This is a genomic window from Neobacillus cucumis (assembly GCF_016908975.1).
GTDB lineage: Bacteria > Bacillota > Bacilli > Bacillales > Cytobacillaceae > Neobacillus > Neobacillus cucumis.
The window spans coordinates 173,014-288,356 of sequence record NZ_JAFBEX010000006.1 but is presented as its reverse complement, the minus strand read 5'-3'; the positions used below and the strand labels follow the sequence as shown (position 1 = coordinate 288,356).

General features: G+C 42.5%; 113 protein-coding genes and 1 pseudogene (2 of these 114 only partly in view). 84 read left to right on the top strand and 30 right to left on the bottom strand.

Going from position 1 to position 115,343, the window contains the following annotated elements; all coding sequences use genetic code 11:
* The 19 genes from JOC76_RS10310 to JOC76_RS10220 all read left to right on the top strand — a co-directional run.
* Nucleotides 1-148 carry the 3' portion of a hypothetical protein gene (locus JOC76_RS10310; protein WP_205177510.1) on the top strand. 29 nt of this gene lie to the left of the window's left edge, so 148 of the gene's 177 nt are visible here — the last part of the coding sequence; its start codon lies beyond the left edge, outside the window; it ends in the stop codon at nucleotides 146-148.
* Nucleotides 149-303: 155 nt separating this feature from the next.
* Nucleotides 304-480, top strand: coding sequence for a hypothetical protein (locus tag JOC76_RS10305; RefSeq protein WP_205177509.1), 177 nt, complete (start codon nucleotides 304-306; stop codon nucleotides 478-480).
* 180 nt (nucleotides 481-660) lie between these two features.
* Nucleotides 661-1,644: a nuclease-related domain-containing protein gene (locus JOC76_RS10300; protein WP_205177508.1), complete on the top strand. Its 984-nt coding sequence runs from the start codon at nucleotides 661-663 to the stop codon at nucleotides 1,642-1,644.
* A gap of 33 nt (nucleotides 1,645-1,677) precedes the next feature.
* A complete protein-coding gene (locus JOC76_RS10295) occupies nucleotides 1,678-3,882 on the top strand; it encodes a S8 family serine peptidase (protein WP_205177507.1) in 2,205 nt (734 codons plus the stop codon).
* Nucleotides 3,883-4,266: 384 nt separating this feature from the next.
* Nucleotides 4,267-4,488, top strand: coding sequence for an AtpZ/AtpI family protein (locus JOC76_RS10290; protein ID WP_205177540.1), 222 nt, complete (start codon nucleotides 4,267-4,269; stop codon nucleotides 4,486-4,488).
* 6 nt (nucleotides 4,489-4,494) lie between these two features.
* A complete protein-coding gene (locus JOC76_RS10285) occupies nucleotides 4,495-4,875 on the top strand; it encodes an ATP synthase subunit I (protein WP_205177506.1) in 381 nt (126 codons plus the stop codon).
* An 18-nt stretch (nucleotides 4,876-4,893) separates the two neighbouring features.
* Nucleotides 4,894-5,601, top strand: coding sequence for a F0F1 ATP synthase subunit A (atpB, locus tag JOC76_RS10280; RefSeq protein WP_205177505.1), 708 nt, complete (start codon nucleotides 4,894-4,896; stop codon nucleotides 5,599-5,601).
* Nucleotides 5,602-5,672: 71 nt separating this feature from the next.
* Nucleotides 5,673-5,885, top strand: coding sequence for a F0F1 ATP synthase subunit C (gene atpE / locus JOC76_RS10275; RefSeq protein WP_205177504.1), 213 nt, complete (start codon nucleotides 5,673-5,675; stop codon nucleotides 5,883-5,885).
* A 121-nt stretch (nucleotides 5,886-6,006) separates the two neighbouring features.
* The gene (atpF, locus tag JOC76_RS10270) at nucleotides 6,007-6,537 is read left to right on the top strand and encodes a F0F1 ATP synthase subunit B (RefSeq protein ID WP_205177503.1); all 531 of its coding nucleotides are present in this window, start codon (nucleotides 6,007-6,009) and stop codon (nucleotides 6,535-6,537) included.
* Nucleotides 6,534-7,070: a F0F1 ATP synthase subunit delta gene (locus tag JOC76_RS10265; protein ID WP_205177502.1), complete on the top strand. Its 537-nt coding sequence runs from the start codon at nucleotides 6,534-6,536 to the stop codon at nucleotides 7,068-7,070. The genes atpF and JOC76_RS10265 overlap by 4 nt, the downstream gene beginning before the upstream one ends.
* 211 nt (nucleotides 7,071-7,281) lie before the next feature.
* Complete coding sequence (gene atpA / locus JOC76_RS10260; protein ID WP_205177501.1) at nucleotides 7,282-8,790, top strand: F0F1 ATP synthase subunit alpha; 1,509 nt, start codon at nucleotides 7,282-7,284, stop codon at nucleotides 8,788-8,790.
* An 88-nt stretch (nucleotides 8,791-8,878) separates the two neighbouring features.
* Nucleotides 8,879-9,736, top strand: coding sequence for an ATP synthase F1 subunit gamma (gene atpG, locus JOC76_RS10255; protein ID WP_205177500.1), 858 nt, complete (start codon nucleotides 8,879-8,881; stop codon nucleotides 9,734-9,736).
* A 271-nt stretch (nucleotides 9,737-10,007) separates the two neighbouring features.
* On the top strand, nucleotides 10,008-11,429 hold the full coding sequence (gene atpD, locus JOC76_RS10250) for a F0F1 ATP synthase subunit beta (protein ID WP_205177499.1): 1,422 nt from the start codon (nucleotides 10,008-10,010) through the stop codon (nucleotides 11,427-11,429).
* A gap of 21 nt (nucleotides 11,430-11,450) precedes the next feature.
* Entirely contained in the window at nucleotides 11,451-11,858 is a 408-nt protein-coding gene (locus JOC76_RS10245) for a F0F1 ATP synthase subunit epsilon (RefSeq protein WP_205177498.1), read from the top strand.
* Nucleotides 11,859-12,357: 499 nt separating this feature from the next.
* Nucleotides 12,358-13,635 carry an ABC transporter substrate-binding protein gene (locus JOC76_RS10240; protein ID WP_307784707.1) on the top strand — a complete coding sequence of 426 codons (1,278 nt, stop codon included), beginning with the start codon at nucleotides 12,358-12,360 and terminating at the stop codon, nucleotides 13,633-13,635.
* A 102-nt stretch (nucleotides 13,636-13,737) separates the two neighbouring features.
* Complete coding sequence (locus JOC76_RS10235) at nucleotides 13,738-14,613, top strand: carbohydrate ABC transporter permease (RefSeq protein WP_205177497.1); 876 nt, start codon at nucleotides 13,738-13,740, stop codon at nucleotides 14,611-14,613.
* A 2-nt stretch (nucleotides 14,614-14,615) separates the two neighbouring features.
* Nucleotides 14,616-15,530 carry a carbohydrate ABC transporter permease gene (locus JOC76_RS10230; RefSeq protein ID WP_205177496.1) on the top strand — a complete coding sequence of 305 codons (915 nt, stop codon included), beginning with the start codon at nucleotides 14,616-14,618 and terminating at the stop codon, nucleotides 15,528-15,530.
* 75 nt (nucleotides 15,531-15,605) lie between these two features.
* Nucleotides 15,606-16,619, top strand: a complete 1,014-nt coding sequence (locus JOC76_RS10225) for an SIS domain-containing protein (protein ID WP_205177495.1) — start codon at nucleotides 15,606-15,608, stop codon at nucleotides 16,617-16,619.
* Nucleotides 16,620-16,741: 122 nt separating this feature from the next.
* Nucleotides 16,742-17,575, top strand: coding sequence for a PfkB family carbohydrate kinase (locus JOC76_RS10220; protein ID WP_205177494.1), 834 nt, complete (start codon nucleotides 16,742-16,744; stop codon nucleotides 17,573-17,575).
* Nucleotides 17,576-17,946: 371 nt separating this feature from the next.
* On the opposite strand, the gene JOC76_RS10215 is transcribed toward JOC76_RS10220, so the two are convergent.
* A complete protein-coding gene (locus JOC76_RS10215; RefSeq protein ID WP_205177493.1) occupies nucleotides 17,947-18,933 on the bottom strand; it encodes an SIS domain-containing protein in 987 nt (328 codons plus the stop codon).
* A 212-nt stretch (nucleotides 18,934-19,145) separates the two neighbouring features.
* Between JOC76_RS10215 and JOC76_RS10210 the strand changes: the two genes are divergently transcribed.
* From JOC76_RS10210 to nuoN, 14 genes are all read left to right on the top strand, one after another.
* Nucleotides 19,146-19,982, top strand: a complete 837-nt coding sequence (locus tag JOC76_RS10210; protein ID WP_205177492.1) for a sugar phosphate isomerase/epimerase family protein — start codon at nucleotides 19,146-19,148, stop codon at nucleotides 19,980-19,982.
* Between the two features lie 103 nt (nucleotides 19,983-20,085).
* Nucleotides 20,086-20,814 (top strand): GntR family transcriptional regulator, encoded by a 729-nt coding sequence (locus JOC76_RS10205; protein ID WP_307784706.1) that lies wholly within the window; start codon nucleotides 20,086-20,088, stop codon nucleotides 20,812-20,814.
* A 34-nt stretch (nucleotides 20,815-20,848) separates the two neighbouring features.
* On the top strand, nucleotides 20,849-21,703 hold the full coding sequence (locus JOC76_RS10200) for a YitT family protein (RefSeq protein WP_205177491.1): 855 nt from the start codon (nucleotides 20,849-20,851) through the stop codon (nucleotides 21,701-21,703).
* 520 nt (nucleotides 21,704-22,223) lie between these two features.
* A complete protein-coding gene (locus JOC76_RS10195) occupies nucleotides 22,224-22,595 on the top strand; it encodes an NADH-quinone oxidoreductase subunit A (protein WP_205177490.1) in 372 nt (123 codons plus the stop codon).
* A complete protein-coding gene (locus tag JOC76_RS10190) occupies nucleotides 22,586-23,098 on the top strand; it encodes a NuoB/complex I 20 kDa subunit family protein (RefSeq protein WP_160724171.1) in 513 nt (170 codons plus the stop codon). Before JOC76_RS10195 ends, JOC76_RS10190 begins: the two co-directional genes overlap by 10 nt.
* Before the next feature lie 3 nt (nucleotides 23,099-23,101).
* Complete coding sequence (locus JOC76_RS10185) at nucleotides 23,102-24,580, top strand: NADH-quinone oxidoreductase subunit C (protein WP_205177489.1); 1,479 nt, start codon at nucleotides 23,102-23,104, stop codon at nucleotides 24,578-24,580.
* Between the two features lie 3 nt (nucleotides 24,581-24,583).
* Entirely contained in the window at nucleotides 24,584-25,684 is a 1,101-nt protein-coding gene (locus JOC76_RS10180; RefSeq protein ID WP_205177488.1) for an NADH-quinone oxidoreductase subunit D, read from the top strand.
* Entirely contained in the window at nucleotides 25,684-26,688 is a 1,005-nt protein-coding gene (gene nuoH / locus JOC76_RS10175; RefSeq protein WP_205177487.1) for an NADH-quinone oxidoreductase subunit NuoH, read from the top strand. The genes JOC76_RS10180 and nuoH overlap by 1 nt, the downstream gene beginning before the upstream one ends.
* A gap of 111 nt (nucleotides 26,689-26,799) precedes the next feature.
* Nucleotides 26,800-27,219, top strand: a complete 420-nt coding sequence (nuoI, locus tag JOC76_RS10170; RefSeq protein ID WP_205177486.1) for an NADH-quinone oxidoreductase subunit NuoI — start codon at nucleotides 26,800-26,802, stop codon at nucleotides 27,217-27,219.
* Nucleotides 27,216-27,737: an NADH-quinone oxidoreductase subunit J gene (locus JOC76_RS10165; RefSeq protein WP_205177485.1), complete on the top strand. Its 522-nt coding sequence runs from the start codon at nucleotides 27,216-27,218 to the stop codon at nucleotides 27,735-27,737. The genes nuoI and JOC76_RS10165 overlap by 4 nt, the downstream gene beginning before the upstream one ends.
* Nucleotides 27,734-28,048, top strand: coding sequence for an NADH-quinone oxidoreductase subunit NuoK (gene nuoK / locus JOC76_RS10160; RefSeq protein ID WP_205177484.1), 315 nt, complete (start codon nucleotides 27,734-27,736; stop codon nucleotides 28,046-28,048). Before JOC76_RS10165 ends, nuoK begins: the two co-directional genes overlap by 4 nt.
* A 167-nt stretch (nucleotides 28,049-28,215) precedes the next feature.
* Entirely contained in the window at nucleotides 28,216-30,087 is a 1,872-nt protein-coding gene (gene nuoL / locus JOC76_RS10155; RefSeq protein WP_205177537.1) for an NADH-quinone oxidoreductase subunit L, read from the top strand.
* Complete coding sequence (locus JOC76_RS10150) at nucleotides 30,084-31,592, top strand: NADH-quinone oxidoreductase subunit M (protein WP_205177483.1); 1,509 nt, start codon at nucleotides 30,084-30,086, stop codon at nucleotides 31,590-31,592. Before nuoL ends, JOC76_RS10150 begins: the two co-directional genes overlap by 4 nt.
* A 6-nt stretch (nucleotides 31,593-31,598) precedes the next feature.
* A complete protein-coding gene (gene nuoN / locus JOC76_RS10145) occupies nucleotides 31,599-33,086 on the top strand; it encodes an NADH-quinone oxidoreductase subunit NuoN (RefSeq protein ID WP_205177482.1) in 1,488 nt (495 codons plus the stop codon).
* A 339-nt stretch (nucleotides 33,087-33,425) separates the two neighbouring features.
* On the opposite strand, the gene JOC76_RS10140 is transcribed toward nuoN, so the two are convergent.
* Together JOC76_RS10140 and JOC76_RS10135 are read right to left on the bottom strand one after the other, a co-directional pair.
* Entirely contained in the window at nucleotides 33,426-33,596 is a 171-nt protein-coding gene (locus JOC76_RS10140) for a CsbD family protein (protein ID WP_205177481.1), read from the bottom strand.
* Nucleotides 33,597-33,612: 16 nt separating this feature from the next.
* Nucleotides 33,613-33,846 (bottom strand): hypothetical protein, encoded by a 234-nt coding sequence (locus JOC76_RS10135; protein ID WP_205177480.1) that lies wholly within the window; start codon nucleotides 33,844-33,846, stop codon nucleotides 33,613-33,615.
* Between the two features lie 263 nt (nucleotides 33,847-34,109).
* On the opposite strand from JOC76_RS10135, the gene JOC76_RS10130 reads away from it, so the two are divergent.
* The 9 genes and pseudogenes from JOC76_RS10130 (at nucleotide 34,110) to JOC76_RS10090 (ending at nucleotide 43,341) form a co-directional block, all read left to right on the top strand.
* A complete protein-coding gene (locus JOC76_RS10130) occupies nucleotides 34,110-35,615 on the top strand; it encodes a mechanosensitive ion channel (protein WP_205177479.1) in 1,506 nt (501 codons plus the stop codon).
* 66 nt (nucleotides 35,616-35,681) lie between these two features.
* A pseudogene (locus tag JOC76_RS10125) lies at nucleotides 35,682-36,984 on the top strand (hemolysin family protein).
* Nucleotides 36,985-37,140: 156 nt separating this feature from the next.
* Nucleotides 37,141-37,941 carry an SDR family oxidoreductase gene (locus JOC76_RS10120; RefSeq protein WP_205177478.1) on the top strand — a complete coding sequence of 267 codons (801 nt, stop codon included), beginning with the start codon at nucleotides 37,141-37,143 and terminating at the stop codon, nucleotides 37,939-37,941.
* A gap of 112 nt (nucleotides 37,942-38,053) precedes the next feature.
* A complete protein-coding gene (locus JOC76_RS10115; protein WP_205177477.1) occupies nucleotides 38,054-39,979 on the top strand; it encodes a BglG family transcription antiterminator in 1,926 nt (641 codons plus the stop codon).
* A 24-nt stretch (nucleotides 39,980-40,003) separates the two neighbouring features.
* Nucleotides 40,004-40,453, top strand: a complete 450-nt coding sequence (locus JOC76_RS10110; protein ID WP_205177476.1) for a transcriptional regulator GutM — start codon at nucleotides 40,004-40,006, stop codon at nucleotides 40,451-40,453.
* 16 nt (nucleotides 40,454-40,469) lie between these two features.
* Nucleotides 40,470-41,021: a PTS glucitol/sorbitol transporter subunit IIC gene (gene srlA, locus JOC76_RS10105; RefSeq protein WP_205177475.1), complete on the top strand. Its 552-nt coding sequence runs from the start codon at nucleotides 40,470-40,472 to the stop codon at nucleotides 41,019-41,021.
* A gap of 19 nt (nucleotides 41,022-41,040) precedes the next feature.
* Nucleotides 41,041-42,054, top strand: coding sequence for a PTS glucitol/sorbitol transporter subunit IIB (gene srlE / locus JOC76_RS10100; protein ID WP_205177474.1), 1,014 nt, complete (start codon nucleotides 41,041-41,043; stop codon nucleotides 42,052-42,054).
* A 172-nt stretch (nucleotides 42,055-42,226) separates the two neighbouring features.
* Complete coding sequence (locus JOC76_RS10095; RefSeq protein WP_205177473.1) at nucleotides 42,227-42,592, top strand: PTS glucitol/sorbitol transporter subunit IIA; 366 nt, start codon at nucleotides 42,227-42,229, stop codon at nucleotides 42,590-42,592.
* An 80-nt stretch (nucleotides 42,593-42,672) separates the two neighbouring features.
* A complete protein-coding gene (locus JOC76_RS10090; protein WP_205177472.1) occupies nucleotides 42,673-43,341 on the top strand; it encodes a transaldolase family protein in 669 nt (222 codons plus the stop codon).
* 55 nt (nucleotides 43,342-43,396) lie between these two features.
* Here JOC76_RS10090 and JOC76_RS10085 read toward each other — a convergent pair whose 3' ends face one another.
* Nucleotides 43,397-44,113 (bottom strand): hypothetical protein, encoded by a 717-nt coding sequence (locus JOC76_RS10085; RefSeq protein WP_205177471.1) that lies wholly within the window; start codon nucleotides 44,111-44,113, stop codon nucleotides 43,397-43,399.
* A gap of 207 nt (nucleotides 44,114-44,320) precedes the next feature.
* Nucleotides 44,321-44,590 carry a YbyB family protein gene (locus JOC76_RS10080; protein WP_205177470.1) on the bottom strand — a complete coding sequence of 90 codons (270 nt, stop codon included), beginning with the start codon at nucleotides 44,588-44,590 and terminating at the stop codon, nucleotides 44,321-44,323.
* A 109-nt stretch (nucleotides 44,591-44,699) separates the two neighbouring features.
* Here JOC76_RS10080 and JOC76_RS10075 point away from each other — a divergent pair, with 109 nt between their 5' ends.
* Nucleotides 44,700-45,635, top strand: a complete 936-nt coding sequence (locus JOC76_RS10075; protein ID WP_205177469.1) for a magnesium transporter CorA family protein — start codon at nucleotides 44,700-44,702, stop codon at nucleotides 45,633-45,635.
* A 188-nt stretch (nucleotides 45,636-45,823) separates the two neighbouring features.
* Nucleotides 45,824-46,279 (top strand): hypothetical protein, encoded by a 456-nt coding sequence (locus tag JOC76_RS10070; protein WP_205177468.1) that lies wholly within the window; start codon nucleotides 45,824-45,826, stop codon nucleotides 46,277-46,279.
* A 124-nt stretch (nucleotides 46,280-46,403) separates the two neighbouring features.
* Here JOC76_RS10070 and JOC76_RS10065 read toward each other — a convergent pair whose 3' ends face one another.
* A complete protein-coding gene (locus JOC76_RS10065; protein ID WP_205177467.1) occupies nucleotides 46,404-46,574 on the bottom strand; it encodes a hypothetical protein in 171 nt (56 codons plus the stop codon).
* A gap of 216 nt (nucleotides 46,575-46,790) precedes the next feature.
* On the opposite strand from JOC76_RS10065, the gene JOC76_RS10060 reads away from it, so the two are divergent.
* The 4 genes from JOC76_RS10060 to JOC76_RS10045 are packed head-to-tail and all read left to right on the top strand — an operon-like array spanning nucleotide 46,791 to nucleotide 49,566.
* Nucleotides 46,791-47,105 carry an STAS domain-containing protein gene (locus tag JOC76_RS10060; RefSeq protein ID WP_205177466.1) on the top strand — a complete coding sequence of 105 codons (315 nt, stop codon included), beginning with the start codon at nucleotides 46,791-46,793 and terminating at the stop codon, nucleotides 47,103-47,105.
* Nucleotides 47,106-47,120: 15 nt separating this feature from the next.
* Entirely contained in the window at nucleotides 47,121-47,591 is a 471-nt protein-coding gene (gene rsbW / locus JOC76_RS10055) for an anti-sigma B factor RsbW (RefSeq protein WP_205177465.1), read from the top strand.
* Complete coding sequence (gene sigB, locus JOC76_RS10050) at nucleotides 47,557-48,351, top strand: RNA polymerase sigma factor SigB (RefSeq protein ID WP_205177464.1); 795 nt, start codon at nucleotides 47,557-47,559, stop codon at nucleotides 48,349-48,351. Before rsbW ends, sigB begins: the two co-directional genes overlap by 35 nt.
* Nucleotides 48,352-48,393: 42 nt before the next feature.
* Nucleotides 48,394-49,566, top strand: coding sequence for a SpoIIE family protein phosphatase (locus JOC76_RS10045; RefSeq protein WP_205177463.1), 1,173 nt, complete (start codon nucleotides 48,394-48,396; stop codon nucleotides 49,564-49,566).
* Between the two features lie 710 nt (nucleotides 49,567-50,276).
* Here JOC76_RS10045 and JOC76_RS10040 read toward each other — a convergent pair.
* Nucleotides 50,277-50,732, bottom strand: a complete 456-nt coding sequence (locus JOC76_RS10040) for a Dps family protein (RefSeq protein WP_372441926.1) — start codon at nucleotides 50,730-50,732, stop codon at nucleotides 50,277-50,279.
* Nucleotides 50,733-51,046: 314 nt separating this feature from the next.
* Here JOC76_RS10040 and JOC76_RS10035 point away from each other — a divergent pair, with 314 nt between their 5' ends.
* On the top strand, nucleotides 51,047-53,710 hold the full coding sequence (locus tag JOC76_RS10035) for a CHASE3 domain-containing protein (protein ID WP_239557656.1): 2,664 nt from the start codon (nucleotides 51,047-51,049) through the stop codon (nucleotides 53,708-53,710).
* An 8-nt stretch (nucleotides 53,711-53,718) separates the two neighbouring features.
* Complete coding sequence (locus JOC76_RS10030; protein WP_205177535.1) at nucleotides 53,719-54,570, top strand: CheR family methyltransferase; 852 nt, start codon at nucleotides 53,719-53,721, stop codon at nucleotides 54,568-54,570.
* A 133-nt stretch (nucleotides 54,571-54,703) separates the two neighbouring features.
* On the opposite strand, the gene JOC76_RS10025 is transcribed toward JOC76_RS10030, so the two are convergent.
* Together JOC76_RS10025 and JOC76_RS10020 are read right to left on the bottom strand one after the other, a co-directional pair.
* On the bottom strand, nucleotides 54,704-54,958 hold the full coding sequence (locus tag JOC76_RS10025) for a GlsB/YeaQ/YmgE family stress response membrane protein (RefSeq protein WP_205177461.1): 255 nt from the start codon (nucleotides 54,956-54,958) through the stop codon (nucleotides 54,704-54,706).
* A gap of 67 nt (nucleotides 54,959-55,025) precedes the next feature.
* Nucleotides 55,026-55,364 carry an IDEAL domain-containing protein gene (locus JOC76_RS10020; RefSeq protein WP_205177460.1) on the bottom strand — a complete coding sequence of 113 codons (339 nt, stop codon included), beginning with the start codon at nucleotides 55,362-55,364 and terminating at the stop codon, nucleotides 55,026-55,028.
* A 166-nt stretch (nucleotides 55,365-55,530) separates the two neighbouring features.
* Between JOC76_RS10020 and JOC76_RS10015 the strand changes: the two genes are divergently transcribed.
* The 7 genes from JOC76_RS10015 (at nucleotide 55,531) to spoIID (ending at nucleotide 60,404) form a co-directional block, all read left to right on the top strand.
* The gene (locus JOC76_RS10015) at nucleotides 55,531-55,857 is read left to right on the top strand and encodes a YflT domain-containing protein (RefSeq protein ID WP_205177459.1); all 327 of its coding nucleotides are present in this window, start codon (nucleotides 55,531-55,533) and stop codon (nucleotides 55,855-55,857) included.
* Between the two features lie 65 nt (nucleotides 55,858-55,922).
* Nucleotides 55,923-56,102 carry a hypothetical protein gene (locus tag JOC76_RS10010; RefSeq protein ID WP_205177458.1) on the top strand — a complete coding sequence of 60 codons (180 nt, stop codon included), beginning with the start codon at nucleotides 55,923-55,925 and terminating at the stop codon, nucleotides 56,100-56,102.
* Between the two features lie 184 nt (nucleotides 56,103-56,286).
* Nucleotides 56,287-56,520, top strand: coding sequence for a DUF1146 family protein (locus tag JOC76_RS10005; RefSeq protein ID WP_205177457.1), 234 nt, complete (start codon nucleotides 56,287-56,289; stop codon nucleotides 56,518-56,520).
* Nucleotides 56,521-56,842: 322 nt separating this feature from the next.
* A complete protein-coding gene (locus JOC76_RS10000) occupies nucleotides 56,843-57,667 on the top strand; it encodes a YwmB family TATA-box binding protein (RefSeq protein ID WP_239557655.1) in 825 nt (274 codons plus the stop codon).
* A 32-nt stretch (nucleotides 57,668-57,699) separates the two neighbouring features.
* The gene (murA, locus tag JOC76_RS09995; protein ID WP_205177456.1) at nucleotides 57,700-59,010 is read left to right on the top strand and encodes a UDP-N-acetylglucosamine 1-carboxyvinyltransferase; all 1,311 of its coding nucleotides are present in this window, start codon (nucleotides 57,700-57,702) and stop codon (nucleotides 59,008-59,010) included.
* Nucleotides 59,011-59,122: 112 nt separating this feature from the next.
* Nucleotides 59,123-59,266 (top strand): hypothetical protein, encoded by a 144-nt coding sequence (locus JOC76_RS09990; RefSeq protein WP_205177455.1) that lies wholly within the window; start codon nucleotides 59,123-59,125, stop codon nucleotides 59,264-59,266.
* Between the two features lie 97 nt (nucleotides 59,267-59,363).
* Nucleotides 59,364-60,404, top strand: a complete 1,041-nt coding sequence (gene spoIID / locus JOC76_RS09985; protein WP_205177454.1) for a stage II sporulation protein D — start codon at nucleotides 59,364-59,366, stop codon at nucleotides 60,402-60,404.
* Nucleotides 60,405-60,467: 63 nt separating this feature from the next.
* On the opposite strand, the gene JOC76_RS09980 is transcribed toward spoIID, so the two are convergent.
* A complete protein-coding gene (locus tag JOC76_RS09980; RefSeq protein WP_205177453.1) occupies nucleotides 60,468-61,565 on the bottom strand; it encodes a GerAB/ArcD/ProY family transporter in 1,098 nt (365 codons plus the stop codon).
* A gap of 295 nt (nucleotides 61,566-61,860) precedes the next feature.
* Here JOC76_RS09980 and spoIIQ point away from each other — a divergent pair, with 295 nt between their 5' ends.
* Nucleotides 61,861-62,634, top strand: coding sequence for a stage II sporulation protein SpoIIQ (spoIIQ, locus tag JOC76_RS09975; RefSeq protein WP_205177452.1), 774 nt, complete (start codon nucleotides 61,861-61,863; stop codon nucleotides 62,632-62,634).
* Between the two features lie 282 nt (nucleotides 62,635-62,916).
* Nucleotides 62,917-64,899: a penicillin-binding transpeptidase domain-containing protein gene (locus tag JOC76_RS09970; RefSeq protein WP_205177451.1), complete on the top strand. Its 1,983-nt coding sequence runs from the start codon at nucleotides 62,917-62,919 to the stop codon at nucleotides 64,897-64,899.
* Between the two features lie 357 nt (nucleotides 64,900-65,256).
* Here the strand turns inward: JOC76_RS09970 and JOC76_RS09965 are convergent, their stop codons facing one another.
* A complete protein-coding gene (locus JOC76_RS09965; protein WP_205177450.1) occupies nucleotides 65,257-65,589 on the bottom strand; it encodes an MGMT family protein in 333 nt (110 codons plus the stop codon).
* Nucleotides 65,590-66,221: 632 nt separating this feature from the next.
* Between JOC76_RS09965 and spoIIID the strand changes: the two genes are divergently transcribed.
* The 5 genes from spoIIID (at nucleotide 66,222) to JOC76_RS09940 (ending at nucleotide 69,268) form a co-directional block, all read left to right on the top strand.
* Nucleotides 66,222-66,494 (top strand): sporulation transcriptional regulator SpoIIID, encoded by a 273-nt coding sequence (gene spoIIID / locus JOC76_RS09960; RefSeq protein WP_007086083.1) that lies wholly within the window; start codon nucleotides 66,222-66,224, stop codon nucleotides 66,492-66,494.
* Nucleotides 66,495-66,752: 258 nt separating this feature from the next.
* Nucleotides 66,753-67,754: a rod shape-determining protein gene (locus JOC76_RS09955; RefSeq protein ID WP_205177449.1), complete on the top strand. Its 1,002-nt coding sequence runs from the start codon at nucleotides 66,753-66,755 to the stop codon at nucleotides 67,752-67,754.
* Between the two features lie 150 nt (nucleotides 67,755-67,904).
* A complete protein-coding gene (locus JOC76_RS09950; RefSeq protein ID WP_205177448.1) occupies nucleotides 67,905-68,120 on the top strand; it encodes a DNA-directed RNA polymerase subunit beta in 216 nt (71 codons plus the stop codon).
* 74 nt (nucleotides 68,121-68,194) lie between these two features.
* Nucleotides 68,195-68,629 (top strand): 3-hydroxyacyl-ACP dehydratase FabZ, encoded by a 435-nt coding sequence (fabZ, locus tag JOC76_RS09945; protein WP_205177447.1) that lies wholly within the window; start codon nucleotides 68,195-68,197, stop codon nucleotides 68,627-68,629.
* Between the two features lie 279 nt (nucleotides 68,630-68,908).
* Nucleotides 68,909-69,268, top strand: a complete 360-nt coding sequence (locus JOC76_RS09940; RefSeq protein ID WP_205177446.1) for a hypothetical protein — start codon at nucleotides 68,909-68,911, stop codon at nucleotides 69,266-69,268.
* A 45-nt stretch (nucleotides 69,269-69,313) separates the two neighbouring features.
* Here the strand turns inward: JOC76_RS09940 and JOC76_RS09935 are convergent, their stop codons facing one another.
* Both JOC76_RS09935 and JOC76_RS09930 read right to left on the bottom strand, forming a co-directional pair.
* A complete protein-coding gene (locus tag JOC76_RS09935; protein ID WP_205177445.1) occupies nucleotides 69,314-69,574 on the bottom strand; it encodes a hypothetical protein in 261 nt (86 codons plus the stop codon).
* Nucleotides 69,575-69,666: 92 nt separating this feature from the next.
* A complete protein-coding gene (locus tag JOC76_RS09930) occupies nucleotides 69,667-70,098 on the bottom strand; it encodes a YwpF family protein (protein WP_205177444.1) in 432 nt (143 codons plus the stop codon).
* A 244-nt stretch (nucleotides 70,099-70,342) separates the two neighbouring features.
* On the opposite strand from JOC76_RS09930, the gene ssb reads away from it, so the two are divergent.
* From ssb to JOC76_RS09905, 5 genes are all read left to right on the top strand, one after another.
* Nucleotides 70,343-70,717, top strand: a complete 375-nt coding sequence (ssb, locus tag JOC76_RS09925; protein ID WP_205177443.1) for a single-stranded DNA-binding protein — start codon at nucleotides 70,343-70,345, stop codon at nucleotides 70,715-70,717.
* The gene (locus JOC76_RS09920; protein WP_205177442.1) at nucleotides 70,704-70,931 is read left to right on the top strand and encodes a hypothetical protein; all 228 of its coding nucleotides are present in this window, start codon (nucleotides 70,704-70,706) and stop codon (nucleotides 70,929-70,931) included. Before ssb ends, JOC76_RS09920 begins: the two co-directional genes overlap by 14 nt.
* Before the next feature lie 477 nt (nucleotides 70,932-71,408).
* Nucleotides 71,409-71,513, top strand: coding sequence for a helix-turn-helix domain-containing protein (locus tag JOC76_RS30840; protein WP_205177441.1), 105 nt, complete (start codon nucleotides 71,409-71,411; stop codon nucleotides 71,511-71,513).
* Nucleotides 71,514-71,604: 91 nt separating this feature from the next.
* On the top strand, nucleotides 71,605-72,060 hold the full coding sequence (locus JOC76_RS09910; protein ID WP_205177440.1) for a hypothetical protein: 456 nt from the start codon (nucleotides 71,605-71,607) through the stop codon (nucleotides 72,058-72,060).
* Between the two features lie 97 nt (nucleotides 72,061-72,157).
* The gene (locus JOC76_RS09905; protein WP_205177439.1) at nucleotides 72,158-73,318 is read left to right on the top strand and encodes a 3D domain-containing protein; all 1,161 of its coding nucleotides are present in this window, start codon (nucleotides 72,158-72,160) and stop codon (nucleotides 73,316-73,318) included.
* Nucleotides 73,319-73,532: 214 nt separating this feature from the next.
* On the opposite strand, the gene JOC76_RS09900 is transcribed toward JOC76_RS09905, so the two are convergent.
* On the bottom strand, nucleotides 73,533-73,754 hold the full coding sequence (locus JOC76_RS09900) for a spore germination protein (protein WP_378575099.1): 222 nt from the start codon (nucleotides 73,752-73,754) through the stop codon (nucleotides 73,533-73,535).
* Nucleotides 73,755-74,132: 378 nt separating this feature from the next.
* Here JOC76_RS09900 and JOC76_RS09895 point away from each other — a divergent pair, with 378 nt between their 5' ends.
* Both JOC76_RS09895 and JOC76_RS09890 read left to right on the top strand, forming a co-directional pair.
* On the top strand, nucleotides 74,133-74,564 hold the full coding sequence (locus JOC76_RS09895) for a MarR family winged helix-turn-helix transcriptional regulator (RefSeq protein ID WP_205177437.1): 432 nt from the start codon (nucleotides 74,133-74,135) through the stop codon (nucleotides 74,562-74,564).
* Entirely contained in the window at nucleotides 74,564-75,379 is an 816-nt protein-coding gene (locus JOC76_RS09890) for a class I SAM-dependent methyltransferase (protein ID WP_205177436.1), read from the top strand. The genes JOC76_RS09895 and JOC76_RS09890 overlap by 1 nt, the downstream gene beginning before the upstream one ends.
* On the opposite strand, the gene JOC76_RS09885 is transcribed toward JOC76_RS09890, so the two are convergent.
* Nucleotides 75,358-76,377: a sensor domain-containing diguanylate cyclase gene (locus JOC76_RS09885; RefSeq protein ID WP_205177435.1), complete on the bottom strand. Its 1,020-nt coding sequence runs from the start codon at nucleotides 76,375-76,377 to the stop codon at nucleotides 75,358-75,360. The genes JOC76_RS09890 and JOC76_RS09885 overlap by 22 nt on opposite strands.
* A 347-nt stretch (nucleotides 76,378-76,724) precedes the next feature.
* On the opposite strand from JOC76_RS09885, the gene JOC76_RS09880 reads away from it, so the two are divergent.
* A complete protein-coding gene (locus JOC76_RS09880; protein WP_205177434.1) occupies nucleotides 76,725-76,970 on the top strand; it encodes a hypothetical protein in 246 nt (81 codons plus the stop codon).
* 121 nt (nucleotides 76,971-77,091) lie between these two features.
* Here JOC76_RS09880 and JOC76_RS09875 read toward each other — a convergent pair whose 3' ends face one another.
* The 5 genes from JOC76_RS09875 to JOC76_RS09855 all read right to left on the bottom strand — a co-directional run bounded on the left by JOC76_RS09875 (nucleotide 77,092) and on the right by JOC76_RS09855 (nucleotide 81,816).
* On the bottom strand, nucleotides 77,092-77,607 hold the full coding sequence (locus tag JOC76_RS09875) for a type 1 glutamine amidotransferase domain-containing protein (protein ID WP_205177533.1): 516 nt from the start codon (nucleotides 77,605-77,607) through the stop codon (nucleotides 77,092-77,094).
* Nucleotides 77,608-77,737: 130 nt separating this feature from the next.
* Entirely contained in the window at nucleotides 77,738-78,430 is a 693-nt protein-coding gene (locus JOC76_RS09870) for a hypothetical protein (protein ID WP_205177433.1), read from the bottom strand.
* Nucleotides 78,431-79,534: a hypothetical protein gene (locus tag JOC76_RS09865; RefSeq protein WP_205177432.1), complete on the bottom strand. Its 1,104-nt coding sequence runs from the start codon at nucleotides 79,532-79,534 to the stop codon at nucleotides 78,431-78,433.
* A gap of 169 nt (nucleotides 79,535-79,703) precedes the next feature.
* Nucleotides 79,704-80,036, bottom strand: a complete 333-nt coding sequence (locus JOC76_RS09860; RefSeq protein ID WP_205177431.1) for a KGG domain-containing protein — start codon at nucleotides 80,034-80,036, stop codon at nucleotides 79,704-79,706.
* A 295-nt stretch (nucleotides 80,037-80,331) separates the two neighbouring features.
* On the bottom strand, nucleotides 80,332-81,816 hold the full coding sequence (locus tag JOC76_RS09855) for an aldehyde dehydrogenase family protein (RefSeq protein WP_205177430.1): 1,485 nt from the start codon (nucleotides 81,814-81,816) through the stop codon (nucleotides 80,332-80,334).
* Between the two features lie 478 nt (nucleotides 81,817-82,294).
* Here JOC76_RS09855 and JOC76_RS09850 point away from each other — a divergent pair, with 478 nt between their 5' ends.
* The 3 genes from JOC76_RS09850 (at nucleotide 82,295) to JOC76_RS09840 (ending at nucleotide 86,544) form a co-directional block, all read left to right on the top strand.
* Nucleotides 82,295-83,668 carry an MFS transporter gene (locus JOC76_RS09850; RefSeq protein ID WP_205177429.1) on the top strand — a complete coding sequence of 458 codons (1,374 nt, stop codon included), beginning with the start codon at nucleotides 82,295-82,297 and terminating at the stop codon, nucleotides 83,666-83,668.
* Between the two features lie 47 nt (nucleotides 83,669-83,715).
* Entirely contained in the window at nucleotides 83,716-85,275 is a 1,560-nt protein-coding gene (gene hutH, locus JOC76_RS09845; RefSeq protein WP_239557654.1) for a histidine ammonia-lyase, read from the top strand.
* 81 nt (nucleotides 85,276-85,356) lie between these two features.
* Nucleotides 85,357-86,544: an AraC family transcriptional regulator gene (locus tag JOC76_RS09840; RefSeq protein ID WP_205177428.1), complete on the top strand. Its 1,188-nt coding sequence runs from the start codon at nucleotides 85,357-85,359 to the stop codon at nucleotides 86,542-86,544.
* 62 nt (nucleotides 86,545-86,606) lie between these two features.
* Here JOC76_RS09840 and JOC76_RS09835 read toward each other — a convergent pair whose 3' ends face one another.
* Nucleotides 86,607-87,458 carry a dimethylarginine dimethylaminohydrolase family protein gene (locus tag JOC76_RS09835; RefSeq protein WP_205177427.1) on the bottom strand — a complete coding sequence of 284 codons (852 nt, stop codon included), beginning with the start codon at nucleotides 87,456-87,458 and terminating at the stop codon, nucleotides 86,607-86,609.
* 89 nt (nucleotides 87,459-87,547) lie between these two features.
* On the opposite strand from JOC76_RS09835, the gene JOC76_RS09830 reads away from it, so the two are divergent.
* Complete coding sequence (locus JOC76_RS09830) at nucleotides 87,548-88,204, top strand: AraC family transcriptional regulator (RefSeq protein WP_205177426.1); 657 nt, start codon at nucleotides 87,548-87,550, stop codon at nucleotides 88,202-88,204.
* 812 nt (nucleotides 88,205-89,016) lie between these two features.
* Here the strand turns inward: JOC76_RS09830 and JOC76_RS09825 are convergent.
* A complete protein-coding gene (locus JOC76_RS09825) occupies nucleotides 89,017-91,962 on the bottom strand; it encodes a DEAD/DEAH box helicase (RefSeq protein WP_205177425.1) in 2,946 nt (981 codons plus the stop codon).
* 398 nt (nucleotides 91,963-92,360) lie between these two features.
* Between JOC76_RS09825 and JOC76_RS09820 the strand changes: the two genes are divergently transcribed.
* The 3 genes from JOC76_RS09820 to JOC76_RS09810 all read left to right on the top strand — a co-directional run bounded on the left by JOC76_RS09820 (nucleotide 92,361) and on the right by JOC76_RS09810 (nucleotide 96,866).
* On the top strand, nucleotides 92,361-93,854 hold the full coding sequence (locus JOC76_RS09820; protein WP_205177424.1) for a glycoside hydrolase family 1 protein: 1,494 nt from the start codon (nucleotides 92,361-92,363) through the stop codon (nucleotides 93,852-93,854).
* A gap of 14 nt (nucleotides 93,855-93,868) precedes the next feature.
* A complete protein-coding gene (locus tag JOC76_RS09815) occupies nucleotides 93,869-95,275 on the top strand; it encodes a glycoside hydrolase family 1 protein (RefSeq protein ID WP_205177423.1) in 1,407 nt (468 codons plus the stop codon).
* 325 nt (nucleotides 95,276-95,600) lie between these two features.
* A complete protein-coding gene (locus tag JOC76_RS09810; RefSeq protein WP_205177531.1) occupies nucleotides 95,601-96,866 on the top strand; it encodes an MFS transporter in 1,266 nt (421 codons plus the stop codon).
* Nucleotides 96,867-97,585: 719 nt separating this feature from the next.
* Here JOC76_RS09810 and JOC76_RS09805 read toward each other — a convergent pair.
* Complete coding sequence (locus tag JOC76_RS09805; RefSeq protein WP_239557653.1) at nucleotides 97,586-99,217, bottom strand: SWIM zinc finger family protein; 1,632 nt, start codon at nucleotides 99,215-99,217, stop codon at nucleotides 97,586-97,588.
* 408 nt (nucleotides 99,218-99,625) lie between these two features.
* Nucleotides 99,626-99,748, bottom strand: coding sequence for a hypothetical protein (locus tag JOC76_RS30450; protein ID WP_275591348.1), 123 nt, complete (start codon nucleotides 99,746-99,748; stop codon nucleotides 99,626-99,628).
* Nucleotides 99,749-100,023: 275 nt separating this feature from the next.
* On the opposite strand from JOC76_RS30450, the gene JOC76_RS09800 reads away from it, so the two are divergent.
* Both JOC76_RS09800 and JOC76_RS09795 read left to right on the top strand, forming a co-directional pair.
* On the top strand, nucleotides 100,024-100,212 hold the full coding sequence (locus JOC76_RS09800; protein WP_205177422.1) for a DUF2187 family protein: 189 nt from the start codon (nucleotides 100,024-100,026) through the stop codon (nucleotides 100,210-100,212).
* Between the two features lie 633 nt (nucleotides 100,213-100,845).
* The gene (locus tag JOC76_RS09795; RefSeq protein ID WP_205177421.1) at nucleotides 100,846-101,601 is read left to right on the top strand and encodes a 3D domain-containing protein; all 756 of its coding nucleotides are present in this window, start codon (nucleotides 100,846-100,848) and stop codon (nucleotides 101,599-101,601) included.
* A 43-nt stretch (nucleotides 101,602-101,644) separates the two neighbouring features.
* On the opposite strand, the gene JOC76_RS09790 is transcribed toward JOC76_RS09795, so the two are convergent.
* Nucleotides 101,645-101,941 (bottom strand): hypothetical protein, encoded by a 297-nt coding sequence (locus JOC76_RS09790; protein ID WP_205177420.1) that lies wholly within the window; start codon nucleotides 101,939-101,941, stop codon nucleotides 101,645-101,647.
* Nucleotides 101,942-102,307: 366 nt separating this feature from the next.
* The gene (locus tag JOC76_RS09785) at nucleotides 102,308-103,099 is read right to left on the bottom strand and encodes a hypothetical protein (protein WP_205177419.1); all 792 of its coding nucleotides are present in this window, start codon (nucleotides 103,097-103,099) and stop codon (nucleotides 102,308-102,310) included.
* A gap of 367 nt (nucleotides 103,100-103,466) precedes the next feature.
* On the opposite strand from JOC76_RS09785, the gene ftsZ reads away from it, so the two are divergent.
* A complete protein-coding gene (gene ftsZ / locus JOC76_RS09780) occupies nucleotides 103,467-104,591 on the top strand; it encodes a cell division protein FtsZ (RefSeq protein ID WP_372441925.1) in 1,125 nt (374 codons plus the stop codon).
* A 61-nt stretch (nucleotides 104,592-104,652) separates the two neighbouring features.
* Here ftsZ and JOC76_RS09775 read toward each other — a convergent pair whose 3' ends face one another.
* The 4 genes from JOC76_RS09775 to JOC76_RS09760 form a co-directional block, all read right to left on the bottom strand.
* Nucleotides 104,653-104,979: a hypothetical protein gene (locus tag JOC76_RS09775; RefSeq protein WP_205177417.1), complete on the bottom strand. Its 327-nt coding sequence runs from the start codon at nucleotides 104,977-104,979 to the stop codon at nucleotides 104,653-104,655.
* Nucleotides 104,980-105,107: 128 nt separating this feature from the next.
* The gene (locus JOC76_RS09770) at nucleotides 105,108-105,245 is read right to left on the bottom strand and encodes a hypothetical protein (RefSeq protein WP_205177416.1); all 138 of its coding nucleotides are present in this window, start codon (nucleotides 105,243-105,245) and stop codon (nucleotides 105,108-105,110) included.
* Between the two features lie 368 nt (nucleotides 105,246-105,613).
* On the bottom strand, nucleotides 105,614-106,858 hold the full coding sequence (locus JOC76_RS09765) for a C40 family peptidase (RefSeq protein ID WP_205177415.1): 1,245 nt from the start codon (nucleotides 106,856-106,858) through the stop codon (nucleotides 105,614-105,616).
* A 311-nt stretch (nucleotides 106,859-107,169) separates the two neighbouring features.
* Nucleotides 107,170-108,336 (bottom strand): HupE/UreJ family protein, encoded by a 1,167-nt coding sequence (locus tag JOC76_RS09760; protein ID WP_205177529.1) that lies wholly within the window; start codon nucleotides 108,334-108,336, stop codon nucleotides 107,170-107,172.
* Nucleotides 108,337-108,580: 244 nt separating this feature from the next.
* On the opposite strand from JOC76_RS09760, the gene JOC76_RS09755 reads away from it, so the two are divergent.
* On the top strand, nucleotides 108,581-114,640 hold the full coding sequence (locus tag JOC76_RS09755) for an Ig-like domain-containing protein (protein ID WP_205177414.1): 6,060 nt from the start codon (nucleotides 108,581-108,583) through the stop codon (nucleotides 114,638-114,640).
* Nucleotides 114,641-115,061: 421 nt separating this feature from the next.
* On the top strand, nucleotides 115,062-115,343 hold the 5' portion of the coding sequence (locus JOC76_RS09750) for a S8 family serine peptidase (RefSeq protein WP_205177413.1). It continues 1,863 nt past the right edge of the window; only the first 282 of its 2,145 coding nucleotides appear in the window; it begins with the start codon at nucleotides 115,062-115,064; its stop codon lies beyond the right edge, outside the window.

Below are 115,343 nucleotides of genomic sequence, written 5' to 3'. Positions count from 1 at the left end.
TGAGCCAATCCTGTGGGAGAATGAGCCATTGAACGGCAAAAATGAGCCAATACTTGAAAAAAATGAGCCAATTCGACTGGAAAATGAGCCAATCCGGAAAAAGCGAGGCATGATAGGTCTTTTTACTCGGTTGCCCAATTGGGTATGAATGGTAAAAAGTCCAATGTTGCCGAAAAATGAGCCAATCCTGTGGGAGAATGAGCCAATGAACGGCAAAAATGAGCCAATACTTGAAAAAATGAGCCAATCCGGAAGAAGCGAGGCATGATAGGTCATTTTACCGAGTTGCCCAATTGGGTATGAATGGTAAAAAGTCCAATGTTGCTGAAAAATGAGCCAATCCTGTGGGAGAATGAGCCATTGAACGGCAAAAATGAGCCAATACTTGAAAAAAATGAGCCAATTCGACTGGAAAATGAACCAATCCGGAAAAAGCGAGGCATGACTGGTCTTTTTACTGGGTTGCCCAATTGGGTGTAATTGATAAAAAATCCAATGTTGCCGAAAAATGAGCCAATGTTCTTCCCAAATCAGCCAATCCCCCTCACGCCACCTCAATACAAAAAAACGTTCACAGAGTATTCCCAATTAATAAGCAGGAATTTCCACAAAAATAAGGAAAATTAAGAGGGGAAATCCCAATTTAAGGAGGAAAAACAGATGATACTAAATGAAAGACCGATTCCCATCCCATTATTACAGCGCGAAGCTCTGCTGAGAAGATTACCCAAGACTCATTCCAGATACCATGATATCGAAAAAGAACTTATTAATTGGAAAACAGGCTACTCCGGAGAGAAAAATGTGGATTACTACTTAAGCTACCTGCCAGACGATCAGTATCGGATTATGAATGACCTTCGTTTGAAAAATAAAAACACCTTCCAAATCGACACACTCATTATGTCGCAAATATTTGGCTTAGTTTTAGAAATAAAAAACATAACTGGGACATTATTTTTTGATCAAAATACGAATGGTGTAATAAGAAGGTATAAAGAGATAGAGGAAGGAATCTCTAACCCGCTAACACAGGCAAAACGACACCGAAGTCAATTAATGCAATGGAACTTGGCGCATAAACTAAAACCCATTCCGATTGAGTACTTAGTTGTATTTAGCCGAAATTCAACCATCCTTAAAACAAACCCGGGAAATGAGCATATCTTCAAACATATGATTTATGCCGAAAATTTAGAGGAAAAGGTCGCTCAGATTTCCGAAAAATATCAAAATCCGCTTCTAAAAGGCAGAGCACTTACCCAAGCCTGTGACTATCTATTATCCCAAAGAATTCCCTCCTACCCCGATATCCTCAAAACCTATAGTATTCCCAAATCTGATATCCGACCCGGTGTTCCATGTCCTAAGTGTCAAGCACTTCCAATGATAAGAGTCTCTGCCGCATGGTATTGTTCCATTTGTAAGACGTACTCTAAAAATGCACATCTCATTGCAGTGAAGGACTTTTTCTTATTAATGAACGTTCCCTTAACCGTAAGAGACTTTCAGGGATTTTTAATAATTGAGCAGCGTGGTGTCGCGAAATACCTTCTTCACACCCTCCATCTTCCGGCAGACGGAAACAGCAAACGAGCAGCCCAATACTTTCTCCCACCAGACTGCATACTTTCCCTGTTCTAAGAAAACGCTATGAGGAAAAAGGGGAATCCGGCAATGAAATGGCTGTTATCAATCCTGCTAACCATCCAAACCTCCACCGTACTCATCCATCCACCGATACCAAAAACGACACAGGTTGCGATTGTGGTCCTGAAACAACCGCAGTCCGATCAAGAAATCAACCGTATGGTTAACACCTATAAAGACATTAAACTGCGCCGTATTTTCCGGGAAGCCCTAAATGGTTTTTCCATCGAAGGCAGCCCAGATACGATTGCAAAGCTTAGCCAGCAAGAACGCATCCTTACGGTTTCGCCTGTCACCAAATACCAAGCTGAAACCGAAAAAAGCGTCAAAATCATTGGTGGGGATGAGGTTCGCGGCATTTTTGACGAAGACAACCATCGCCTCACTGGCAAAGGCATTACGGTGGGCATCATTGATACGGGAGTCGACTATACCCACCCTGATTTAAAAAGAAACTATGCCGGCGGGCACGACCTCGTGGACAATGACCGAGACCCGATGGAAACACTCGCCGTCGGCAAAGCAACCATCCACGGCACCCATGTGGCCGGCATCATTGCAGCCAATGGAAAAATAAAAGGCGTAGCCCCGGATGCAAAAATTGTGGCCTACCGCGCGCTGGGACCAGGCGGAGGCGGAACGACTGAACAGGTGCTCGCTGCCATCGAGCAGGCAATCAAAGATAAAGTCGATGTCGTCAATCTTTCCCTCGGAAATGAAATCAACGGACCGGACCTTCCCATCTCGCTTGCGTTAAACCGTGCCGTCGACAAAGGCATCGTTGCCGTCGCAGCCTCTGGTAATTCGGGGCCTGATGTCTGGTCGGTCGGTTCACCTGGCACCGCCTCTAAGGCGATTTCCGTTGGGGCCTCAACACCGACAATGGAAATACCTTCCTTAATAATAGTAGGAAGCCGGGAAAAGATGCGGATTCAGCCGATGGATGGCTCAGGCAACTGGGCACTTGACCGCTCGCTTGAACTCGTTGACGGGGGGATTGGTCGAAAAGAGGACCTCCAACATGTTCAAGGCAAAATGGTGCTGATCAAGCGGGGCACCATTACATTTTCCGAGAAGGCTAAAAACGCCTATGAAGCGGGGGCTAAAGCCGTATTAATCTATAACAATTTGAGCGGGAGCTTCATGGGAAACGTCGATACTCCTATGACCATCCCAGTCGGAGCACTCTCTAAGGGTGACGGAGTTATTTTACAAAAAAAATTAATGAACCAAAGTGTGGCTGCACGGGTGTTGGTTACGGAGGAGCAGGACCGGCTCGCAGACTTCAGTTCGCGCGGTCCTGTGACGGGGACGTGGGAGATTAAACCGGACTTGGTTGCACCGGGAGTGGCCATCAATTCGACGATTCCGGGTGGTTATTTATCCTTGCAAGGGACAAGTATGGCGGCACCGCATGTAGCGGGTGCGTGTGCATTAGTGAAGCAGGCACACCCGGACTGGACGCCGGCGCAGATTAAAGCGGCACTGATGAATACCGCGAAACCGATCGGGCCGGGTCCGGAAGATAAGTACCATACGTATGAGCAGGGGGCAGGCCGGATTCAAGTAGCTGATGCAATCCGGTCTACGTCGCTCGTTACGCCGAGCAGCCTTCGCTTCGGGAAGTATATTGAGCACGGTGACAGCCATACGGCCGTGTTAAAGGTTGAAAATACAAGTAGGAAGACACAGCGGTATTCATTTCAGATTCCGCACAAGGTTGAAGGGGTCAGCTGGCGGTTTCCGTTATCATTTACTCTTGAACCTGGCAAGTCGAAGGAGCTTAACGTCGAACTGACGATTGAGCCGCAGGTGTTTAAAAGGAAAATCCATGATGGCTTCCTCGTGCTTGAAGCAGGAGGGGACCGAATTCAAATCCCTTACTTGTATGTACTAGAAGAACCTGGATATCCTAGAGTCATGGGCTTTGATTTTGCTTATGGTGATAGACCGGGGGAATATCGTTATGAAGTCTACCTTCCGGGGGGCGCTGAGGAGTTTGGTATTGCGCTTTTTAACCCCGAAAGTTACCGGTTTGTCGGATTTTTAGATAGTGAAACAAATGTGAAAAAGGGACAGCTTCGTAGGATTATTAAGCAGGAACAGCTCCCGGCAACAGGTACGTATCTTGTTAAGGTTTTTGCGAAAAAAGCTGGAAAAGAGGATTTTATTGAGAGGATGATAACGATTGAAAAATTGGATGAATCGTTTTCACGGCTGGGGTCAAGATGACGCTCCAGCCTTTTTAATTAAAAAAACCTGAACACTGAGTCCGTTTACAAGTCTTATTTTTGGAGAGGTTGATAATCTTTTATGAGAATTAGATTAAAATTGGATTAAAAGTTCACAAAATAGACACATTTCAGCCTAAAAATTTTCAAAATTTACAATACAATAAAAGTATTGACTATGGGTTCTAAAAGAGGGAAAATCCTTACATGATTGTGGTATATTTCACGTAAAGTCATTGACATTGGAGGGTGCCTATTGTATGCTTACAAAGGGTATGCATGGTAGGGTTTTCATTAAAATTTCATTTGACATGAAACAAGTTATCAGCTTTCCTAAAATAACTTTTAGTCCGCTACTCATTCTCTGACGGAGAGGATGATTTAAATTATGAAGAAGGACCGCAATCCATTAAAAGCTTATGCTCTAATGACCGCAATCGTTGCCCAATTAGTGGGATGCATTCTTGTGGGCATTTTTGCTGGCCAATGGCTGGATCATCACTTTAGCACAGATCCAATTTTCTTAATAGTCGGACTTCTGATAGGATTGGCATCTGGGACGTATTCCATGCTGCGATCAATCCGAAACTACTTTTCAGGAGATTAATTCGTAATGACAGAATTTAAAGAAACGTATAAGCGGACTTGCAAATGGATGTTCTATTTAATGGCTTTCTATGTCTTAGGCTGGGGTTTTACTTCCTATCAAAGAGTCTTTATGGGCTTACTTCTTGGAACAGCGTGTAGTCTGATCATCTTAGTGATGCTGTACATAAAAATGAACAAGTTTGATAAGTCGGTCACAAGTGGAAAAAAATTACGCTCACTCGGCTCTACAGCCAGATTGGCAATGGCGGCAATTGCCGTTATGGTTGCTTTAAGATGGCCGCATAATTTCGAAATAGTTGGTGTAGTATTGGGACTAATGACAAATTACATTGTCATTACGATATATTATGTGTTTTATTCATTTTATATTAGAAAACAAAACTAGGAAGTGAGGTGAAGTAGCATGCATGCTCCAATCGTTGAATTTATGGGTCTTTATTTTAATTTAGCAAACATACTTATGATCACAGTTGCCAGTGTCATAGTATTTATTATTGCTTTGATTTCCACAAGAAACTTGGCAATGAAACCGACAGGAATGCAGAATTTCCTGGAATGGGTAATGGATTTTGTAAAAGGGATTATCAACAGCATGATGGATTGGCAGGATGGTGGCAGGTTTCACATCCTTGGGATCACTTTAATCCTGTATATTTTCGTGTCAAATATGCTTGGTCTTCCATTTTTAATTACTGTTAATGAACAAGAATGGTGGCGCTCGCCAACATCTGACCCAACAGTTACACTGACATTAGCCGTAATGGTTGTGGTACTTTCTCATTTCTATGGTATTAAATTAAAGGGAGTAAAAGGATATGGACAAGGATTCTTTCAACCACTTCCATTCTTATTCCCATTAAAAATTATTGAGGAATTTGCCAATGCCTTAACACTTGGTCTGCGTCTTTATGGAAATATTTACGCGGGTGAATTGTTACTTACGCTTTTAACCGGAGGCTTAGCGTCAACCGGAATTATTGGTGCAATAGCGGCAGTGCCGTTAACGTTTATTTGGCTGGGATTCTCATTGTTTGTCAGCACCATCCAAGCGTATATTTTCACGATGCTGACAATGGTTTATATGGCCCATAAAGTAAGCAGTGATCACTAAGATATTCATGTTCATTTCATGAGCAAAATATAAAAAACTTTATTTATACAATTTTAAGGAGGAACTTTATAATGAATCTTATAGCAGCAGCAATTGCAGCAGGATTAGCAGCAGTAGGTGCAGGTATCGGTAATGGTCTTGTCGCAGGTCGTATGGTTGAGGGGATTGCCCGCCAACCAGAAGCACGTGGAATGCTTTTAACAAACATGTTTATCGGTATTGCGTTAGTTGAGGCATTACCAATTATAGGTGTAGTTGTAGCGTTCATGGTTTTAAATCGCTAATATTGAAAGACTCCAAATGGCGAAGTGAATGTCAAGAAAACCTTCGCCATTCGTTTATGTTTGTTTTATCACATGATTGTTTTCCTTATGTAAAGCAACTCTTGAAAGGAGTGAACCCAGGGTGTTAACAAGCAGTTTAGTACTGGCTACAGCGGCAGAAGGCAGCGGCCACATTAATACTGGAGATATCTTCTTCCAGCTCATCGTATTTATCATTTTGTTAGCAGTGCTCAAGAAAGTTGCATGGGGTCCATTAATGGGCATTATGAAACAACGTGAAGAGCATATTGCGAATGAAATTACTGAGGCTGAAAACAGCCGTTTAGAAGCAAAAAAACTAATAGAAGAGCAGCGTAACCTTTTAAAAGAAGCACGTAATGATGCGCAGAATTTAATCGAAAATGCGAAGAAGCAAGGCGATGTTCAGCGTGAAGAAATCATTGCAACGGCTCGCGCGGAAGCAGAACGCTTGAAAGAATCTGCCAAGCTTGAAATTGAGCAGCAAAAGGAAAAAGCGGTTGCCGCTATTCGCGAACAGGTTGCTTCCTTGTCTGTGTTAATTGCTTCTAAAGTAATTGAAAAGGAATTAACGGCTGCAGACCAAGATGCACTGATTAACGAATATATTAAAGAGGCAGGAGAAGGACGATGAGCAACACAATGGTAGCCAAACGCTACGCGTCCGCTCTTTTTCAAATTGCAAATGAACAGCAGATTCTAAGTCAAGTAGAAGAGGACCTTCGTGTAGTTAAGGAAGTCTTGGAATACAATCCTGATTTAAAAGCTGTTCTTAAATCTTCCAAACTTACAATTGATAAGAAAAAAGAGATTGTGAAAAATGCTTTTGTATCAGTGAATGTGTATGTTCTTAATACGCTTTTGATCTTAATCGATCGCCATCGTGAAGATCAAATTGTTGAAGTTACTGACCAGTTTCTAGATTTGGCAAATGAAGCGAAGGGTATTGCTGATGCAGAAGTGTACAGCGCACGTGAATTAACGGATGCTGAACGCGAGGCATTATCTACGACATTTGCTGCGAAAATTGGCAAAAAATCACTAAATATCGAAAATATCGTCGATTCCAATCTGCTTGGCGGCATCCGCCTTCGCATCGGAAATCGAATTTATGACGGCTCTCTGCGCGGAAAGCTAGACCGTTTAGAACGTAAATTATTAAGTTAACAAGAAAAGCGGAAGCGACCGTTTAGCGCACGACAGGACTGGAGCACTTCAACCGAGATAATGGAAACACGATGAGCGTAAGCGAATCGATGTTGACTTATCGTAGGGCGAAGAGCGAAGTCGTCTCGCCGCTGGGAGCTGTAGCTGGACAATTCTAATAGTGAACGTTGCAAAAAATATACGCAAAGTATCATAGATAGGGGTGAAACTCATGAGCATCAAAGCTGAAGAAATCAGTGCCCTGATTAAATCACAAATTGAAAATTATCAGGCAGAAATTCAAGTGAGTGATGTTGGTACAGTTATCTCAGTCGGTGACGGTATCGCTCGTGTTCATGGCCTCGACAATGTCATGGCAGGAGAACTTGTAGAATTTTCAAACGGCGTTATGGGTATGGCACAAAACCTTGAAGAAAATAACGTTGGTATTATCATCCTTGGACCTTTCACAGATATTCGTGAGGGAGACGAGGTTCGCCGCACAGGCCGCATCATGGAGGTTCCAGTAGGTGAAGCGCTAATCGGACGCGTTGTAAACTCATTAGGACAACCAGTTGATGGCATGGGTCCAATCAATACGACAAAAACTCGCCCTATAGAAGCAATAGCTCCGGGCGTTATGGCTCGTAAATCGGTTCATGAGCCGCTTCAAACAGGGATTAAAGCGATTGACGCACTTGTTCCAATCGGACGTGGTCAGCGTGAATTAATCATCGGTGACCGTCAAACAGGTAAAACATCTGTTGCAATCGACACCATCCTAAACCAAAAAGGTCAAAACATGATTTGTATCTATGTTGCCATTGGTCAGAAGGAATCAACTGTTCGTAACGCAGTTGAAACTCTTCGTAAATATGGCGCATTAGAATACTCAATCGTTGTAACAGCTTCTGCATCACAGCCTGCACCGCTATTATACCTAGCTCCATACGCTGGTGTTGCAATGGCAGAAGAGTTTATGTATGACGGCAAGCACGTTTTAATCGTATACGATGACCTTTCAAAACAAGCTGCTGCATATCGTGAGCTTTCCTTGTTACTACGCCGTCCTCCAGGTCGTGAAGCATATCCAGGGGATGTATTCTACTTACACAGCCGTTTGTTAGAACGTGCATGTAAAATTAACGATACTCTTGGTGCTGGTTCGATTACAGCTTTACCATTTATTGAAACACAAGCAGGTGACGTTTCTGCTTATATCCCAACAAACGTTATCTCCATCACGGATGGACAAATTTTCTTACAATCTGACCTTTTCTTCTCCGGTGTTCGCCCAGCGATCAACGCAGGTCTTTCCGTATCACGTGTAGGTGGATCCGCGCAAATCAAAGCGATGAAGAAGGTTGCAGGTACACTGCGTCTTGACCTTGCATCCTACCGTGAATTAGAAGCATTTGCTGCGTTCGGTTCTGACCTTGATAAAGCAACACAAGCGAAGCTGAACCGTGGTGCTCGTACGGTTGAAGTTCTAAAGCAAGATCTTCACAAGCCGCTTACGGTTGAAAAGCAAGTTGTAATCCTTTATGCATTAACACGCGGTTTCCTTGATGATATTCCATTAGAGGATGTTCGCCGCTTTGAATCAGAATTCCATAACTGGTTAGACCACAACCGCAAAGAATTGTTAGACCATATTACCAAAACGAAGGATCTTCCTTCTGATGAGGATATGGCTTCTGCAATCAACGATTTCAAAAAATCGTTTGCAGTTTCCGAATAATAGGGTCTGACATATTGAAGGGTTTAGACGTGCGGTCCGCCGCACGGTCTAAAACCAGACATTCTTTGAAAAAGGGTGGTGAGAACCTATGGCATCATTACGTGATATAAAACAGCGTATTACTTCTACGAAAAAGACGAGTCAAATCACTAAAGCGATGGAGATGACTTCGGCTGCTAAGTGGAACCGCGGTGTTGCGAATGCGAAAGCATTTGTACCTTATATGGAAAAAATGCAAGAAGTAACAGCGGCGATTGCAAGTGGCGCAAGAGGTGTTAATCACCCCATGCTAAAAGCGCGTCCTGTTAAGAAAACCGGTTATATTGTCATCACATCTGACAGGGGTCTTGCTGGTGCGTTCAATAGTAACGTCATCCGCCGTGTGAACCAAACGATCCAAAGCCGTCACAAATCAAATGATGAGTTCGCGGTTATTACGATTGGCCGTGTTGCCCGTGACTTTTTCGTGAAGCGCGGTATGAACGTAGCGCTTGAAATCGTCGGAGTATCCGATCAACCAAACTTCACTGACATTAAGGACCTAACAAGTTCAACTGTCGGGATGTTCGAAGATGGAACTTTTGATGAATTATATGTTTATTACAACCATTATATAAGTGCAATTTCTCAAGAAGTTACCGAGAAGAAGCTGCTTCCGTTAGCGGAATTAACTCCTACTGGCAATCTCACTTCCTATGAATTTGAGCCATCTGCAGAAGAGATTTTGAAATATCTATTACCTCAGTATGCAGAAAGCTTAATCTACGGCGCCCTGCTTGACAGTAAGGCAAGTGAGCACGCCGCGCGGATGACTGCAATGAGAAACGCAACCGATAATGCGAAAGAATTAATCAATTCTTATACATTAATTTACAACCGTGCCCGTCAGGCAGCGATTACCCAAGAAATAACCGAAATCGTCGGCGGTGCGGCTGCGCTTGAATAGTAGGTTAATGGCTGAACGGCCATTGCGAATCTAGTTGATTGGAGCGGAAGGCGCTCGACTCCTGCGGGAGTACGGGGCAGGTGAGACCCCACAGGCGCGGAAGCGCCGAGGAGGCTCACCGGCACGCCCGCGGAAAGCGAGCGCCTGGAGCGGAAATCAACATCAATTTATAAAAAGGAACCCAAGGTAGGGTCCGAGATAGGTGTAGACTTGGGAATGATTCGTTCATTCCCGGCTCTATGTCCGAAAGAGTAAGATAGGAGGGAACATGATGAACAGAGGACGCGTTCTTCAGATTATGGGTCCGGTTGTTGACGTTAAGTTCCAAAGCGGTCAGCTTCCAGAACTCAATAACGCATTGAAAATTGTAAACACAGCGCGTACTGAATCAGAAGTTGAGATTAACTTAACCCTTGAAGTAGCCCTTCATTTAGGTGATGATACAGTTCGTACAATTGCGATGTCTTCTACTGACGGTTTAACACGTAATGCGGAAGTTGAAGATACAGGTAAACCAATTTCAGTACCGGTTGGTGACGTTACACTTGGCCGTGTATTTAACGTATTGGGCGATACAATCGACCTTGCAGAAGACATTCCAGCAAGTGCCCGCCGTGATTCCATTCACCGCGAAGCACCTACATTTGAAAATCTTTCTACAGAGGTTGAAATCCTTGAAACTGGTATTAAGGTAGTAGACTTGCTTGCACCATATATCAAAGGTGGTAAAATCGGTCTATTCGGTGGTGCCGGAGTAGGTAAAACCGTATTAATCCAGGAATTAATCAATAACATCGCGCAAGAACACAGCGGTATTTCCGTATTCGCTGGTGTTGGTGAGCGTACTCGTGAAGGTAACGACCTTTATCATGAAATGACTGATTCAGGCGTTATCAAACAAACAGCGATGGTATTCGGACAAATGAACGAGCCGCCAGGAGCACGTATGCGTGTTGCCTTGACTGGTTTGACAATGGCTGAATATTTCCGTGATGAGCAAGGACAGGACGTTCTTTTCTTCATGGATAACATCTTCCGTTTCACACAAGCAGGTTCTGAGGTTTCTGCGTTATTAGGCCGTATGCCTTCTGCCGTAGGTTACCAGCCAACACTTGCGACTGAAATGGGTAAATTACAAGAGCGTATCACATCTACTAACGTAGGTTCCGTTACATCAATCCAAGCGATTTACGTACCAGCCGATGACTATACTGACCCGGCTCCAGCTACGACTTTCGCCCACTTAGATGCAACAACAAACCTTGAGCGTAAGCTTTCTGAGATGGGTATCTACCCAGCGGTGGATCCTCTTGCATCAACTTCTCGTGCATTGTCACCTGAAATCGTTGGTGAAGATCACTACAATGTAGCACGCCAAGTTCAATCAACATTACAACGTTACCGAGAATTACAGGATATCATCGCGATCCTAGGTATGGACGAACTTTCTGATGATGATAAGTTAGTGGTACACCGTGCACGTCGTGTTCAGTTCTTCTTATCGCAGAACTTCCACGTGGCAGAACAGTTCACTGGTCAGCCAGGTTCCTATGTTCCTGTTAAAGAAACGGTTAAAGGATTCAAAGAAATCCTTGAAGGTAAATATGATCATCTTCCAGAAGATGCGTTCCGTTTGGTTGGACGTATTGAAGAAGTGGTTGAGGCCGGAAAACGCATGGGTGTAGAAGCTTAAAGTTTGCCAGGAGGGTAAAAAATGAAGACCGTAAAAGTCAGTGTTGTTACTCCCGATGGCCCGGTGTATGATTCTGAAGTAGAGATGGTTAGTGTCAGGGCTACGAGTGGTGAGCTTGGAATTTTGCCTGGTCACATTCCGTTGGTTGCTCCGCTTGCCATTAGTGCCGTTCGTTTGAAGAAGGATGGAAAAACGGAATACATCGCAGTAAGTGGTGGATTCTTAGAGGTCCGACCTGATCAGGTGACCATTTTAGCGCAATCCGCTGAATTAGCCTCTGATATTGATGTTGAACGTGCATTAAGAGCGAAGGAGCGCGCAGAACAGCGTGTGAATCAACAACGCACTGAGCATACTGATTTCAGACGTGCTGAGCTTGCTTTACAGCGTGCCATCAATCGCCTCGCCGTATCGGAAAAAAAATTCTAATATAAAACATCAAACCTCTTCGGATTCCCGGAGGGGTTTTTTTATATTGCTGTATTAAAAGGTATTGATGATTTTGGAACGATGTTGATTGAAGCGGAAAGCGAGTGCCTGGAGCGGAAATCAACATCCACTTTTAACACAGCTCGCCTTTATATAAAAGGCAAACAATTTTATTTTTAAATAGATAATTTTTATCTATTAGAAACTCCGTTATTATGTTATTTTTATCTAAATAAGTAGTATTGTAAAATATCTTTTCGGTTGTCGAAAAATCGTCATTTGAATGATTCCTTTTCCGTAATAAATAGTTTGAAAGTTTTAGCTATTTCGATATTGACGATAAACGTTATAACATGTAATAATATATTATATAACAACAGGTGATAAACACTGATAGGATAAGTCGAAGGAGGAGGAACAAAGCAATAACCAATTAGTTTAGTTCTTTATGAAAGCGGTTTAAAAAATCGTAAAAGTGAATTTATTGGGGGGAAAGTATGTGAAACGTTGGTTTAGTGTAGCTTTCAGTATTTTAATGGTCATGTCATTAATAATCGGATGTTCCTCAACAAGCACTACTTCAAAATCAAAAGACGGAAAGACTACGATTACCTTTTTTTACCGTTGGCCGAATGAGCCATACAAATCCTATTTTAAGAGTGTTATTGCAGAGTTCGAAAAGCAAAATCCTAAAATTCATATCGAAGAAGTAACCGCATTAAACGATGATTATAAACAAAAAGCAAATGTCCTTTTAGGAAGCCAGAATCCACCAGATGTATTCTTTAGCTGGGCAGGAGAATATGGACAAAAGTTCATTCGAGATGGTGTTGCCTTAGATCTAACAAAATATTATCAAGATGATACTGCATGGTCTAACCAATTAATCAGCTCACAGGTTGATTTCTTTAAGAAAGACGACAAAGTTTATGGCGTGCCGCTCTTTACAGACAGTAAGCTATTTTTCTACAACAAAGACCTATTTGATAAGTTAGGTTTAAAAGCGCCAACGACTTGGGATGAATTCATGACCGACTTAAAGGCGATTAAGAAGAGTGGAGAAACACCAATTATCCTAGGAAATAAATCTCCATGGGCTGCAGCGCACTATGTGACAGCACTGAATCAGCGCTTAGTTCCTAAAGAGGTACTTGATAAAGATTTAAGCTATCAAGGAGCCAAGTTTACCGACCCTGGATATGTAGAGGCATTAAAGAAATTAAATGAATTACGACCATACTTCAATGCAGATCCAAATGCGATTGCACATGATGAAGCAAGAAATCTATTCCTTGGTGGAAAAGCAGCCATCACTTTCTTAGAAACACAAGAAATTACTTATATGAAAGATGCCACTTTTAAGTGGGATACCTTTAAGGTTCCAACGATTGCTGGGGCAAAAGGAGACCAAGGCGGGTTAATCGGTGCACCTGAAGGCTTTATGGTTCACAGTAAATCACAACATCCAAAAGAAGCAGTTGAGTTCTTGAAGTTTATGACTTCTAAAATAAATGGCGAAAAATTAATCAAGGATACTGGCTTAGCAAGCACAGTTTCTGGAGCAGTCAATGACAATACCGCAACAAAAGAAGAAGTAAAAGCAATGGATTTAATTAAGGAACAACCCAATATGTTGATTTGGACAGATAGTGCGTTAGACAGCCGTATTTTTAAACCATATGGTGATGGCGTTCAAACAATGTTAGGCGGTGGAATGACGCCGGAGCAAGTTATGAAAGGCGTTCAAGACGCTGCAAAACAAGTGTATAATAACTAGTTTTTATTATATTCGCTAAAAAGTGGCCGGTTACTAGGGAGGGCAATAACGCTCTATTAACCGGCAAAATTGCCAATGATTTTGTGGTTTGGGAGGGTTAAGATGCGCAGAACAAGAATAGTCCCGATTCTCTATATGGCACCGGCCTTATTGATGCTTGCATTATTTGTCTACTACCCATTAGTTCGAAATGTCGTAAATGGCTTTTATGAATGGAACCCATTTACTTCCGATAGAAGCTTTGTTTTCTTAAATAATTATATCCGGCTATTTAAAGACCCTGTTTTTTATACAGTATTGAAAAACAATCTGTTATACGCCGTTATTTCTGTGATCATGCAGGTTGGACTGGGGTTAGTTATTGCCGCGATATTGGAAGATAAGATTTTTAGAAGATTTTCTACCTTTTTCCGGACAACCTTTTTCTTGCCAGTATTGATTTCTATGACCGTCATCGGGATCCTCTTTAGTTTTATTTACAATCCAGAAGTAGGGCTCTTGAACAGCTTCCTACGATTAATTGGCTTAGGGAATTTGGCAGAGGGCTGGCTGGGGAATCCCAAAACTGCAATTTATGCTGTTATTTTTGTTTCACAGTGGCAGAGCATCGGCTATGCCGTCATGTTATATGTGTTGGCCGTTCAAAAAGTTCCTAGCGAATTATATGAAGCGGCAACGATTGATGGGGCAGGCAAAATTCGTACCTTTTTCAGCGTGACGGTCCCACAAGTAAAAGAAATGACCTTTGTTCTATTAATCTATACCGTCACTGGTTCGTTCTTAGTCTTTAGTGAAGTATATGTATTAACAAGTGGTGGTCCGGGGAACTCATCACAGGTTTTTAGTACATATCTCTATCAAAAAGCGTTTATTGATAATGAACCGGGATTTGCTTCAGCGATTGCTAACGTGATTCTTGGGATTACATTAATCTTCTATTTTGTACAGAATAAGTTCTTAAAAACAGGGGAGGAGTAGACATGAAGCTGGTTGAAACACAGGGAGATTCACTAAGCCAAGATCCGAAGCTCGAAAAAGTGACCGGTCTCAACGTGAAAGTGGCAAGACGAAAATCTGGCTTTTCATTGACTGTGGGATTGATCTTTCTCTTTTTACTCCTTTACTTTGTGGCCATCGCCTATCCATTGTTCTGGATGATTATCAACTCCTTTAAAACAACCGCTGCCATCTTTAACGACAGCTGGGGGCTTCCAAAAGAATGGCTCTTTTCAAATTATACGCAGGCTTGGGAACAAGGGGTTTCCAGCTACTTTATGAATAGTTTGATTATCACGGGTGGAACTTGTTTGTTGACGGTGATCGTAAGTGCCCTTTGCGCATATGGGTTAACTCGTTTTCAAATCAAAGGCGGCAAGCTTCTGCTCTTGTTTGTTTCAGCGGGTCTGATGTTTTCTCCGCAAAGCAGTTTAATACCTCTCTATGAATTGATTCAAAAGCTAGGAATCTTCGATACATACTGGGCGTTGATTCTCACGTTTACGGCCTATCGAATTCCTTTAACGGTCCTGTTAATTCGTTCCTTTTTCCTTTCGATTCCGAAAGAGCTGGAGGAATCGGCCTATCTGGATGGGGCAAACAGTTTTAAGGTATTTACTCACATATTCCTGCCAATGAGCAGACCAATTATGTTCACTGGAGTAATTTTAACTGCTTATTATGCTTGGAATGAGTTTTTATTTTCGATTCTCTTTATTCAAACCGAAACCGTAAAACCGATTACTTCTGGACTGTTAGTATTTAAAGGTGCGTTAAGCACTAACTGGGGAGTATTGATGGCTGGACTGGTCATTTCCGCCATTCCGCTCATTGCCATCTTCCTCATGATGCAAAAATACTTTGTACGCGGACTAGCCGAGGGAGGCGTGAAGGGCTAAGATCGATTTTTAAAAATGACGATGTTGCTTGGAGCGGAAATTAACAATTAAATTTATTAGTAGGGAGTGGACTTAATGTTGAATTTTAGCAGGGAAAAGTATCTACAAGTAACCGGTGGAGCTATTGGCTTAAGAGGAGAAATTGAAAGAGTCGCAGACAAAGTCTATGAAAAAGGCTTTAAAAATCTATTTCTAATCGGATCCGGCGGGGCAGTAGCCACCTTCTACCCATTTGAATTCATGGTGAACTCGACCTCGACCATTCCAGCCTATGCCGAAATTGCTGCCGAATTTATTCTACAAAACCACAAACAGCTAAGTGAGGAGTCACTCGTCATTCTCTCCTCGCTATCAGGCACAACCGAGGAAACAGTAGCCGCGGCAAAATATTGCAAAGAAAAAGGCGCAACGACCATTGGCCTGACAGGTGAGCACAATAAGCCGCTAGCCGACATTGTAGATTTTCCGTTGGTCAACTTTGCTGAAAATGATTTTGCCAGCGATTCGAATCAACTAGTGCTCTTTCATCTGATTTTTAGACTGATGCATAAAAATGGAGATTTCCCGGGTTATGAAAGTTTTGCGGCACAGCTAGAAACACTTCCGGAAAAATTAATTGAAGCAAAAGAGCAGTTTGAGTTGAAAGCAGAGGCGTTCGCCCATAACTATAAGGATGAACCGTATCATATGGTTGTGGGTTCAGGAAACACATGGGGCCGCGCTTACTCTTATGCGATGTGCGTCTTGGAAGAAATGCAATGGATTAAAACGAAATCGATCCATGCGGCGGAATTCTTCCATGGGACCCTGGAGTTGGTGGAAGAAGATACAAGTATGATTTTACTAAAGGGTGAAGATGAAACCCGGCCATTGATGGAGCGTGTTGAACAGTTTGCCAACAAATATACGAAAAAATTGACGGTGCTTGATACAAAAGATTATTCGTTAGAAGGGATTAGTGAGGAATTCAGAAAGTATTTATCGCCTATTGTGACGTCAACGCTTTTGCAAAGGCTTAGTGTCCACCTTGAAGATAAGCGTAATCACTCATTAGAGATTAGAAGATATTATCGTACGGTAGCTTATTAAGGTGTCGGGGGAAGGTGCAATCGGGGGTGGGTTCATAACCCCCGAAAGCACAGAAAAGAGTGAGATTCGGTAGATTAAAAGGGTATCTTTCTCTTATTTCAACTAATGGGAGGGATTTTTTGATGAGATTAATTGCGGTTGGCGATAATGTGGTTGATTATTATGATGATCGAGAAGAAATGTTTCCAGGTGGGAATGCCGTCAATGTAGCGGTTTTCTGGAAACGATATGGAGTGGACGAAGTATCATATATTGGCATTGTCGGGAATGATGAAGAAGGCGAGCATATTGTTAGCTCACTAGCACAGGAACAAATCGATGTTTCCCGGGTCCGGAAAGTGTTTGGAGCTTCAGGGGAAGCTGTGGTGACATTGGATGAGCACGGCGACCGTAAATTTGTCGGCTCCAACAAGGGCGGTGTTCAAAAAGAGCTAAAATTGAATTTTTCCGAATCGGAATTAGCTTACATTAGCTCGTTTTCACTGCTGCATACAAGCGTATATAGTTATTTAGAAAAAGAATTACCATTGCTGCAAAAGCACATTGACATCTCGTTTGATTTTTCAACCAAATATGATGAGGACTATTTAGAGCTTGTTTGCCCGTATATTAAATATGCAATATTCTCTGGCGGGGATTTAACAAACCAGGAATGTGAAGCACTTATCACGCGAGTACATGAATTAGGGACCCCCAATATTATTGTAACCAGAGGGTCTGAAGGTTCCTTATTTTCCGATTCAAAACAAGTCTTTAAACAAGGGATCGTCGAGACAGATGTCGTCGATACGCTTGGTGCTGGAGATACCTTTGTGGCAATCTTTTTAAAAGAATATGTCCAGCATGGCAATGCCCAGGAAGCCATGGCAAAGGGCGCGGCCGCAGCAGCTGAAACCTGCCAACGCTTTGGTGCCTTCGGCCACGGGAAAAAGCGCGGCAAACGGATCATGGTATAGGAAAAGAAGAAACCTGTTCATATCGGACAGGTTCTTCTTTATGCATAGTTACTTTACTTTTATAAAAAATGCTAAGTTAATGGGATCATTGCCCTAAAAGGGAAATGGGAGCTAGCTCGGTAAATGAAAGAGCAGTTCATTGCCCTAAAAGGAAATTTGGGGGCTAGCTCGGTAAAAGAAAGGTGGTTTCATTGCCCTAAAAGGGAAAATGGGAGCTAGCTCGGTAAAAGAAAGGTGGTTTCTTGGCCCCAAAAGGAACATGATAGCTACTTCAGTAAATGAAAGCCCAGTTCAATCATTTCAATAATAGAAATGAACTGAATTTTATAAAAAAAACTCCCTAAGTCCATGACCTAGGGAGCTGCAACCTTTTAATATTCCACTTTCCACATATATCTTCTTTTTGATAAAGGATGATTACGGGCATCTGCCAATTGCTCTGCATAGCGGCGTAGAACATAATTTAGCACAAGCGGTGCAATATACCCTTGTAACTCTTCATCAATACCTGCTAAATCAAGCTCTTTCGCATCTAACACAACCAGTTTCTTACCATATTTCTTCGAGAAATCCAAGGCTCGTTCATCCAGCGGACGTGTCTCATCGATACCAAGCAGGATAATAAATGGAACTTCTTCATCAATGATCTCAAATGGTCCATGGAAATATTCACCAGAGTGAATAGCGTTGGAGTGGATCCACTGCATTTCTAAAAGAATACATGTTGTGTAGGAATAAGCAATTCCGTAGTTGGCGCCACTTGCCATGGTGTAAATCACTTTTTCGTCTTTATAATCTTGACCAAACTGCGCTGCTCTGTCAGCAAATTGTGCACCAGCTCGTTCAAAAGCGGTTTGGGTGTTGGCTAAGCTGTTAACCATTTTATCAAACTTGTCATTACCTTCTAATACGTTTAAAACACCAAGCGTTAGCTGATAAAGTAAACCTAAGTTAGTATTGAATGCAACCGACTCAGCGCCCCATTCGTATTTAACAACAAATTCACTTTCTTGTGCCAGCGGGGAAGTTGGCTCGTTGGTGAACCCAACCGTTAAGGCTCCTTTTTGTCGGGCAAATTCAGCTGCCTTTACCGTTTCTGGGGTAGTACCTGACATAGAGCACAAAACAACAAGCGAATTTTCGCCAAGCTTTCTAGGATTGCGATGAATGAATTCATTGGAGCTGTAAACATCAGAAGTAATGTTTTTTGCTTCTCGGTCCATGATATATTTGTTCGGATACATAATAGCAGAGGAACCGCCGCATGCAACAAAGTATACATGGTTAATTGTACGGCCTTTCAAAGCATCTAACACATTTTTTACCTGTGGATCTACAACTACTTGAGAGTTTACCATTCATTTTTCCTCCTTAGGGTTGTTTGGTCTAAAATATAATAATACATTATATGATGTTATAGTATTATACATTATATGAATTGTCAATCTTTTTTGAAGATTAAATATGCTAGTTTATGAGAAATTAATATTAAATTGACATATAACATAATAAGATGTTATATTAATTTAAACAATTTTGATCATGATGGCCGTGTGAAGGGGATGGGGAAATGTCAAAGATCACGAGGGATCAAATTACGGGAATGAACTTTCATTATAAGCACTATCCTTTGGAATACTTTTTAGACGCAATGGTTCAATATGAATGCAAAAAGATTGAATTATGGGGAGCATCCCCTCACTTTTATGTGGATGAACTCACGCTTTCGGAAATGAGAAAGATAAAAAGAGAGATTGATAGAAGGGACTTATCGGTTGTCTGCTTTACACCCGAGCAATGTGTCTATCCTATCAACCTCGCCGCTAAGGAAGAGAGAATTCGTGAAAGAAGCATCCAATATTTCCTTAAATCAGCTGAGGCTGCGAAAGAATTAGGGGCACCGTTGCTATTGGTTACGCCAGGCTGGGGCTATGAAAATGAAGATAGCCAGGAAGCATGGAAAAGAACGAGAGATTCACTGGAAAAATTAGCAGACGTGGCCGCTCGACTAGAGTTAACCCTCGCCCTTGAACCACTAACCCGAGTTGAATCCAATATCATTTGCGATGCGAAGTCTTTGAAAAAAATGCTTGAGGAAGTAAATAGTCCTTCTCTTAAAGGCATGATTGATACCATTCCAATGGCTCTGGCGAATGAGGATTTCAATGATTATTTTAACCTCTTAAAGGACGAAATCGTTCATATTCATTTTATCGATGGGAAGCCGGAAGGACATCTGGTGTGGGGAGATGGCGTTTTGCCATTACAAACCTATGTCGATCAATTAAGCCAGCATGGTTATCAGGGTGCCCTTACGTTAGAGTATACGTCCTATCAATATGTGCAGGATCCGGATCAAGCGATGGAACGGACATTAGACGTTCTTTCAGGTGTGTTAAGCGATTGAAACAAATTGATAGCTGGAAATAATTTATATATACTTATAAGTATCAATGGAAAATAAGGAAAAAATTCATCCCACGCAAGTGGTGATGAGAAAATGAAGGCAGGTGAGTAATTTGTTAAGACAGGATGATCAGATTCCATTATATATTCAATTAAAGGAATCGCTTCGTGGCTCGATCTTAAATGGAGACTTAAAATACGGGGATAAGATTCCGACTGAAGCAGAATTAAGTGAGGATTTTAAAATAAGCAGGATTACGGTCCGAAAGGCCATTCTAGAGCTTGTGGAAGAAGGGTACCTCGTCAAGCGGCAGGGGAAAGGAACGTTTGTCAACAAACGCAAGATTGAGCGGAAAATTGTTCACTTTCTAAGCTTCAGTGATGCTTGTAAGGCAAATGGGCTAACGGCAAGCAGCAAGATTATTAAAAGGGAAATTATTCAGCCAACGGCAAAGGATATAGAGCTTCTGCAGCTGGAGGAAGGGGATGCCCTGTTATTTATTCAGCGGGTCCGCTATGCTGGTGATTCACCGATTATGATTGAGAACAACTATTACTCCTATAAAAAATTTCATATTTTACTAAACGCAAATTTAGAAGGTTCGGTTTATAGTGTCATTGAGGAAAACCTAAATATTCAGCCGCGCGGTTCCTTTGAGACGACCTTGGAGATTGTTCGGGCATCAGAAGAGGAAGTGGAATTACTCCATACTTCAAGTGGAGAGCCTCTATTCTATATGGAAACAACCGTTTATGATCAAAACAATGAACCTGTGCATCGCGGGAAACAGTATATTTTAGGAGAAAGTTATAAATTTATCTTTCAGCAATAAAAGGTCGGAATAATGGTTGAGGAAGTAGAACGCGATGAAAAAAACGATCCAAGATTGTCTATACATTTTGCTTGGTTCCCTGATTTTTTCAATTGGGATCAACTACTTTACGATCCCAAATCTGTTGTCAGAAGGCGGCATTATCGGCTTGACAGTGATTTTTCACTACTTGTTCGATTGGTCGCCAGGGCTTGTCAATTTTGCCCTTAATACCGTGCTTGTTTTAGTAGGAATTAAGTTTTTAGAAAAAAGAACGATTATCTATACACTATTTTCGATTTTTTCCTGTTCATTATTTTTGTTTTTAACAGAAGAAACGGGAAAACGGCTAACGGATGATACGCTGTTAGCGGCCATCTTTGCCGGTTTATTGGTTGGGAGCGGCATTGGGGTGATTTTTCGTGCAGGCGGCACCTCTGGGGGAACAACGATATTAGCGCGAGTGGCAAACCAGTTTTTAGGATGGAGCATGGGAAAAGGGATTTTAGTATTTGATATGATCGTGGTGGCCTGCTCGGTGTTTATCATTGGGCTCGACAAGGCGATGTATACGCTGATTGCCGTTTATCTTGGCGCGAAGGCAATCGATTTTATCGTCGAAGGTCTAGAAGAAAAGGTCGCCGTCCTGATTATTTCGAATTCGTCGGATTTGGTATTAGATGTGCTGACCAATAAGTTAGCAAGAGGCATTACCGTCTTAGAGGGACGCGGCGGTTATACCGGTAATAATAAGGATGTTCTTTACATCGTGATTAATAAACAGGAAATCGTTCGGTTGAAGAATTTGATCAATGAAGTGGATGAAAAGGCCTATGTGACCGTTCATCATGTTCAAGAGATGATGGGAACAGGGTATAAGGTAGGTAAGAAGCGTCTAACTATTGGATAAAGCACCTTTTTTAGACCCTCGTCTATAAAAATAACTAAAAAAGCAATGCACTTCATTCACATATGAATGGGCATTGCTTTTTTATGTTTTACGGTAGTTGGCATGATGAGGACAATTTTTTCATATGATGGTAGTGTAATGGATGGGCTGTGGAAGACATCCTGAAAGATATTCTCGTTAACTAACACCTGGCTGCCATTTTACAAAAAAAGTTTATTTTATAAAAATAATAAACAAAATAGAACATTTGATGACAAAACTCACAGACATTCTTGACAATATTATAGTTAAATAGGAGTGAGTGCCGTCGATTTATGGGCAAGCCACTTGGTGAAACCATTTCACCCGGTATCATGATGAGGGACCTGTATTTTAGGCAAGCTAACTGAAAATATGTCGGCTCGAAACAATTCCAATTTTTATCAAGTTGGTTTGTCGACATGGATTTGTAACAATGTTATAATGAATTCGATTACATATTTGATTAGTGTGAAAATTTACAACATAGGAGGGGATAGACATGGAACTTAATGTATATCAGAATAATTATCTGATAGTTTTTGTGTTCCTATGTCTTGGTGTGCTGCTGCCAGTGGTGGCGTTATTTATGGGGAAACTTCTGCGTCCGAATAAGCCAAGTGAAGCGAAGAGTACCACATATGAAAGCGGTATTGAGCCATTTCACGATTCTCGTGTGCAGTTCAATGTCCGTTATTATATTTTTGCCCTTATGTTTGTTATTTTTGATGTAGAAACAGTGTTTTTATATCCATGGGCAGTGGCTTATGATAAGCTAGGGATTTTTGCCCTCATCGAGATGTTGATTTTTGTGGCAATGCTGCTCCTAGGACTTGTATATGCTTGGAAAAAGAAGGTGTTACAATGGATTTAAGACTAGAAGATTTTACACCGGAAGAAATAAGAGAATTAGAACAAAATGTGTTTTTTGCCACGCTGGAGCAAATTAAGGCATGGGCCCGGAGTAATTCTTTGTGGCCGATGACATTTGGTCTGGCTTGTTGTGCGATTGAAATGATGGGCACTGGCGGTGCCAACTATGACCTTGACCGCTTTGGAACGATTTTCCGTACGTCACCAAGGCAGTCCGATTGCATGATTGTTTCGGGTACCGTTACGAAAAAAATGGCGCCCATCCTGCGCCGGCTTTATGACCAAATGCCAGAGCCAAAATGGGTAATTGCCATGGGGTCATGTGCAACGGCAGGGGGTCCATATATTAAATCGTACTCAGTCGTTAAAGGGGTCGATCAGATTGTCCCTGTGGATGTGTATATTCCAGGGTGCCCGCCAAATCCGGCTGCGTTAATCTATGGAATTAATAAGTTGAAGGGTAAAATTAGATACGAAGCGAAGACCGGGAAGAAGGTGATCTAACCGATGAGCGGGGAGAAGGATCTCGATCAATTAAAAAAAGAGGCGGCGGAAAAGGCGAAGGCTGCAGCGCTAGCAAAGCGTAAGGCAAAAGAAGCTTTAGATGCTGCCCCACCAAAGGCCGCATCGGAGGATGCACCAGCGGTAGCTTCAACAGCTAGCACAGGCGGTGATGCCGATGAGTTAGCGAAGAAAAAAGCAGCCGCAGCAGCGAAAGCCAAAGCTGCCGTCTTAGCGAAGAAGAAGCGTGAAGGAATTGCGGATGAGGAGGCTCCTGCGGCGGCTCCTGCGGCGGCAGAGACACCAGCACAAACTGCGGAAACCCCATCCGCGGCTGTTGAAACCGATGATCTTGCAAAGAAAAAGGCGGCCGCAGCGGCGAAAGCCAAAGCAGCAGCATTAGCAAAGAAGAAGCGTGAAGGAATTGCAGATGAGGAGGCCCCTGCGGCGGCAGAGACACCAGCACCAGCCGTGGAAACCTCATCCGAGGCTGATGAAACCGATGACCTTGCGAAGAAAAAGGCGGCCGCAGTGGCGAAGGCCAAAGCCGCCGCAGCAGCGAAGCGTAAGGCGATGGAATTAGCGGGCGGTGCGGCTCCAGCAGAGGAAGCATCTGACCAAGCGGGCGATGCAGACGACCTTGCGAAGAAAAAGGCAGCCGCAGTAGCAAAGGCCAAAGCGGCGGCAGCTGCGAAGCGTAAAGCAATGGAATTAGCGGGCGGTGAGGCAGCAGAAGCTGATAGTGCACCAGCAGGTGACGATGCCAAGGCGAAGGCAGCGGCCGCAGCGAAAGCCAAAGCCGCCGCGGCAGCCAAAGCAAAGGCAGCAGCCGCCGCAAAGACGAAAGCAGGCGGAGCAGGTGAGGCAGATGCAGGTGGCGACGATGAAAAGGCCAAAGCGATTGCCGCCGCGAAGGCGAAAGCCAAAGCCGCCGCAGCAGCAAAAGCGAAGGCTGCAGCTGGCGGAAAGGCTGACACAGCCGCCGCACCAACAGAAGCAAAGCCATCCGTTAACCAGCCATACTTGGATAAGTATGTGAAAGTAATCCAAGAACATTTAGGACCAGATGTTTTGGAAGATTCTTATATTAATAAACTATCCAAAGATGTTCCGACACTTGTGGCGAAGAAAGATACATACTATAAGGTGGCTCAATTTTTAAAATTTAATGAGCTCCTAGGATTTGATTATCTGTCTGAGCTGCATGGAACAGATTTTGAAACACATATGGAAGTCTATATTCACTTATATTCATACAAAAACCGGCAATCGGTAGCATTGAAAGTGAAAATTGACCGAGATGAACCAACAATCGATTCCTTGCAGCCACTTTGGGCTGGAGCCAACTGGCCTGAATGTGAAGCATATGATCTACTCGGCATCAACTTTAAAGGACATCCGGACTTGCACCGGATCATGCTTGGAGAAGATTGGGTCGGCCATCCACTGCGTAAAGATTATGAGCCGTATGATGTGGAGGTATAACCAATGATCAGAACAGAAGAAATGTTATTAAACGTCGGCCCGCAGCATCCTAGTACACACGGGGTATTCCGTCTGGTTGTAAAAATTGATGGGGAAATTATTACCGAAGCGAAGCCTGTTATCGGTTATTTACACCGGGGAACCGAAAAATTGGCGGAGAATCTCCAATATACACAGATCATTCCTTATACCGACCGGATGGACTATCTATCGGCGATGACCAATAACTATGTGATTTGCCATGCGGTGGAAACAATGATGGGAATCCAGCTTCCGGACCGTGCAGAATACCTGCGTGTGCTCGCGATGGAGTTAGGGCGGGTTGCGAGTCACCTAGTGGCATGGGGGACTTACGTCCTTGACCTTGGTGCGACAAGTCCATTTATTTATGCCTTCCGTGATCGTGAAATGATTATCAATATGCTGAATGAGTTATCTGGTGCCCGTTTGACCTTTAACTATATGCGTGTAGGCGGGGTAAAATGGGATGCGCCTGAGGGCTGGATTGAGAGGGTAAGGGATTTTGTTCCTTACATGCGCGAGCAGCTTAAAGGCTACCATGACCTTGTTTCCGGTAATGAAATCTTTTTGGACAGGGTAAAAGGCGTTGGCGTCTATACGAAAGAAGAAGCCCTGCAATATTCACTCAGCGGACCAAATCTCCGCAGTACGGGTGTGAAGTGGGATCTTCGTAAAGATGAGCCGTATTCCATTTATGACCGATTTGACTTTGATGTTCCAACATCAGAGGACGGCGACTGCTTAGCACGCTATCACTTAAGGTTGGCTGAAATCAGTGAATCCTTGAAAATTATTGAGCAGGCTGTGGAACAGTTTCCGGCAGAAGGGGACATCATGGCCAAGGTTCCGAAAATTATTAAGGTGCCAAAGGGTGAAGGGTTTGTCCGGATTGAATCACCGCGCGGCGAGATTGGCTGCTATATTTATAGTGACGGGAAAAAGGAACCGTATCGCTTAAAGTTTAGGAGACCGTCATTCTATAATCTACAAATTTTGCCGAAATTACTGGTAGGCGAAAATATTGCAAACTTGATTGCCATTTTAGGGGCAGTGGATATTGTCCTTGGGGAGGTCGACGGCTAATGATTCAAGATTTGCTCCAATCTAGTCCTAGCTGGGCTCACTTTGGAATTTTCTTTATACTTGGTGTTGTCTTGCTTTTAGTCGTTTTAGGTTTCGTTACTTACGGAATCTTAGCCGAGCGGAAAGTAATGGGCTATATGCAGCTGCGCCACGGACCCAATCAATTAGGCGGGCGCTTTGGACTGTTGCAAACTGTTGCGGACGTGTTAAAGCTCTTATTAAAAGAGGATATTATTCCGAAAGCAGCAGATAAGCCATTGTTCATTTTGGCACCGATAGTTGCCTTTGCACCGTCATTTATGGTATTGGCCACCTTACCATTTACCGATAAGTTTCAATTCGCGGATATTGGTGTTGGCTTGCTATATTACATTTCAGTTTCTGGTCTAACGGTGTTTGGCATGCTGCTTGGCGGCTGGGCCTCCAATAACAAATACGCCCTCTTAGGGGGGATGCGTGCGGCGGCACAGATGATTTCTTATGAAATCCCGTTAGTTATGTCTGTGTTAGGGGTCATTCTCTTAGCCGGCAGCTTAAATCTAAATGATATTGTCCTGCAGCAAAAACATGGCTGGTTTATTCTATTGCAGCCAATTGGCTTTATTGTCTTTTTTATCGCTTCGATAGCGGAATTAAACCGGACGCCTTTTGACTTGCCGGAATCAGAAAACGAACTCGTTGCCGGTTATTTCGTAGAGTTTGCCGGATTCCGCTGGGCGTTCTTCATGCTTTCCGAGTATGTTTACGTATTTGGGATGTCAGCATTGACTACGGTTATTTTCCTTGGGGGATGGCTGCCGCCATTTGCGTTCCTTGGTTTTATCCCAGGGGCCGTATGGTTTGCCCTTAAATTCTGTTTCGTCGTGTTTCTTTATTTCTGGATCCGGAGTACGCTACCGCGTTTCCGCGTCGACCGATTGATGGAATTCGGCTGGAAAGTTCTATTGCCCATCGCACTAGCCAACATCTTCCTAACCGCTCTCATCAAATCACTATTCTTTTAATGGTGCCCTTGATGGGGTCGTCACCAATAGTAGTATTTAGACTGTGAAAGTGGTGCAAATGGTGCCTGTCACCATAAACAATATTTAGACTGTCAAAAGGGGTGAAAAAACGTGCTTGGAGTATTTAAAGGCTTGAAATATACCCTGAAACAATTATCGCGCGAGAAGGTTACGTACGATTATCCTAATGAGCCGCTTCCGTTGCCGGACCGCTTTCGTGGCATTCAGAAGTTCTATCCGGAAAAGTGTATCGTCTGCAATCAGTGTATGAATATCTGCCCGACAGAATGTATTGATCTGACAGGGAAGAAGCATCCGGACCCAACGAAAAAGGGGAAAATCATCGACACATATGATATTAACTTCGAAATCTGTATCCTATGTGATCTATGTACAGAGGTATGCCCGACGGAAGCCATCGTCATGACCAATAACTTCGAGCTCGCCGAGTACAGCCGTGACATGTTATTTAAAAACCTAGAATGGCTGGATGAAAACGACGAAAACGTGCGGCAGGTGAATAAACCATGACACTTTCAGGCGAATTCCTCGCCTTTATGGGACTCGCACTTGTTGCGATTATCGGCGGGGTTCTCTTGTTAAACCTGAACAAAGTAATTCATATGGTCGTTGCTCTGATTTTCACGTTCGTGGCCATCGCTGGAATTTACGTGCTGCTTTCAGCCGAGTTTGTCGCAGTCGTGCAAATTTTAATTTATTCAGGGGCGATCACCATTATTATGCTCTTCGGGATTATGTTAACGAAGCATAACGATGAAAGTGAACCGAAAACAGGCAGATTGCGAAAGTTCCTCTTACTCCTTGGAGTAGTGGGTTTCGCCTTTGCCGTATACATTGGCATTTACAATTTCAATATTGAACCGGTAGCTACGAAACTGCATGAAAATAACACATTGCAAATTGGGCAGGCGCTATACTCAAAATATATTATCCCGTTTGAGTTGACCTCTGTACTGCTATTAGTTGCCCTTGTTGGTTCGATTATCTTAGCCAAAAATGATAAAAAGAAGGAGGCGAATGAGGAATGAGTTCGATTCCCGCTTCAGCCTTCCTGGCACTAGCACTAATACTTTTTTGCATCGGTTTATACGGTGCCTTGACTAAAAGAAACACCGTGATTGTGTTAATCTCGATTGAACTTATGCTGAACGCCGTTAATATTAATCTGGTAACCTTCAGCAAATATGGCGTCACGCCATCCATTACAGGTCAAGTCTTCGCCCTGTTTGCCATCAGTGTGGCCGCTGCAGAGGCAGCGGTTGGTCTGGCGATCCTCATCGCTCTATATCGCAATAAGAAGACCGTCAACATTGACGAAATAGACTCTATGAAAAATTAATGCTCTTATTGGTCTGGCATTTAAGAGACGTTTAACGTAACTCAGGTGGTGCCTGACACCGCCAGAGGAGATTTCCTCAAGCTTTGGGTTTGATCGAGACTAGACAACACCCGAAGGGGGAATCGACAAAATTCGGATGGTACAACTCGCCATCCAAGGGGTTGATAATATTGGAAAATGCATGGCTGATTCCGCTTTTCCCGCTATTATCGTTTTTGATCCTTCTTCTATTCGGTAAGCGGCTGAAAGAGGCGAGCGCCTATGTGGGGATTCTCCTCACGCTCGCATCGCTGATCTATTCCATTTTAGTATTATTCGAGCGCTTTACAGAGCCAACCTACGGAATCAATTATGAATGGCTCACGATAGGAGATCTGCATCTTACAGCGGGCTTTGAAGTCAATCAATTAAATGCATTAATGCTGGTGATCGTATCGCTCGTCAGTTTCTTAGTACATACATACTCGAAAGGGTACATGCATGGAGATGAGCGCTTCTCAGTATTCTATGCCTATTTAGGATTATTCACCTTTGCGATGCTAGGATTGGTGATTTCGCCAAACCTACTGCAAACCTATATTTTCTGGGAACTTGTCGGTGTGGGATCCTTCTTATTAATCGGTTTTTATTTTTACAAAGAAGAAGCGAAGGCGGCCGCCAAAAAGGCATTCATCATGACCCGAATTGGTGACGTCGGCCTGTTTATCGGGATGATCCTTCTTTTTTGGGAAACCAAAAGCTTTGAGTACAGCGTAATATTCCATTCCATCGAAGCGGGCTCGATTCCGACATCGATGATTACCCTGATTGCCATCTTAATCTTTATTGGGGCCGTCGGTAAATCCGGTCAATTCCCGCTGCATACCTGGCTTCCGGACGCGATGGAAGGTCCAACACCTGTTTCGGCCTTAATCCACGCAGCTACCATGGTTGCTGCCGGGGTTTACTTAGTCGCAGCACTCTTCCCACTGTTCTTAGCGAGCAAAACAGCCTTGCTGACGATCGCTGTGATCGGCGCATTTACCGCTATTTTTGCAGCCAGCATTGGACTTGTGCAAACCGATATCAAACGAGTGCTTGCTTACTCAACTGTTTCACAGCTTGGCTACATGATGTTAGCGTTAGGCTCGGCAGGTTATGTCGCAGGGGTATTCCACTTAATGACACATGCCTTCTTTAAGGCCTTGCTTTTCTTAGCCGCAGGTTCCGTCATCCATGCTGTCAATACGCAGAACATCGAAGAAATGGGCGGGCTTTGGAAAAAGTTAAAAATAACCGGACCATTATTTTTAATTGGAACACTCGCCATCAGCGGAGTACCGTTATTATCCGGTTTCTTCTCAAAAGACGAAATTTTAGCGGCGGCATGGGAAGGCGGACATCCGATCCTATTCTTGCTTGCCCTCATTGCAGCCTTTATGACGGCATTTTATATGTTCCGCTTGTTCTTCCTAGTTTTTACAGGGGAAGCACGAGGCGAGCAAAAACATGTACATGAATCACCGTCCACGATGACGTTCCCAATGATCGTTCTAGGTGTGCTCGCCATCATTGGCGGTTATGTGAACTCGCCATGGTTTGGAACATTCCTTGGTGATTGGCTTGTGGACGGCAATGAAGCACTTGCCCAACATGCCCATTCAGAGGGTCCGGTTTGGATCATGATTGCTGCAACGCTCGTATCTCTAGCAGGCATCTTCCTTGCCTACTTGATGTACTATAAGCGCTCAGTTTCCCGCAACTGGTTAAGCGGTGCAGGGGATACGTTACACAGTATTTTATACAACAAATATTTTGTAGATGAATTTTATCAATATACAGTTGTCATCGCTTCGAAAGCGATTAGCTACTTCTTGCAGTTTATTGATGTGTTCCTAGTTGAAGGACTAGTCAAAGGCGTGGTTGGAATAATCCAAGGACTGGGAAGAGCAGGCTCCAAACTCCAATCCGGACAGGTTCAAACCTATGGAGCGGTTGCCTTTATCGGGCTCGCACTGCTCGCCGTCATTTTTGCATTAACAGGGGGGTACTTACGATGAACTTACATGCTGTTCTTCCAATCCTAGTATTCTCCCCAATACTCGGTATCATCGTTTTGGCACTAATGCCAAAAACAGTTGACATACCAATCAAAATCGTTGGCTTCCTAGCCACATTGCCGCCACTATTATTGGCGCTTGCTTGTTATCTTCATTTTCAATTTGGCAAAAGTCTCGGAGCCTTCTCTGTTGCCAAAGAGTGGATTCACTTCCGCGGCATGGGGACCGAAGAGCCTTACTTTGCGGTCAACTTTGAACTGGCCCTAAGCGGCTTTCAGCTTCTGCTTGTCGTCTTAACCGCCGTAGTGGCAACCCTATCTGCGATTGCCGCTGCACGGTTTATTAAAAAGGAAGTAAAAGGCTATTTCATGCTCTTCCTCTTGTTGGAATTCGGTATGCTCGGTGTGTTCACCGCTGAAAACTTGATTTTATTTTTCATATTTTTCGAGGTTACCCTCATCCCAACGTTCTTCTTAATCGGGAAATGGGGCTATTTTGAAAAAGAAAAAGCGGCATTTAGTTTCTTAATCTACAACGGATTCGGCTCTGCCGTCCTTCTTATTGTGATTATGATTCTATTTGCCAAAACAGGTACCACCAATATGAATACGCTGGCGCAAATAATGGCAGACCCGAGTGCACCGCTTTCCGGTGACTTGAAATTGGGCTTACTGATTGGGCTGTTAATTGCTTTTGGTGTCAAGTTGCCAATCTTCCCATTGCATAGCTGGATGCTAAAGGTACACGTACAGGCACCGCCATCCGTTGTTATGATTCACTCTGGGATTCTACTAAAGATTGGTGCGTACGGTTTAATTCGTTTTGGAATGGGGATTTTTCCCGGGCAGTTTAAAACTCTTGCGACGCTGATTGCGGTCCTTGGAGTGATTAACCTCCTCTACGGGGCGTTCCTAGCGTTCATTCAAACAGATTTTAAAATGGTTTTGGCGTATTCGTCGATTTCCCACATGGGCATCGTGTTGATTGGCCTTGCGGCGATGAATACAGCTGGAGTGCAGGGCGCTATTTTCCAAGTGGTCTCGCACGGTTTGATTTCGGCCTTATTGTTCTTCCTCGTCGGTGTCTTGTACGAGCGTACCGATACCTCGCTGCTTGAAAACCTTGGCGGGATGGCGAAAGGGATGCCGCGTGCGGCAGGCTTCCTGCTTGCTGGCGGGATGGCTTCACTCGGACTTCCGGGTATGTCCGGTTTCGTCAGTGAATTTATGGCTTTCCTAGGGCTGTTCAAGGAAATACCGTGGCTTGCCGCCGTCGGAACGATTGGCATTATCATGACCGCAGCGTATGTATTAAGAGCCGTTTTAGGGATTACTTTCGGCAAAGCACATCGTGAATTTACCGGTGTCATTGACGTAAAAGGCGTGGAATTGGTACCCGTTGTGGTTTTAATGCTATTAATCGTGTTAATCGGAGTATATCCAAGTGTTCTAAGTTCTCCGCTGCATACAACACTAGAAACGATCATGTTAGGGTTAGGAGGGTGATGAAGGATGGATTTAGCGACATTGAAATCATTTAACTGGAGTGTCATGACACCAGAGTTCATCATCCTCGGTGTGGCTGCAGCGCTAACATTAATTGATTTGTTTTTACCGAAAAAACAAGACCGCCGCTTCCTTGGCTGGATTGGAATTCTCGGGATATTGGCAGCGATCATATCGGTTGTATCGCTACTCAATACGCAAGCAACAACGATTTTAGATGACAGCTTTACATTGGATGCCTTTGGGAAAGCCTTTAAATTAATTCTGCTTGTCGGCGCAGGACTTGTCATGTTCCTTGCTGTCAGCTATGAGGCAAAGGAAGGCATGGAAGATTACCGCGGTGAGTTCTATTATTTATTTTTAGCCGCTTTGCTCGGTGCCATGGTGATGACTTCAAGTGGGGATTTAATTACGTTATTTATCGGGTTGGAATTGTTATCTATTTCTTCTTATATCTTAGCGGGCATCCGCAAGCATAACTTAAAATCAAACGAGTCGGCGATGAAATACGTTATCAATGGCGGTATTTCCACTGCCATCACTTTGTTTGGGATGAGTTATGTTTACGGCTTAACTGGTTCAACCAATCTGACTCAAATTGCGCAAACATTGTCAGCCGTAACAGACGCCCAGCAAGCGTACTTGCTTGGTCTTTCATTCTTAATGATTTTCGTCGGGCTTTCGTTTAAGCTTGGCGCCGCACCATTCCATATGTGGGCACCGGATGTTTATCAAGGGGCACCGACACCCGTTACAGCTTTCTTAAGTGTCATTTCAAAATCAGCCGGCTTTGTGATTGTCATCCGTTTATTGATTTCGGTCTTTTACAACGCCGCACCAACAGGCGCAAACGGTGAAGGCATCTTGTTTAAAATGCACGATTACCTCGCCGTGATTGCGGCGATCACGATGATTGTCGGAAACGTCGTCGCGTTAAAGCAATCAGATATTAAGCGGATGTTCGCTTATTCCAGTATCGCCCACGCCGGGTATATACTGGTCGCGTTAACCACGTTAAGCTCAAACTTGCTGTTTTCTATCTGGTTCTATCTGCTCGCCTATATGCTCATGAACCTTGGTGCGTTTGCGATCATTCAGCTAATCGGTGAACAGTCCGGCTCCACCAAAATTGCTGACTTCGCGGGTCTTTATCGCCGGTCACCGGTTCTCGCTGTCATCATGGGAATCCTCTTGATTTCCTTGGCAGGCTTCCCGGGTACAGCTGGTTTCATCGGCAAGCTAAACATCTTTGTCGGGGCCTTCTACGGCACGCCGCATTATGTTCTGGCATCGATTATGATTGCGACGACCGTCATCTCGTATTTCTATTATTTTGGCGTGATGACGCAAATGTTTTTCCGCCCAGCAAGTGATGAGCGCAAACTGAACATTCCATTCGGCATCGTGGTCGTCTTGCTAGTGGCAGTTGTCGGTTCGGTTCTATTCGGAGTCGCGCCAAACATCGCGCTCGACTTTTTGAATAATTTACAGTAATTTTTTTAAAAAGGAACCTAGGGTCGGTGCTCCAGATTTGGCTGGCCCTGGTACCCGATTATTTCCTGGGGAAATAATTGGGCAAGCAGGTCGGAGGCTTCGGGGGAGGCTTCTGGCTTTGGTCAATAAAAGGGGTAACATAGAAAAAGAAGAGGTTGGGGGACCTCTTCTTTTTGCGTCTAAATGACTAGAATTATAAATTTTGGCTTCGAGAATTGTCCAGCTCCAGCGCCTAGCCCCTCGAGCTCACAAGCCACTCCCAAAAGGAACGCAAAAAGCGTCTTCCTTTTGGGAGCGTCTTATGCTTGTCGGGGCTGACCAAGGCGCTTGCGCTTTTCATCATTCAGACAATTTATCTTTTACTTCTCCGATGCCTTCTTTCAATTTCCCCTTTGCTTTATCCCATTTTCCCTCGGTTTCGGTGGAATGGTCATCGGTCGCTTTACCCCATTGTTCTTTCGCTTCTCCTTTGACTTGATCAAAACGTCCTTTTAATTCTTCCTTATTCATATTGAAATCCTCCTTTTTAGTTGTTGTCTTCCTTTTTGATTTCTTTTTCCACATCATTTTGAATATCTTTAAGATTTTCCTTAGCTTTTGTTAGATGTTGCTTCGCCGTATTGATTGTACTAGTATCAACGGCATCTTTTTGTTGACCATCACTAATGCCGTTATCCTGGTCCACACCATCACCGCACCCGGCTAAACCGCCAAAAGTCAGTAACGCTGTGAGTCCACCAGCTAACAATGTTTTCCTCATTTTGTCCCTCCTTTTGTGGATCGGTTGCTGTGTATATTCCCATGGATTGGAGATATGAAACTTATTTTTTTCTGGGGGGCTAACTTGCGGATAACAGGAGGCAATTTGAGTATAGGCTTAGCCAACTTGCGGATAGCACTCCTCAATTTGCGTGATGATCCGCTGTTCTAAGTTGCGAAAAACACTGCGCAACTTACACCAGATGTTTGAAAAGGAAATGAGGGGGTATACCATCTACCAAACTTACAAAAGGAGCGATGTTGATGAACGTAAATAACATGATTTCTGGTTGGTACATATACACAAATCAGATTCCACAGGTACTATTAGCCCTTCTTGTCCTACTTATCGGCTGGCTAGCAGCAAAAGGAATCGGGAGAGCAGTAACTGCCCTCTTAAAGAAAACAAGCTTCGATAACAAACTATTTTCTAGCGTGGGTCCTAACCGAAAATACTCATCTGAAACCATTATTGGAAAAATCGTTTACTATATGTTATTAGTGGTTGTCTGGATCATCTTTTTCAATATGCTGAACTTACATCTAATTGCACAGCCGCTCGTAAACATGATGACCACCATAACAGGAGCCATTCCATATCTACTAAAAGCAGCTCTTATTCTACTGCTAGCCTGGGTGGCAGCGTATCTATTACGCCTTCTCTTCAGAAAGGGAGCGGCACTACTGCAGTTAGACACCCGGCTGGTTAAATGGAAAATGGCCGAAAATCAAGTCGAAGCACATGATAGTGTGGAAAGAATTGCTCAAGGAATCTTCTATTTTGTCCTGCTGCTATTTTTACCAGGCGTATTGGGCGCTATGCATATCGAAGGCATATCTGGTCCTTTTTCACATGCACTTACGTCTATCTTAGCGTTTATCCCTAAATTATTTGCAGCAGGATTAATCCTATTCATCGGCTGGCTGGTAGCGAAACTTGTGCGTGATATTCTAACAAACTTTTTAAAAAGCTTAGGAGTGGATCATATCGGGGAGCGATATGGTATTTTCAAAAATCAAGAAGGTGCCAATCTCTCTAGCATCATCGGTACTATCGTATTTATCTTCATCTTAATTCCAACGATCATTACAGCTTTGGAAAAACTAGATTTAAAGGGGATCTCTGAACCTGCGATTGCGATGTTAAACCACATCTTGACCTTAATTCCTAATATAGTAGTAGCGATTATCTTAATGTTAGCGGGAATCTGGCTTGGAAAATGGATTGAAAAAATGGTCGTCCAATTGTTGTGGCGTTTACGATTTGATAGTATCTTTCACCAAATCGGGATTGGCTCTTTAACATCGGAAAATTCGAAGTATGGCTTATCACAACTAGTCGGGCTGCTCGCTAAGATTGTGGTGGTATTATTATTCGCTGTGGAAGCCTTACAAATTGTTCATTTAGATTTCTTAGTCACGTTGGCAACTGGAGTGATTGCTTACCTGCCAATGCTGTTAGCTGCTATTTTAATACTGGGAATAGGGTTATATTTAGGACATTTAATAGAGCGCGTTTTACAGAATGTTATTAAAAACACCTACTCCCGCACGCTGGCGACAATTGCAAAATACACTATTTTTGCCATTACCGTGTTTATGGCCTTAGACCAACTCGGGGTGGCACACTCGATTGTTAATGCGGCCTTTATTCTGGTCTTAGGCGGGTTGGCGCTTGCGTTTGGACTTGCGTTTGGTCTAGGCGGAAAAGCGTTTGCCGCTAAATATTTAGAAAAACTAGATGACAAGCTGGATAAGAAAAATCATTAATAACGATAGCAATCCGGAATCCAAACGGGATTTCGGATTGTTATTTTTAAAGGAGGTGTATCGTCAATGCTCTGGTTGAACGTATGTACCATCATCCTTTTAATTGTCTTAACTGGATTTTTTGTCGCGATTGAGTTTGCCATCGTGAAAGTAAGAATATCAAGGATTAACCAATTGGTGGAGGAAGGGGAAAAGCGGGCTGCGGCTGCCAAAAGGGTGGCTACTCACCTCGATGAGTATCTGTCAGCCTGCCAGCTCGGAATCACGGTGACGGCATTAGTACTTGGGTGGCTGGGTGAACCGACAGTGGAGAAGCTGTTTCATCCTGTCCTTGCTGCTTTTCATTTTAATGAGGCTGCTACCCATTTCTTATCTTTTACACTGGCGTTTGTGGCCGTAACCTTTATTAATGTTGTCGCAGGGGAATTGGCGCCAAAGACCCTCGCCATCCAAAAGGCAGAGCAGATTACCTTATGGTTCGCGAAACCAATCATCTGGTTTTATAAACTCATGTTTCCGTTTATCTGGCTCCTAAATCATTCCGCCCGTCTCTTAGTGTATGTTTGGACTAAAGCCGGCCTCAGAGCATGATATGGCCCACTCGGAAGAAGAGCTGCGAATCCTTTTGTCGGAAAGTTATAAGAGCGGGGAGATTAATCGGAACGAATGGCGATATGTGAACAATATTTTTGAATTTGATGAGCGATTGGCCAAGGAAATTATGGTGCCCCGCACAGAAATGTGCTGCATATCGCTGGGCGATACAACCGAAGAGATTGCTCAAAAGCTTCAAAGTGAAAAATTTACCCGATATCCAGTTGTCGAGAGGGATAAGGATCATGTTCTGGGTATGTTGAACGTGAAAATGTTATTAACACAGCGGTTTTTGAATAAAAGCGCTCATCAAGATTGGAAACTCGAGTCCCATATTCAGCCAGTGATAACGGCGATTGAAACGATTCCCATTCATAAATTATTGCTGCTGATGCAAAAGGAACGAACCCATATGGCAATTTTACTCGATGAATATGGCGGTACAGCCGGACTGGTAACGGTCGAAGATATAATCGAAGAAATCATCGGTGAGATAAGAGATGAGTTTGATGGGGATGAAGTGCCAGCCATACGGACTATCAAACCGCGAATCCACTATATAATAGATGCTAAAGTTGCTATTCACAGAGTAAACGAGATACTCCGTATCGCTTTAAGAACGGATGGCATCGAGACGCTGGGCGGCTGGTTTCTAACAGAGAGATCGGCGCGGATCGCCAATGCGGTAGTTATCGCGGAGGGATTTGAGTTTAGGGTCAGCGAATCGGATGGGTATCATATTAAATATATTGAAGTCAAAAAAGCCTCTGATTAGAGGCTTTTTGTCATTGCCTAGAAGATTACTTTTAATAGTTCAACCGCTTTCACTTTTAAGTGAAAAAGTATGTATTAATTCAATGCAAGAAAATTTTTATACTTTAAACATAAGTTGAATCGCTTTTATAACTTGAAAGATTAGGAGGAATATAGATTGGATACATCTTGGCTTGAATTAGAAGGTAAAGTAGCAATTGTAACGGGCGGTGCATCTGGCATCGGATTAAGTATTGCAGAGGAACTAAGAAAAAATGGAGCAAAAGTGATTGTTTCGGACCTGAATGTAGAAGAAGGTCCACAGGATGATGGAACTTATTTTATAAAGTGTGATGTAACGAAAAAAGAAAGCGTTGACCTAATGGTGTCAAAGACGGTGGAGTTATTCGGGTCTGTCGATATTCTCGTCAATAATGCGGGAATCAACCTTCCTAGACTATTAGTAGATGTTAAAGGAGAAAGATCAGAATACGAGTTAAGTGAAAAAGACTTTGATTTCATGGTAGCGGTTAACCAAAAGGGTCCTTTCCTTTGTTCACAGGCTGCCGCCAAGGAAATGCTCAAGCAAAATAAAGGTGTGATTGTCAATATTGCTTCTGAAGCTGGGCAAGAAGGCTCTGCAGGACAAAGTTGTTATTCTGCAACAAAAGGCGCGGTCATTTCTTTCACTCGTGCATGGGCAAAAGAATTAGGAAAGTACAATATCCGTGTGGTAGCCGTGGCTCCTGGAATCATGGAAACGACTGGACTTAGAACAGACGCTTATAATGAAGCATTGGCGTATACCCGTGGTGTGACAGTCGATGGGTTAGCAACCGATTATAGCAAGTCGATTCCTTTAGCGAGAGAAGGAAAATTATATGAAGTAGGTGAGCTTGTTTCTTACCTTGCTTCCGACCGTTCTAGCTATATTACTGGTACAACACTCAATATCTCAGGTGGTAAATCTCGCGGTTAAGACGTGACGGACAAATGCCAATACTGGGAAGGAACAATGCCTATTAACTGTCCATAACATTGTTTTTTAGATATAATTTTGGCATTGGTTTTTAGAAGAAGGTGGTGAGGAAATGTCTGATTTTATGATGGATGAACGAGTTGTTCAAATGATGGAGATGGTAAGAAAGAAAACTTACTGCTCCTTGGAGTATCTCGCTGAAGCAATGGGGGTAAGCACAAGAACCGTTCGAAATTATAGTAAACAGTTAAACAGCGACTTGGAAGGCATCGCATCATTAGTCAATGAAAAGGGGAAAGGCTACCATTTAATCATTGAGGATGAGCTATCATTTGAGAACTTGTTGAAAAAATTCCATTCAGAGAAAAGTCAGCAGGATTCACCGCAAAGCCGAATCGCTTTTATCATTGATCGACTAGTGAACAGCGATGAAATCAGCACGCTCGATGAATTGGCTTTTGAAATGAACATTGGCAGGACAACTCTAGTTAATGAATTAAAAAAAGCATCTGTTGTCTTAGAAACCTATCATCTTTCGATACTTGGTAAACAAAACAAAGGGATTTATTTAAGTGGAGATGAACTGAACCTTCGTTTCTTTATTCTGGATAACCTCTATGATTATTTATATAGCGGTTATCCACTGGATGAAGACATAAAAGAGGAGGTTATACGGATTGCGAATCAGTTTGATTTGGAATCAACCACGCAAAATCGGCTAATCCGTTTTGTTATTATCATGCTTGATCGTTTGTTAAAGGAACATCCGCTTCCAGAAATCTATGAGAAGCACCAGCAACTAATTGATACGAAGGACTATCATCTTGCGTTAGATATAGCTGCCGCGATTGAAAGGCATTTGCCTATAAAAATTCCGCAGCCGGAAATTTTGTTCATTACGTTACCGATTGCCGGACGCAGAACACCGACGAACAATCGGACCATGGCCGACGTAACCGTTACAGAAGATGTGAAAAATCTGTTGGAAAAAATAATGGAGGCAGTAGGCTTTGAAAAGGGAATCTTCCTTGAAAATAAGGAATTCTTTGAGGACCTGCAATACCATTTAACGTTTATGCTAAATCGCTTGATGTTTGGAATGAGGATCACCAACCCACTGCTTATGGATGTGAAGGAAAAATACCCGGTTGCATTCAAAATGGCAGAAATCGCTGGAAATGTGATTGAAGCAGAGTATGGTTTACACGTTTCCGAAGATGAGCTGGGCTACATCGCCTTCTATTTCGGCGTATTCATCGCGCAAAATGAAGTGAAGGTGAAACGCTTACGGCAAGTGGCGGTGATTTGTGGAACGGGCCGTGGTACGGCAAAACTGGTGGCGATTCAGCTTCAACGGGTGTTAAATCTACACACCAAGATCGACTTATTTTCAGAATCAGACGTAACGAAGGAACGGTTAGCCGATTATGATATGATTTTTTCAACGGTCCAGCTTGCATTTGAGACAGATGCCCCATTAATCCAGATCAATGAAATCTTTGATGAAAAAAGCATTTCACAGCAAATTGAAAGAGTGACGTATTTACAGAAATTTAAGCTAAAAGATAAAGGCAATGATCATTCAATTATCAAGCTATTAACCAATGAGGATAAGTACTTCATCTTAGATAGCCAAAAGGATTATCGAGAAAATGTCCGGGTGATGATTGATGATTTAGTCTTGAAGGGCTATCTCGATGAGGGATTTGAGGAACGGTTAAGGGCACGCGCCGAAAAAGGCTCGATGGTCTTTGACCAATACATTGCCTTGCCCCATACGGTTAACCATAACTCTAACACCATTGAGCTGGCACTGGGTGTCTTTCCAGAGAGCGTCATGTCCGATGGGAAAGAAATCAAACTGGTTTTCTTGTTGGGAATTCCGGGACAGACCGATCATGATGCGAGTCTTTTAGTGAAGATTTACGATGAAATCATTCGAATTGCTGCTAATAAACAGCTTGTGAATCAATTGGCTGAGACGACTAGCTATGAAGAACTATCCAGATACCTTGAGCAAGTGAGCAGAACGACATAAATCAATTTGTGAGGATGTGAAAAAATGCAAATTTTTATCATCATGATTTTTATGGCTGGTGCCTTTATTTTTCAAATGGCATTAGGTTATCTCCAAATCAAGCATTTTTCGAAAGCGTATGCAGAACTGAGAAGAATTGGAAAGGTAGCGATTGGCAAAAAGCCTGGAAAGATTCGCTCCGGAACCATCGTCATGTTTGCGGTAACCAATAATGGTAAAATCCTGAAGGCGAAAAAGATTCAGGGGGTTACGGTTATGGCGAAAGTGAAGGATCTGCCCGGTTTTGAAGATAAAAATATTAGAACGATTGAAGAAAAAGATTTAACACACTGCAATAAATTACTAAGATTAGCCATTCTTGATGCGGTACACAATTACAAGGTTATCATGAGCGGAGGAGAAATTCCGGAAAAGAATAGTCTCTTTAAACGGATGATGCTGCAAGCAGAACGCGTGGCTACAATTAAAAAATAATTAGAGGTGAGCGTAAATGGATTATATCGTTATTTTTGCCGAAGGCTTTATGAAGTTGTTCCAAACCGGTGCATCGACGTTTCTTTCATGGATGAAAGGAATCGTACCAGTTGTTTTGTTATTGATGGTTGCGATGAATACGTTGATTCAGTTGATCGGAGAAAAAAGAATTAACAGGCTGGCGATGGCTTCTAGTAAAAACCCGTTATTAAGATATTTAGTACTACCGTTTATTGGATCGTTCATGTTAGGAAATCCAATGGCCTTATCATTAGGACGTTTTTTACCAGAAAAATATAAACCAAGCTATTATGCTTCGGGTGCTTACTTCTGTCATACAAGTAATGGATTATTCCCACATATCAACCCAGGTGAATTGTTTATCTTCCTAGGAATTTCAGCAGGGATCGAAAAGCTCGGCTTCAATACAGCAGAGTTGGCTGTCCGCTACCTTCTAGTCGGCTTAGTGATGAACTTCTTTGCAGGTTGGATTACTGACTTTACAACCAAATTGGTTGAAAAGCAACAAGGGATTAAATTAAAAACAGAAGTGAAATTACATCACTAGGATGTAGGGAGGGATTAGGATGACTGAGTATCGTTCAATTAAAATTGTAAAAGGAAGCGGTGGTTTTGGGGGTCCGTTGACCATTAAGCCAACTGCTACTAAAAATAAAATCGTTTATATTACAGGCGGGGGTGCCAAGCCAGCCATCGTCGATAAAATTGTTGAACTAACGGGCATGGAGGCAGTGAACGGCTTCCAAACCTCGGTTCCAGATGAGCAAATTGCGCTAGCGATTATTGATTGCGGGGGTACCTTACGCTGTGGAATTTATCCGCAAAAACGGATTCCAACGGTTAATATTATGCCAACGGGTAAAAGTGGTCCATTAGCTAAACATATTACAGAAGATATTTATGTGTCTGCCGTTGATGTTGATCAGATCCAGCTAGTTGACGGTGCGGAGGTCCAAGTGGCTGCGGCAGCAGAAAAATTACCCGAGCCGGAAAGAGAATATAAATATAGTACGGATCAAAAGATTTCTCAAACGTTGGCAGCTAAAAAGAATAAAAGCATCATAACAAAATTTGGACTTGGTGCTGGTAAGGTTATTAATACGTTTTATCAAGCAGGTCGTGATGCAGTCCAAACCATGATCAATACGATTATTCCGTTTATGGCCTTTGTATCCTTGCTAATCGGCATTATCCAAGGCTCTGGAATTGGGAATCTATTTGCGAAGCTAATGTCGCCGCTTGCCGGTAATATTTGGGGATTACTGTTAATTGGCTTTATCTGTTCTTTACCATTTCTATCCCCGTTACTTGGCCCAGGTGCTGTTATTGCCCAGGTTATTGGTACACTGATTGGTGTGGAAATCGGCAAGGGGAATATTTCACCAAACTTGGCGTTGCCAGCATTGTTTGCCATCAATACCCAAAATGCCTGTGATTTCATTCCTGTCGGTTTAGGACTTGCAGAAGCGGAGGCTGAAACCGTCGAAGTAGGGGTACCTTCCGTTCTCTACTCGCGTTTCTTAATCGGGGTCCCAAGGGTCTTTGTCGCTTGGCTGGCAAGCTTTGGATTATATAGCTAAGATTTGAAAGTAGTGTTGTCGGTTATTGCCCGACACGCCCGCGGGTAGCTTGACGCCCTTGGCTGCAATCAACAACTAATTTAAAAGAGTCTAACATTTTATTAATACTAACTTAAAAAAAGGAATTGGAGGTATGCGGCTCGGCAACGCTAGTTGCCAATGCCACGAGAATATGAAAACAATCTATGAGAATCAAGTAAAAAGTATCGGTGCAATGGCGAATTCATTCTTAGAGGAAAAAATGCTGATTTTATTTGGCGATGCAGCTCCGCAGGATCTAAAAGATTTTTGCTATAATATCGACGTTGTAAATGTGGATGAGGAGATCCAAGCAGGGCAAACCCTTTATATCAACAATGAAAAGTTCAAAATTACCTCAGTAGGTGATGTAGTTCAACGAAACCTTACCACATTAGGACACATTACCTTACGATTCGATGGCTCATCTGTACCGGAATTACCGGGGACGCTATATCTAGAGGATAAAGAGCTTCCAGCATTAGAAGTCGGTTCAGTACTAAAAATTATCAGCGAATAGTCTCCAATCTACATCAATCACTAACCAAAAGGCTTAATCTCCAATAGATTAAGCCTTTGACTTTAAGGGGGTACATGTAAATGAAATTGTATATTGATTCGGCTGATCTAAAACAAATTGCGTACATACAGGAGTACTATCCAATTGCAGGAGTGACAACGAATCCATCCATTATCGTGAAAGAAAATCGCCCTTATTTAGAACTTCTAAAAGATATTCGCGAAGTAATCGGCGAGGACAAGGAACTATTTGTTCAGGTAGTGGGGGAAAAAGCGGAAGAAATGGTCGAAGAGGCAAGGAATATTTGCAACCAGCTTTCAGGAGCGGTTGTTGTAAAGGTCCCGGTGACAGAAGAGGGTATTAAAGCCATTAAACGATTAACTGCAGAGAATATTTCAACTTTGGGAACGACAATCTATACCCCGCTTCAAGCTCTGATTGCAGCGATGGCAGGAGCAAAATATGTGGCTCCATATGTGAACCGAATTGATAATTTAACAGGTAGTGGTGTCAAGGTTGTCTCGGAGATTGCGACCCTATTATCCTCCTATCAATTACCAACCAAAATCATAGCAGCTAGCTTTAAAAATGTTCAGCAAGTCCATGATGTTTGCCTTTCAGGTGCCCAAAGTGTCACGGTGGGCACAGACCTTATCAAGAAATGTATCGCCTTTCCCGCTACCACTCAAGATGTTGAAGCATTTAAAAAAGAGTGGCAAAGCATGTATGGGGTGGGAGCTTTAGTATAAGATAGTTACCATTAGCATGCGGAAAAAAAGAAAAGAACCGCGTATAGTTTTTTGATCATAGGAAATGATTTGATGGAAGTTCGCGGTTCTTTTGATTTTTTTTCATGATAGATATATCCTCGTGTAGAATAGTTAAGACGACGTCTTTTACACCATAAATCAGAAGCTGATCTCCTTCATGAAGCCTCGTATCATAGAGATGTTTACGAATTCTGATATCACCTCGCTGAATAAACAAGAAGACTAACGCTAACTCATCATGCTCTTTGACCGCCTCGTTAATGGTACGATGGACAAGAGTAGAGTCCTCATAAATAGAAAGATGGAGCAGAAAATCTTCTTTATTTTTCAAAAAAACATCCCTCATCGGTAGATCCGCCAGTTCAATCTTCTGCTTCAATTCCCGATGAAAAACCTTAGCAAGTCCCAGCCGAACGGATTCTATTTTTAACACAAGGAAAACGGCGATGACAGCGCCGGTACCAATAAAGATTTCCTTCTCCCGCAGACCTTTGGAAAGAAATTCACTAATGGAGGAAATGATGACTGCAAGAGAAAACGCGCCAAACAAGATGAGGAAGATGGCGAGCTTCCGGCGAACCGGGTGACCTAAGATTAACTCAGACTCTCCCGTTGTAAAGCCGGTTCCCGTCATCATCGAAATCACTTGAAACCGCGAAACCTCCACCTTCAGCCCGGTTAAACGAAATAAAATCACAAATATTTTAATCACGGCCAAAATAATGACTAGGTAGATGAACAAAAACAGCAAAATGATCACCTCATTAGAAAAGCGTAAACGCCTTGAACAGCCCCGACAAGCTTAAGACGCTCCCAAAAAGAAGGCGCTTTTTGCCTTCCTTTTGGGAGTGGCTTAAGACCTCGAGGGGCTAGGCGCTGGAGCTGGACAATTCTTGAAGTCAAAATTTATACTTTCTTATAATTTAAAAAGAGTTGGGGCATTGAAAGCCCCAACCTGTTACTGTAATTTTTCATTATAAAACTGAACCGAGTACATCGCACCTTCGTCGACCATTTTGTTATCTTCTATATCATGTGGATGCGGATGCCCACCTTTATGAATCGGAAGCTGCTCGCTTTTTTGATAAACTGTTGGAAAAATCTTTCGCTTCCACTCTCGGAGAAGTGTTTCGGCCTTAATTCGGTTAGTTTTATGACGCAGCCACAGTACAGCCGAAGCCCCAACTCCTACAGCTAAAAGTGAGCTCGTACTTAAGACACGTTTCATGAAAATTCCCTCCTTAAGCTATTTAGTTTTTCTAATACCCGTTAACAATGAAGATGAAACGTTTAAATTAGTTAAATTACGGGGATTAGTGTAAAGAGGAGGGATTCTTTTGGAAAAATTAATCGGCAGGAACCAGTGGAAGTGGTTAGATTGGAACAGCGAAAAAATGGATCTTAACCAGTCATCCAGCAATGAAGAGGACCCTGTTATGACATCTTGGCTGAACCATATCGGAAAAGATAAAACCAATAGCTTACGTGTAACTAGTCTAGAGAATGGCGAAAAAGTCATCAACGGGTCCCTTATCTATAAACAAAGCTATTCAGATGAAAACGATTATAAGATTTTTCATTTCTTTTTAACAAGCGGTCAGTTAATCACTTCTGACCTTGAAATCGGCTCGATGAATCAGGACGCACTTTACCGTCTATTATCACGAACAAATAATGCTGTTGAGGGCTTTTTGCTTTTCCTCGGGGAATTGATGAATGAAATGCTCGTCGAAATTGATCGGTTTGAGGAGACACTCAAAATTCTGATTTGGAGTGTGCGAAAAAGAAATGAAATTGGGATCCTTGAACTGGTCTATAAGCGCCGGCATGAATTGTTGATTTGCAAAAATTTATTAATTCCGATCAACGAAGTGAAAATGGCGATAGACGAAATCAATTTTCCGGATATTCAGGATGGAGAGTTTTTTACGTGCACATGCAAACGGATTGAACGGGCGATGGTTTTGCTCAATGAGTATGAACATGAAATCGATTCGCTCATCAATTTAGAAGAGGTCATCTCCTCGCATCGCGGAAATGAAATCATGAAAACCTTAACGGTGATGACGACCATTTTTACACCGATTATGGCCTTCGGATCGTTATGGGGTATGAATTTTAAGCATATGCCTGAGCTCGAATGGCGCTATGGCTATATGTTCGCAATTGTTCTCATCCTCGTTTCAACGGCTTTATTATATTATTTTATCAAAAATAAAGGCTGGACGGGCGACCTGTTAAAGGGGAAAAAGAAGGGATCGTTTTTTAAATAGGAGGTTTGAGATGTGTGATGTGGTGGTACTACATGAACAAGGCTAGCAAAAAGCTATCCTGAAAAAAGAATCTAGCATTTGAAAGAAAGAGGGTGGTTGAAATATGTGGTCTCCTGTTCGGTAAAACCTGTTGAATGACTAGGGATGAAAAACAGCAGTCTCGGAAGATAAAAAAGGAGGAACTAAACATGGCGAAGAGTTATGCGGAACCGACGAATATGGAAGAAGCAGGTATGAAGGGCGATGACGCTCTTTATAAAAATGAGCAGACATCAGGGAACGACGAGAAGGAATTAAAGCAAAAGTATGGGCATAGAGTCGATGATCTTCCAGTGATGGATGGGCAAAATGCTCAGGCAAGGAATCAAGAGCAATTTAGGCGTAATGGACAATCAAGCGAGAGTCAAACTTGCCAAGAGGATGAACGGAACCAGAATGGACAAGATGGTAATGGACAGCGGGAACGCGGCGAACAAGGTCTGCACCTCTCTGGTTATAACATTGCTAAGAGTGATGGGCGAGACCTTCAACAAGAAGGTAGTGAGGAATTACGAAAAAAGAATGGAGATTCCCATCCTGAAAAGCAGGTGAATGAATTTTATCAGCGATATGGGCAAGACGACCCGCTCGATAAACAAATCTGATGATGGGATTCGATATTTAACATAAATAGGGGGGCTTGCACTCGACATGGGCGCAGGCCCCTTTTAGCTTAAAAGTGAAAGAGTATGGCAAAAAAATAACGGCCCCCGAATTGGCCGCTTTTCACTATTGCAATGGATCTGGAGTTAAGTTATCTTCCTGTTTCAGTTCAGAACCAGTCTTAGCACTTTTCATTTCCTTCCCAAGCTTCTTCACTTCATTAAAATCTTGAGCCATCGAACCATTCTTCTTAGCTTCTACCTTCAATTTCGTCTTTAGTTTATTCCGTTCATCCATCTCACTCACTCCTTCCTAGCCTTTATATACCCAATTAATAGAAAATGAAACAATTTGGTATAATAATAGGAATCACGTGAATCATGGGGACGGTTCTCCTGCTTCCGTGGAAGCAGGAGAACCGTCCCCATGATTCCAAAATTTTTTTAAAAAAGTAGGTTTAGAGTTTTTATATAGTGGTATATATACCATAAATATCTCAGAGGTGATGATGGAATGAATTTAAGTGTAGATGTACATCAGAAGAAAGAGGAAGTGTCTGTGAGGCTGGTCGGCGAAATTGATGCTTTTACAGCATCAAACCTTAGAGAGGAATTATTACCGCTTGCTGACGGGAAAAATACAACGATGATTATTAATCTGAAGGATGTATCGTATTTAGACAGTACGGGTCTTGGTGTATTTGTGGGGATTTTTAAAAAACTGAAAGAAAATGGTGGGGAATTAAGGCTTGTGGAGTTATCGGAGCGGTTAAGAAGACTCTTTGAGATTACAGGTCTCGATAAAATTATGAATATTTCGGTAAATTAAAAAGGTGGGGACAAGATGGATTATATTGAAATGAAGATTCCGGCAAAACCAGAATATGTTGGTGTGATTCGATTGACGTTATCAGGAATTGCGAGCCGCATGGGATATACATACGAGGAAATTGAGGATATGAAAATTGCTGTTAGTGAGGCCTGTACGAATGCGGTTCAACATGCATATGGAATTAAAGAAGACGGTGAAGTAACCTTAGGCTTTGGCATTTATGACGACAAGTTGGAGGTCATGGTCGCGGATAGCGGGGTGAGCTTTGATTTTGTTGAAACCAAAAACGAACTAGGACCTTATACGGAAGCAAGTACAATGGAACAACTGTCAGAAGGAGGGTTAGGTCTCTTTTTAATCGAAACACTCATGGACGAAGTCCGTGTCTTGGATCATTCCGGTGTAACGGTCTTCATGGCGAAGTATCTAAGTGGGGAGCGTGAGAATAATGGGACAACTGCCACAACCCATGAGGCGAACTAAGCAAGAAATCGATGCCCTGATACGAGAATTTCAACAAAATGAAAACTCCTTAGCCCAAAACGTTTTAGTGGAACATTATACGGCACTGGTCGGAAGCCTTGCCAGGAAATATTCAAAGGGAAGAGATTTTCACGAAGATATCATGCAAGTAGGAATGCTCGGGTTATTGGCCGCGCTGAAAAGATATGATCAAGGTGCGGGGAGATCGTTTGAAACGTTTCTCATTCCGACGGTAATCGGGGAGATCAAGCGGTTTTTACGCGATAAAACGTGGAGTGTCCATGTTCCGAGAAAAATTAAAGAAATCTGGCCAAAGATTAAAACCGTCGTGGACGAGTTGACCAATCAATACCAGCGCTCTCCCAAAATCCATGAAATCGCAGAGTATCTAGAAATCTCAGAAGAGGATGTTTTGGAAGCCATGGAGATGGGAAAGAGCTATCAAACCGCCTCCGTCGATATGCCAATCGAAACCGGCTCGGAAGGAAATGCAGTTACGGCTTTAGACATCATCGGGTCCCCAGATGAAGGCTTTGAAAAAGTAGACCGAAAACTGTTGCTTGAGAGTGCCCTCCATGTATTATCAGAACGAGAAAAAGAGATTATCCAATGCACGTTTGTCGAGAATAAGAGTCAAAAAGAAACAGGTGAGAAACTAGGAATCTCACAAATGCACGTCTCCCGTCTCCAGAAAAAGGCAATCGCAAAACTCCGCAAAGAACTCAACATCGACTCCCACCACGGAGTAAACACTGTCTAAATACAACAAATGGTGCCTGTCACCAATAACGAGGAGATCATGATGAATATTGTTATTGTGGATGATAATAAGACGAATCTGATGATAATTGAGAAGATTTTGCAGAAGGCGGGATATGATTGTTTAGTTTCGTTGTCTTCTGCTAGGGAGTTATATCAGTATTTACAGCTGGATGGATCTAATCCGGGGGAGGCGGTTAAGGTTTCAGTTTCGGCAGAGGTTCCGGTCGATTTAATTTTGATGGATTTGATGATGCCGGAGATTGATGGCTTAGAAGCTTGCCGGACGGTTCTTGCCCATGAGCGCTACGTGGATTTGCCGATTATTATCGTGACTGCTATGGGCGATTCGTATAAGATGGCTGAAGCGATGGATGCAGGTGCCTTAGATTATGTAATGAAACCGATTAATAAAGTGGAGCTGCTGGCGCGAATCCGCTCTGTCCTCCGGTTAAAGCATGAAAAGGATCTCCGTAAAGAACGGGATAAGAGGATTCAGCATGAGCTGGATTTGGCTAAACAGGTGCAGCTTAGCATGCTGAGTGATCCGATTAAAAAAGAAGATGTGACGATTTCAGCTGTCTACAAGCCGTCCTTTGAGCTCGCTGGTGATTTGTATGCCTGGTATCAAATTAGCCCGTGTCGCTATGGGGTGATTTTGCTTGATATGATGGGGCACGGGATTTCTTCTTCCTTGGTTTGTATGTACATATATTCTGCATTAAAGGATACCATTACGGGTATGTGTGACCCCGAGGTCGTGATGAAAGAGCTTAACCGGCGGATGAATCAGCTGCAGATGCCTGATAGTTTGGAAAGCTATTATTTTACAGCGATTTATTTTGTGCTGGATACGGTGGAGCAGACGATTGAATATGTGAATGCCGGCCATCCGTCAGGGATTGCGATTGTGGATGGGGAAGTGAAGCTGATGAAGAATAGCTGTGTTCCACTGGGCTTTTTTGAAGAGATTGATGCGACCAAGGGGGTTATTCCTTTTCAGGATAGCGCCCGTATTCTGCTTTTTACGGACGGATTGTCGGAGTGGCTTGAAGAGGAGTACGGGGATCCTGTTGCGAAACTGATTAGTGGGTTGCAAGAGAATGAGGATCCTAAGGAATTATTTGAAATGCTGCAGCCAAATTCGAAGATGCTGGCTGGTTCGAAGGATGATATGTGTTTGGTGATGGTGAGGACGGATGGTGGTCATGATTAGAGGTTGATTATGTCTGTGAACGAGGAAAAATGGTTATGCGGGCAGGTTAAGTTGTAATTGTGCCCAGGCGCTGTGGAAAAGTAGGTCGGACAGGCACAATAGGTTGCGGATTGTGCCCGAGCGCGAGGGAAAAGAGTTTGAACGGGCAAAATAAAAGACGATTTTGCTCAAAAAAGAAAAATAGGCATTTGATGGGGCAATAAAAAAATTTATATTGTCCTTTTAAGCTTATAAATTGGAAAAATGGTCATTATAAGATGTTTATAACGCCCGAGAGAGCGGAGAAAAAGCAAGAATGGTAGTTATAAGGTGTTCATAACGCCCGAGTGAGCGGAGAAAAAGCGAGAATGGTAGTTATAAAGGGTTCATAACGCCCGAGAGAGCGAAGAAAAAGCAAGAATGGTAGTTATAAGGTGTTCATAACGCCCAAGAGAACGGAAAAAAAGCGAGAATGGTAGTTATAAAGGGTTCATAACGCCCGAGAGAGCGGAGAAAAAGCGAGAATGGTAGTTATAAAGGGTTCATAACGCCCGAGTGAGCGAAGAAAAAGCAAGAATGGTAGTTATATGGTGTTCATAACGCCCAAGCGAACAAGAAAATCGCAAAAACGGTAGATATAAAAGGGGCATAATCATAACCAACACAACTTGACACCATCAGGGTTAGTCATGATGAAAGGGTGCCAGCCTTCAATCTAGCACCCTCTTAACCTACTCTGCTAAATACGCCTTAAACATCCAGCAATGCTTCTCAAGCGAAGTCCGAATCGCAATAAACATATCGGCAGTCGGCTGATCCTCATTCTCCTCGGCCACAGTAATTCCCTCGGTCAATTCACCGCAAACCTTGTCAAAATCATCCACCAATGCCTGGACCATCTCCGTTGCATTCTCATCCCCGCTGGCTTCCTGAATGGAAGCAAGCTCCAACTGCTCTTTAAGAGTAGACACCGGCCTCTCGCCAAGCGACAGCATCCTTTCAGCGATCGTATCCAGATGCAGCGCGGCCTCCGTGTACAATTCCTCAAACTTCATATGCAGCGTGAAAAAGTTTTCCCCTTTTACATACCAATGAAAATGATGAAGCTTCATATACATAACAGAAAAGTTAGCTGTTTGCTTATTGAGAATCTCCGTTGATGATACCTTTGTTTTTGGCATTTTCATCCCTCCAGCATGATTGTGATACCTATTCAATACCCACCGATAAACCATTTGAAACCACCAAAATTTTTTTTAAAAAAAGTTTCAAACTACTAAAAAGAGGGTAGATAAATAGACTGATGAATAACTATTACCATAGTACCAATCTTATATAATCAAGCTAAAATCGGCTGTTTACATGTTAAAATAAGGATATTTCCATAGAGGGGGCGGTAACCATAAAAGGCTTTAACTTCAATATTCATGCAAAAATTATCATCGGATACCTATCGATCTTAATTTGCTTGGTTCTGTCACTATTAACCGTCATTAATAGAATGACAGATTTGCAAGATGAAGTAGACTATCTGACAGAACACGATATCGAAATACACGACCTTGCGAATCAAATCCAAAAAAATGTCCTCGACATGGAAACCGGAATGAGGGGCTATGCCATAACAGGAGATGAACAGTACCTCGAACCCTATAATGAAGGAAGCCGGAGCTGGCTCGATAATTACAATAACCTCCATTCCCTGCTAGCCGATAACGGAGCCCAGCAGCGGAATTTGGAAGAGATGAAACCATTGATAGAAAACTGGATCACAGATTCCGGCGAATATGTGATCAATGCGAAAAGAAACCATGAAACGACGGCATTAACGAAGCATTTCAAGGAAAACAAGGGCAAGAATATCACTGACCAGCTCCGTACCCAGTTTGATTCCTTTCTTGCTACAGAAAAGGAATTGACAGCGAAACGAACCAATCAGCTCAATGAGCATACGAACAATCTCAAGTTAATTTTATACGGGATCATAATTTTAGTGACAGCCTTTACGATTGCCATCGCCGTGGTCTTATCGAACTCGATTGTGAAAACCATTAAACAGGTAGTAACAACCATTAAAGGAATAACCGATACAAATTCCAATGTCGACCTGACAGCGCGGATCGAGGTGAAAACAAGGGACGAGACCCGGGAACTAGCTGATGCGATGAATGAGTTGCTTAGTGCTCTTGACAAGCACAACTGGGTGCAAAAGAGCCTGACCGACATTTCCACTTTATATCAAGGAATTACCGACATAAACGAACTGACCCGGCTATTTATTAACAAAATGACTCCCTTGCTCGGAGCAGCATACGGGGTGGTCTATCTTCGCCGCAATCAAGGGGGCGAAATAGACTTTGTCAAAGTGGCCGGCTATGCGATTACGGATGACGACCTCGTGAAGAGCCGCTTCAAATTAGGCGAAGGAATCGTCGGACAAGCAGCCCTTGATAAACGAATTTTTCTCATCGATCAAATACCAGAAGATCATTTTAAAATTACAACAGGGTTAGGCACCTCGAACCCAAGTAATCTATTAATTGCCCCGATTCTTTTTGAAGATCAAGTCGAAGCAGTCGTCGAACTTGCCGCCCTTCAGCCATTCGATTCCCAGCATCTGACATTGTTGGATTTGCTTCAGGATAAATTCGGCTCGTCCATCTCAAGTGTATCGGGACGAATGGAAGTAGAAAGGCTTCTTGCGGAATCGCAAGTCATGACCGAAGAGTTACAAGCGCAATCAGAAGAGCTCCAGGCTCAATCCGAAGAATTACAAATGCAGCAAGAACAATTGCGGCTGTCCAATGAATACCTGGAAGAACAAAAGGAATATGCCGAAAACCGGGCAATCGAACTCAAGAAGGCGAAGGACGAGCTTGAGGATTATTCGTTGAAATTGAGGATGAGTTCCCAATATAAAACCGATTTCCTTGCCAATATGTCACATGAGCTCCGCACACCATTAAACAGCATTCTCATCCTGTCGCAGATGTTGATGGAGAGTAACGCCGATATGGACCAGGAGGAAGTGGCCGAATACGCGCGAGTCGTCAACACATCGGGTGCCGATTTGCTCCGCCTAATCGATGATATCCTGGATTTATCGAAAATCGAGGCTGGAAAAATTGAAATTTTAACAGATGAAGTCAATGTGACGGAGCTTCCACAAACCATAAGGAATATGTTTAACCCAGTGGCAGCGAAAAGGAATTTACAGTTTGAAATCATGACGGAGCCCAATGTACCGCCTGTCATCTCGACGGATGGACAACGATTGCAGCAGATCATCAAGAATCTATTATCCAATGCGTTTAAATTTACAGAGCAGGGCAGCGTTACGTTACAAATTAAACTAGCTCCTTTTGAAAAAGTAAAGCTGTTACTCGATAAACAAACGAGAGAACCGGTCCTAGCGATCTCTGTAACCGATACAGGAATCGGCATTCCACAAGATAAACAGCAGATTATTTTTGATGCCTTCCAGCAGGTGGACGGCACGACCAACCGCCAATATGGCGGCACGGGGCTTGGCTTATCGATTTGCCGCGAATTTACCCGTTTGCTTGGCGGTGCACTTGAAGTCGAAAGCGAGCCGCAAAAAGGAAGTACATTTACGTTATATATACCGAGTCGGTTGGAAGCGGACGATCATGTGCTGGATGAGGTTCAGCTGGCATTGGAGGAAGTCGCTGCGGCGAGTGAAGGAACCGAAGCACAAACATGGATGAGCGAGGAGTCGCATGATGACCGCGCTGAAGCTTCTGATGAGCAACTGTTTAAAGGAAAAAGAATTCTTTTAGTAGAAGATGATGGCCGAAACGTTTTTGCACTTGTCACGGCCTTAGAGCGGAAGGGTGTAAACGTTCAAGTGGCGCATAACGGGAAGCAGGCCTTAGAAATGTTGCAAGCCGGCAGCGAGTTTGACCTCGTGTTTATGGATATTATGATGCCAGTCATGGGCGGCTATGAAGCGATGAAAGTGATTCGTGAAGACCTTGGTATGCACCGTCTGCCGATTATCGCGTTGACGGCCAAGGCGATGAAGGGTGAACGAGACAAGTGTATGGAAGCCGGTGCTTCTGATTATATTATGAAGCCATTGAACATTGATCAACTTTTCTCGTTGATGCGGGTCTGGCTGACAGAGCAGGTGAACCAGGATTGAACAACGACATGCCGATTGAATTTTTAACAGAAGCAGAGGAACCTACTAACGAATTGCAGGAAGTGGAAATGAACTTGCTGCTAGAAGGCCTTTATCAGATGTATGGCTATGACTTTAGAGGGTATGTGCGGGCTTCGTTAAGAAGAAGGATTCTAAACCGTATGAAGGCAGAGCGACTCCCGACGATAACGGCCCTCTTGGAAAAAGTCCTCCACGAACAGGGTTATTTGGAACGTTTGTTAAATGACCTATCAATCCGGATGACGGAAATGTATCGCGACCCTAGTTTTTTTGCAGCTTTCCGCAATCAGGTGGTGCCATTGCTGCGAGATCTCCCCGAGATTCGCATCTGGCATGCCGGCTGTGCCACGGGCGAAGAGGTTTATTCGATGGCGATTTTGATGAGGGAAGAGGGCTTGGCGAAAAAAACGAAAATTTATGCCACCGATATGAATGAAAAGGCGTTGCTTGCGGCACAAAAGGGAGCTTTTCCTTTGAAAAAAATGCAGCAGTATACGAAAAACTACTTGAAAGCAGGCGGTAAAAAAGCTTTTTCGGAGTATTATACGACCGACCACCAGTATGCTTATTTTTTCCCTGTCTTAGAGGAAAATTTATTTTTCGCGCAGCATAATTTGGTAACGGATGGCTCGTTTAATGAATTTCATGTGATTTTATGCCGGAATGTGATGATTTATTTTGACAATGAGCTGCAGCAGCAAGTCCACCGCTTGATTTATAGCAGCCTGGCTGATGGAGGTTTTGTCGGCTTTGGCAGCAAAGAGTCGCTGCTGTTTGTTCCGAAGAGTTTGAAGTACGGGGAGTTTATTACGCAAGAAAGGATTTACCGGAAGATTTAAAAATCGCTGAAAACGGTTGAAAAATCGCTGAAAAATGGTCGGATACTAAGTTTTTGATGCCTCCCCAATTAGGGTGAGGCATTTTTTCTTCAAAAAATAAGAAAAGACTGCCGATTTGGCAGCCTTCTCAACATTATGCTGTTTTTCTCATCCCTTTTAAAATAAGACTCAAGACAAATACGAGTATAATCGCACCGATAAGCGCTGGAAGGATATAGAATCCACCGATCACCGGCCCCCATCCTCCTAATATTAAGGAACCAAGCCATGCCCCGATAAATCCAGCAATAATATTTCCGATGATTCCTCCTGGTATGTCACGTCCAAGAATGAGTCCAGCCAACCAACCGATAATTCCTCCAATAATTAATGACCAAATAAATCCCATGAAAATCTCTCCTTTCTTTTTTTCAATGAGTATGGTAATTAAGTACCCGCAATGTGAAAAATGAAACCTAATGACGTAGATTTTCTTTTATAGCCTCCATGAGCTGGTGCTCGGAAACCTGCAGTTCCCGACCTAAAAAGTGCTCGCAAAGCTTTAATTCAAGTGTACGTTTCATAAAACCTTCTTCATCCCGTTCATCCAGGCATTTATCAATCTCTCGTTTTAACAAACTAATTTTTGAAATAATTTCGGCACGGCGTTTTTGAAGCTCCGTCCATTTTGTGGTGTTTCCCCAGCGATAATCACTTAGCATCGTTAACCGGCGACCACACTTACAGAGCGTTTCCCCGACAGCTAGCACCTTGAATTCTGCATTTCCACAATTTTTACAGATTAGATTTTTCATCATATACACCTCCGGAAAATGAGTTTTCATAGAACAATAGATGAAGTGGTTTTTATATACCCACGATTGGAAGATTCTTAACTTGATTATTTTTAGGAAAAGTAGGTTTGATTTCCGCGAGAGCGGTTATATACGTGACAGAAATTGATTAAAGGAGGAATTGAAAATGGAAACAGTTAAAGTAGTTGAAAATGGTGTTCAAGCGAAAAAGGAAATTGAGCAGTTGATGATGCAAGGCTTCACTAAGGATGACATTTACTTATTGACACATAACAAGGAACGATCGAAGGATTTAACCGAATCGCTCGGTCTTACTGGCATTGGTATAGAGGAACAAGGGGTGCTCGGTTCGTTGGCCAATGTATTCCGCACGCGTGGGGATGAACTTCGCGTCAAGCTAGAATCATTGGGATTGTCAGATACAGAGGCAGAACGTTATGAAGAGGAATTAGACCACGGGAAGGTCCTTGTAATAGCGACAAAATCGGCATAACGAATACTGAGGAACGATAGGGGATCCTATCGTTTCTTCCTAAAAAAAAATGAGGTGAATAAGAGATGAAATTTTCAAGACAAAGTTTGGAGAAATTACTAGGTGTCGAGCGCAAGGCAAGACATAATCAAAGTAAAAAGCACAGCCTTGAGGAGAACTTTGAAAGACTGATTCTTCATAAGGAAATTCACGGGGAGCGGGTGTTTGTACCCTTGAATATGGAACGAGTGTGGAATGAGATATAAGTTAGGTATGCCTGCGTAAACACCGGTCTTTTATTGGAAGGATCATTGTTTAGGCAGGTAATTTGTATGGAAACCCTTTCTATATTTAGAATTTTCCGAAATAATCCTATTGGTGAATCTTTTCTGGTTTTCATTCGTCTATATGGTAGAATATTCATTGGACCTAGTAAGGGAGGATCGATTAATGGGTGATTTAGGGCAAATAGCGTTAGTAAGCATCCTGTCACATATTATCTTTATTGCGTTAGCCTGGTATGCACTGCAGGCCGTTCGCTTAGAGAAGCTGTTGAAGCCGAACCATGTGTTCCAGGCGCGGCTGCTATACATATTATTAGCTATTTTTCTCGGCTCATCTGTTAGTAACTTTTTCCTTGACTATCTTCAATGGTCACAACAGCTGCCATCGATCCTGCAGTAATATGCCGGAATAGTGGTAGGTTTTGCCATGCTGCGAGGGAATCAGGAGAACCGTCCCTGTGCTTCTTTGCGTTTTAGAGGGAATCAGGAGAACCGTCCCTATGATTCCAAAAGAAGCACGAGAACCGTCCCTATGATTCCAAAATTGGAAAAAATTTAGGTCTTCTTGCATGTATCCAAATCACGATATTTTGAGTACAATCGAGTTTATGTGGAAAGCTAAGCATGTCCAACAGCTTATCTTTGTCAAAAAGTGACGACATTTCTTAAGTATTGCTTCCGTACTGCCTGGCCACAATGGTAGGGAGGGGGGAGTTTGAGAAATGATGCGACTTTTTAAGAATTTTTTATATATGATCTCGATTGTCAGTTTGATCCTTGTTGTGATGGGAAACCGAACAACTGAAGCAATGAGTGTGCGGACAGCCGCCGAGAAACTTTTTTCACTAGAAGAGACCGGCAGCACCTCGTCAATTTTACCAAAAGGTGCCGATGATTTAGCGAAAATAGCCTCTGTTTTGCAAGCCGAAGATATTTTGCTCGATGATTGGTCTTTTTATGCACGTGAACATGTAACGAGCATGAAAAGTGTTGAGGAAGTGCAAGATTATGCGAAAAAGCTTCAGCAGAAGTTTCCGAATTGGAAATGGACTGTAACGAATACAAGCCAGAAGTGGCAAGCGACAGCAATATCTCCAACATCTAAAAACCACCAAGAAATGCTACAAATATTGACTTCCCACACAGAACAACCTGTTGATGCGTATATAGTATATAGTGTTCGTGGAAGCGAGTGGAACAAGGCGGCTGAGGGCTTTTTCACTACTAAAGAATTCGAGGGTAGGCTTTCAGACATATTTCGGGGAAAACCTACAGTTTTCTCTTGTATGAAAGGCGTTTTCAGTGATAAGATTGGTAAGGCTTTAGCAAAAAAAGCTGACAGGGTGATGTCAGATTTTAATGCGAAAGAGATCGAAGCGTTAAAAGAGGAGAATTTCATGTCGGTTTCGGCATCATCGCCAATGTTTACAGGCTCCATAGATCACAAATTGCATAACATGAATTTACAAATTGGCTTACGCTCCGAAGGAATGGGCGGGGAGACTACCATAGTTATAGGAACCCCTATCATTACGATTGAATATTAATATAGAGAAAATGGACGCGGAGGGGAATACTCTTGGAAAAGATCATCGTCCGCGGCGGACAAAGGCTGTATGGAACGGTAAAAGTTGAAGGTGCAAAAAATGCCGTACTGCCAGTTCTCGCTGCAACATTATTAGCAAGTGATGGAAAAAGTGTGCTACGTGATGTACCCACACTCTCCGATGTATACACAATTAATGAAGTGCTACGTAACTTAAACGCTGAAGTGGCTTTTGACAATAATACCGTTGTTGTTGATGCATCTAGAGTGTTAAAAGAAGAGGCACCATTTGAATACGTACGAAAAATGCGTGCGTCTGTTCTTGTTATGGGATCGCTATTGGCTCGTAATGGCCGGGCTCGCGTCGCTTTACCAGGCGGCTGTGCGATTGGATCCCGTCCGATTGACCAGCACTTAAAAGGCTTTGAAGCGATGGGTGCGAAGGTTAAGGTCGGAAATGGTTTTATTGAAGCGGAGGTTGACGGCCGCTTAAAGGGTGCTAAGATTTATTTAGACTTCCCAAGTGTTGGGGCAACTGAAAATATCATGATGGCAGCAAGTCTTGCGCAAGGTACGACCATTATTGAGAATGTTGCCAAAGAACCTGAAATTGTCGATTTAGCTAATTTCTTGAATAAAATGGGCGCTCGCGTGAAGGGTGCTGGTACTGGTACTTTACGAATTGAAGGCGTTGATGTATTATTCGGCGCTGATCATACAATTATTCCTGACCGGATTGAAGCAGGTACATTTATGGTGGCTGCAGCAATTACGGGCGGAGATGTCTTGGTTAGAGGTGCTGTGCCTGAACATTTATCTTCTTTGATTGCGAAAATGGAAGAGATGGGTGTTGAGATTCATGAGGAAGAGGATGGCGTTCGTGTTATCGGTCCTGATCGTTTGAAGGCTGTCGATATTAAAACGATGCCACACCCTGGTTTCCCAACGGATATGCAGTCCCAAATGATGGCATTATTGCTTCGTGCTGAGGGTACTTCTATGATTACGGAAACGGTGTTTGAGAACCGTTTTATGCATGTGGAAGAATTCCGCCGCATGAATGCGGATATCAAGATTGAGGGCCGTTCTGTTATTTTAAATGGTCCATCGAATTTACAAGGTGCGGAAGTTTCTGCTACTGACCTTCGTGCCGCTGCTGCGTTAATCTTAACTGGTTTGGTGTCTGAAGGTATGACACGCGTGACGGAGTTGAAACACTTAGACCGCGGTTATGTAAACTTCCATGGCAAGCTAGCAGGGTTAGGTGCAGATATTGAGCGTGTGAAAGAAGAAGAAGAGAAATTTGTCGAAGTAGAGAAATTCATCTCTGACATGAACGCTTAAAAGCATAATCTAAAATAGTGAAATAGAAGTGAAAGAATCCCTTAGTAGGCAGTCGTCTGATATCCGACGGCTGCAGTACTAAGGGATTCTTTAGTTTAAGGGGGAACAGTGGGTGACAGCCACCGTTTCGCGGCTTGTTACTGTGGCAATAAAGAAAATAGTGACAGGCACCGTTTCGTCGTTTTCTACTTTGGTAATAAAGAGAATAGTAGAAACGGTGCCTGTCACCAAAATGCTGTCTTTTAGTCGAAATTAGTTGTAATAAATGCTTGTCCGCTTCCATATGTATGAATGGAGATGTATTCCGGCAGATTGTGCTGGCTCTGAAATTTTGACAAACTGGAGGCACTATCATGATTAAAATCAAACCACTCATCCTACTAGCATCACTCCTCATTGCCTTGACGATCATTATTCCCTCTGTCGTTGTCCTGCCATTCTCTAATACGCAAAAGACGAGCGGAAAGCTAGGCGAAGACGTAACAAAGGCTTCAGCAAAACAAACGCCAACGGTTTCAAGTCCAGACGCGGATACAGCGGTAACGGTCTCTGTTTTTCGTTCAGCTAAAAAGGTGATCGAAAAAGTCCCCTTAGAAGATTATCTTGTTGGTGTAGTCGCAGCGGAAATGCCTGCTGAATTCAAGGAAGAAGCGCTCAAGGCACAGGCGCTTGCGGCAAGAACGTATATCGTCAACAGACTGATCTCGAAGGACACGATGGGGGCACCAGAGGGAGCACAGGTCACGGATACTCAAATTCATCAGGTGTATATGAATGATGCGGAAATGCGACGGGACTGGGGTCAGGATTATACTTGGAAAAAGAAGAAAATCGTCGAGGCAGTTCGCTCAACAGGCGCCCAGATTTTGACTTACGATGGAAAGCCAATTGATGCTCTGTTCTTCTCAACAGGGAATGGCTACACGGAAAACTCTGAAGACTACTGGACGGGTAGTATTCCTTATTTACGAAGTGTATCGAGCCCCTGGGATAAAGAGTCACCGAAATTTTCCAACCAAAAGGTGATGACGGTGAATCAATTTGAAGCGAAGCTCGGGGTGAAAATAGGTTCGAGCTCGACGATTGGCAAAATTGTCGCACGCACGACCGGTAAACGGGTGGGGAAAGTGAATTTCAACGGCAAAGTGCTGACCGGTAAGGAAATTCGTGAAAAATTAGATTTGAAATCATCTGATTTTACTTGGCAGCGTAAGGGAAATAATATTGTCATTACGACGAAAGGCTTCGGCCACGGTGTCGGCATGAGTCAATACGGCGCGAACGGTATGGCCGAAGAAGGAGCCGATTACAAGAAAATCGTCATGCACTATTATCAAGGTGTCAAGATAACTTCTGCAGTAAGCATGCTCTCGACGTTAACGGCACAAAAATAAGGTTAACTAAAGCCAGGCAGCGATGCCTGGCTTTTTAATGTTTGGTCTGCTGGGGATGTGGGGTCATTTACTACTTTTGTAACTTTTAAAAAAAGCAACGATTAAGAGAATCACGGGAATAATAACTTGAAACGGCATATGAACAAAATAAGGAATCAGGACGATTCCTTCTTTTATATGTTCGGCATAATTGGAAGCGATTGTAATGGACCCAAAAAAAATCAACGTGCCTAGTGGTAAAACAAGTTTAGTCTGATTTTTGATTTTAAAAAGATCAGCAGCACCCACTACAGCTACATAAAAATAGAGATACAATTTAAAAAATCCCGCTACGATTAAATATAGAATGAAAAAAACATCGAGACGTTGAAGAAATGTGGAGAGTTCGATTTTTCTAATGGTGTTAAAGAGCGGAAAGGGGGAGCGAATGAACAGATCTACCCCTAAAACCGCAATATTGATGATCGATGTTATCGTTATATTGATACCGCTTAATAGCACACCGCCCAGACAAATATGTAACACTTTTTTCGGTTTGTTTAAATAAGGCAAAAGCATCGTGAAGACTACCATTTCCCCGAAAGGAAAATTTAAAGTTGACCTGAAAACTGTTTTTAAAATGATTCCCCCGCCATTTTCAAGTATCGGTTTTAGGTTATCTAAGTGGACAATATCAGTAAGGAGAATCGCCAAAAAGCCCGAAATCGCTAATAAATAGACAATAGGAAAGCAAAGCTCCCCAACCCTTGCAACAACTTCAATCCCTTTAAAGGCTCCGTACAGTAATGTAAACAGCATAAACGTATTTAAGACCAGCAACGGTGTCTGGTTGTAAAGCGTGGTGATTAAAAGTTCGCCAATATCCCGTAAAATTCTTGAGCTCTGATATAAAAAATAAACAATATAGAGCAAAGCAATAATACTTCCCAACCATTTTCCGATTATTTTTTGTGCGTAACTCGTTAGGGGGATATCTGGATAATAGCGAAAGAGACGATAGTAGACCCAAAAAAGTAATAGACCCGCCGCAAGTCCTAATAGATTAGCGATCCAAGCATCCTGTTTGGCTAAGCCTCCTGGATTAAACAAAATGGCCGTGCCTAATTCAAATAAAACAACCAGGATGAACAATTGGTATGAACTTATGCGTACCTTCTCCATAGGCTTCTCCTTAAAAAGATGGTTCATATAGAACCTTCCTACCTTATTTATAATATATTTTCCTTTTTATGACATTTTATTAGTAGATTTCCTAGTGCCATGTTTTGACCACAATGAAAACGTAAAAAAGCTTGGTGCAACACCCAAGCTAGTTGGTCTGAAAAGCTCCAATAAAATTTTTCTGAAATCATGCATAAAAACATGCACGTTGTCGAAAAATAAGTTTTAAAAATTTTTTTAGACCTGTGTATATAATTCTATTTATCTGTTCAGACTGATTGCTGAGGTGATGAAAATGAGAGAGGAAGAAAACAAACGATCTTCTCAAAGTTCCAGTGTAAAACGCTTCTTCAAAAAGCGTTGGGTATTTCCAGCCATCTATATCGCAAGTGCAGCTATCATTTTAACCGGGGTTCTATGGTATCAATCATTCAGCAGCAACACGAATAAGTATAGTTACAATGCTACAGACCTTTCCGGGAAAAAGAACAATGCTCCAGCAGTTGAAGTAAACAAATCAATCGAAAACTTCAAAATGCCTGTAGCAAACGCCGCTGATGCTGTCGTCAAAACGAAATTCTATGATTTCCAAGGCAAAGCAGCAGACCAGGAAAGTGCATTAGTATTCTATAATAATACCTATGTACCAAACACTGGAATAGACATTACGGTGAAAAACGGTGACAGCTTTGATGTAACTGCATCACTTAGCGGAACTGTTACACGCGTAGATGAAGATGCCACACTAGGGAATGTCATTGAAATCGAACATGACAAAGGTATTGTAACTCAATATCAATCCGTTAAAGACATAAAAGTTAAGGTTGGCGACCAAGTAGATCAAGGACAAGTTATTGCCAAGGCTGGACAAAGCTTGTTAAACGAAAAAGCTGGAACTCATGTACATTTTGAAATCCGTAAAGACGGAATTGCAGTAAACCCAACGAATTACTTCGAAAAATCGTTGAGCACACTGCAACAAGAAAACATTTCAAATGACAGCCAAGAATCGTCTAAAACACCAACAAACGACGACTCAACTAACTCAACAGACAATAGCAACTCATAATAAAATCAAGGGGACGGTTCTCCTGCTTCCGAAGCAGGAGAACCGTCCCCTTGATTCCGTTTGGGCAAAAAAAAATCCGGCACATTGGCCGGATTATCAAAGGGGGTTTGAATAAGTGTGAATACATATAGTATAGCGTCTATATATGAACAAACTATTAATAAACGATTAATATTTTCTAAAAGGTAAATTAAATTGTGACGACTGGTGCAAATCTGGGCTTGGTCAGAGTGGTTCCTCCAGTAAATATGTTAAAATGGGAAATAAAGGAGGGGGTTTGAGTTGAAGAAATTAGTCGGGTTCTTGCTCCTGCTCGTCATGATTACTCTTGTAGGCTGCAGCAAGGAACCCACCTCAGAAGAACGATTCTCTGATTACGTTGCCTTATGGAACCAGCAAAAGTTTGCAAAGATGTACGATTATCTTTCGAGTGATGCGAAAAAGCAGATCAGCAAAGAACAGTTTACGAGCCGTTATCAAAAGATTTACAAAGATCTTCAGATTACAGACCTCAAGATTGGGTTCAAAAAACCAAAGAAAGAACAGGATCACTATACTTTTACCGTTAGTATGAATTCAATAGCGGGAACGATAAAATTTAGCCAGCAAGCTAAAATGCAAGAAGAAAAACAGGACGATAACAAGAACTGGTATGTAGACTGGAATACTGAGTTCATTTTTCCAAAATTAAAAGAAGGTGACACGATTGGCGTGAGCACGACGGCGCCTACGCGCGGTGAGATTCTGGACCGAAATGGCACGGGCCTTGCGGTGAATGGCCAGGTATATGAAGTTGGGGTGGTCGCTGGGAAGCTGGATGCCCCGGTGTTAGCGCAACTGGCGTCGCTGTTAAAAATGAGACCGGAGCAGATTACGAAGGCGGTCGGGGCGAGCTGGGTGCAGACGGGGCAGTTTGTGCCTCTCGCGAAAGTTTCGATGAACGATCAGGAACGGATTAAGCAATTGGTGGCGCTTGAGCCGGTACAAACGCGGAAGGTGAACGCACGGGTGTATCCATATGGACAGGCGGCGGCCCAGCTTGTAGGCTATGTGGGAGCGATTACCGCTGACGAGCTGGAGAGGCTTAAGGATAAAGGCTATACGAGCCATGATGTGATTGGAAAGCGCGGTCTTGAGCAGGTGCTGGACGAGCAGCTGCGAGGAACGACCGGTGTCAAGATTGTGATTAATAAGAAGGCGGAGGGCGCGGCGGATGTGGTGCTTGCCGAGAAGCCGGTGGTCGATGGCAAGGATGTGAAGCTGACGATTGATGCCGAGCTGCAGAAGCTGGTGTATGGCGAACTGAATGGTGAGTCTGGGACGGCAGCGGCGATGAACCCAGTGACGGGAGAGACGCTGGCCCTTGTGAGCAGCCCGTCATTCGATCCGAACCAGGCGGTGCTAGGGTTTTCTGCGGACGAGTGGAAGGCTTTGCAAGACAACCCTGGGAATCCACTCGCGACCCGCTTTAAGCTGGACTATGCGCCAGGCTCGGTGATGAAGCCGTTGACGGCAGCAGTTGGGCTCACCAATGGCACGATTGTTCCGGGTGAAGGGATGCCGATTATCGGCAAGCAGTGGCAAAAGGATAAGTCATGGGGCAACTATTTTGTGACAAGGGTGCATACCGGGACGGATCCGGTCAATTTAGAAAAGGCACTCGTTTATTCTGATAATATTTATTTTGCGCAGGCTGCGCTGAAGATCGGCAAAGACAAGTTTGTGGATGGTCTGAAAAAGTTCGGCTTTGAAGAGGATTTAGGGTATCCGTTTCCACTGGAGAAGTCGGTGACAGGCACCATGGGCAGTGAGATTGCACTTGCTGATTCTGGCTATGGTCAGGGGCAGGTCGAGATGAGTATTGTTCACTTGCTGGCGGCCTATACGCCGTTTGTGAATGAGGATGGCAATGTGAGGAAGCCGATACTGCTGGCAGATGAACAGCAGGGCCAGGTGTGGAAGCAGGGAGTTGTTTCGGCTGAGAATGCGGGAGTCATTGCGGCGGATTTGCGGAAGGTTGTCAGTGATCCCGGGGGTACAGCGCATGCTGCTGAGATGGCAGGGATTCCGCTGGCTGGCAAGACGGGGACGGCTGAGATTAAGCAGAAGCAAGGGGTGACCGGCACGGAGAATGGCTGGTTTATTGCTTATAACACGGGATCGCCACGAATGCTTGTGGCGATGATGGTGGAGAATGTCCAAGGTAAGGGTGGCTCGCAGGTGCCGGTGAAGAAAGTGAAGAATGTGTTTGAGAAGTGGAAATAAGGGAGGAGCACAAGTGAGGGGAAGTGTCACTTGTGCTTTTTTTGTATGTAAGAGGCGGGGGTTAATGGCAGAGTTAGGGTGGTCTTATGGACCGGGAGCGGCGCTCGGTCGGTTTGACGGTCGATGAAAGGTGCTGTTATGGTCCGAAAGTGTCGTAAGGGTGGTCTGAAGGTCGATGAAAGGTGCCTTCATGGCCCGAAAGCGACGTTAAGGTGGCCGGTCGGTCTGTGAAAGGTGTCTTCATGGCCTAAAGCGACGTTCGGTTGGTCTGAAAGGTCGATGAACGACACCTTCATGGACTGTCAGTATCGTAAAGGGCGTCAATCGGTCGTTGAACCCCAGAGCATCGTTAAGAAATTATTCACCCCCAATACCCGACTCCCCCACAGGATGATACTGATACCTGGCCAAATCAATAACCCCATTCAACCCAAACTCAACACCTTCACTTTCAAGCGAAAACAACTGCTCATGATAAAACTCATCATCTGAAAGAGCAATCTGACCCTTGCTGTTGATCACACGGTGCCAAGGAAGCTTATATTTTTTGCTCATCGAATGCAGGACACGTACCACCTGACGGGCGGCACGAGGACTTCCGGCGAGAGTCGCTATCTGCCCATAGGTCATCACCTTGCCTGCAGGAATACTGCGAATAATCTCTATAACATTTTCCGTAAAGGGTGTCATTATGTTCGATCCTTTCCTACCGGATAGTAGAATAATTTATGATAAAAACATTATATATTATTTGAAACAGATAAAAAGAGAATTCGCCTAGGCTGGATTCCCTTTCAGAACGGCGATAAATCCGACAGAAAAATCATAAATCCGAAACAATAGAATAACATTTTCCAAAAAAATCATTCGACAATTTCATAAAAAAAATATCCCACATTTAGAACGAAAAGATGGTGCAAACCCTTGGTATTCCTAGATTCTTGCGATTGTCGAAAAAAATAACATTGTCCCATTTTCGAAAGATTCTCTAAACGACCCTTGTCCAGATTCAGTAAATTGTGCATAAACCCGTATCCAAGCTAATAAAATGGTTACAAACCTTTACAAAGAGAGTGTTTGAGGTGAGGAGTCGTTTGGAGATAGCAAGTATTGAGCCAGGGACATGATTATTCATCGTATTGACAGAAGGTAACCACTTTCTGCCGTGTGGAACCAGTAGGATTCATATGTCCTCCTAGCGTGGACTTTTGTCTTAATGTGGTGCCTGTCACCATTAACACTACACACGGAAGCAGAATTCGTCGAAGTGAAAGCGGGTCTCATTTCACATGTCTCACATCCAATTTAGGGAGGGCGAGAGTGTGCACGATTACATCAAAGAGAGAACTATCAAGATTGGAAAGTATATCGTGGAGACGAGGAAAACAGTTCGCGTCATTGCGAAGGAGTTTGGCGTATCCAAAAGTACAGTCCATAAGGATCTAACGGAAAGACTTCCTGAGATTAATCCAGAGTTGGCAAATGAGGTAAAGGAAATCCTAGATTATCATAAATCAATCCGTCACCTCAGGGGTGGAGAGGCGACAAAAATGAAATATCAAAAAGAAGAAAAAGAAGGCGAGGCTGTAAAATAAGCCGAAAGCCCAACACCTCATTTATCCGGTAAAAACGTCATGAAAACTGAAAAAAGATGAAACAAGCAATCTGGTCCCAGATTGCTCTTTTCATGAGAAGAAACAGACATTCTCTTGGCTGAAAAATCTTTTTCGACAAAATCCAACAAAAGTCATAGTAATGGTAATAAATTGTTATGGAAAAGTTAAGGAATATGATAAAATAGTCTATTAGGAAAAGATAGTGGATTTTTGTTTCCAAGGAGGAAAGAAAAGAGAATGTTTGCAAGAGATATAGGGATAGACTTAGGAACGGCGAACGTGCTGATTCACGTGAAAGGCCGAGGAATTGTACTAAATGAACCTTCTGTCGTGGCGATTGATAAAAATACAAATAAGGTTTTAGCTGTAGGGGAAGAAGCACGCCGCATGGTGGGCCGTACACCTGGAAACATCGTGGCAATTCGTCCACTTAAAGATGGCGTTATCGCTGACTTCGATGTAACCGAAGCGATGCTAAAACACTTTATTAATAAATTAAACGTAAAAGGCTTTTTATCAAAGCCGCGTATCTTGATCTGCTGCCCAACGAACATCACAAGCGTTGAGCAAAAAGCAATCAGGGAAGCGGCTGAAAAAAGCGGTGGCAAAAAGATTTACTTGGAAGAAGAGCCGAAGGTGGCAGCGATTGGGGCCGGCATGGACATCTTCCAGCCAAGTGGTAACATGGTCGTTGATATCGGGGGAGGAACAACCGATGTAGCCGTCCTTTCCATGGGCGATATCGTAACTTCTTCCTCTATCAAAATGGCCGGCGACAAGTTCGACATGGAAATCCTTAACCATATCAAGCGCGAATATAAGTTATTGATCGGGGAACGCACGGCTGAAAATATTAAAATTAACATCGGTACCGTGTTCCCAGGTTCACGCTCAGAGGAAATGGAAATTCGCGGCCGTGACATGGTGAGCGGACTACCACGCACGATTACCGTTCGCTCGGAAGAAATCGAAGGTGCATTGCGTGAATCAGTGGCTGTCATTGTACAAGCTGCTAAAAGTGTATTGGAGCGCACACCGCCAGAACTTTCAGCCGACATAATCGACCGCGGTGTTATCTTAACCGGAGGCGGCGCATTGCTGCACGGCATCGACATGCTCCTCGCTGAAGAGCTAAAAGTACCAGTACTAGTAGCCGAAAACCCAATGGACTGCGTAGCCATCGGCACCGGCATCATGCTCGACAACATCGACCGTATTCCAAACCGGAAACTAGGATAAGAAAGAAATCATAGGGACGGTTCTTCTGCTTCCCAATCATGGAATCAATGGGGACGGTTCTTGTGCTTCCTTGGAAGCGGGAGAACCGTCCCCCCGATTCCAAAAGAATCAAGAGAACCGTCCCCATGCTTCCAAAAAGGGGATTAGCAAATGACGGATAAATCATCAGAGCCCCAAGTGCATAAGCGAGTTCGGGTTCGCTTGATTCCGATATGGCTTCGTTTGGTTCTTTTGTTGGTGAGTGTCGTGATCTGCTTAATCGCGGGGTCTGCGGTGGGATACGGAATGCTCGGCGGCGGAAATGTGGGAGACATATGGAAAGAATCAACCTGGACACATATCGTTGATCTAGTGGATAAGAAATAACTGGGAAGGGAGCAATTGCCCTTCCTATTTTGATGTAGTAGAATGGAATCAGTTACTAGGAGGAGGTACTAAATATGTTGGATATCGAACAAATCAAGGAAATCATTCCGCATCGTTACCCATTTTTATTGGTTGACCGCATCTTGGAAGTAGAAGAAGGGAAAAGAGCGGTTGGCATTAAAAATGTGTCGGCCAATGAAGAGTTTTTCAACGGACACTTCCCAGAATACCCAGTCATGCCTGGCGTGCTCATCGTAGAAGCACTTGCGCAGGTCGGGGCTGTGGCCATGTTGAAAAAAGAAGAAAACCGCGGTCGATTAGCTTTTTTTGCTGGAATCGACGGTTGCCGCTTTAAAAAGCAAGTAAAACCTGGCGACCAGCTTCGCCTTGAAGTCGAAATGACACGTCTGCGCGGACCAGTTGGTAAAGGGAAAGCTGTTGCGACTGTTGACGGTGAAATTTGCTGCGAGGCAGAAATCACGTTTGCACTTGGCGAGAAAAAGGAATAAGTTTACCAAGCGGCTGGAGCGATCACAGCCGTTTTTTTATGGATATGCTCTGTTAAACACTCCTGTTGATTGGAGAGGAAGGCGCTCGACTCCTGCGGGAGTACGGGACAGGGGAGACCCCACAGGCGCTTCAGCGCCGAGGAGGCTCCCCGGCACGCCCGCGGAAAGCGAGCGCCTGGAGCGGAAATCAACAACCAAATTTAACGGGCACTATGGATAAGAAGGAGCTTACCGAGGGCACCCTAATAACGCTAAACACTTGCGAAAGGGGACCTTTACGTGAAGATAAGGATTTTTCAACTACTGCTTGGGTCAATTCTTTCAGGAATCTTATTAACCGGTTGTAACAACAATGATGATAATCCCAAAACACCAGTAACCGATAATGATATTCAAAATCCGACCAATAACAGAATCCAAAATCCAGCCGATAACAAACTAAAGGACGACAACAACGACAGTTTAATGGATAACAACAATCTCGATGACGATGATGTGAACGACCATGGTCGCTTTAGAAATACAAATGACAGAAACACTGATACCGACAAAGACCCGATGAAAGACAGGAACACCAAGCAGGAAGAAATCATCGAGGATGATCTGGATCGAAACGACCGCAACAACCGCGATCAATAAGAATAGGGGCAGGCTAAGCCTGTCCCTCCCTCAATCGTAATATCTTTAAGAAAAACCGTTCGCCATCAATGCGATTGCAAACACAATCACGATAATGATCACAACATAAAAAAGGATCGCAAGGATGGTAATAATCCAGCCTGCCACCTTGCGACCAGTTTTAATAAAATAAATACCCAAGGCGATTGGACCGAAGATAAATCCTAAAATGGCCCACAGCCAGCGGCTCTTATGATGCTTGGGTGCATCGATATACAAGAATATAGCAAAAGCTAGACTGATAATTAAACCAATTGCACTTTCCAAAAAATTTCCCCCCCTTGATAAATAAGTATCCCTAGATATACTTCAAAAAGCAACAAAAAGTTCACAAAATAAAAACCAGCCAGGGGCTGGTATTAATGATTTTTCACTTTTATTTTTGGTTTGCTTTGCATTTTTTCCTTGAATTCCTTCAGCAATGCCTGGCCTTTTAACCCTTTTTCGATAAGACTATCGAGCAATAGCTCGGAATAATCACTCTTATTGCGGCGCAGACGGCCTTGGAATAGGACGCTTATATGTTTTTCGAATTGAATCAGCGAGCAGATCTTAGTTTGAAAATAGGCAGGGGCGTTCTCCTTCTTGGTAATAACCGCTTCAAGAATCATGTCTCGGTCTTCTTCGGAGAGCTTTTTAAAATAATCATAGAGGGACAGGTCTGTGTAAGCTTCTAGTAGCCAGGTGGAGTGTTCATCTTCTTTGTTCAAAATCAAGCCATCCACTAAGGGGATTTCCACAGAATTTTCATCTTCTACGACTTCCAATGAATACAACTTAAAAGATTTCATCGCTACCTCCTGTGTACTTTTTCCTAATTATAGCATATGTCAGGAAAAAGCAAATGTCGAAAAGTTTTGGACAAATTGTAGATGAACAATTTTTATGTGAGAAAGGGACGGAACCTTGTCAGAAACACGGGGGATAATACCAATCTACGACAAAAACCACCCTGATACTTTCCTTTTCGCCATTTTACAACAGATGAACCGAGACGATATGATAAGGCTATCAAACGGTAAAGGAGTTGAAAGCATGATCAATCAAGTTACACTTGTCGGCCGGTTGACCCGGGATCCAGAGTTGAAAAAGACAACAGAAGGAATCTCTGTAACCCATATTACACTTGCGGTCAATCGCTCATTCCGCAATCAAAATGGTGAAATGGAGGCCGATTTTGTCCCATGCACACTTTGGCGGAGGGCGGCAGAAAACACAAGCCAATATTGCCGGAAAGGTACAGTCGTCGGCATCACAGGCCGGCTCCAATCACGCCATTACGATAATAAAGAAGGAAAAAGGGTATATGTAACCGAGGTTGTTGCCGAAACGATTCGATTCTTGAGTGCCAAGCCGCAAAGTGTCGTTCCGGAGCAAAAAAAGGAGGAGACGACGGTTGGGATTTCATGATGACGAACAACAAAACCTGGAACAGCTGCTTGAAAGTTTAATTAAGATGGTTGGCAAGGCCAATAAAAATGTCGACAGCCTGCAAACGCGTGTCCGCCAATTGGAAATGCTCATTCGGGAGCAAAATCTGGTCATCAAGGAAAGAGACCCCTTAGAAATCTACCCAAAACATCACCACCAAGCATACTCAGAAAAATATCCATTACACCTTTGATTTTTATGAAGATGGCGGAGCCGTCATCACTAGTTGAACCGCCCATTAGGGGCTCGCATAACAGCGGGTTTTTACCATAAATATTTTTCCTTTACTATAAAAAATCAAGCAATTCCCCGGGTCGCATCCTCGTTCTTTCAGGCATCTTAATGATGCTATTTTTTTTATAGCAGGGGTCAGTCAAGAATTTTCTGACTATATGTATAGAAACCAGCGGGCAGGGTAAAATAATAGAAAAACCCCCTGTTTTTTTAAAAAGAAGCCGCTGAACTCGTGTCAGCGGCTTCTTTGATGTGTGTCTTCGTTTTAGAGTTTATTTTTATCAACAAGCGCCTTATTTAAATCAGGCTCGTCCTCTTGAAAACTGTGCACAACACTACTCACATTCCAGCCTATTCCATTTCAAAACCGTTAATTTAAAAACATGAATTGTTTTTACCGCGGTAAAAAATGACTTTATGAGATAAATTAAGAGAATTGCTTGATAAGCAAAACTGGTCGCAAGAAACCCTTGCGGAAATGATGAAGAAGATGCACCGGTCAGCGATTAGTCGTTATGCATGTGAAAATTTACGCAAATAGGAAAAATGGACTATTTTTATGCAGGAGAATGGTAGTTATTGTCGAATAATAAAAAAAGTGTTAAGAATTGTCATTAATGGAGGTCTTGTGTTTGGTGAATAATAATAGATTAATTTTTATTGGAGATATAATGGGGCACCGGGAGATCCGCATAACAAGAAAACCAAGTATACATGATGCCGTTTTACTATCAGATCAGTCACTCCCATTTCAGCCTTCATCTATGAGCGCATCCTATCAATCTATTCCTCTTGAGGAGCATGCGACCATCCTGATCCATCTTAATAGTGATAATGTCCTGCTATCCTTTCAGCGAAATTCGCTGCAAATTGCAGACACTGATAAAATGCCCACGGAAGAAGAATTCCTAAAGGTGTTCACTCACTTTATTTTTACAATAGAGGGAAGAGTGACTTATTTTGAAACCTCCCCATACCGGAAAATGCGGGCACGAAAAAAGAACAAGGAACGGAATCTCTCCGCAGAAAAAAGTGTTCCTAGCCGTCTAAAAACTGACACTGTTATGCCACAGAATAGACAATTTTAATAGAAATAAGACAAAATGTGATACACTTTTATTCTTTCTGTAACATGATTGTTACATTCATCTGGTATAAATATAGTAACTAAGGAGGGAGAAGGTTATGCCCACAACAGGAAAGCGTATAATTCTCGGTTTACTTACAACTATGTTATGTGTATCAGGTTCAATGGTTACATATGCACAAACAAATACAGAAGCACTACATAATGCCCAAGCCCAACTGGAGCAGAAGCAACAAATCGTAGAGCAAAAGGTACAAGAACAACAAGCGGTAAATAATGACATTCAAAATATCCAAACTGAATTAACATCCATTTCCAATGATATTGCCAAAAATCAAGAGGCAATGGCAAAGGCACAGGAAAAAATCGATGCAACGAATCAACTGATTGAGAAGAAAAAAGAAGAGATTGTTGCGGTTGAGGATAAAATGCTGGCTCGGGAAGATGTCATGAAAAAGCGGGCCGTTGCGATGCAGCAAAACAGTAACGTTAATTTAATTATTAATATATTCTTTGAATCTGATAGTCTTTCAGATTTTATCCAGCGTGCGAGTGCCGCTTCAGAATTAATTGATGCAGACAAAGATATTTTAACAGCACAGCAAGAGGATCTGAAAAAGATTGAAAAAGATAAAGCAGAAATTGACCGTCAAGAGAGCATCCTAGAAGAGGATCAGAAAGCGCTTGCAGACCAACAGGCTGCACTTAATCAAAATATGCAAAAAAGACAACAAACATTAACTGCTATGCAACAACAATATACACAAATTTCTCAGCAGGTGGCATTGGCTCAACAGGAGAAGGCTGGAATCGAAGGTCAAATGAAGAACCTTCAAGCAGCTATTCAACAGGAGCAGGCCGAAGCCAAGGCACGTGCGGCAGCTCAGCCTGCACCAGTGGCGGCGCCAGCTCCAGTAAAAAATAACTCAGCCTTAAAAGGTAACGGAGGTTCACAAGGTGTTGCGCAAGGTAAAGAAATATATGTGTCGGCATCTGCGTATACTCCCAATTGTAGTGGCTGCTCCGGACGTACAACAACGGGCCTAAATGTTCGAGCGAATCCAAATATGAAGGTAATCGCGGTAGACCCAAGAGTTATTCCACTTGGAAGTAGAGTCTGGGTAGAAGGCTATGGCAATGCGATTGCTGGTGACACAGGCGGTGCCATAAAGGGCAACAGAATCGATATTTTAATGCCAACAACAGCACAAGCACTTGCTTGGGGTAGGAAAACCGTAAAAGTTATCATTCTAAATTAAACATTCGTCTAAGCTAGGATTCTAGATTATAACTAGATTACTATAAAAAGCTTAACAAAAAATTAAATTATAAGAGACCTGACAAAAAAATGTTAGGTCTCTTTTTTTGGTGCCTGTCACCGTTGCGGCTATTCGCGCTGTAATGATAGGAAAAATGGTGCCTGTCACTGTTTGAAGTGTCGCCACCGTGAATAGAGGGAAATGGTGACAGGCACTATTGGTTTTCGTCGCTGCTACTATCCTGAGGCATTTTGGCTTGAATACCTTTATTGATGATTTTAGAGATGATCGTGCCGTTATCACCAATATTAATATTGGTGCCAATGTTGATAGAGTTGGCCGTATGGCTATTTTGAAGACTTGGTCCAAAATTAATGTTGGCGTTATTTGAAACATTGTCCACGCTAAAATTAGTGACATTGATGAAGGAGCTCATTTTTTATCACCGTCCTAATGCCATCATACGGCATCGTGAGGACAATGATTGTCCAAATACCTATACAAGCATCGATGTCTGTCCAAAAAAAATATCCAGCTGCAACGGGCAGCTGGACCAAACAATATATTATAAAAGGGGGTCATTCATGAAAAAGAGGTAAATCAATTTCATGTACTTATCTTACCTCCTATAGATGAACAAACTATGAACAAATCATTAAGCTTATATAAAAAATTTCGAAAGGATGTGTGAACATCCTTTTTAAATTGAGAAAAATTTAAAAAATGGTAAATTAATTTTTACTAAAATTGCATTATATAATTGATTATTTGCCTATTTGATATATAATCATTTACTATATGGGGGGCGACAAATGTGCAGCAATTGAGTAAAGAATATCTCGAATTAATTCCTAATTTGTTTAAAAGCTTTCAACGCTTAAATCAAAAGGCTAGTCATTTAACCCATTTACAGAATCAAATTCTAGAATACCTATTTATGTATCAGCATCCCTTAACGATCAAACAAATAAGCGAAGGCTTGAATGTTCCGAAGCAGCAAATGACAGACTTGCTTAAACGATTATTTGACCAGGGGCTTATTACGAAAAAACAAAATCCGAGTGACAAAAGGTCATTTGTTATTGCTCTAACAGAGGAAGGAAATATCACTCAGCAAGAAAAATGGTCCCAAATCTATCAGAATTTCATGGATGATTTGTCCAAATTAGACCGTGAAGAGCAACTGGATCTGGAATACGCGCTGCATAAGGTGAATGTCCTGCTGAAAAAGATGGAGGAGCGATAATGACGATTGATTTACAATCTGTTCAGGCGACCATGCTAATCCCACTTTGGGGACGGGCGACTGCCAGTGAGAAGAACCCGGAAATCTTGTATGATCAAGAAGCCATTGAGATAATTTCGGGATGTGACTTTGATTTTACAGAGATAGCGAAGACGTTTGGGGAATATGGCGGAATCAGCTATATAGTGCGGGCGCGAAAAATAGATGATAGGATTCGTTCTTTTTTGAACAAACATCCCCGGGCTACGATAGTAAATATCGGGGCGGGGCTAGATACTACTTTTTCAAGGGTGGATAATGGCACGATTCACTGGTATAACCTTGATTTACCCGATGCGATCGCATTCCGCCAGACACTGATTGCGGACTCATCAAGGAATGTCAGCATTGCTAAATCTTTTTTCGATATGTCGTGGTTTGAGGATGTGATTTTTAACAAGGAGGATGGCATCCTTTTTATATCTGCCGGGGTTTTCTACTACTTTAAGGAAAGTGAGCTTAGGGAAATGTTCGGCAATATGGCTGCCCGTTTTCCAGGCGGTGAGTTGTTTTTTGATGCGGAATCCAAATTTGCTGTGAAGATTTCGAACAAGACTGTTGAAAAAACAGGGAATAAGGGCGCTAGAATGTATTTCTATGTCAATAATCCCAAGATACTTGAAAAGTGGTCTCCCAACATTAAGGTGGTTTCGTCGGAAGCTTATTTCAAAGGAATTCCGGTTAGTAAGGATTGGGAGAGCGGGACGCGGCTAATGGTGCGGCTTGTAGATTTAATCAAGATGTTGAAGTTTGTTCATTTGCGTTTTTTGGAATAGGGGAGTGGGGGGTTCGTATTTCGGACAGAGGGAGGAAAATCGAACAGCATCTGTCCAAATTCCCACACCTCCCATAGACCTCTATCAACCCACATCATCAAAAAACAAAATCGATTCTTCCCATTACATTTCGCCACATACATCGCTTTATCCGCTTGCATCAATAAAGTCTCAGCATTCTCTCCATCTCTCGGATATAGAGAAATCCCAATACTAGCGGTGACTGATATATCAAGCTCTCTACAATCCTCTACCTGATCAAGAATGTCCTCAATGATCTGTACCAAATTGCCCCTATCTCGATACGAGTGAAGTACGACAATGAACTCATCTCCTGCAAATCTAGCGACTTCACCATGGGCTCCTACAGCCAATTTGAACCCTTCAGCGACCTTTTTCAAAAAAACATCGCCAACCAAGTGACCAAAAGTATCATTGATCTGCTTAAAACCATCTAAATCAATAAAAAGAACGGCGAACTCCCTGGAATCTAATTGTTCTCTAAAAACATCCATATACCAGCGGCGGTTATATAATCCCGTTAAAGAATCCATATAAGCAAGGTCGTTAAGTAAGTTTTCGTATTTTTGGGGATGAGTAATTTCTTTTCCGATTGTTAAAATAGCAGGCTTGCCTTCATAGACAATCGCTATGCCCGTTGCTTCCACTTCGACAATGCTGCCGTCCACTCTGAACAGCCGTTCCTCGATATATCTGTTAGATGTGTCAACTTCCCCAATCCCGGCATCATAAGGGGTTTGTAGGGCACCCATCATCGCGGACATTACTTTTTCCCGATCCTCAGGGTGAACCATCTCAAGGATGGGTTTTCCGGCTAACTGGTCGCTTGAAGTGGCTCCTAGGATTTTTTGTGCTGCTATATTGGAATAAACAATGATGCCTTCAATATGTATAATGATTGCTTCCGGAAAAAATTCAATCAATTGCTGATATCCATCATTCCCTTGTGAAGATAATAGATCAAAATGCTTAGTCACAGGCCTCACCTATATCAAAGTTAAATTGTTTAAAAAATCATCTGCATTGTAAATTATAATCTTTTTTTGATAAAAAAGGTAAACAAAAGCAAGGACAACACAATAATAATCAAACTTCCTCACATCGTAGAGGTGAAATATGGTGATTACCAAAATAGATATTAGTAGGACAAAAAAGATATGAGTGCAGCTCGAAACAAATGATTTAAATAATAAAAATTTATTAAGCATTTTTAGAGCTTGTTACATTATGATGAAACATACCCCAGGAAAAAACGAATTTGTTATGGTAAGACCGTACATAAACGGATTTTTCCTAAGGGAGGTTGCAACAAGGTAGTCAATTGGTGAGAAACAACATAATTGCAGCTGGAATATTAACAGTTCTTCTAATATATCCAGGTTCGGCTGGCTGGAATAGGTTAACAGGAGGGGGATTCGACGTTTCCGTGTTCTTAAGAGAAGCTGTTGCCAATCCGGCAAAAGGGTCGGTTGGAGCCGTTGCCTATGGTTGGTATGTAGATTTTTTTAAACAGGTAGCATTACCGAATGTTCATATCTTTAATAGCGTTATACCCTTGACCGCTGGGTGATTCCATTTATTCACCAAATGATGCCGAGGGGTAAAAATCGGATGACCCTCATTGAGCTAGATCACAAAGAGTCTTTTATAATCATTAACTAAGGCAGAAGGATGTTCCTTCTGCCTTGTTCTCACCCTAATATTCGCAAAGATTCTTGAACAAAGGACGGGATATCATCCGGTTGCCTGCTGGTGACCAGTTGATTCTGGCAGACGACAACTTCTTTGTCATGTAAGTTGCCACCGGCATTTTTTAAATCGACATGAATGGATTTATAACCCGTTACATCACGACCTTCGAGTGTTTCAGCAGTAATCAGCAGCTGAGGTCCGTGGCAAATGGCTAATACAGGCTTTTTAGCATCCATAAAGGCTTTGGCAAATTGGACAAAACGGTCGTCTGCCCGGAGAATATCTGGTGAAAATCCGCCAGGAATAAACAGGGCATCAAAGTCCTCAGGAGAGACTTCATCAATGCTTTGGTCGATAACCACTTCACTGTTTCCCTGTTTGCCCTTAACCGTCTTGCCTTTCTTCATTTCGATTGCGGTAATCTCGTGGCCTTGTTCCTTAAAGGCCTGCACCGGCTCACTATATTCGGAATCCTCGAAATGATCTGTTACTAACACAGCAATTTTTTTACTCATAAAAATCAACTCCTCCTTATTAACGTACCCCTAATGGAGAAATTGAAACTTGCTCAGCGAAGGAGGGGAGGATATTAACAAATCCCATTAAAAGAGGGCTGTCCCCATGTTGTTGGACAGCCCCTTGCTTTTATATAAAAAATTTAAGACCAATTAAAATAGCTTCCACTACCACCACGCCCAATAATAGGTTCATTTTAAGCGCACTTCTCTTCTCCATTTTGGCCAGATCTTGCTTGTTTGTCATCTGGTCGGAGAGAGCATGGAGTGAATCGTTAGTATGTTTGATCCTTGACTCGATTTGATCTCGCAATTGTTCAATTTCCAACTTTTGGGAATTAAACTCTTCTAGCTGTTTTTGCGTTAAGCACTCGAGTTGATAGGTAACTTTGTTGATTAATGCTTCTTCACGCACTACCAGAATGCTATTGATAGACTCGGAATGTTTATGGAACATTTCTTTGTAGGAGGTTTGCAGCTCCTGCAATCGGGAATCCATTTGCAATAGTGCAGTTACATGGCCAGCTACTTTTTCTTGTGTTTTCGCTAAATCATCTTTTGTGAGGACGAAAAACTCTTCGTTTTGCTCTAAAAACTTCCGGTTGTTTTCGGCTGAAACCGTTAGCTCGCGAGTGAAAGCCGCAATATCGTTCGAAACGGTGTCCACGGTTGTAACGGCTTTTTCCAACAGCTCCTTGTTTCTGCCTTCTAAAGAGTTCATTTTTTCTTTAAAATCACCGTAAAAAATATCTTCGTTCAGCTGCTTCAATTCATTAACCGCATTTTCATAGTCACTTGTTGTCGGGAGATTCGTTTGCACCATCTATTCATCGCCTCCTCTGGGTAAAGATTGGATCATCTTCTCGCCGTCTTGCCGCAAAAGCTGTAAATATTGTGCCGCAAGATAGCGGCCTTGCGCATCTCCATATAGAAATTGCTTCTGTAACTCTTCCTTATACTCCAACCAATGCTTGATTAAATAGCCTTGTAATTGAGAGGCCTGCTCACGAAATTGATTCCACGATTGGCATGCTTTCAGATAGCGGGCCTTCAGCTCCGCTTCTTCCTTTTGGTATGTAGCTAATTGATTTTCCAAATGGTTGATTTTTTGTCTGTACTCAAGCTTTGTAGCCTGTGCCTCTTTGACAGCTTGCTCTTTTTGCGCGGATACTTCTTCTGTAATCGCCATTAATAAACGATTATAGTTCTGATACGTCTCCATCACCCAATCATGTGCCAGGAAGCGCATTTTGGACAGAGCCTTTTCATAGGTGTTCTTAAACCAGAAAGCATCAATTTTCTGCTCAATGGGTGGAATCGGAGAGACGAAGGGAAGCTCCAAGGGAGTAGCCAGCTCTATTTTAAAAAAATGAGCTTCCTGTTGGATGATTTTGATGGAAGTCCCTAAGTCTCGTTCAACCGCTGTCTGCAAGCGAGACACATCGTCATTGATGGTGCTCGCTTTACGTTCATGGGGAGTATGCTCAATGGTATCATTGACTAGTTCCCAAATGTGGTCAGGATGTGCATTTTTAAGCTCAATCGGGTTGAGGAATCGGTCATAGTCCTCAATTTCGATTATAAATCCGTCCTCTTGGATTTGGGCTTCTTCTTTTTTATGATCAATGATGGTTGATTGTTTTGCGATTAGCAGTTCGTATGGTTCAATTTGTTTTTCATAGTTTTTAAGCTTTATGTTCGTTTCCTTTTCCACTTCTTGAAAAAATGTCATGAGGCGGTCTGAGGTGAGGTCATTCGGATTTTCAAGCTCTGTTTGCAAAATTTGTAAAAGGTCATTAATTGAGTCGGTAAGTCCTTCATGTTGAAAGGGATTAAAGTGGTTGAGGAAATCTTCTTGCGCCCTTAAAACCCATTTAAAACGTTTGTGATGAAAATCAATTAATGGAGGATACATGATTAAGTCCAACTCCCGCATTTCAATCTATGAAATTTATTCTACCATTTTTATGGGTAAATTTCTCAGAAAAAAGTATTAAAGAATGATTAAAAGATGATATCGGGATATAAGTGGGGAAGGGGAGGGGGGTTATATGAAGAAAGGGAGAAGAAATCTCTCCTCCCTTTAAAGACAAACTTTAATCATCTCGTTGTTCGGACCGAGCCTTGCCGCCTTTTTCACCGATTTCCTGGTAAAATTCTTTGTCGTGGTTTTCAGAGGTGGCTTCGCCGCCTTTGCGTCCGATTTCCTGATAGAATTCTTTGTCGTGGCTTTCTGAAGTGGCTTCGCCGCCTTTACGCCCGATCTCTTGGTAAAATTCTTTATCGTGGCTTTCTGAAGTGGCTTCTCCGCCTTTGCGACCAATTTCCTGGTAAAATTCTTTGTCATGAGTTTTAGAAGTAGCTTCGCCGCCTTTGCGACCGGCTTCTTCCACTGTCATACTGCCTCTGTTTTCGTTATTGTTTGCCATAATAAAATCCCTCCTATAAAATTTGGAATGCTATTTGACTTACACTCCTTATATACCCGTGCTTCTGAGAACTAAACCAGTGTTAATAGAAAAAGGGCCGAATCTGGAAAAACAGATTCAGCCCTCTCTCTTCAAAAGACAAGAATGTATAAATTTTGACTTCGAGAATTGTCCAGCTTCAGGCGCCATCGGCTCGAGGTCACAAGCCAATCCGTCCAAAAGGTTAAAGAACAACCTTTCGGCCGGCTCGTCTTGTGCTTGTCGCCGATAGACGGGCGCCTTACGCTTTTCTTAATTATTGCATCGAAATCCAAACACTCTTTACTTCTGTATAGTTATTAAGCGCATAGGAGCCCATTTCACGGCCGATACCAGATTGTTTATACCCGCCAAATGGAGAAGCGGCGTCAAAGGCATTGTAGCAGTTGACCCAAACCGTTCCGGCACGGAGCTTGCTGGAAATATAGTGAGCTTTTGCGACATCGCGTGTCCACACACCAGCAGCCAGCCCATATTCACTCTGGTTCGCACGATTAATTAATTCATCCAAATCATCATATGGCATGGCTGAAATAACCGGTCCAAAAATTTCTTCTTTGGCAATGGTCATTTCATCGCGGACATTGGCAAAAATAGTAGGGGAGACAAAATAGCCTTGTTCCTGAGGCTTGATGCCACCAGTCACAAGCTGTGCGCCCTCGTTAAGTCCTTTTTCAATATAGCCGAGTACCCGTTTTTGCTGCTCATCGGATACCAGCGGTCCAATCTCGGTATCGGCATGAATTCCGGCGCCTTGTTTGATTTTTTCAGCATGGGAAGCCATGTCTGCTACGACATTATCAAACTGCTTTTTCTGAATAAACACACGGGAACCGGCACAGCAAACCTGTCCTTGGTTGAACATAACCCCGTTCAGTGCACCTGGAATCGCTTTTGATAAATCGGCGTCTGGAAGGATGATGTTTGGCGACTTTCCGCCAAGCTCAAGGGTCACGCGCTTCAATGTCTTGGAGGCATGAGCCATGATCATCTTGCCCACTTCGGTCGAGCCGGTAAAAGCAATTTTATCCACTAACGGATGATCCACAAGCGGCTGGCCAGCTGTTTCGCCATATCCAGGAACGATGTTGACAACACCTGCCGGGAAGCCGGCTTCTTGAATTAATTCTGCTAAATAGAGGGCGGATAATGGAGTTTGTTCAGCCGGTTTTAATACGACTGTACATCCAGTTGCCAGCGCAGCCCCAAGCTTCCACATCGCCATGAGAAGAGGGAAGTTCCAAGGGATAATTTGACCGACTACTCCTACCGCCTCATGGCGTGTAAAGTTGAAGAATGGCCCATTAACAGGGATGGTTTGTCCGACGATTTTTGTCGACCAGCCGGCATAATAGCGCATATGCTCGACCGCGAGCGGAATATCGGCATTAGTGGTTTCGCGGATTGGTTTACCATTATCTAGTGTCTCGAGCTGAGCTAGTTCCTCAGCGTTCTGTTCCATTAAATCAGCGAGCTTGTACATTAGCCGGCTGCGATTAGAGGCGCTCATTTTCGACCATGGGCCCTCATCAAAGGCCTTCCGAGCAGCTCTTACAGCCAAATCAATATCTTCTGGACCGGCTTCATACACACATGCTAAAACTTCACCAGTAGCTGGATTATATGAATCGAAGGTTTTCTGGGATTTGCTTTCAACGAATTCACCATTGATAAATAGTTTCTTCTTTCCTGTTAAAAACTTCTCTACCTTTTCTTTTAAAACTGTGGTTAATTGACTCATAAAATCCCTCCATAAAAGTAATAGTCTATGTATTTACTCTTGATAGCGGTTACCTATTAAATGTTAACACTATGATTATAGTAAATTCAATAATTTACCATAGAAATATTCTGACAATAAACGAGTGAATTTGTGATTTCCTTACAATTTCCGAGGAAATTTGATGAAAATGGTTAAGCGGGCAGCACGGAGATATTTTTCATTTTAAAAAAATCGGATGAATTTAAGCAGATAAGTGGTTATGATTGGGGCAGGGGAAAAGATTAATAAAAATAGCAATAATGTGCTAATGTTTCGAAATATCCTCTAGAGTCAAATGATTTAAAGATAGATATAATCACTTTATCACAGTAATTGACTAATTAATTACTTGATTTTTAATGAATTGAAAACGCTTTAATGACTATGAGAGGAGAGATTAACTACTTTATTCGGAAATGAATGTTTGATAATTTAAAAGTTAGAGAGGGGAACTTCCGTGAACGAAAAAACCTATAGGATAGATGACGCTCCGCTAAATAAGTTTCATATAAAGATTACAGCACTGACCTTTGGATCCAATTTTTCTGATGGATATGCTCTTGGGATTATTGGGATGGCTCTTAGCCTCCTTAGTCCGCAAATGCATCTTAGTCCTTTGTGGAATGGATTAATTGGAAGTTCGGCCTTAATTGGATTATTTTTTGGAAGCCTTTTGCTTGGCGGACTTTCTGATAAAATTGGTAGACAGAAAATATTCTTATCCAATTTTGTCATTATTACAGTAGCATCTGCTTTGCAATTTTTTATAAATGACCCAGTAACGCTTTTTATACTGCGGATATTAATCGGTATTGCTCTTGGTGGGGATTATGCAGTAGGTTCTACTTTACTTGCGGAATTTGCGCCGAGAAAGTACAGAGGTATTCTATTATCATCATTAAATGTTTTATGGACAGTTGGTTACGTTCTTTCCAATGTTGTAGGATATTATCTTGGAAAGATGGGCCCCGATTCTTGGCGCTGGATGCTTGTTAGTGCAGTGGTTCCTGCTGTCATTGTTTTAGTCATGCGTATTGGAACTCCTGAATCACCAAGATGGCTTGTCAAAATGGGCCGACAAGAAGAGGCAAGAGAAATCGTGAGAAAATATATTGGACCTTATGCTGTAATGGAGGAAACTACTTCACAAGATGCCGCCACTAAGTATGGATTCAAGGATCTTTTCAACAAACATCTTTGGAAGCGCACTGCTTTTGGTGGTCTATTTTATTTATGTCAGGTAGTCCCTTACTTTGCCATTTATACGTTCCTTCCAACCATTTTAGAAAAATTGGGATTTGAAGAAACCTTTACGGTTGATATGCTACTAAATCTATTCCTTCTTGTCGGTTCGATTGCTGGTTTATGGTGTACAGAGAAGCTCTCACGCCGCGGTTTTACCATTTATACCTTTATCATTCTGACCATTTCCCTATTTATTCTAAGTCTTATACCAGCAGGATCGCATGCTTTTGCTATCATGGTTTTTGCCATCTTCACCTTTGTCATGGCGGCAGCTTCCAATCTTACCATTGTCTATCCAGCAGAATTATTCCCAACGGAAATTCGCGGTACAGGCGTTGGAGTGGTTACCGCGATAAGCCGTATCGGTTCAGCAATTGGAACATTCCTATTACCGATTAGTGTCAGTTCCTTTGGGATGACAACATCGATGATCTCCATGTCCGTTATCTTATTCATCGGTACGGTTGTCTCGATTGTATGGGCACCAGAAACGAAAGCACTTGGCTTGAATGAAGCGAGTGATCCAAATCTAGATGTTGATATGATCATAAATGGAGAGGGAAAGAGTGTAGAAATAGGAAGATAACATCATTTCTTGGACATATCGCAACACGAAGGGAGTCAGTAAGGAAAATGATTACTACCATATCAACTATCCACCCAAAGGACATAAAAAAAGTTACATTGGGTGATGGAGAAATTTCCATAAATGAAATCATAGCTGTTTCTAGATACGATGCAGAGGTTTTATTTTCACAAGATTACCGTGACCGGGTAAATCTTTCGCGTTCGGTCATTGAAAAGTTTTTGGATGAAGAGCGGACCATTTACGGGGTCACAACGGGATTTGGTAGTAACGTAACAAAAAGTATCTCCTCAGAAGAGGCAGAGACCCTTCAAAAAAATATTATTCGGTCTCATGCTGTATCTGTTGGTTCTCCTTTGGAAAAAGAAGTGGTAAGAGCCATCCAAATCATGATTCTAGTTCATTTAGGTCATGGTTTCTCTGGTGTAAAATTAGCGACTTTAGAACTTTTAAGGTCGCTGCTCAATCACCAAATTGTTCCTTTTGCCCCTGGAGAAGGATCAGTTGGATATTTATCTCCGGAAGCCCATATGGCCTTAGTGTTAATGGGGGAAGGTAAAGCATGGTACAATGGAGAGTTTATTCCAGGGAGTGATGCGTTAGAAAAAGCTGGTTTACAGCCTGTTTCATTGGGCTGTAAGGAAGGATTAGCACTTATAAGTGGAACGACATCGGTCACAGCTTTCGCTTCATTAGCTCTCTATAACAGTATTCAGGCGGCCAAAACAGCGGATATTGCAGGTGCCATGTCTTTAGAAGCGTTAAAGGGAACCATAAAAGCTTTTGATCCACGAATCCATGCGGTTAAGAGACATGAAGAGCAAGCTGGCACGGCCCGAAACATTGTAAATATGCTTAAAGGGAGTGAGATTGCTGAAAAATATCAGGATTACAGATTACAGGATGCTCTTAGCCTAAGATGTATTCCTCAAGCCCATGGGGCCGTTAAAAAGGTTTTAAAAGATGCGGCATTTACCATATGGAATGAGATAAACTCATCAAGTGACAATCCATTGATTACGACAGAGGATCAGGGAGATGCCCTTATGGGAGGAAATTTTGATGGAACATTCGTCGGGATCTATTCGGATACGATGGCCATTGCAATGGCCAATCTCGCAAAGGTTTCAGAGAGAAGGCTAGACCGGCTCGTTAACTATCATATAAGTGAACTTCCGAATTTTCTCGTGGCAAAACCAGGCTTAAATAGCGGTTACATGATTCCACAGTATACTGCAGCAGGACTGCTTAATGAAATAAGGGTTCTTGCTCATCCCGCGACAATTGATAATACACCAACCTGTGCAAATCAAGAGGATGTTGTCAGTTTTGCCTATTTTGCAGCAAAAAAGGCCTATCAAATAACGAAAAAGCTGGAGTATATGTTAGGACTTGAGCTAATGGCAGCTGTTCAAGCCTTGGATTTTCATCAACCTCTGAAACCTTCACCCGTCAGCCAAAAGGTTTATGAGCTAATCAGGAGTGAAGTTCCAACTGTAGAAGAAGATCGATATTTCTATCCCGATATACAATTTATTACCAACCTTATTCGTGAAGGAGAAATCCTGAACGCTGTCGAATTGATAATTGGAAAACTAGATTGGTAAGAATATCTAGAAAAATGGAAGCTTTTTTTACTCTTCTTCCTTAGAGTAGAATAGCTTCTATTCTATTTGGGGGCTTAGAATATGGTTGAAGAACTAACAAAAATATCTTTTTCACAGCTATTGCTTTCCGGAACTTTTGTACACGTCGCACCTTTTGAAGTGTTGCAAGAAAAGTACGGCGTGAATATTCAGCCCAATGTAGTCGTTTTAGTTTCGATGGATCGCTATCCAGATTTAGCTGAGGGAAAACCGATTGAATGGAAAATGAAGATTGGACGAAAGCTTGTCGAAGAATTAGATACCATCTTACCTATTCCATTTTTATGGGCATGGACGGAAGAGGGAGTTCTTGCTCTTTTACTGGATTTCCATGAAGTAAATACACAAGAAAGAAAAAAAGAAGTCCTTTTACTTGCAGAAGAGATTCAAACGGTCTCCGATCAAGTTGGCATACATGTATCGATTGGTATCGGGAAATTTTATGATGATCCTACTGACCTAATTTGTTCATTTGAAGAGGCAAAAAAATCAATGTCCGGAAGGTTTTTTCAAGGGAATAAATTAATTTTTCACACAGATATGAGAAAAAACATGGTTGAATCCTTAAAGATTCCTTTAACGAAAGAAAAGTCAGAACTATTTTCCTTAGTTAGAATTGGGCACACAGAAGGGGCTGTGACCCAAATCAAAGGAATCATGAATAGGGTTGCTGAGATTTATGACTATAATGAGGATGTTTTTAAATCCGAGGTAATTGACTTGCTTATGATGATGTCCAGAATTGTTTTAGAAGCTGGAGTAAGTCCGATCTCGATTTTGACGAATACGGCAAATGTAATTCAAGATCTATATCATACGATTCGATATGACAAATTTGTCATGAAAGTTTGTACATATGCCAAATGGTTAACCGAACAGGTAGAAGAAACATATATTCATGATGTTTCACCCATAATGAAGAAGGCGATTCGTTATATGAAAGAGAATCATCAAAAAGTTGTTTCTTTAGAAGATATCGCCCATTATTGTCACTTAAGCAGATATCATTTTAGCCATCTTTTTAAAAATGAAGTTGGAACGAGTGTCATGGATTTTTTTAATAAGCTTAGAATTGATAAATCCTTATTTTATTTAGAAAAGACGGACTTTTCTGTACAGGAAATTGCTATTCAAGTGGGCTTCCAAGATTCCAATTACTTTAGCCGATTATTTAAAAAGTATTTGAATTCCAGCCCAACGGAATATCGGCGGTTAAAGAGGATGATTTAGATGCCTACTCAATATAAAAAAAACTTCCTCGGATACCGTAGGAAGTTTTTTGAAAATGGAAATTAGCGAGGGTCCTCTCTTAAAATCGGCATTGTACAGCAGCGGAAAGCACCACCAGATTTAATAATTTCCGTAATATCCACCTCAATTACCTCAAAACCGCGATCCCGCAGCTTTTGGTTAACCTCCTTGTTAATCGGCAGACTTAACACGCGCTTGTTGCCAATCGAAAGCACATTGGTTCCCAAGGTGGCTTGTTCTTCGGCGGATACCTTTATTAATTCGTATCGGGAAGAGAGTATCTTTAATTTTTCCTCATCAATTTCCCCTGGAAAAATTAACGCCTCATTTTCAGAAAGAACATTAAAAACACAATCCAAATGGAGATATGTATCGGTAAACGGTATGGTCATGACTTCAAAATTGGGCAATAAGCTTTGCAAATGGTCAATCGCTGTTGCATTGGTCCGGTTACTCACACCAATATAAATGGTGTTCCGGTCGATTAAAACATCGCCGCCTTCAATTTTGTCCTCCAAAAGGTTGGTATACGTGATTTGTTCCCGTTCGAGCAAATCAATTAACGGCTGTTCTTCACCTTTCCGAACATCATGGGCCATACGGGCCACAAATACCTGGTTTCCAAGCGTAAAGCCAATATCACGAGTGAAAACTTGTTCAGGAAACTGCTCGGAGGGCTTCAGTAAAAGCACTTCTACACCGTTTTCCTCTAGAGTTCGAACAAGCTGCTGATGCTGTTTTTTAGCCAGTTCGGTATCGATGTTTTCTTTTAAAAATTGTTTTTGTGTTTCATTAATGGCTTCGCGAATGGTCATAAAGGTAGGCGAGCATAAAACGACTTTTTTTAAGGTGTCGTATTCACTAAAGCATAAGCTTTTTAGTTGATTTTGCATTTGGTCCTCCTCCACAAACGAAATCTAAATTATAATATTCCCTATTAAGGGATGAAGTAAACGAGTCTTGAACGGAGGAGAGTTGTCACATGGTTCTAAATATCCTAAATGGACAAGCGATGTATGATTATTACAAGGGCACTGATTTTCTGAAAGGAGGGTGGATGGCACCTTTTAACGAGGCGATGTCTTATGGCAGCACTTGTAAGGATTTATTTTCCCGTGAGTTTGTCGAAATTCGGGCGAAGGTTCATCATGTGACGGCAGAACAATATACCGAGCACACACTGAAGCCATTAGAGCCTCTCTTTAATAAAGAATTTACTAAGATCGCATTATGGTTTGATGAGGATATGTTTTGCCAAATTAATCTCCTCACTCTTCTTGCTTGGCTAGACTCTGCCAATTATAAAGAGGTGGTTGATATTCATATTGTCGGGGAACGGTTTGAACCTGTGAGCTGTTTTACCGTAGTTGCGGAAGGGTATTTGGCTATTTACAACCAAGTGTTGATGGAAAAAACTATGCCTGAAGAGGAGATTCAACCTGACATTTTAAAGAAGGGGATCGAGCTCTATTTGAAGTACCTTCATGAGGATAGTGAGCTAATTAGGTATATCCGTGAGCATCGACAAGTTCCAGCAGAAGATCTGGTAGTTGCTCTGATAACGAAATTTAGAGAATATGGCTTAGGGGATACCCAATATTTCGAAATCATCCAAGCAACCCGATTGGAACACCGGTAATATTCACAGTGGGCTGGCAAGAAGAAAAAAGGGCTGATTCAAAAAATAACGGGTTCCGTTTCCTATCACAAAGATTAAAAATGTAAGTTAAAATGAGTGTATGAAATCGACACTCATTTTTTATTGGTGTAAAGCCATTTGGGTGGAAAATACATAAAAGTTTGTATAGGGAAACACCCCAAATTGTGGGTGTACAATGGTTGTTGTACCCCCACAATTTTACTCTCAATTTATATGACATAAAACACTTTGAAAGTACGTTATAATTGGATATATGTATCTTATCTATAAATGAGTAAACAGTGATATTTAAAATAAGTGGAGATTTTCCGTTTAGATTGCAGAATAGAGATCGGTTCGGGGGATATAAGCGGAAATTTTCCGTTTAAGCAAAGCAAAATTACCCATTTTCACATTTTTCGAGGCAATAGACGGAATTTCTCCGTCTATTTAAGCTATTTTCTGTGCTATTTCTAAATTAAGAGAAATTTCTCCGCTTATTTATCAAACCAGTGCTTAACCCGCCCCCCAACCGAAAAAGAGCGGACCCTCACGGACTCAAATGAGGGAGTCAGCATCTTTTTATCGAGTAGCATCCAGGCAAACAAAAATGGCTCAGTAACTGAGCCATTTTATTTTTAATTGCTAAAACAGATACAAAAGGTAGCACAAATTGGACTTCAAATTCAATTGCATTTTCAGGTTTTGCGACAGTAAACGGAACCCGTTATTCAAAAAATCAGCCCGCTTTTGGTGCCTGTCACCGTTTCTCATCTCACCATGTAACAAATGGTGCCTGTCACCACATCAGGCTAACCCAAATAAACCAAATCCTTCAGTTCATCGGTGGAAAGCTCGGTCAGCCAGTTTTCGCTGGTGATAATTTGGTCGTTCAGAAATTGTTTCTTCTCCAGCATCGCATCGATCTTTTCCTCTAACGTCCCAGTACAAATCAACTTATGAACATGTACAAACCTCGATTGACCGATTCGATAGGCCCGGTCTGTTGCTTGATTTTCGACAGCTGGATTCCACCAACGGTCGTAATGAATGACATGATTAGCGGCAGTTAAATTCAATCCTGTACCACCAGCCTTCAACGACAACAGGAACACAGGAAACTCCTGATTCTGGAACCGCTCAATCATATTGTCCCGCTGTGTTTTGGAAATACTACCGTTCAAGAATGGCACATCAATACCAAACTTCTTCTTCACTGAGGTACGGATCATTTCACCCATTTCAATATATTGAGTGAAAATCAGACAGCTTTCACCTTGATCCAAAACAGCATCCACGAGTTCAATCAGTTTATCCAGTTTATTCGAGCGCTCTAGCAGCTCACGCCCATTCGCCTGTTCTTTTAAATAGAGAGCAGGGTGGTTGCATAGCTGTTTTAAACGGCTTAGCATTTGGAGAATTAACCCTTTCCGCTCAAAGCCAGATAACTTTTCAATCTCCGCAAAGGTATCGTGAATCAGTTGCTCATACAATGATGCCTGTTCCGTTGTAAGTGGACAGTACTCTTTCTGCTCGAGCTTATCGGGAAGATTGAGCGCAACCTCCTCGTCTTTTTTCGTTCGCCGCAGTAAGAACGGCTTGATTAACGATTGTAGCTGCTGCACTTTTTCCTTCTTTTCATCCTTTTCAATCGGAATGACAAACTTCTTCTGGAACTGCCCTAAGCTGCCAAGATAGCCGTGATTGGTGAAATCAAAGATCGACCACAGCTCGGTGAGACGGTTCTCCATAGGGGTTCCGGTTAAAGCAATATGATGGCGGCCGCGCAGTCTGCGGACGGCCTTGGATTGCTTCGTTTGCGAATTCTTGATGTTTTGCGCCTCATCAATCGCAATCGAACTCCACACAATCGATTCAAACTCTTCTGTATCAAGATGGCTTATTCCATACGAAGTCAGCACCACATCCGCGTCTTGAACCCGTTTCGTAAAGGCGTCTTCTTTCAACCGGTTCGAGCCATAATGCAGGTACACCTTCATCTCTGGAGCAAATCGTTCCAGCTCCTTCTGCCAGTTCCCCAGCACAGACGTCGGGCAAATAATCAGCGCTGCCTTAGTTGGCACCTTCACCTTAGGAGCCTCACTCGAAGCGTCATCCGCCTTTTTCCTTCGCTTGGTAGTATTTTCGGTGACAGGCACCATTTCTACTGTATCCTCGTTCTTAACCTTTAATAGGTAGGAGATGAGTTGGACGGTTTTGCCGAGACCCATGTCGTCGGCGAGGACGGCGCCAAATCCGAACGAGCGCAAAAACCAAAGCCAGCTCATACCAAGCTGCTGGTATGGGCGGAGTTCTCCGTTTAACCCCTCCGGCACAGTCTCAAGTGGAATCTCGTGCACTTCTGACAGCATCTTGACCATCTGCTTCCATTGCCGGTTCAACTCAATTTGAATCTTCGCAAACGCCTTAGGATTTTCCAGCTCCTCTTCCGTTGCTTCTGAATCCACGAGTTCTTGCTCTAGCAAATCACGTACATGCAAGCCTTCTTTTTCGGCACGCTTCATCAAATCCTGAATTTGTCGAATAAACTGCGGATCCAGCTTCACCCAGCGACCACGGATATAGACAAGCTTTCGTTTTTCCTCCACGAGCTGCCCGAACTCTTCTTCAGACAAATCCACACCATTCATCGAAAAGCGCCAATTGAAATCAAGCATAGCCTGAAGGCCAACAAACGATGGACGATGGCTCGAGGATCCCTTCAAGGATGCCTTCACCTTTAAGTTCGCATTCTTCATGGCCTGCCACCAGGAAGGAAGGAGGATCTCCACATCGAGCGCAACTAAGGTCTCACTTGCCTCGGTTAAAAACATCCACGCCTCTTCCTCCGTAAGATGGCTCTTGAAAAAGCCATCCTCTTCAAGCCATGGAATTAACCGAGCCCAGCGGCTCCGCTCCAGATCAACTTTGTCTAAAAAAGGACGCCATTTTGCTGGAATTTTTCGAATTCCTTCCACATCATAGACCTCATCGACTTCTTTCTTGCTGCGCAAAAAGACATCCAGGGTCCAGGGACCTTCTCCATCAATCGGTTCTGAAAGACGCAATCCGATCGTAAAGGGCGTGTCGCTTTCCTTAATACCAACCCACTCAAGCCAGCTTTCTTCATCAAAATAACGGGACAGCTCCACACCTGAAATATTCTGTTTTCTCAATAAGTCCAGCTTAGGGCCAAATAGCTCTTTCATTGCGGCGTTTCGGGTTAAATAAGCATCGAGAGCCTCATTATATAAATCGGAAATATAATCTTTGGCCGTGCTAAGCTCCGTATCACCGTCCGAGTCCGGGGCTTCCGTCTCATCCACGATGGTTTGTTCCCAAAAGGACGAGTCAAATTCATCCTTGACCCGCTCTGGGAGCTTCCAGCGGAACAGGCCATGCTCCCAAACCGAAAAGTCTGGCAGCCAATCTTTCTCTAAGATTCCTTCATACAGTGTGAGTGCCGACGCTAAACAGATCTCGGATTGCTCATTCCAGTCCCAATCGATATAGCGATTGAAGGATTCCTTCGCAAACAAAGAAACGAGCTGCCAGCCGCTAATAATAATCCCTTCGACATCATTCACCGTTTCTGTCTCAAGAAGGGTGCCAAAAAAGCTTTCTTCATGGCTGCTAAAAACGAGGTTTTTCCATTTGAACGGAGCCATATAAGAACCCCGCTCATTTTGGGCCGTCAACAGAAACCGGCCATCCCCTAATTTAGTCGTCATCAATTTGATAAACCTAGTTTTAAGCATATAACGTACCCCTTTGGTGCCTGTCACCATTAATCATGTTCCTAATGTGAAAAGGTTGAAAATCTATATATTAATTATGTGTATGTGGTAAAAAGTTCATATTCCTTTATTATACCCAAAAATGTGCGGTTAGAGGAGTGGGAGGAAAGATTGCTCATGTTTTTGGGAGCTGTGATGAATTTGGTCGAATTTTTCTAAAAAACGTTAAAGTCATCGTGTCTATGAAAAGTTCATCCAAGATTTCAATTATTATAAAAAAATCCAGGCAATTGATATATGATTTACTCAGAAACAGAAACTTTTAAAACAAAGTGTGTGAGTTTCTCACACTTTAAATACTCATTCTAGTAAATGCAGGATAAAATTACTTACTTCATAAAACAAAGGAGAGAACGGACATGGTAAAAAGTTATTTTCCAGAAGGTTTTTTATGGGGAGGCGCCATTGCGGCAAATCAGGCAGAGGGCGCATGGAATGTAGATGGAAAAGGCATTTCCGTTGCAGATGTAGCTAAATATAAACCAAATATTTCGGTAGAAGATTATAAATCCCAATGGCACGTGGGATTAAAAGATATTGAAGAAGCACTTAAATCAGATGATACCATCTATTATCCAAAGCGCCGAGGCATCGATTTTTATCATCACTATAAAGAGGATTTAGCTTTGTTTGGCGAAATGGGGTATAAAACGTTACGTGTATCGATTGCCTGGACACGAATTTTCCCGAATGGAAATGAGGAAACGCCAAATCAGGCAGGATTAGACTTTTACCGCTCCATGTTTGAAGAAATGAGAAAAAACAACATCGAACCGCTTGTTACGTTATCCCACTATGAAATGCCGTTATATCTAGTTAACGAATATGATGGCTGGGTATCCCGCGAAGTAGTCGATATGTTTGTAAAATATACTAAAGTCGTGTTTGAAGAATATAAGGACCTAGTAAAATACTGGCTAACCTTTAATGAAATCGATAGTATCTTCAGACATCCGTTTACAACCGCTGGAATTGTCGAAGAAAAATATAATAGTAAAAAAGAAGCAGAAGAAGCAATCTACCAGGCTTTCCATCACCAGTTTGTCGCTGCCGCTCATGCAAAAAAACTATTACTAGAAATCATTCCTGGCGCACAAATCGGCTGTATGCTGACCAAGACGCTAACTTATCCGGAAACTTGTAATCCAGAAGATATTTTATTAGCACAGAAAGAAAACCGTGATAATCAATTTAGTTCGGATGTTCAGGTGTTTGGCGAATACCCACGTCATGTTCTCAATCATTGGGAAGAAAACAATTTTAACATTGCCATGGAAGACGGCGATTTAGAACTTCTTAAAAAATACACCGTCGACTTCTTATCTTTCAGCTATTATATGTCGATGGTGGCTTCAATCAATGCTGATCAACGTGAAAAAGTTGGAGGAAACCTGACAACTGGAGTGAAAAATCCTTACTTACCAACATCTGAGTGGGGCTGGCAGGTGGACCCGGTTGGCTTCAGAGTTGCCTTAATTGATTTATATGACCGCTACCGGATTCCGTTGTTTGTTGTTGAAAATGGAATTGGTGCAAGAGATGTAGTTGAAGAAGATGGATCAATCGTTGATGATTACCGCATCGAATACTTCCAAAAGCATTTCGAACAAATGAACCTGGCGATTAAAGAAGGCGTCGAGCTAATGGGTTACACTCCATGGGGCTGTATTGATATTGTTAGTGCCTCAACTTCACAAATGACCAAGCGTTACGGCTTCATCTATGTCGATTCCGATGATTTAGGAAACGGAACCTTTAAGCGGACACCAAAAAAATCATTCTACTGGTATAAAAAAGTAATTGAAACAAATGGTGCTGATTTAGAAAATACTGTGTTAGAAACTACGAAATAAGGGTGGAGAACAACATGGAATTAAAACAATTTCCGAAAGAATTCCTATTTGGCGGGGCCATCGCAGCGAATCAAGCAGAAGGAGCTTGGAATGTTGACGGTAAAGGACCAAGCACAACGGATGTATCCAATGGAATTGTCGGTCCGGTTGATGACAATATAATCGAAGGAAAATTTTATCCAAGCCATGAAGCCATTGATTTTTACCATCGTTATAAAGAAGACATCGCCCTGATGGCAGAAATGGGCTTGCAGTGTTTCCGGACTTCCATCGCCTGGCCACGGATTTTTCCAAATGGCGATGAAGAACAGCCGAATGAAAAAGGCTTACAGTTTTATGATGACTTATTTGATGAGTTACTGAAACACGGGATGGAACCAGTTGTCACTCTTTCACATTATGAAACACCGCTCCATTTAGCGAACACCTATGGCGGCTGGGATAACCGTGAACTGATTGGTTTTTTCACCAAATTTTCAGAGATTGTTTTCAAACGCTATAAAAATAAAGTGAAATATTGGATGACATTCAATGAAATCAACAACCTGCATACGATTCCATTTGCGACGGGTGCGTTTAGACCAGAGCGAAAGGAAAATCCGGTTCAGGCACTTTATCAAGCGGCACACCACCAGTTTGTCGCAAGTGCATTAGCAACTAAGCTTTGCAAAGAAATCATTCCGGATGCGCAAATGGGCGCGATGCTTTCCTTAAGTGTGTCATATCCAAATACATGCCATCCAGATGATGTCTTTGAAACCTATCAATTAAGAAGACGTTCTTTGTTCTTTGCGGATGTGCAAATTCGTGGGGAATATCCTCGTTATATCAAGCGGGTTTGGAAAGAGCACCATGTAGAAGTGCAAATGGAGCAAGGCGATGAAGAAATTATTCGCCAATATCCAGTCGATTACCTTGGATTCAGCTACTATCGCAGCACCACACATAAAGCGGGTACCAAAATTATAGGCAATACCGGCGGGATTATTGGCACGCCAAATCCTTATTTAGAATCCACTCCGTGGGGATGGCAGATTGATCCAAAGGGACTTCGTTATGTATGTAATGAACTTTATGACCGTTATCAAATTCCTCTTTTCATTGTGGAAAACGGGATTGGGATGGACGAAGGGCCAAATGATAATAGCGAAATCATCGATGATGAAAGAATCCGTTATTTAGACCTTCATCTGAAAGAAATTTTGGAAGCTATCGAAGATGGAGTCGAAATGATGGGCTATACCTGGTGGGGTCCAATTGATATTGTCAGCGCGGGCACCGGCGAAATGAAAAAACGGTATGGATTTATTTATGTCGACAAAGATAACGATGGAAATGGTACACTAGATCGGAAAAAGAAAAAGAGTTTCGATCATTATAAAGAAGTTATTGCGTCTCGTGGGAAAAATTTATTTGCATAACAGGCAGTAGGGTGGCATCCTTCGCTCAATTTAGTTGAGGGAGGATGCTTTTTTATTATTTATTGTTGATGAAAATTCATAAGCGGAGAATTTCCGCCTAATGTATATGGTTGACTCTTAAGAACCAGAAATAAGCGGAAATTTTCCGTTTAACTTCTCTAAATAAGACAAAATCGAAAGAATTGGAGCATATAAACGGAAAAACTTCCTCTATTTTTAAGGAAATATGGGTATTTCCCAATTTAAACGGAATTTTTCCGTTTATTTTTCAAACACAGTGAAGTCAACAATCAAGCCTACATTTAAAACGAGAGAAGAGATGATTGTGGAAAAACAAGAAAGCAAATACAGATGGATTGTCTTTGGCACGGTCCTGTTCGTCTATTTGTTAATTGTCAGTCAGCGGACAGCCCCCGGCTTAATTACAGATCAATTAATGAAAGAATTCAATATGAGTGCATCGATGATTGGTTTACTGACGAGTATCCAATTTTTTGCTTACGCTGCCTTACAAATTCCGATTGGCATTTTGTCAGACCGTTTCGGACCCAATCTTTTTCTCATTGTCGGAACCATGCTTAGTGGGATTGGAACGATCATATATAGTATGGCAGGGAACGAGTTCTTCCTTTTATTCGCTAGGTTATTGGCAGGGGTAGGGGATGCGGCGATTTGGGTCAACCTGGTGTTAATCTTAAGCCAGTGGTTCAAAGTGAAGGAATTTGTTGGATTGCTCGGTATTGCCGGCATGAGCGGGAGCTTTGGGTTTTTACTGGCAACCGTCCCGTTTTCCGCCTTGATTACGCTGTTGGGGTGGAGGGACCCATTCTTTATCATGGGAATTATCTTATCCTTTGGCAGCGCCCTGTTATATTTTATCCTTGTAAAAAAACCAAAACAAAAGCTCGTCATGACCTCGACGAAAAATGAGCAGAAGCGTGAAAAAACTACGACATTACTGCGCCGTATCTTTTACGATCGCCGGGCATGGGCGGCGTTCTTATGCCACTTTGGTGTGGTCGGCACGTATGTAGGATTTATCGGTTCGTGGGCGGTCCCTTACGGAATGCATGTATATGGCATGACCAGGTCAAGCGCAAGCCAGTTTATTATGGTCGGCCTAATCGGCGCCATGATTGGTTCGCCGTTTAGCAGTTGGTTATCGAATCGTTTAGGATCAATCAGACGGCCCTATGTTTTCTTCCATCTACTTATATGTGCAGGATGGACGGCATTTGTGATCTTTGACGGCAAGCCACCCGTTTTTATGCTATTTGTGCTTTTTCTCATGATTGGTTTTGGAAATGGGGCCAATCCTCTCACTTTTGCTACCGTTCGCCAAGCCTTTCCGATTCAGGAAGTGGGGGTTGTTTCCGGATTCGCGAATACCGGTGGGTTTCTAAGTGCAATCCTTTTACCAGCTATTTTTGGAAAAATCTTAGACCATTTTCAAGCTTCTGGCAGCCAAGTGGGGTATCATTATGGGTTTATCATTCCCGTAGTCTTTTCGATTTGTGGTTTAGTAGGGGGACTTTTGATTAAGGAGCATAGGGTGGAAGAAAAGAAGGTAGTTGAGAAGGTTGCTTTATAGATTTAATGAAAACCCTCTTGTGATGAGAAAATAAAACTAAGAGGTGGATAAACTGGAAAAGGATTCAAATTTTATAACGCTTGTAGCCACTGATAAAGCCGGACTTCGGTCGTTATGAAAGGTCTATAACGCCCGAAGCCAGTGAAAGAGTCGGTCTTGGGTAGTTATGAAGAGTTTATAACGCCTGAAGCCAGTGAAAGAGTCGGTCTTCGGTAGTTATGAAGAGTTTATAACGCCCGAAGCCAGTGAAAGAGTCGGTCTTGGGTAGTTATGAAGAGTTTATAACGCCCGAAGCCAGTGAAAGAGTCGGTCTTGGGTAGTTATGAAGAGTTTATAACGCCCGAAGCCAGTGAAAGAGTCAGTCTTGGGTAGTTATGAAGAGTTTATAACGCCCGAAGCCAGTGAAAGAGTCGGTCTTCGGTAGTTATGAAAGGTCTATAACGCCCGAAGCTATCGAAAAAGCCGGACTTCGGTAGTTATGAAAAGTAAAAAATACTCGAATACACTGATAAAGTTGGGTCGTAAACTTCCTCTTAAAGCGGATAAGAGGTTCGTAGCTGTCTAAAAAATAGTAATTTTCATGATTATACCTTGCTTGAGCATCAAAAGTATGTTCCAGCTGTAAAATGGTAACCTATCGGCGATTTTTCCATTTTATCAGCGAAATGAAAAAAAGCCAGCGCCCGCCCAAAAACAAGGGCGGCCCACTGACCACAATATCACAAATCCACTAACTTACTCCGCCGGCACTCCTCATGAAACGCCCGCAGTCGTTTCGTCCGGTCCATCAGCGTCTCCATGAAATACTCCCAATCATCAACCCTCTTCAACTTCTTATATAACGTTCGCAGCTTTTTCAAATGCCGCACCGCCATCTTATAACTCGACCGGTTCTTCTGATCAATCTCGCGCTGCGCCGTCTGATGCAACATCCCAAGCAACACCTCGGGCCGCTCCTTCTCAATGATCTTCAAGCGATCCTTCGGCAAATCATAAAAATCCAACCCGACAAATGCCTGAAGCTCGCCCCAGCGGTCATACTGCCCACGCTCAAACAGCAAATACTCATACTCCCCAAAACTATAAGGCAGCATCGTGAGCAAGCCGCGCTCGTACAAATCAACTCGATCATTTTCCGTGCAAAAGGGGGCCACCGACTTCAACGCACTCCGCACAAACGTCACACAGCTATGATAACCGCCCAACGCATCCAAATACCATTTCACTTTTTGGAAAAATAACTCAATCAAAACGCCAACACGGCGCCAAGCTTTCAATGCCGATAAATAATCAATCCAAAACACCATATAAGGGGCAATCTTTTCATCTGGAACATGCCCGAGCAGCTTAACCGCCGACTCATCATCGCCAACGAGGAGATGGAGATGAACCCCAGCGACCATTAGCGGTATCGGATTCTCCCAGTCCTGAAGGTTTTTAAGCCCGTCGCGGATTTTCAAAATTTCCTCTTCGCGCCATGCCTTCTTTTTGAAAAATTGCACCCACAACAGCCGGTACAAAAAGATCCGCTCAAATTCCAACCCGCTCGCGCATCGCAGCAGGTCAAACGCATCATCCTTCAACCGCTCAATAAACTCATCAAACGCAAACGGCAGCGACTGGACGCCAATTTTGACAGCCAGATCCTCGGCATCATCTAATAAATTGTGAAACACGTGCTGGTAGGCCCGCCTCACGGTGTCCTCATCATGATTTAGCTGCTCGCTCAGCGCGGCTAGCTTCCGGAACGACACCACAATCGCAATCAGTTCGTAGAGCAGGCGCCATTCCTGTTCGACTGGCGCACTCGCATGAACTCTGCGCTCATAAATGCCATACAATTCTGGGATGACGTAGGGGCTCGTATATTTTTTCGAAGCGAGCAGGGTATCGAAGCTGACCTCAAACGACTGCACCCAGCGGCTGTAATCCGGCTTCAAGACACCATTCGCCTTAATCAAATCCTTTGCCTGTTGCATGCCCCAGTCCGCCACTTCCTTCTGTTCCCGGGCCGGCTCGCGCCACGCTGTTACCCAGTCAGCGACACTGCCAAACTTGGAAAATGCCGCGAAAAAGGTAGCGATCTGATGGCGGCAAAAGCCCTCGTTAGGACAAGAGCACGAACTCATCGAGGCAAATACCAGATCAAGCTTCACATAGCAAGGCGTCACGTCTTGGACCGTAGAAGTGATTTTATTGTTAAATATCTGTAATTGCTTCACCACCCCTTGGCGGTACAGCATTAATCCTTTTTGCACCAGTTTCGCGTCTTCTGCATCCGTTGGAACGAGCAGTTCACGAACCTGTTCTTCAAAATACTCCATTTGTTCATTAGCAGGTGTCGACTCCAAGGCCGCGACCCCCTTTTTCTAAAAAGTCCATATTCATTCATTATACCCAAAAATTCAAGATTAGGTAATTTGTCTAACTGCGCACAAGCAATGTTTGCCTGCAAGGCATAAGTTAAAATAAAAAAATCCCACCCTCAATGGATGGGACAAGCTGAATTTCATTTTTAGAGTGTTTATAAGAAGAGTAGAGGTAAGTGGAACTTACCGCTGTATACGCTACTAGTGGTTTGTTCGATCTTACTCCATTGCCAGTAAATTCACTGGTGATCCATAAGCATGAGAATGAACCGTAGCGATTCGGTTCGAAAGTATACTCGAGGAAGTGCTGTACACCATGATGCATGAGTTGAATGAATGTGGTTTTATTTTAGAAGTCAAATCATAAGTCCTTTTTAAAAACTGCTGCGGTTAAACGCCGTGATCTTCCGATTCTGTATAAGCTTCGATGGTTTTATCTCGGCAATCCCAGCATTCCGCTCGATTTCTCTCCATGATGGCTAATTCCTCACCACATCTAATGCATTTATCCATTCATAATCCCTCCTTTTTCATTCTGTAAAGCTCCAACTTTATTAAATAACAAAGTTGTTAAAAATAATTATAACACAGATTACTCTGAAAAATATATGTTAATTAAATTACATAATTTGCATTCTTATCACAAAATACGAGGAAATTCGAGAATTCCGAAGAGAGGATAGTCCTTATATTACAAACATTACGTTTCTGTAAAAAATTTCTAAAACAATAGCGTGAAATAATCAATTTTAATAGAATGGGATTCAAAATCATTTGGAGGGATTCCTTTGTTATTCAAAACCCAAAAGAAGGCAGAAATAGGCGATCATATCTTTTTTAAAAATGGAGTCATCGGAATCGTTGAGAAGGTTTATGATAATTCGGTGATCACGAAGATAACCGAAAATAATACCGAATGGGAGTTTAAGGAGAATAAAACAGTAGTAGCACACAAAAATTATAAGGTTTTGGCATAGATGTACTGGATAGTCCTAATAGGCTATCCAGTTTTTAGTTAACTGGTTTTTCTTCACTGGGAGATAAGCCTTATTTTAAAAAAAATGAAGCAGAAAAAAGGAAATAGACATTTATGAAAGAACTTATTTGGTATAACTATATAAGGGGTGTGCGAAACTGGAAAAAATACATTTTTTTGTAAGTGAATTTTTCTTTAGTATAGCCTTATGTGTTGTTGCTCTGTTTTTTGCGTTAAAATCGGATGTTTTTTCGATTACAGTTGTTTTTTTAGGGTTGATTGCAGGGTCACTGATTGACCTTAATTTGCGTACTATTACTAAACATAAATCCGTTAAAATTAGTGGGTATCTTGAACATAAACAAAAAGTGGCAGAAAAAGAGACAAGTTTGTAATTTTCCTAGATGAATAGGGTGTAAGATGAAAGCCGCCGATTTTTTTTGGCGGCTTTTCTTATGTTTCCAGTTGGAAGCAGGAGAACCGTCCCCATGCTTCCATCGACAATAATTTCAGAAATGTTACAAAGTAATTAATTATATTACAAGTTATTTATAATTCTATGATTCTCTCGTTTTTTCGACTAAATCATTGCTATAATGGAAAAAAATAGAGAAATGTTAGGGGATACATACATATGAAGAAAATAGTAAGTATGGCAGCTGCTGCATTTATTGGGTTCGGGTTTTTTACGGTGTCAGCTGAAGCAGCTACCGTTGTGAATACAAGTTCATTGAATGTACGTCAATCACCTTCTACAAGCTCATCTATCATTGGAAAAGTAACGAATGGTCAAACATTGAATGTGACAGCCCGCCAAACTGGCTGGCTGAAGATTAGCTATAATGGAAAAACAGGTTATGTTAGTTCACAATATACAAAAGAAACCGGCACATCAAGTAGTGCAGGAACTTATTACGTTAATGCGTCTTCATTAAACGTACGTTCTGGCGCTGGCACAGGCTACGCCAAGATTGGCACATTAACCAACGGACAAGCTGTTAGCGTAAGTAAGGATCTTGGCAATGGCTGGTATCAAATCAGTTATAATGGGAAGACAGGTTATGTCAGTAAGCAATTTGTAGTGAAAACCGCTGTAAAAGCAGCAGCAGAGTTCACTGTCGAAGCGACGGCTTATACTCCGCTAGAATCTTCTAGTGGTATTACGGCTGCAGGCTATAATATTCGTAAAAATCCCAACATGAAGCTGATTGCGGTGGATCCGAAAGTGATTCCGCTCGGTAAAAAAGTCTGGGTAGAAGGCTATGGAGAGGCGATTGCAGGCGATACGGGCGGCGCAATCAAAGGGAACAAAATTGATGTGCTGTTTCCTACTACAAAACAAGCTCTTCAATGGGGCCGCAAAAATGTAAAAGTAAGAGTATTAAACTAATAGAGTAGACAAGTGAGGCAAACCCAAAACAAGAGGGGGGCCTCTATTTTTTTGCCAGGATGATGGTTTTATTCCCTTTGATGGTTGTCATTAACAATGGAACGGTCATAAGTAACATTAGCATTAAAATGACACCGCTTAAGTAATATAGAAAATTAGGTTGATATCCGAAGCTGCCGAAAATAAAAACCGAGGAGATGAACAACAGCGCTAAGAATAGCTCAAAAATGAATGTTAGGATAAAAAATACTACATAAGGAATGACCACTTCTTTATTAGAAACGTGTTGTAATGTAAATCCTTCCCAGCATACATCTGCGAACCTTTGCATTTTCTTCATTTGTATCACCCCTAGTATATTTCTCTTCCCAGTCTTCACAAAGTTTTAAATTTTATAACAATAATGTAACATTTCTTAAATAAATGTCGTGTCTAAGTTTGTACATTTTTTTTTGAAAATGACAAATATAATACCAAAAAACTCGACAAAAAAAGGCATTGCTCATGGAAGCAATGCTTTTACTAATGAAGGGACTATTTACTTTTTCTTTTAAGATAAGCGTATAAATTTCGACTTCGAGAATTGTCCAGCTCCAGGCGCCATCGGCTCGAGGTCACAAGCCAATCCGTCCAAAAGGTTAAAGAACAACCTTTCGGCCGGCTCGTCTTGTGCTTGTCGCCGAAAGCTAAGCGCCTTGCGCTTTTCTTATTTCCACCATTGCCACCATTTTTTTTGACTGGCAGCTGCCACTTGCCTTCTGGTTTCTTCCTCTAGTTTACTTCGTTCTACCAAGTATTGTTCTGTACGTTCTACATATTTTAAAATTCGATTAAGCTTTTCTTCTTGAGCAGCTTCCCGTACTACCTTTTCTTTCAGAATTTTGATTAAATCTAAGTTAATTTGCTCTAAATGTTCAATCCGTTCCAATAGCTCGTCATGGTTACATTCCTGTTTCATATCCTGGTCATCAGTAGTCAGTAACGGTGTTGCTTCTGTAACGGTTCCCGTGCTAGTTTCAAGGTTACATTCCTGCTTCATATCCTGGTCATTAGTAGTCAGTAACGACGCTGTTTCCGTAACGGTCTCCGTGCTAGACTGTAACGGTACTACTTCTGCAAGGGGTTCCGTGCTAGTTTCAAGGTTACATTCCTGCTTCATATCCTGGTCATTAGTAGTTAGTAACGACGTTGCTACCGAAACGGTTTCCGTGCTAGTCTGTAACGGTACTACTTCTGCAAGGGGTTCCGTGCAAGTTTTTTCAGAAACATCTGTGATCACAGATATAGCTGCTTGTTCCAAAGGCACACCGTCTTGCTTATAGTATTTTATTAATTGGCGGAGAGTGCTAACATCTTTATCAAAATAGCCTCTGTGTCCTTTCGGATTACGGTGAATAGGATACCCATGTCCTTCCAAGAGAGTGGCATACTTCCGCAACGTGTTGCCATCTATTCCAAGCAAGTCTTGTACATAACTTGGTGAATAAATTTCCTCCAAAGCATTACACCTCCGCTAGATTCTTTTAGAGCTCTAAATCCTCGCACTTATAGATATAGCTATTATACCAAGTGATTCTTTTAAAAGTTGTCGAACGAACGGATAGTAATCTATTTGTAAAAGGACTGTTAAGGTATGAGGGAATAGAGCTGGATTTGTCATGACTCTATTAATAAAATCTGTGCTATTTTAACTATTTTTAAGAAGTAGGTAAGTCTTAACTGGACAACCTTATGAATGTTACTTAGACTAAAAGCTAGTCAAGAAATAGTACTCTACTAGACTCAGAAGATTGAAAATTTCGAAAAATAAAGTTCTTCGGACAACCTTGATTTGTACAGAATCAAATTAACGAGGAGGAATAATGATGCAAATGGACCAATTGGCCACGATAAAAGTGATAGGTGTAGGCGGCGGAGGCAACAATGCTGTAAACAGGATGATCGAAGACGGAGTAGAAGGCGTAGAATTTATAGCGGTGAATACAGATGCACAAGCCATTCATCAATCAAAAGCAGAGACGAAGATGCAAATTGGCTCATCCTTGACACGGGGGTTAGGAGCAGGTGCCAATCCCGAAATCGGAAAACTAGCAATAGAAGAAAGCCAAAATAAGATTGATGAAGTGTTAAAAGGGGCCGACATGGTTTTCGTAACGGCTGGAATGGGTGGAGGGACAGGCACAGGGGCAGCGCCTGCCATTGCTAGAATGGCTAAAAAGCAGGGTGCTTTGACCATTGGGGTCGTCACGCGTCCGTTCAAATTTGAAGGCAAGAAACGGGCAATAAACGCGGAAATCGGAATTAACGCCATGAGGGAAGCAGTCGATACCTTGATTATCATTCCGAACGACCGCCTGCTTGAGATTGTCGAGCAAAGTACACCGATGATTGAGGCTTTCCGTGAAGCGGATGCCGTCCTTCGCCAAGGTGTGCAAGGGATTTCTGATTTAATAGCTGTGCCAGGGTTAATCAACCTTGACTTTGCTGATGTGAGAACGGTCATGTCCCATAAAGGAACGGCCCTAATGGGAATTGGGATGGCCACTGGCAGCAATCGTGCTGCTGAGGCTGCCGAGAAAGCTTTAAATAGCCCATTACTCGAAACTTCCATCAATGGGGCGCAGGGTGTCATTATGAACATCACGGGCGGTAACGACTTAAGTCTTTTTGAAGTCCAGGAGGCAGCTGAAATAGTGGCTTCTGCTTGTCACGAGGAATTAAATATGATTTTTGGTTCGGTTATTAATGAAAGCTTAAAGAACGAAATGATTGTCACGATCATTGCCACTGGATTTACCGAGCAAGAGACTACAGTCCAAGAAAATCTGCCCCTGCCATCAGAGGAAGAAATGACTCATCGACCTCGAAGGGAACGAACTAGATTACGCCAGGGCGAACCTGTTCCAGAATATGACCGACACGCAGAAAGCTCAGTAAATTCGCTGGATGTTCCTACGTTCATGCGCAATCGAAGAAAACGATTTGAATAAATTTAATAGTATAAGATGATAAAAGAAACTCGACAAAAAAAGGTAAGCACCTTACAAGTGCTTACCTAGCTAAAACCTCATCGAGAGAAATAATTCTATGGGTTAACTCTTCATTCGAATCTAACACACCAATAACAATTTGATTATCTTCTGTTATGGTCGCATATCTAAATAATTCATCCCCAAAAAGGCGCAAATCTGTTTCCTGTTTTGCCTCCATCTTCGCAAAGACAGTTTCTGTGTACTCAAGTGGGAGATAATCATCTATTCCTTCTGGTGGTTCACCAACCCATTTAAATAGGAAATCTTTGATGGAATATTGCTCAATCATCGATAATGTGTTCTTAAATGTTAGCTCATTTACGAGTACTGTTTTCAGCTTAATCACTCCTTAAGTAAGTAAAGTTTATACCTTCAAATGCCGAACAACAACTGTATTATAGTGACAGAATATTTACATTTTGATGTCAACTGTCAAACCTATCCATAAACCCAACAAAAGAAAAAGCCAACCCATCATGGGGTTGACTCGGTATTTAACTCTTCATTTTTTGATAGATTGGAAAAATTTTCGAATAAATGATTAATATAATGGCTTAAATCAAATCCATCTTCTTTCACAAACTCTGATAATAGCAGCGATTGACCTTTCATTTCTCCCATCTCCCCTGAAACGTCTTTACTACTACTATTCCCAATCTAGCATTCTTTTATACAAAAAAATCTCTCAAAATGAGAGATTTTTTTAAGATTAAGAGTATAAATTTGTACTTCGAGAATTGTCTAGCTCCAGGCGCCATCGGCTCGAGGTCACAAGCTTATCCAGTTGCGGCTCCTTGGGACACAAGTCATTAGCCACCCCCTGACGAAGGCAAAAAACGCCTTCTTACAGGGTGCGTCTTATGCCTTCGTCCCAGAACAGTCGCCTCCACATTTAAATCAATACGTCCAAAAGGTTAAAGAGCAACCTTTCGGCCGGCTTGTCTTGTGCTTGTCGCCGATAAGCGGCGCCTTGCGCTTTTCTAATAGAAACGCTTAAAGGCCGCAAAATGAGCGGTATAGTATGGACTATGTAAATTAGAAATCATAATGCCATGGGCTTCATCCGCGTGAATGAATTGATTCTCGTTAAGATAGATGCCCATATGAGAGATTCCTTGCTTATATGTATTTTCAAAAAATACAAGATCGCCAGCCTTTGGTGTGTTCACATAATAACTGCGGTCATAATAGCCTGCTGCCGAGGTACGAGGCACTGATAAACCTGCTTTGCTAGCGACATAATAGATAAACCCGCTGCAATCGAAGCCAGAAAGGGAACTTCCACCCCAAACATACTTAATTCCTTGTAAACTTTTAGCGATAGAAGCGATTTGCTCACCAACATTCGAAACCGAGCCTGGTGACGATGTTGGTGTAGTTGGCGTTGGTGCCAAAGAAGCCGTTCCTGTCACTTTCAGCTTTTGTCCGACAAAAATTAGATCAGACTTCAGGCTATTGAGTGTCTTTAGCTGCGAAATAGTTATATCGTATGTTAAAGCAATTTTACTAAGCGTGTCGCCGCTTTTAACTGTATACACAGTGGTACCCGTAGTAGGGGCCAGTGTTGGTGTCGGAGCTGGAGTAGTACTTCCTTGTTTTGCATACACCTTTAGCGTTTGACCGACATAAATCAAATCGGATTTTAAATTATTGAGCGTTTTTAATTGCTGTACGGTCATCCCATACGCAGCGGCAATTCTACCTAAATAATCCCCGCTTTTGACCGTATATGCCGTTGTCGCAGCAGAAGTTGTTGCGGTTGTCGTGGTCGTTGGTGTTGTTGAGATTGCAGTCACCTTAGCCATAGTGGGCGCGGAAACTGTGACTGTTTTTCCAGGTGCAGATACTTTCAGTGTCTGGCCGGGATAAATCAACGTGCCTGTTAGGTTATTCCACTGCTGCAGTTCGCCGACAGTGAGATTGAAACGGTTGGCAATCTTAATTAAAGCATCGCCGCTGACCACCTTATATGTTGTTTGTTGAACGGCCTGAACGGAGGCTATCGGTGCTTTAGAGTTAATCTGAAGCGTTTGATTGACATAAATCCGATCAGAAGTTAACCTATTTAATTTTTTGATATTTTCCACACTGGTATGATTATTAGATGCAATTTTGGTTAGAGTATCACCTTTTTGGACCTTGTATGATGCCGCCATCGCTGACCCTGCAAATACCGTCGAAAAAAGAGCCGTTGTCGAAAGAGAGCGAATGATTGTTTTCTTCATCTAGTAAAAATCACCTCATATTTTCATATTTTTATTAATTTTACCATAGTTTGCTAATTTCTCGAGGTCGAAAAGTTACAAAATACGTAGGAATTTTAGACTATTTGGTGAATTTGCATAGAAAAAAGGGCAAAATTCTACTAATTTTGCCCTTTGCGTCTTTCATTACTTTTAGGTGGTCATCATAAAAAATTTATTGTGACCGAAGCAGCTTTATTTTTTCGGAGATGGTCAAAATAACCAATTATATTACCCGTTTCAGCTCCTTTTCTACCAAAACGATCACAAATACCTTTATATAAAGGCTAGTCTCATAGAAAAATTCGTTGGAACAGCCAAGTCGCGCCTAAAGCTACAATTGCGTACGAACCATAGATAACGATTTTACTAGAATTTCGTAACATATACAGGTACGCTAACAACGGTAGCAGGACGAGCACAATTGAGAGCTGGACCGCTTCAATGCCGAGGTTGAAATTCACAAGCGCTACAGCCAAATGGCTATTTGGAATAGGCATTTCTTTTAAAAGGGTCGCAAAGCCGAGGCCGTGAATCAAGCCAAACAGGAAGGTGATACTCCAGCGAAAGCGGATTTCTTTTCGAAAAATATTCTCAAGCGCAACATAACAAATACTAAAGGCAATCGCTGCCTCGACAAACCGCGATGGCAGTGTGACCCAGCCTAAAACGGCCAGACTGAGCGAAATACTATGGGCAATCGTGAATGACGTGACAATCGCCGCATACTGTTTAAAGGATTGCTTTCGCAGCAGCAGGGCCAAAAGGAATAGCAGATGATCATAGCCCGTTAAGATATGAAGCATGCCTAATTTAAAAAAAGAAAACCACGATGTCGAAGTCGTTTTTTCAGCAGGCTTTGCCGTCGCCTTAGGCTGGACATGCGTTGTATCAGGCTGTGTCGTTTGCCCTTGCTCTTGCTGAACCTCCGTGACTAAAACCGTCCAAGTACGATCTTTACCTTGTAACACGCCCTCACTCGATTCCCCGTAGATTGAAGCCGTGATCAGGTCGACATAGTTGGTACCCGTGTCGTTATAATAAAAACCATCATTAAATTCAATGGTTTCCCCTGGTGAGAAAGCCGGGAAGGTCATATAAGTGGACAAATATTCTTTGTTTTCCTTTTTCACAAGCTTCATGGCTGTAATCTTTGGCGTTTGTTCCTTATTTCCTTTATCAAGGGTAAGACCCTCTTCGATTAACTCATTCAAATGATGCTGATTCTTTTTGATTTCTGATTTTTCAAGGACAAAGTTTTTGTTTGCGTCAATTCCGGGTATTAATTCAATAATGGATAACGTATCAAGGGTAAAAACTAGCTGCGTTTTTTTACTGTCCATTGTGATTTTGGTATAGCCAGCGCTATAGGAATGGGCTTCCGTTGGCTTAGGTGAGAAAATAACTGCAGCTAGTAAAAGAGATAATAGAGTAGAAATGAATGGAATATGTCTAGTCATCAAAACCAAATAGCCCCCTAAAAACTATAACGAAATAAGTTTTTCTTTCATATAATCACATTTATAGGTACTTGTATATCTTTGGTTATACTTTCTAACATTAATTCTGTGTAAAGATTGTAAATTGTATATAATTTCAAAAAAATATTTTATAGAATAGAAGTGTAATTTAGAAATATCTGAAAGTGGGGCGATAGATAGAGATATTTTTCTAAAAAAATATATAAAAAAGGGCGGAGAATGAATGAAGGGGAAGAATAAGAAGTGGACGAGTTCGTTCATGGCAGCGCTTCTATTGATTAGTACGTTCTTGCCGAGCAGTTTGATAGGTAAAGCGCAGGCGGAACAGGCTGATCATGTCGTTATCTCTCAGGTTTATGGGGGTGGAGGTAACAGTGGGGCCATTTATTCGAATGACTTTATTGAACTATACAATCCAACCGATACTGATGTTTCTCTGGAGGGATGGTCAGTTCAATATGCAAGTTCAACAGGTAAAGCATGGAGTATTACTGCTCTAGAAGGAACCATTAAATCTCATGGATATTACTTAATTCAAGAGGCAGCTGGTACCACAGTAACTGACAAACCGTTACCTAGCGCTGACAAAACTGGGACTATTCCGATGGCAGCAGGTGCGGGGAAAGTGGTTTTAATAAATTCTACTACTGCATTGACTGATCCAACACCAACAGGTGCTATTGATTTTGTTGGATATGGATCTGGAACAAATGCTTATGAAGGATCAACTGGACCGACAGCTACCATATCTGCAACAAAGAGTGCACAACGCAGACCTTACGCAAATGTAGACCCAGCCCCTGGCAAAGGAAATGCCTGGGATTCAGATGATAACGCCGCTGACTTCTACGTAGGAGCAGTTGCAGCTCCACGAAACACGGCAAGTCCCACAGAAGCACCTATGGCAGCAGTCACCAGTCTGCAGCCAAAAGGAAATAACATTCAATTCCTAAAAGACGGTACGACTGTAAAAGTGACCGGAAAAGCAGAAGCAGCAGAAGCTGGTTCGACCGTAAAAGTGTATGAAACTTCAGCCAAAGGAACGGCACTTGGAAACGCAACGGCTGATTCAAACGGTGCTTTTGAGATTAGCTTCACAACAGACAAAGCACTAGCATCCGTCTTTATAGCGGCGACACAATCCGGATTAGATGAAAGTGCGGCCATCCAAATCGATGCAGCCGCCGCAAGCACATCCTTAACTCAAGCCAAACTAAGCTATTCCGTAACAAACGGAGTCGGTACACTAATTGGCGGCACAGGTACAGCTGCTGCCAATGCAGACATCAATGTGTACGCAAATGAAGCAGCAACAGAAAAATTAAACACACAAGCGATTACGGCGGGCACATCAGGTGACTTCACAATTACCATTAACAATGCGCCTAACACTGTTTACGTAACACAAACCACCAGCACTGCAAAAGGAATCATGCTGCAAAGTAATCCGGTATCTGTATCGAAAGCCGATACAACCGCTATAACAAAAATTGCAGACGTTCGTGCATCCGATACAAAAGGGCAGCCAGTCAATGTGAATAAGTACTTTACCATTGAAGGTGTGGCTACAGTTAATAACCAAATCCTTGGAACACAAGCGCAAAATCTTTACATCCAAGACGATACAGCCGGCATCAATATCTTTAGTACTTCTCTTGATTTAGGCTACCAGATTCAAAAAGGGGACAAGGTCCGCATAACGGGTAAGGTCCTCTATTACAATGGCTTAACGGAATTTGAACCAACTTCGATAGATAAAATAAGTGAAGGAAATCCAATTCCAACAGCCAAAACCGTTACAATCAATGACTTAAACACATTCACGACGGCTGAACCGCTCGAAGGCAGCCTTGTTACCGTAACAGGAAAAGTTTCCGCCGTGGCCGCATCAGGTGCAAACTACAATGTTACTTTTGTCGATGACAACAGTAAGGCCACTACCCTAAGGGTTATGGCCGCAACGGGAATCAAACCTGACACAGACCTTGTTGCCGGAAAAAGCTATACCGTAACAGGTGTCCTAGGACAATATACAACTAACGCATCAGCAACGAACGGTTACCAAGTGTACCCTCGTGATGTAAAAGACATTGCGTCCATGTTAGGGATCACCCATACGGCGTTAACGCAAGTCTACAAGGACACAAATGTTGAATTCGAAGCGAATGCTGACGGTGCGGAGTCTGTAACGGTTTACTACCGAGCAACAGGAACCAACGACTACACTGCACTAGCTATGGTAAACGGCGGCGATGGACGTTATACCGCTACATTACCAGCAGCTAACGTGCCGCAAAGCGGATTCGAATATTATATGGAAGCAAAAGCAGGTGCCCAAGTCCAATCGGCAGGGTCAAGCACTGCTCCGTACAAAGTCAGCTTAATCGATGACATAACAGGACCAGAAATTTCAGGGTTTACACCGCAGGATACGACCCAAGTAGAAAGTCCAAAACCTGAGATTTCCGCTATGATTGACGATGCAAGCGGCGTTGACCAAACAACAGTGCAATTGTGGTTGGATGGAAAAGAACTTACAGCGCCAGCGGCAACCATCAGCAAAACACAGGTAAAATATACGCCGCAGGACGACCTCGCGCTAGGCAAACATACCGTTAAGGTCGCGGCAAAGGACACAAAAGGCAACCTATCAGAAAAAACATGGACCTTTGATGTGGTGCCTCGTTTTACTGGCGGAAATCACTACCGCGGGACGACGCATAACCACACCAACATTTCTCATGACGCGGCAGGTACGCCTGAAGATGCGTTAAAAGCAGGGAAATTCCATCATTATGACTGGTTTGCTTTTTCCGATCATTCACATGATATTGACCCAGAAAAATTGGGAACGGACACCGTAGAGCGTAAAACAGCAGACGGTAAGTCGGTGCCGGAGCGTTCAGGCGGCTCTGATTGGCAGCTAACAAAAGATCTTGCAAAGCAATACACAAAAGATGGTGACTATGTTGTCTTCCCAGCATTTGAGATGACGTCAACTACATGGGGTCACTCCAACATCTTCGGTACCGATAACTTTATCGACCGAAACATCAACGGCAAGCAATACCAAGACTTAAGCCAGTACTATGCATGGGTCATGACATATGACGATATCGTGGGTCAATTCAACCACCCGGATATGTCAGCCAATGCGTTTAACAACTTTAAGCCTTATGATGCCAATGTAGATAAGCTATTTACCATGTTAGAAGTAGGAAATGGTTCCGGACACTACGGCTACGCTAACGCGGAAGGGAAATTCTACTCTGCTCTAGATTTAGGCTGGCATGTCGCACCAACTTACGGTGAGGACAACCATGAAGGTACGTGGGGCCAAGTCAATGCCCGTACGGTCATCGTAGCAAGCGACCTTTCGCAGGCATCACTACTTCACTCCATGCGCAATATGCGCGTCTATATGGAAGAAGATCCGAACTTCACCCTAGACGTCTTAGCGAATGGCTATTACATGGGTTCAACGGTCGACAGCAAAACACTGAAGTTTGATATTAAAGGTAGCGATTATGTAGCAGAAGCGCATAACGATACAGATTATAGCTATCTTCCAACAAGCTATAAATCAGATGATAGAATTCAAAAAGTAGAATTAATTACAAATGGCGGTAGGGTAGTCGATTCTTATGAGCCAATGACGAAAGACTTCACTTGGAATCCAACCTATACCGTTACCGGCGGCCAGCAATGGTTTGTGGTAAAAGTAACGCAAATGGACGGCGAGCGAATCTATTCTTCGCCAATCTGGTCAAAAGAAGAACCAGTCGATGTCAAAGTCAACAGCATTGATGTAGACGGCGGCGTCATCATTGGCGGCAACCCGGCTGCATTAAAAGCAACGGTGGCCAACAACGGAACACAAGTAGTGAAAAATTTAAAAGTTGATTTCTATTATGATGAAGTCAAACAAGAAAATCTAATCGGCACTAATAGCATTTCTTCGATTCTTCCGAAGAGCTCTGCGACCGCATCAGCAACATGGGCTGCTCCATTAACCGGTGACCGTAAGATTATTGCGGTTGTAAGTTCCTTGGACGGTCTCGATCTAGGCGATACGCAGTTTGTTTTACCAGTCAAAATTAAAGAGCCGCTCGGCGTGAAAGTTTTAATTGATGCCGCGCATGGCAATGAAAATACGTCAGCCGACAGCGGAACGTACAAGGATAACTTAAAATCCTTCACACAGATGCTGCAAAAAGAAGGCTATACAGTCGCTGAAAATAAATCAGCACTTACAGATGAAGTATTAAGTAATGTGAAGGTACTCGTGCTCACACACACCAGAACAGCACTAACCGCAGCGGAAGATGCTGCTGTGGCGAAGTTCGTGCAAAATGGCGGTTCCTTATTAATGGCAGGCAAGAGCAATAACAGCACCGATCCTACCATGAACAACGCCCTTCTCACTGACATGGGCTCGGCGATTCGGATGGGGAATGATGGCGTCTTTGACTTAAGCAAGAGCGGTAACTTCTGGAGCGATCCAACGGTCAGCCCTTATGCCGTTCGCGTGCATCCAGGCTTAGTATCTAACTTCATTACCGACCGCGTATCGTTTATTGACTATTACAGCGGAACAAGCTTATCTGGAGCTAACAACCAGCCGCTCGCAGCATCTGATAAGGTAACCATCCTTGCCAAAGGAAATGACACAACTTATCAAGGCAATATTAAAGGCGGATACACCTATGATGCAGTTTCCGATGATACTGGCGGTTCGACGATTCCGTTAATTGCCTCCGAAGAAATTGGCACAAACGGACGCATCATTGTTTCCGGTATGAACATCTTCAATGACAAACAAATGGATGAATCATATGAGCCAAAAGGAAACGATGAATTCACGTTAAATGCCATCAACTGGTTAGCGCATCGTGAAACAAAAGTGTCTAAAATTGCCGATGTCCGTAAACTAGATGACAACACAGATGTTGTTGTAGAAGGTACAGTGACGACAGGAGCAGACGTATTCTTCGATGCCTTCTACCTTCAGGATGAAACCGGCGGTATGATGGCATTCCAAGAAGTTCCATCAGGATCACTGAAACCAGGCGACAAAGTACGTGTCTATGGTCACGTCAAGACATTTGAAAATAACAAAGAGCTAGAGTTTACTAGTTTTACAAACGATGTGATAAAAACCGGTACAGGCGATCCAATTCAGCCGAAAACCGTAGCTACAGGTGAAGCAACATCTGCTGCCAACCAAGGGCTGCTAGTGAAGGTAAAAGGTAAAGTCGTTTCTAAGTATGACGATAATTCCTATGTCATTAATGATGGTTCGGGTGATGTATTAGTCTTTACCGATGGATACATTGTCAACCAGAGCGGTCCAGTACCAGTTCTAAAAGTCGGCGAGACATTAGAAGCAGTCGGCCTTTCTGGAGCGTTTGCAGAAGGGACCCGAATTCGTGTCAGAGATACGAAGGAATTGGTGGGAATCGATACTTTAGCACCTGACGCACCAATGGTTAAACCGGTAACCGATGCGGATGAAACCATTACGGGTACAGCGGAAGCAAAAGCGACTGTAAAAGCGATGGTCGATGGCGAAGAAAAGGGAAGCGCAACTGCAGGAGAAGATGGTATATTTACAATCTCTATTCCGAAGCAAATTGCAGGAACCAAAATTTCTGTTACGGCAATAGATTCCGCTGGAAATAATAGTCCTGCGGTTGAAGTAACCGTAATCGATGTAACCGCACCTGACGCACCAAGCATCAACCCAGTAAACGATAACGATGAAGTCATTACTGGAACGGCGGAGGCAAATGCCACTGTTGTTGCTAAGGTGAATGGTACAAAAATTGGCACGACCACAGCCGGATTCGATGGTACTTACACCATTGATATAGCTCCGCCGCAAACAGCCGGTTCTATGATTTCCATTACCGCTGTCGATGCGGCAGGTAATACTAGTGCACCAGCTGAGGTAAAAGTAACAGACGAAAAAGTGAGCAAGGTAAGTGTCACAACAGCTAAGCCTGGTACACAGGTATTTAGAGAAGCTATTGTGTTTAACGCAAGCTCTGAAGGAAGCAGAACACCTGAATATCGTTTCTATATTATCGATAAAAAGGGAGATACAATTTACAAGCAGAACTTCGGGGCAAGCAACACGCTAACTTGGACTGCGAAAACTCCTGGCACTTACACGATGGTCGTGGAAGCAAAGGACAAACATAATACCGGATTGATGTCGAATTACTATGAGGCACGTTCGGAATTGACCTTTGACGTTGAAGCGGGAAAAGGGAAAAATTAATAAGTTATTGAAAGCGGAAAGAGTGGGAAGATACTCTTTCCGCTTTTTTATATTTGCTTAATCTGCCTGTTATATGATCTTTTTTTTTATATGGTCACAAAAATAATTTATATTGACCGCAGCGTCCACTTATTCACCAAAACGGTCACAGAAACAAATTATAATGCCCGTAGCGTCCACATTTTCACCAAGACGGTCACAAAAACGAATTATATTGCCCACAACGTCCACTCTTTCTCCAAAACGGTCATAATCCTCTTTTGATCAGAAATTCCTCTCATCCCCATTACTATAGTTATCTCAAACGACCAAAATAAAAATGATTCGATATAACGAAAAGTAGTAATAAGGTTCTACCCACGTCAATATATTAGACGCGTATGGTTTTTTTACTAGTTCAATAGTCGATGGGAGAGATGGTATGAAGAAAAGGACATCAGCATTATTAGTAAGTATCGGTTTATTACTTGCTAGCAGCATTCCAGCCTTTGCGGCAAATAATGACCCAAGCGGAACCAAAAATTTCAAAAAGGCATCACAAAAGGTCAACTCAGTTATTCAGATTCCAGCCAAAAACCCAAACAGCAAAAAAGTAACCGCAACATTTAAAAACAATGCAAACAAGCAATATAAAAAAGGAGAAGTCATTGTAAAATATAAAAATGCCTACTCAACAGAAAGTCTAGGTGCATTAGCATCGAAA

Excerpts from the sequence above, each read along its gene's own strand:
- srlA (WP_205177475.1), top strand. The coding sequence starts at position 40,470 with ATGGATTATATCGTTATTTTTGCCGAAGGCTTTATGAAGTTGTTCCAA.
- fabZ (WP_205177447.1), top strand. The coding sequence starts at position 68,195 with ATGTTGGATATCGAACAAATCAAGGAAATCATTCCGCATCGTTACCCA.
- JOC76_RS09890 (WP_205177436.1), top strand. The coding sequence starts at position 74,564 with ATGACGATTGATTTACAATCTGTTCAGGCGACCATGCTAATCCCACTT.
- JOC76_RS09860 (WP_205177431.1), bottom strand. The coding sequence starts at position 80,036 with ATGGCAAACAATAACGAAAACAGAGGCAGTATGACAGTGGAAGAAGCC.
- JOC76_RS10020 (WP_205177460.1), bottom strand. The coding sequence starts at position 55,364 with ATGAAAAATCTAATCTGTAAAAATTGTGGAAATGCAGAATTCAAGGTG.
- rsbW (WP_205177465.1), top strand. The coding sequence starts at position 47,121 with ATGGATTATATTGAAATGAAGATTCCGGCAAAACCAGAATATGTTGGT.
- JOC76_RS10000 (WP_239557655.1), top strand. The coding sequence starts at position 56,843 with ATGATGCGACTTTTTAAGAATTTTTTATATATGATCTCGATTGTCAGT.
- atpG (WP_205177500.1), top strand. The coding sequence starts at position 8,879 with ATGGCATCATTACGTGATATAAAACAGCGTATTACTTCTACGAAAAAG.
- atpA (WP_205177501.1), top strand. The coding sequence starts at position 7,282 with ATGAGCATCAAAGCTGAAGAAATCAGTGCCCTGATTAAATCACAAATT.
- JOC76_RS10135 (WP_205177480.1), bottom strand. The coding sequence starts at position 33,846 with ATGAGGAAAACATTGTTAGCTGGTGGACTCACAGCGTTACTGACTTTT.
- JOC76_RS10200 (WP_205177491.1), top strand. The coding sequence starts at position 20,849 with ATGAAAAAAACGATCCAAGATTGTCTATACATTTTGCTTGGTTCCCTG.
- JOC76_RS09855 (WP_205177430.1), bottom strand. The coding sequence starts at position 81,816 with ATGAGTCAATTAACCACAGTTTTAAAAGAAAAGGTAGAGAAGTTTTTA.
- JOC76_RS10210 (WP_205177492.1), top strand. The coding sequence starts at position 19,146 with ATGTCAAAGATCACGAGGGATCAAATTACGGGAATGAACTTTCATTAT.
- sigB (WP_205177464.1), top strand. The coding sequence starts at position 47,557 with ATGGGACAACTGCCACAACCCATGAGGCGAACTAAGCAAGAAATCGAT.
- spoIID (WP_205177454.1), top strand. The coding sequence starts at position 59,364 with ATGATTAAAATCAAACCACTCATCCTACTAGCATCACTCCTCATTGCC.
- JOC76_RS10045 (WP_205177463.1), top strand. The coding sequence starts at position 48,394 with ATGAATATTGTTATTGTGGATGATAATAAGACGAATCTGATGATAATT.
- JOC76_RS10025 (WP_205177461.1), bottom strand. The coding sequence starts at position 54,958 with ATGGGATTTATTTGGTCATTAATTATTGGAGGAATTATCGGTTGGTTG.
- JOC76_RS10220 (WP_205177494.1), top strand. The coding sequence starts at position 16,742 with ATGAGATTAATTGCGGTTGGCGATAATGTGGTTGATTATTATGATGAT.
- JOC76_RS09790 (WP_205177420.1), bottom strand. The coding sequence starts at position 101,941 with ATGAAGAAAATGCAAAGGTTCGCAGATGTATGCTGGGAAGGATTTACA.
- JOC76_RS10010 (WP_205177458.1), top strand. The coding sequence starts at position 55,923 with ATGAAATTTTCAAGACAAAGTTTGGAGAAATTACTAGGTGTCGAGCGC.
- JOC76_RS10130 (WP_205177479.1), top strand. The coding sequence starts at position 34,110 with ATGAACGTAAATAACATGATTTCTGGTTGGTACATATACACAAATCAG.
- atpE (WP_205177504.1), top strand. The coding sequence starts at position 5,673 with ATGAATCTTATAGCAGCAGCAATTGCAGCAGGATTAGCAGCAGTAGGT.
- JOC76_RS09765 (WP_205177415.1), bottom strand. The coding sequence starts at position 106,858 with ATGAAGAAAACAATCATTCGCTCTCTTTCGACAACGGCTCTTTTTTCG.
- JOC76_RS10305 (WP_205177509.1), top strand. The coding sequence starts at position 304 with ATGGTAAAAAGTCCAATGTTGCTGAAAAATGAGCCAATCCTGTGGGAG.
- JOC76_RS10095 (WP_205177473.1), top strand. The coding sequence starts at position 42,227 with ATGAAAACAATCTATGAGAATCAAGTAAAAAGTATCGGTGCAATGGCG.
- JOC76_RS10030 (WP_205177535.1), top strand. The coding sequence starts at position 53,719 with ATGCCGATTGAATTTTTAACAGAAGCAGAGGAACCTACTAACGAATTG.
- JOC76_RS10295 (WP_205177507.1), top strand. The coding sequence starts at position 1,678 with ATGAAATGGCTGTTATCAATCCTGCTAACCATCCAAACCTCCACCGTA.
- JOC76_RS10300 (WP_205177508.1), top strand. The coding sequence starts at position 661 with ATGATACTAAATGAAAGACCGATTCCCATCCCATTATTACAGCGCGAA.
- JOC76_RS09795 (WP_205177421.1), top strand. The coding sequence starts at position 100,846 with ATGAAGAAAATAGTAAGTATGGCAGCTGCTGCATTTATTGGGTTCGGG.
- JOC76_RS09980 (WP_205177453.1), bottom strand. The coding sequence starts at position 61,565 with ATGGAGAAGGTACGCATAAGTTCATACCAATTGTTCATCCTGGTTGTT.
- JOC76_RS10235 (WP_205177497.1), top strand. The coding sequence starts at position 13,738 with ATGCGCAGAACAAGAATAGTCCCGATTCTCTATATGGCACCGGCCTTA.
- JOC76_RS10195 (WP_205177490.1), top strand. The coding sequence starts at position 22,224 with ATGGAACTTAATGTATATCAGAATAATTATCTGATAGTTTTTGTGTTC.
- JOC76_RS09870 (WP_205177433.1), bottom strand. The coding sequence starts at position 78,430 with ATGGTGCAAACGAATCTCCCGACAACAAGTGACTATGAAAATGCGGTT.
- JOC76_RS10285 (WP_205177506.1), top strand. The coding sequence starts at position 4,495 with ATGACAGAATTTAAAGAAACGTATAAGCGGACTTGCAAATGGATGTTC.
- ssb (WP_205177443.1), top strand. The coding sequence starts at position 70,343 with ATGATCAATCAAGTTACACTTGTCGGCCGGTTGACCCGGGATCCAGAG.
- JOC76_RS10040 (WP_372441926.1), bottom strand. The coding sequence starts at position 50,732 with ATGAAAATGCCAAAAACAAAGGTATCATCAACGGAGATTCTCAATAAG.
- JOC76_RS10230 (WP_205177496.1), top strand. The coding sequence starts at position 14,616 with ATGAAGCTGGTTGAAACACAGGGAGATTCACTAAGCCAAGATCCGAAG.
- JOC76_RS09950 (WP_205177448.1), top strand. The coding sequence starts at position 67,905 with ATGACGGATAAATCATCAGAGCCCCAAGTGCATAAGCGAGTTCGGGTT.
- JOC76_RS09875 (WP_205177533.1), bottom strand. The coding sequence starts at position 77,607 with ATGAGTAAAAAAATTGCTGTGTTAGTAACAGATCATTTCGAGGATTCC.
- JOC76_RS10245 (WP_205177498.1), top strand. The coding sequence starts at position 11,451 with ATGAAGACCGTAAAAGTCAGTGTTGTTACTCCCGATGGCCCGGTGTAT.
- nuoH (WP_205177487.1), top strand. The coding sequence starts at position 25,684 with ATGATTCAAGATTTGCTCCAATCTAGTCCTAGCTGGGCTCACTTTGGA.
- JOC76_RS10190 (WP_160724171.1), top strand. The coding sequence starts at position 22,586 with ATGGATTTAAGACTAGAAGATTTTACACCGGAAGAAATAAGAGAATTA.
- JOC76_RS10090 (WP_205177472.1), top strand. The coding sequence starts at position 42,673 with ATGAAATTGTATATTGATTCGGCTGATCTAAAACAAATTGCGTACATA.
- JOC76_RS09830 (WP_205177426.1), top strand. The coding sequence starts at position 87,548 with ATGGTTCTAAATATCCTAAATGGACAAGCGATGTATGATTATTACAAG.
- nuoN (WP_205177482.1), top strand. The coding sequence starts at position 31,599 with ATGGATTTAGCGACATTGAAATCATTTAACTGGAGTGTCATGACACCA.
- JOC76_RS10060 (WP_205177466.1), top strand. The coding sequence starts at position 46,791 with ATGAATTTAAGTGTAGATGTACATCAGAAGAAAGAGGAAGTGTCTGTG.
- srlE (WP_205177474.1), top strand. The coding sequence starts at position 41,041 with ATGACTGAGTATCGTTCAATTAAAATTGTAAAAGGAAGCGGTGGTTTT.
- hutH (WP_239557654.1), top strand. The coding sequence starts at position 83,716 with ATGATTACTACCATATCAACTATCCACCCAAAGGACATAAAAAAAGTT.
- JOC76_RS10070 (WP_205177468.1), top strand. The coding sequence starts at position 45,824 with ATGGCGAAGAGTTATGCGGAACCGACGAATATGGAAGAAGCAGGTATG.
- JOC76_RS10180 (WP_205177488.1), top strand. The coding sequence starts at position 24,584 with ATGATCAGAACAGAAGAAATGTTATTAAACGTCGGCCCGCAGCATCCT.
- JOC76_RS10015 (WP_205177459.1), top strand. The coding sequence starts at position 55,531 with ATGGAAACAGTTAAAGTAGTTGAAAATGGTGTTCAAGCGAAAAAGGAA.
- JOC76_RS10110 (WP_205177476.1), top strand. The coding sequence starts at position 40,004 with ATGCAAATTTTTATCATCATGATTTTTATGGCTGGTGCCTTTATTTTT.
- atpD (WP_205177499.1), top strand. The coding sequence starts at position 10,008 with ATGAACAGAGGACGCGTTCTTCAGATTATGGGTCCGGTTGTTGACGTT.
- JOC76_RS09965 (WP_205177450.1), bottom strand. The coding sequence starts at position 65,589 with ATGACACCCTTTACGGAAAATGTTATAGAGATTATTCGCAGTATTCCT.
- JOC76_RS09815 (WP_205177423.1), top strand. The coding sequence starts at position 93,869 with ATGGAATTAAAACAATTTCCGAAAGAATTCCTATTTGGCGGGGCCATC.
- JOC76_RS10150 (WP_205177483.1), top strand. The coding sequence starts at position 30,084 with ATGAACTTACATGCTGTTCTTCCAATCCTAGTATTCTCCCCAATACTC.
- JOC76_RS09905 (WP_205177439.1), top strand. The coding sequence starts at position 72,158 with ATGCCCACAACAGGAAAGCGTATAATTCTCGGTTTACTTACAACTATG.
- JOC76_RS09840 (WP_205177428.1), top strand. The coding sequence starts at position 85,357 with ATGGTTGAAGAACTAACAAAAATATCTTTTTCACAGCTATTGCTTTCC.
- JOC76_RS10065 (WP_205177467.1), bottom strand. The coding sequence starts at position 46,574 with ATGGATGAACGGAATAAACTAAAGACGAAATTGAAGGTAGAAGCTAAG.
- nuoK (WP_205177484.1), top strand. The coding sequence starts at position 27,734 with ATGAGTTCGATTCCCGCTTCAGCCTTCCTGGCACTAGCACTAATACTT.
- JOC76_RS09825 (WP_205177425.1), bottom strand. The coding sequence starts at position 91,962 with ATGCTTAAAACTAGGTTTATCAAATTGATGACGACTAAATTAGGGGAT.
- JOC76_RS10225 (WP_205177495.1), top strand. The coding sequence starts at position 15,606 with ATGTTGAATTTTAGCAGGGAAAAGTATCTACAAGTAACCGGTGGAGCT.
- JOC76_RS09900 (WP_378575099.1), bottom strand. The coding sequence starts at position 73,754 with ATGAGCTCCTTCATCAATGTCACTAATTTTAGCGTGGACAATGTTTCA.
- JOC76_RS09820 (WP_205177424.1), top strand. The coding sequence starts at position 92,361 with ATGGTAAAAAGTTATTTTCCAGAAGGTTTTTTATGGGGAGGCGCCATT.
- JOC76_RS09835 (WP_205177427.1), bottom strand. The coding sequence starts at position 87,458 with ATGCAAAATCAACTAAAAAGCTTATGCTTTAGTGAATACGACACCTTA.
- JOC76_RS10005 (WP_205177457.1), top strand. The coding sequence starts at position 56,287 with ATGGGTGATTTAGGGCAAATAGCGTTAGTAAGCATCCTGTCACATATT.
- JOC76_RS10215 (WP_205177493.1), bottom strand. The coding sequence starts at position 18,933 with ATGGTAAACTCTCAAGTAGTTGTAGATCCACAGGTAAAAAATGTGTTA.
- JOC76_RS10265 (WP_205177502.1), top strand. The coding sequence starts at position 6,534 with ATGAGCAACACAATGGTAGCCAAACGCTACGCGTCCGCTCTTTTTCAA.
- JOC76_RS10035 (WP_239557656.1), top strand. The coding sequence starts at position 51,047 with ATGACAGATTTGCAAGATGAAGTAGACTATCTGACAGAACACGATATC.
- JOC76_RS10080 (WP_205177470.1), bottom strand. The coding sequence starts at position 44,590 with ATGAAACGTGTCTTAAGTACGAGCTCACTTTTAGCTGTAGGAGTTGGG.
- JOC76_RS10185 (WP_205177489.1), top strand. The coding sequence starts at position 23,102 with ATGAGCGGGGAGAAGGATCTCGATCAATTAAAAAAAGAGGCGGCGGAA.
- ftsZ (WP_372441925.1), top strand. The coding sequence starts at position 103,467 with ATGCAAATGGACCAATTGGCCACGATAAAAGTGATAGGTGTAGGCGGC.
- JOC76_RS09955 (WP_205177449.1), top strand. The coding sequence starts at position 66,753 with ATGTTTGCAAGAGATATAGGGATAGACTTAGGAACGGCGAACGTGCTG.
- atpB (WP_205177505.1), top strand. The coding sequence starts at position 4,894 with ATGCATGCTCCAATCGTTGAATTTATGGGTCTTTATTTTAATTTAGCA.
- JOC76_RS10115 (WP_205177477.1), top strand. The coding sequence starts at position 38,054 with ATGTCTGATTTTATGATGGATGAACGAGTTGTTCAAATGATGGAGATG.
- spoIIQ (WP_205177452.1), top strand. The coding sequence starts at position 61,861 with ATGAGAGAGGAAGAAAACAAACGATCTTCTCAAAGTTCCAGTGTAAAA.
- JOC76_RS10165 (WP_205177485.1), top strand. The coding sequence starts at position 27,216 with ATGACACTTTCAGGCGAATTCCTCGCCTTTATGGGACTCGCACTTGTT.
- JOC76_RS30450 (WP_275591348.1), bottom strand. The coding sequence starts at position 99,748 with ATGGATAAATGCATTAGATGTGGTGAGGAATTAGCCATCATGGAGAGA.
- JOC76_RS09770 (WP_205177416.1), bottom strand. The coding sequence starts at position 105,245 with ATGAAAGGTCAATCGCTGCTATTATCAGAGTTTGTGAAAGAAGATGGA.
- JOC76_RS09755 (WP_205177414.1), top strand. The coding sequence starts at position 108,581 with ATGAAGGGGAAGAATAAGAAGTGGACGAGTTCGTTCATGGCAGCGCTT.
- JOC76_RS10140 (WP_205177481.1), bottom strand. The coding sequence starts at position 33,596 with ATGAATAAGGAAGAATTAAAAGGACGTTTTGATCAAGTCAAAGGAGAA.
- JOC76_RS09760 (WP_205177529.1), bottom strand. The coding sequence starts at position 108,336 with ATGACTAGACATATTCCATTCATTTCTACTCTATTATCTCTTTTACTA.
- JOC76_RS09930 (WP_205177444.1), bottom strand. The coding sequence starts at position 70,098 with ATGAAATCTTTTAAGTTGTATTCATTGGAAGTCGTAGAAGATGAAAAT.